The sequence below is a fragment of the Arthrobacter sp. Y3225209 genome, assembly GCF_059090685.1.
The window spans coordinates 1-102038 of sequence record NZ_JBNHFW010000010.1 but is presented as its reverse complement, the minus strand read 5'-3'; the positions used below and the strand labels follow the sequence as shown (position 1 = coordinate 102038).

Annotated in this window: 101 protein-coding genes, 1 pseudogene and 1 riboswitch; of the genes and pseudogenes, 57 read left to right on the top strand and 45 right to left on the bottom strand. The window is 66.3% G+C overall.

What is annotated here, in order from left to right; genetic code table 11:
• The 4 genes from AC5RVB_RS07870 to AC5RVB_RS07855 all read left to right on the top strand — a co-directional run.
• The coding region (locus AC5RVB_RS07870; protein WP_494142410.1) for an L-lactate permease at positions 1-825 on the top strand (825 nt) is incomplete at its 5' end.
• 46 nt (positions 826-871) lie between these two features.
• Positions 872-2263 (top strand): FAD-binding oxidoreductase, encoded by a 1392-nt coding sequence (locus AC5RVB_RS07865; RefSeq protein ID WP_227928278.1) that lies wholly within the window; start codon positions 872-874, stop codon positions 2261-2263.
• 121 nt (positions 2264-2384) lie between these two features.
• Positions 2385-3266, top strand: coding sequence for a Rieske (2Fe-2S) protein (locus tag AC5RVB_RS07860; protein WP_494142409.1), 882 nt, complete (start codon positions 2385-2387; stop codon positions 3264-3266).
• A 35-nt stretch (positions 3267-3301) separates the two neighbouring features.
• Complete coding sequence (locus AC5RVB_RS07855) at positions 3302-4279, top strand: aldo/keto reductase (protein ID WP_227902959.1); 978 nt, start codon at positions 3302-3304, stop codon at positions 4277-4279.
• On the opposite strand, the gene AC5RVB_RS07850 is transcribed toward AC5RVB_RS07855, so the two are convergent.
• Complete coding sequence (locus tag AC5RVB_RS07850; RefSeq protein WP_227928283.1) at positions 4276-5871, bottom strand: Na+/H+ antiporter; 1596 nt, start codon at positions 5869-5871, stop codon at positions 4276-4278. The genes AC5RVB_RS07855 and AC5RVB_RS07850 overlap by 4 nt on opposite strands.
• Positions 5872-6063: 192 nt before the next feature.
• On the opposite strand from AC5RVB_RS07850, the gene AC5RVB_RS07845 reads away from it, so the two are divergent.
• From AC5RVB_RS07845 to AC5RVB_RS07835, 3 genes are all read left to right on the top strand, one after another.
• Positions 6064-6726, top strand: coding sequence for a TetR/AcrR family transcriptional regulator (locus AC5RVB_RS07845; RefSeq protein ID WP_227902957.1), 663 nt, complete (start codon positions 6064-6066; stop codon positions 6724-6726).
• A gap of 36 nt (positions 6727-6762) precedes the next feature.
• Entirely contained in the window at positions 6763-9288 is a 2526-nt protein-coding gene (locus AC5RVB_RS07840) for an MMPL family transporter (protein WP_494142408.1), read from the top strand.
• 146 nt (positions 9289-9434) lie between these two features.
• The gene (locus AC5RVB_RS07835; protein WP_290243666.1) at positions 9435-9809 is read left to right on the top strand and encodes a VOC family protein; all 375 of its coding nucleotides are present in this window, start codon (positions 9435-9437) and stop codon (positions 9807-9809) included.
• A gap of 181 nt (positions 9810-9990) precedes the next feature.
• Here the strand turns inward: AC5RVB_RS07835 and AC5RVB_RS07830 are convergent, their stop codons facing one another.
• Positions 9991-11895, bottom strand: a complete 1905-nt coding sequence (locus AC5RVB_RS07830; RefSeq protein ID WP_494142407.1) for an ABC transporter ATP-binding protein — start codon at positions 11893-11895, stop codon at positions 9991-9993.
• 90 nt (positions 11896-11985) lie between these two features.
• On the opposite strand from AC5RVB_RS07830, the gene AC5RVB_RS07825 reads away from it, so the two are divergent.
• Complete coding sequence (locus AC5RVB_RS07825) at positions 11986-12444, top strand: MarR family winged helix-turn-helix transcriptional regulator (protein ID WP_494142406.1); 459 nt, start codon at positions 11986-11988, stop codon at positions 12442-12444.
• A gap of 73 nt (positions 12445-12517) precedes the next feature.
• Here the strand turns inward: AC5RVB_RS07825 and AC5RVB_RS07820 are convergent, their stop codons facing one another.
• The 3 genes from AC5RVB_RS07820 to AC5RVB_RS07810 form a co-directional block, all read right to left on the bottom strand.
• Positions 12518-13156 carry a hypothetical protein gene (locus tag AC5RVB_RS07820; protein WP_494142405.1) on the bottom strand — a complete coding sequence of 213 codons (639 nt, stop codon included), beginning with the start codon at positions 13154-13156 and terminating at the stop codon, positions 12518-12520.
• A 302-nt stretch (positions 13157-13458) separates the two neighbouring features.
• The gene (locus AC5RVB_RS07815; RefSeq protein ID WP_494142404.1) at positions 13459-13914 is read right to left on the bottom strand and encodes a MarR family winged helix-turn-helix transcriptional regulator; all 456 of its coding nucleotides are present in this window, start codon (positions 13912-13914) and stop codon (positions 13459-13461) included.
• Between the two features lies 1 nt (position 13915).
• Positions 13916-15667, bottom strand: coding sequence for an MDR family MFS transporter (locus tag AC5RVB_RS07810; protein WP_494142403.1), 1752 nt, complete (start codon positions 15665-15667; stop codon positions 13916-13918).
• Between the two features lie 62 nt (positions 15668-15729).
• Between AC5RVB_RS07810 and AC5RVB_RS07805 the strand changes: the two genes are divergently transcribed.
• Entirely contained in the window at positions 15730-17286 is a 1557-nt protein-coding gene (locus tag AC5RVB_RS07805; RefSeq protein WP_494142402.1) for a DUF2254 domain-containing protein, read from the top strand.
• A gap of 323 nt (positions 17287-17609) precedes the next feature.
• Here AC5RVB_RS07805 and AC5RVB_RS07800 read toward each other — a convergent pair whose 3' ends face one another.
• Both AC5RVB_RS07800 and AC5RVB_RS07795 read right to left on the bottom strand, forming a co-directional pair.
• Positions 17610-18371, bottom strand: a complete 762-nt coding sequence (locus AC5RVB_RS07800; protein ID WP_494142401.1) for a sulfite exporter TauE/SafE family protein — start codon at positions 18369-18371, stop codon at positions 17610-17612.
• 70 nt (positions 18372-18441) lie between these two features.
• On the bottom strand, positions 18442-19032 hold the full coding sequence (locus AC5RVB_RS07795) for a rhodanese-like domain-containing protein (protein WP_494142400.1): 591 nt from the start codon (positions 19030-19032) through the stop codon (positions 18442-18444).
• A 129-nt stretch (positions 19033-19161) separates the two neighbouring features.
• On the opposite strand from AC5RVB_RS07795, the gene AC5RVB_RS07790 reads away from it, so the two are divergent.
• Positions 19162-19419 carry a metal-sensitive transcriptional regulator gene (locus AC5RVB_RS07790; protein WP_227902944.1) on the top strand — a complete coding sequence of 86 codons (258 nt, stop codon included), beginning with the start codon at positions 19162-19164 and terminating at the stop codon, positions 19417-19419.
• 58 nt (positions 19420-19477) lie between these two features.
• On the opposite strand, the gene AC5RVB_RS07785 is transcribed toward AC5RVB_RS07790, so the two are convergent.
• Entirely contained in the window at positions 19478-20875 is a 1398-nt protein-coding gene (locus AC5RVB_RS07785; RefSeq protein ID WP_494142399.1) for an MBL fold metallo-hydrolase, read from the bottom strand.
• Between the two features lie 174 nt (positions 20876-21049).
• On the opposite strand from AC5RVB_RS07785, the gene AC5RVB_RS07780 reads away from it, so the two are divergent.
• Together AC5RVB_RS07780 and AC5RVB_RS07775 are read left to right on the top strand one after the other, a co-directional pair.
• Entirely contained in the window at positions 21050-21244 is a 195-nt protein-coding gene (locus tag AC5RVB_RS07780) for a DUF8730 family Cys-rich protein (protein WP_227902942.1), read from the top strand.
• 49 nt (positions 21245-21293) lie between these two features.
• On the top strand, positions 21294-21866 hold the full coding sequence (locus tag AC5RVB_RS07775) for a GNAT family N-acetyltransferase (protein ID WP_494142398.1): 573 nt from the start codon (positions 21294-21296) through the stop codon (positions 21864-21866).
• Here the strand turns inward: AC5RVB_RS07775 and AC5RVB_RS07770 are convergent.
• Positions 21863-22984, bottom strand: a complete 1122-nt coding sequence (locus tag AC5RVB_RS07770) for a saccharopine dehydrogenase family protein (RefSeq protein ID WP_494142397.1) — start codon at positions 22982-22984, stop codon at positions 21863-21865. The genes AC5RVB_RS07775 and AC5RVB_RS07770 overlap by 4 nt on opposite strands.
• Complete coding sequence (locus AC5RVB_RS07765) at positions 22981-23391, bottom strand: VOC family protein (protein ID WP_227902939.1); 411 nt, start codon at positions 23389-23391, stop codon at positions 22981-22983. Before AC5RVB_RS07765 ends, AC5RVB_RS07770 begins: the two co-directional genes overlap by 4 nt.
• Positions 23392-23471: 80 nt before the next feature.
• On the opposite strand from AC5RVB_RS07765, the gene AC5RVB_RS07760 reads away from it, so the two are divergent.
• The 8 genes from AC5RVB_RS07760 (at position 23472) to AC5RVB_RS07725 (ending at position 32776) form a co-directional block, all read left to right on the top strand.
• On the top strand, positions 23472-24602 hold the full coding sequence (locus AC5RVB_RS07760; RefSeq protein ID WP_494142396.1) for a serine hydrolase domain-containing protein: 1131 nt from the start codon (positions 23472-23474) through the stop codon (positions 24600-24602).
• Between the two features lie 216 nt (positions 24603-24818).
• On the top strand, positions 24819-26138 hold the full coding sequence (locus AC5RVB_RS07755; RefSeq protein ID WP_494142395.1) for an MFS transporter: 1320 nt from the start codon (positions 24819-24821) through the stop codon (positions 26136-26138).
• Positions 26135-27388: an alpha/beta fold hydrolase gene (locus AC5RVB_RS07750; RefSeq protein ID WP_494142394.1), complete on the top strand. Its 1254-nt coding sequence runs from the start codon at positions 26135-26137 to the stop codon at positions 27386-27388. The genes AC5RVB_RS07755 and AC5RVB_RS07750 overlap by 4 nt, the downstream gene beginning before the upstream one ends.
• The gene (locus tag AC5RVB_RS07745) at positions 27381-28868 is read left to right on the top strand and encodes an aldehyde dehydrogenase (protein ID WP_494142393.1); all 1488 of its coding nucleotides are present in this window, start codon (positions 27381-27383) and stop codon (positions 28866-28868) included. The genes AC5RVB_RS07750 and AC5RVB_RS07745 overlap by 8 nt, the downstream gene beginning before the upstream one ends.
• A gap of 9 nt (positions 28869-28877) precedes the next feature.
• Positions 28878-29771: an NAD(P)-dependent oxidoreductase gene (locus AC5RVB_RS07740; protein WP_290243698.1), complete on the top strand. Its 894-nt coding sequence runs from the start codon at positions 28878-28880 to the stop codon at positions 29769-29771.
• A 2-nt stretch (positions 29772-29773) separates the two neighbouring features.
• Complete coding sequence (locus tag AC5RVB_RS07735) at positions 29774-30565, top strand: N-acyl homoserine lactonase family protein (protein ID WP_290244818.1); 792 nt, start codon at positions 29774-29776, stop codon at positions 30563-30565.
• Positions 30566-30631: 66 nt separating this feature from the next.
• On the top strand, positions 30632-32101 hold the full coding sequence (gene tcuA, locus AC5RVB_RS07730; protein ID WP_290243700.1) for an FAD-dependent tricarballylate dehydrogenase TcuA: 1470 nt from the start codon (positions 30632-30634) through the stop codon (positions 32099-32101).
• A gap of 48 nt (positions 32102-32149) precedes the next feature.
• The gene (locus tag AC5RVB_RS07725) at positions 32150-32776 is read left to right on the top strand and encodes a GntR family transcriptional regulator (protein ID WP_290243703.1); all 627 of its coding nucleotides are present in this window, start codon (positions 32150-32152) and stop codon (positions 32774-32776) included.
• 64 nt (positions 32777-32840) lie between these two features.
• Here AC5RVB_RS07725 and AC5RVB_RS07720 read toward each other — a convergent pair whose 3' ends face one another.
• Both AC5RVB_RS07720 and AC5RVB_RS07715 read right to left on the bottom strand, forming a co-directional pair.
• Positions 32841-33500 carry a response regulator transcription factor gene (locus tag AC5RVB_RS07720; RefSeq protein ID WP_494142392.1) on the bottom strand — a complete coding sequence of 220 codons (660 nt, stop codon included), beginning with the start codon at positions 33498-33500 and terminating at the stop codon, positions 32841-32843.
• 43 nt (positions 33501-33543) lie between these two features.
• Positions 33544-34878 carry a sensor histidine kinase gene (locus AC5RVB_RS07715; RefSeq protein ID WP_494142391.1) on the bottom strand — a complete coding sequence of 445 codons (1335 nt, stop codon included), beginning with the start codon at positions 34876-34878 and terminating at the stop codon, positions 33544-33546.
• A gap of 136 nt (positions 34879-35014) precedes the next feature.
• Between AC5RVB_RS07715 and AC5RVB_RS07710 the strand changes: the two genes are divergently transcribed.
• The 5 genes from AC5RVB_RS07710 (at position 35015) to AC5RVB_RS07690 (ending at position 38580) form a co-directional block, all read left to right on the top strand.
• A complete protein-coding gene (locus AC5RVB_RS07710) occupies positions 35015-35491 on the top strand; it encodes a MerR family transcriptional regulator (RefSeq protein WP_494142390.1) in 477 nt (158 codons plus the stop codon).
• On the top strand, positions 35443-35817 hold the full coding sequence (locus AC5RVB_RS07705) for a GyrI-like domain-containing protein (RefSeq protein ID WP_494142389.1): 375 nt from the start codon (positions 35443-35445) through the stop codon (positions 35815-35817). Before AC5RVB_RS07710 ends, AC5RVB_RS07705 begins: the two co-directional genes overlap by 49 nt.
• Positions 35818-36079: 262 nt before the next feature.
• Positions 36080-37021 carry a hypothetical protein gene (locus AC5RVB_RS07700; RefSeq protein ID WP_494142388.1) on the top strand — a complete coding sequence of 314 codons (942 nt, stop codon included), beginning with the start codon at positions 36080-36082 and terminating at the stop codon, positions 37019-37021.
• 272 nt (positions 37022-37293) lie between these two features.
• Complete coding sequence (locus tag AC5RVB_RS07695) at positions 37294-37692, top strand: (R)-mandelonitrile lyase (RefSeq protein WP_227902935.1); 399 nt, start codon at positions 37294-37296, stop codon at positions 37690-37692.
• 42 nt (positions 37693-37734) lie between these two features.
• On the top strand, positions 37735-38580 hold the full coding sequence (locus tag AC5RVB_RS07690) for an aldo/keto reductase (protein ID WP_290243713.1): 846 nt from the start codon (positions 37735-37737) through the stop codon (positions 38578-38580).
• Here AC5RVB_RS07690 and AC5RVB_RS07685 read toward each other — a convergent pair.
• The 5 genes from AC5RVB_RS07685 to AC5RVB_RS07665 all read right to left on the bottom strand — a co-directional run bounded on the left by AC5RVB_RS07685 (position 38567) and on the right by AC5RVB_RS07665 (position 42025).
• Positions 38567-39133 carry a hypothetical protein gene (locus AC5RVB_RS07685; protein WP_494142387.1) on the bottom strand — a complete coding sequence of 189 codons (567 nt, stop codon included), beginning with the start codon at positions 39131-39133 and terminating at the stop codon, positions 38567-38569. The two genes, AC5RVB_RS07690 and AC5RVB_RS07685, sit on opposite strands and share 14 nt — an antisense overlap.
• The gene (locus AC5RVB_RS07680; protein WP_494142386.1) at positions 39130-39393 is read right to left on the bottom strand and encodes a hypothetical protein; all 264 of its coding nucleotides are present in this window, start codon (positions 39391-39393) and stop codon (positions 39130-39132) included. The genes AC5RVB_RS07685 and AC5RVB_RS07680 overlap by 4 nt, the downstream gene beginning before the upstream one ends.
• A 93-nt stretch (positions 39394-39486) precedes the next feature.
• Complete coding sequence (locus AC5RVB_RS07675; protein WP_494142385.1) at positions 39487-39765, bottom strand: hypothetical protein; 279 nt, start codon at positions 39763-39765, stop codon at positions 39487-39489.
• A gap of 92 nt (positions 39766-39857) precedes the next feature.
• The gene (locus tag AC5RVB_RS07670; RefSeq protein ID WP_494142384.1) at positions 39858-41018 is read right to left on the bottom strand and encodes a DUF4232 domain-containing protein; all 1161 of its coding nucleotides are present in this window, start codon (positions 41016-41018) and stop codon (positions 39858-39860) included.
• A gap of 23 nt (positions 41019-41041) precedes the next feature.
• Positions 41042-42025, bottom strand: a complete 984-nt coding sequence (locus tag AC5RVB_RS07665) for an alpha/beta hydrolase (RefSeq protein ID WP_494142383.1) — start codon at positions 42023-42025, stop codon at positions 41042-41044.
• 112 nt (positions 42026-42137) lie between these two features.
• Here AC5RVB_RS07665 and AC5RVB_RS07660 point away from each other — a divergent pair, with 112 nt between their 5' ends.
• Together AC5RVB_RS07660 and AC5RVB_RS07655 are read left to right on the top strand one after the other, a co-directional pair.
• Positions 42138-42539, top strand: coding sequence for a hypothetical protein (locus AC5RVB_RS07660; RefSeq protein ID WP_494142382.1), 402 nt, complete (start codon positions 42138-42140; stop codon positions 42537-42539).
• Positions 42540-42627: 88 nt separating this feature from the next.
• Complete coding sequence (locus AC5RVB_RS07655; protein ID WP_494142381.1) at positions 42628-45024, top strand: ATP-binding cassette domain-containing protein; 2397 nt, start codon at positions 42628-42630, stop codon at positions 45022-45024.
• A gap of 183 nt (positions 45025-45207) precedes the next feature.
• Here AC5RVB_RS07655 and AC5RVB_RS07650 read toward each other — a convergent pair whose 3' ends face one another.
• Complete coding sequence (locus tag AC5RVB_RS07650) at positions 45208-45549, bottom strand: YnfA family protein (RefSeq protein ID WP_227902928.1); 342 nt, start codon at positions 45547-45549, stop codon at positions 45208-45210.
• Between the two features lie 387 nt (positions 45550-45936).
• Here AC5RVB_RS07650 and AC5RVB_RS07645 point away from each other — a divergent pair, with 387 nt between their 5' ends.
• Together AC5RVB_RS07645 and AC5RVB_RS07640 are read left to right on the top strand one after the other, a co-directional pair.
• Positions 45937-46128: a hypothetical protein gene (locus AC5RVB_RS07645; RefSeq protein WP_494142380.1), complete on the top strand. Its 192-nt coding sequence runs from the start codon at positions 45937-45939 to the stop codon at positions 46126-46128.
• Positions 46129-46515: 387 nt separating this feature from the next.
• On the top strand, positions 46516-48414 hold the full coding sequence (locus AC5RVB_RS07640) for an FAD-binding monooxygenase (protein ID WP_494142379.1): 1899 nt from the start codon (positions 46516-46518) through the stop codon (positions 48412-48414).
• A 68-nt stretch (positions 48415-48482) separates the two neighbouring features.
• On the opposite strand, the gene AC5RVB_RS07635 is transcribed toward AC5RVB_RS07640, so the two are convergent.
• From AC5RVB_RS07635 to AC5RVB_RS07620, 4 genes are read right to left on the bottom strand one after another with little or no spacing between them, the layout of a single operon-like run.
• Positions 48483-48914: a hypothetical protein gene (locus AC5RVB_RS07635; protein ID WP_494142378.1), complete on the bottom strand. Its 432-nt coding sequence runs from the start codon at positions 48912-48914 to the stop codon at positions 48483-48485.
• A gap of 5 nt (positions 48915-48919) precedes the next feature.
• On the bottom strand, positions 48920-50125 hold the full coding sequence (locus AC5RVB_RS07630; RefSeq protein WP_494142377.1) for an alpha/beta hydrolase family protein: 1206 nt from the start codon (positions 50123-50125) through the stop codon (positions 48920-48922).
• Positions 50095-51102 carry a hypothetical protein gene (locus tag AC5RVB_RS07625; RefSeq protein ID WP_227902924.1) on the bottom strand — a complete coding sequence of 336 codons (1008 nt, stop codon included), beginning with the start codon at positions 51100-51102 and terminating at the stop codon, positions 50095-50097. The genes AC5RVB_RS07630 and AC5RVB_RS07625 overlap by 31 nt, the downstream gene beginning before the upstream one ends.
• Complete coding sequence (locus tag AC5RVB_RS07620; RefSeq protein ID WP_494142376.1) at positions 51099-51569, bottom strand: hypothetical protein; 471 nt, start codon at positions 51567-51569, stop codon at positions 51099-51101. Before AC5RVB_RS07620 ends, AC5RVB_RS07625 begins: the two co-directional genes overlap by 4 nt.
• Before the next feature lie 230 nt (positions 51570-51799).
• Here AC5RVB_RS07620 and AC5RVB_RS07615 point away from each other — a divergent pair, with 230 nt between their 5' ends.
• Positions 51800-52312: an ASCH domain-containing protein gene (locus AC5RVB_RS07615; RefSeq protein ID WP_494142375.1), complete on the top strand. Its 513-nt coding sequence runs from the start codon at positions 51800-51802 to the stop codon at positions 52310-52312.
• An 86-nt stretch (positions 52313-52398) separates the two neighbouring features.
• Here the strand turns inward: AC5RVB_RS07615 and AC5RVB_RS07610 are convergent, their stop codons facing one another.
• The gene (locus tag AC5RVB_RS07610; protein ID WP_494142374.1) at positions 52399-53136 is read right to left on the bottom strand and encodes an SDR family oxidoreductase; all 738 of its coding nucleotides are present in this window, start codon (positions 53134-53136) and stop codon (positions 52399-52401) included.
• A 116-nt stretch (positions 53137-53252) separates the two neighbouring features.
• Here AC5RVB_RS07610 and AC5RVB_RS07605 point away from each other — a divergent pair, with 116 nt between their 5' ends.
• The gene (locus AC5RVB_RS07605) at positions 53253-54170 is read left to right on the top strand and encodes an AraC family transcriptional regulator (RefSeq protein WP_494142373.1); all 918 of its coding nucleotides are present in this window, start codon (positions 53253-53255) and stop codon (positions 54168-54170) included.
• Positions 54171-54176: 6 nt separating this feature from the next.
• On the opposite strand, the gene AC5RVB_RS07600 is transcribed toward AC5RVB_RS07605, so the two are convergent.
• Together AC5RVB_RS07600 and AC5RVB_RS07595 are read right to left on the bottom strand one after the other, a co-directional pair.
• Positions 54177-55628, bottom strand: a complete 1452-nt coding sequence (locus AC5RVB_RS07600; RefSeq protein WP_494142372.1) for an LssY C-terminal domain-containing protein — start codon at positions 55626-55628, stop codon at positions 54177-54179.
• 78 nt (positions 55629-55706) lie between these two features.
• Positions 55707-56387 carry a hypothetical protein gene (locus tag AC5RVB_RS07595; protein WP_494142371.1) on the bottom strand — a complete coding sequence of 227 codons (681 nt, stop codon included), beginning with the start codon at positions 56385-56387 and terminating at the stop codon, positions 55707-55709.
• 138 nt (positions 56388-56525) lie between these two features.
• Positions 56526-56592: riboswitch (guanidine-III (ykkC-III) riboswitch) on the top strand.
• 10 nt (positions 56593-56602) lie between these two features.
• Here AC5RVB_RS07595 and AC5RVB_RS07590 point away from each other — a divergent pair.
• From AC5RVB_RS07590 to AC5RVB_RS07575, 4 genes are all read left to right on the top strand, one after another.
• On the top strand, positions 56603-56917 hold the full coding sequence (locus AC5RVB_RS07590) for a DMT family transporter (RefSeq protein ID WP_227928346.1): 315 nt from the start codon (positions 56603-56605) through the stop codon (positions 56915-56917).
• A gap of 112 nt (positions 56918-57029) precedes the next feature.
• Positions 57030-57239: a hypothetical protein gene (locus AC5RVB_RS07585; RefSeq protein ID WP_227902916.1), complete on the top strand. Its 210-nt coding sequence runs from the start codon at positions 57030-57032 to the stop codon at positions 57237-57239.
• 123 nt (positions 57240-57362) lie between these two features.
• Entirely contained in the window at positions 57363-57704 is a 342-nt protein-coding gene (locus AC5RVB_RS07580; protein WP_290243749.1) for a YciI family protein, read from the top strand.
• Between the two features lie 98 nt (positions 57705-57802).
• Entirely contained in the window at positions 57803-58948 is a 1146-nt protein-coding gene (locus AC5RVB_RS07575; protein WP_494142370.1) for a baeRF2 domain-containing protein, read from the top strand.
• 16 nt (positions 58949-58964) lie between these two features.
• Here AC5RVB_RS07575 and AC5RVB_RS07570 read toward each other — a convergent pair whose 3' ends face one another.
• Complete coding sequence (locus AC5RVB_RS07570) at positions 58965-59819, bottom strand: aldo/keto reductase (RefSeq protein WP_290243754.1); 855 nt, start codon at positions 59817-59819, stop codon at positions 58965-58967.
• A 221-nt stretch (positions 59820-60040) separates the two neighbouring features.
• Here AC5RVB_RS07570 and AC5RVB_RS07565 point away from each other — a divergent pair, with 221 nt between their 5' ends.
• Both AC5RVB_RS07565 and AC5RVB_RS07560 read left to right on the top strand, forming a co-directional pair.
• Positions 60041-60826: a carboxymuconolactone decarboxylase family protein gene (locus tag AC5RVB_RS07565; RefSeq protein ID WP_494142369.1), complete on the top strand. Its 786-nt coding sequence runs from the start codon at positions 60041-60043 to the stop codon at positions 60824-60826.
• A gap of 189 nt (positions 60827-61015) precedes the next feature.
• The gene (locus tag AC5RVB_RS07560; protein WP_494142368.1) at positions 61016-62005 is read left to right on the top strand and encodes a hypothetical protein; all 990 of its coding nucleotides are present in this window, start codon (positions 61016-61018) and stop codon (positions 62003-62005) included.
• An 85-nt stretch (positions 62006-62090) separates the two neighbouring features.
• Here AC5RVB_RS07560 and AC5RVB_RS07555 read toward each other — a convergent pair whose 3' ends face one another.
• Both AC5RVB_RS07555 and AC5RVB_RS07550 read right to left on the bottom strand, forming a co-directional pair.
• Entirely contained in the window at positions 62091-62807 is a 717-nt protein-coding gene (locus AC5RVB_RS07555; RefSeq protein ID WP_290243759.1) for an NADPH-dependent F420 reductase, read from the bottom strand.
• Between the two features lie 104 nt (positions 62808-62911).
• A complete protein-coding gene (locus AC5RVB_RS07550; protein ID WP_494142367.1) occupies positions 62912-63550 on the bottom strand; it encodes a class I SAM-dependent methyltransferase in 639 nt (212 codons plus the stop codon).
• Between the two features lie 272 nt (positions 63551-63822).
• On the opposite strand from AC5RVB_RS07550, the gene AC5RVB_RS07545 reads away from it, so the two are divergent.
• Positions 63823-64845 carry a zinc-dependent alcohol dehydrogenase family protein gene (locus AC5RVB_RS07545; RefSeq protein WP_494142366.1) on the top strand — a complete coding sequence of 341 codons (1023 nt, stop codon included), beginning with the start codon at positions 63823-63825 and terminating at the stop codon, positions 64843-64845.
• Between the two features lie 21 nt (positions 64846-64866).
• Here the strand turns inward: AC5RVB_RS07545 and AC5RVB_RS07540 are convergent, their stop codons facing one another.
• The 3 genes from AC5RVB_RS07540 to AC5RVB_RS07530 all read right to left on the bottom strand — a co-directional run bounded on the left by AC5RVB_RS07540 (position 64867) and on the right by AC5RVB_RS07530 (position 66380).
• Positions 64867-65580, bottom strand: a complete 714-nt coding sequence (locus AC5RVB_RS07540) for an NADPH-dependent F420 reductase (protein ID WP_494142365.1) — start codon at positions 65578-65580, stop codon at positions 64867-64869.
• A 117-nt stretch (positions 65581-65697) separates the two neighbouring features.
• Positions 65698-65922 carry a hypothetical protein gene (locus tag AC5RVB_RS07535; RefSeq protein ID WP_227902906.1) on the bottom strand — a complete coding sequence of 75 codons (225 nt, stop codon included), beginning with the start codon at positions 65920-65922 and terminating at the stop codon, positions 65698-65700.
• 98 nt (positions 65923-66020) lie between these two features.
• Entirely contained in the window at positions 66021-66380 is a 360-nt protein-coding gene (locus AC5RVB_RS07530) for an FAD-dependent monooxygenase (protein WP_494142364.1), read from the bottom strand.
• A 6-nt stretch (positions 66381-66386) separates the two neighbouring features.
• Between AC5RVB_RS07530 and AC5RVB_RS07525 the strand changes: the two genes are divergently transcribed.
• The 3 genes from AC5RVB_RS07525 (at position 66387) to AC5RVB_RS07515 (ending at position 69262) form a co-directional block, all read left to right on the top strand.
• Positions 66387-67154, top strand: coding sequence for an LLM class flavin-dependent oxidoreductase (locus AC5RVB_RS07525; RefSeq protein WP_494142363.1), 768 nt, complete (start codon positions 66387-66389; stop codon positions 67152-67154).
• Between the two features lie 53 nt (positions 67155-67207).
• Entirely contained in the window at positions 67208-67837 is a 630-nt protein-coding gene (locus tag AC5RVB_RS07520) for a cysteine hydrolase family protein (protein ID WP_494142362.1), read from the top strand.
• 249 nt (positions 67838-68086) lie between these two features.
• Entirely contained in the window at positions 68087-69262 is a 1176-nt protein-coding gene (locus tag AC5RVB_RS07515) for a DUF8173 domain-containing protein (RefSeq protein WP_494142361.1), read from the top strand.
• Positions 69263-69363: 101 nt separating this feature from the next.
• Here AC5RVB_RS07515 and AC5RVB_RS07510 read toward each other — a convergent pair whose 3' ends face one another.
• The 3 genes from AC5RVB_RS07510 to AC5RVB_RS07500 all read right to left on the bottom strand — a co-directional run bounded on the left by AC5RVB_RS07510 (position 69364) and on the right by AC5RVB_RS07500 (position 73252).
• Positions 69364-70443, bottom strand: coding sequence for an alkene reductase (locus AC5RVB_RS07510; RefSeq protein ID WP_494142360.1), 1080 nt, complete (start codon positions 70441-70443; stop codon positions 69364-69366).
• Positions 70444-70781: 338 nt separating this feature from the next.
• On the bottom strand, positions 70782-72404 hold the full coding sequence (locus tag AC5RVB_RS07505; RefSeq protein ID WP_494142359.1) for a DUF262 domain-containing protein: 1623 nt from the start codon (positions 72402-72404) through the stop codon (positions 70782-70784).
• Between the two features lie 35 nt (positions 72405-72439).
• Positions 72440-73252, bottom strand: a complete 813-nt coding sequence (locus tag AC5RVB_RS07500; protein WP_494142358.1) for a hypothetical protein — start codon at positions 73250-73252, stop codon at positions 72440-72442.
• A gap of 436 nt (positions 73253-73688) precedes the next feature.
• Here AC5RVB_RS07500 and AC5RVB_RS07495 point away from each other — a divergent pair, with 436 nt between their 5' ends.
• The 9 genes and pseudogenes from AC5RVB_RS07495 to AC5RVB_RS07455 all read left to right on the top strand — a co-directional run.
• A complete protein-coding gene (locus AC5RVB_RS07495) occupies positions 73689-75164 on the top strand; it encodes a fumarylacetoacetate hydrolase family protein (protein ID WP_494142357.1) in 1476 nt (491 codons plus the stop codon).
• Between the two features lie 11 nt (positions 75165-75175).
• Positions 75176-75883 (top strand): GntR family transcriptional regulator, encoded by a 708-nt coding sequence (locus tag AC5RVB_RS07490; protein WP_494142356.1) that lies wholly within the window; start codon positions 75176-75178, stop codon positions 75881-75883.
• 92 nt (positions 75884-75975) lie between these two features.
• Positions 75976-77493, top strand: a complete 1518-nt coding sequence (gene hpaE, locus AC5RVB_RS07485) for a 5-carboxymethyl-2-hydroxymuconate semialdehyde dehydrogenase (protein ID WP_494142355.1) — start codon at positions 75976-75978, stop codon at positions 77491-77493.
• 50 nt (positions 77494-77543) lie between these two features.
• Entirely contained in the window at positions 77544-78641 is a 1098-nt protein-coding gene (gene hpaD, locus AC5RVB_RS07480; protein ID WP_494142412.1) for a 3,4-dihydroxyphenylacetate 2,3-dioxygenase, read from the top strand.
• 132 nt (positions 78642-78773) lie between these two features.
• Positions 78774-79559, top strand: a complete 786-nt coding sequence (gene hpaH, locus AC5RVB_RS07475; protein ID WP_494142354.1) for a 2-oxo-hept-4-ene-1,7-dioate hydratase — start codon at positions 78774-78776, stop codon at positions 79557-79559.
• Entirely contained in the window at positions 79544-80344 is an 801-nt protein-coding gene (locus tag AC5RVB_RS07470) for an HpcH/HpaI aldolase family protein (RefSeq protein ID WP_494142353.1), read from the top strand. The genes hpaH and AC5RVB_RS07470 overlap by 16 nt, the downstream gene beginning before the upstream one ends.
• 459 nt (positions 80345-80803) lie before the next feature.
• A complete protein-coding gene (locus tag AC5RVB_RS07465) occupies positions 80804-81700 on the top strand; it encodes an alpha/beta hydrolase family protein (protein WP_494142352.1) in 897 nt (298 codons plus the stop codon).
• 35 nt (positions 81701-81735) lie between these two features.
• Positions 81736-82161 (top strand): MarR family winged helix-turn-helix transcriptional regulator, encoded by a 426-nt coding sequence (locus AC5RVB_RS07460; protein WP_494142351.1) that lies wholly within the window; start codon positions 81736-81738, stop codon positions 82159-82161.
• Positions 82162-82203: 42 nt separating this feature from the next.
• Positions 82204-82662 (top strand): annotated as a pseudogene (locus AC5RVB_RS07455) (GNAT family N-acetyltransferase); the annotation flags it as partial.
• Positions 82663-82721: 59 nt separating this feature from the next.
• Here the strand turns inward: AC5RVB_RS07455 and AC5RVB_RS07450 are convergent.
• The 8 genes from AC5RVB_RS07450 to AC5RVB_RS07415 all read right to left on the bottom strand — a co-directional run bounded on the left by AC5RVB_RS07450 (position 82722) and on the right by AC5RVB_RS07415 (position 89754).
• On the bottom strand, positions 82722-83990 hold the full coding sequence (locus AC5RVB_RS07450; RefSeq protein ID WP_494142350.1) for a glycosyltransferase 87 family protein: 1269 nt from the start codon (positions 83988-83990) through the stop codon (positions 82722-82724).
• 10 nt (positions 83991-84000) lie between these two features.
• Entirely contained in the window at positions 84001-84504 is a 504-nt protein-coding gene (locus AC5RVB_RS07445) for a GNAT family N-acetyltransferase (protein ID WP_227928379.1), read from the bottom strand.
• Positions 84505-84520: 16 nt separating this feature from the next.
• Positions 84521-85306 carry a GNAT family N-acetyltransferase gene (locus tag AC5RVB_RS07440; protein WP_227928380.1) on the bottom strand — a complete coding sequence of 262 codons (786 nt, stop codon included), beginning with the start codon at positions 85304-85306 and terminating at the stop codon, positions 84521-84523.
• A gap of 223 nt (positions 85307-85529) precedes the next feature.
• Positions 85530-86462, bottom strand: coding sequence for a hypothetical protein (locus tag AC5RVB_RS07435; protein ID WP_494142349.1), 933 nt, complete (start codon positions 86460-86462; stop codon positions 85530-85532).
• 120 nt (positions 86463-86582) lie between these two features.
• Positions 86583-87557 carry a hypothetical protein gene (locus AC5RVB_RS07430; protein ID WP_494142348.1) on the bottom strand — a complete coding sequence of 325 codons (975 nt, stop codon included), beginning with the start codon at positions 87555-87557 and terminating at the stop codon, positions 86583-86585.
• Between the two features lie 134 nt (positions 87558-87691).
• Positions 87692-88852, bottom strand: coding sequence for a hypothetical protein (locus AC5RVB_RS07425; RefSeq protein WP_494142347.1), 1161 nt, complete (start codon positions 88850-88852; stop codon positions 87692-87694).
• On the bottom strand, positions 88849-89187 hold the full coding sequence (locus AC5RVB_RS07420; protein ID WP_227902873.1) for a PadR family transcriptional regulator: 339 nt from the start codon (positions 89185-89187) through the stop codon (positions 88849-88851). Before AC5RVB_RS07420 ends, AC5RVB_RS07425 begins: the two co-directional genes overlap by 4 nt.
• 90 nt (positions 89188-89277) lie before the next feature.
• The gene (locus tag AC5RVB_RS07415; protein WP_227902872.1) at positions 89278-89754 is read right to left on the bottom strand and encodes a MarR family winged helix-turn-helix transcriptional regulator; all 477 of its coding nucleotides are present in this window, start codon (positions 89752-89754) and stop codon (positions 89278-89280) included.
• A gap of 45 nt (positions 89755-89799) precedes the next feature.
• On the opposite strand from AC5RVB_RS07415, the gene AC5RVB_RS07410 reads away from it, so the two are divergent.
• Positions 89800-90807 carry an EamA family transporter gene (locus tag AC5RVB_RS07410; protein ID WP_494142346.1) on the top strand — a complete coding sequence of 336 codons (1008 nt, stop codon included), beginning with the start codon at positions 89800-89802 and terminating at the stop codon, positions 90805-90807.
• Positions 90808-90903: 96 nt separating this feature from the next.
• On the opposite strand, the gene AC5RVB_RS07405 is transcribed toward AC5RVB_RS07410, so the two are convergent.
• Genes AC5RVB_RS07405 through AC5RVB_RS07395 form a run of 3 tightly spaced genes read right to left on the bottom strand, consistent with a single transcriptional unit; the run spans position 90904 to position 95957 of the window.
• Positions 90904-93825, bottom strand: coding sequence for a molybdopterin-dependent oxidoreductase (locus AC5RVB_RS07405; RefSeq protein ID WP_494142345.1), 2922 nt, complete (start codon positions 93823-93825; stop codon positions 90904-90906).
• Positions 93822-94718 (bottom strand): FAD binding domain-containing protein, encoded by an 897-nt coding sequence (locus AC5RVB_RS07400; RefSeq protein WP_494142344.1) that lies wholly within the window; start codon positions 94716-94718, stop codon positions 93822-93824. Before AC5RVB_RS07400 ends, AC5RVB_RS07405 begins: the two co-directional genes overlap by 4 nt.
• A 9-nt stretch (positions 94719-94727) precedes the next feature.
• Entirely contained in the window at positions 94728-95957 is a 1230-nt protein-coding gene (locus AC5RVB_RS07395; RefSeq protein ID WP_494142411.1) for an XdhC family protein, read from the bottom strand.
• Positions 95958-96622: 665 nt separating this feature from the next.
• Here AC5RVB_RS07395 and AC5RVB_RS07390 point away from each other — a divergent pair.
• The 6 genes from AC5RVB_RS07390 to AC5RVB_RS07365 form a co-directional block, all read left to right on the top strand.
• Positions 96623-98062 carry an 8-oxoguanine deaminase gene (locus tag AC5RVB_RS07390; protein WP_494142343.1) on the top strand — a complete coding sequence of 480 codons (1440 nt, stop codon included), beginning with the start codon at positions 96623-96625 and terminating at the stop codon, positions 98060-98062.
• Positions 98063-98511: 449 nt separating this feature from the next.
• Positions 98512-99042, top strand: coding sequence for a 2-oxo-4-hydroxy-4-carboxy-5-ureidoimidazoline decarboxylase (gene uraD, locus AC5RVB_RS07385; RefSeq protein WP_494142342.1), 531 nt, complete (start codon positions 98512-98514; stop codon positions 99040-99042).
• The gene (gene uraH, locus AC5RVB_RS07380; protein ID WP_227928388.1) at positions 99039-99380 is read left to right on the top strand and encodes a hydroxyisourate hydrolase; all 342 of its coding nucleotides are present in this window, start codon (positions 99039-99041) and stop codon (positions 99378-99380) included. The genes uraD and uraH overlap by 4 nt, the downstream gene beginning before the upstream one ends.
• 4 nt (positions 99381-99384) lie before the next feature.
• Positions 99385-100305, top strand: coding sequence for a factor-independent urate hydroxylase (gene pucL / locus AC5RVB_RS07375; RefSeq protein WP_227902864.1), 921 nt, complete (start codon positions 99385-99387; stop codon positions 100303-100305).
• On the top strand, positions 100305-101804 hold the full coding sequence (locus AC5RVB_RS07370; RefSeq protein WP_494142341.1) for a nucleobase:cation symporter-2 family protein: 1500 nt from the start codon (positions 100305-100307) through the stop codon (positions 101802-101804). Before pucL ends, AC5RVB_RS07370 begins: the two co-directional genes overlap by 1 nt.
• A 10-nt stretch (positions 101805-101814) precedes the next feature.
• Positions 101815-102038, top strand: a 224-nt coding sequence (locus AC5RVB_RS07365) for a DUF6986 family protein (protein ID WP_494142340.1), incomplete at its 3' end; no start/stop codon positions are given.

Here is a 102038-nt window from a genome sequence, read left to right as displayed (position 1 = left end):
GGCGGCGGAAGCAGCGCGGACGCCGGAACCCCGGGAAACCCCGCCCCGGGCGGCGGGGGACAGGCGGCTGGCGCACGCCCCTCCAGGCGTGAGGTCTGGATGGCCATTGCCCCGTACCTGATCATCATTGCCGTCTTCTCCCTCGCCCAGATTCCGGTCATCAAGACCTGGCTGACAAGCATCGGCAGCACTACCTTCCACTGGCCGGGCCTGGATGTCACCGGCGCCAACGGCAAACCGGTGGCGGCCCAGACCCTGCGCTTTGACCACCTCCGTGCCACCGGCACGCTGCTGCTGTTCTCCGGCATCATCACCATGTTCCTGTACCGGATTGCACCCCGCAGCGGAGTCCGCGTCTACGGCGAAACCCTGAAACAGCTGCGCTGGACCATCCTGACGGTCTGCGCCGTGCTGGCGCTGTCCTTTGTAATGAACCTGTCCGGGCAGACCACCACACTCGGGGTTGCCCTGGCCTCCGCCGGCGGCTTTTTTGCGCTGCTCTCACCGCTTCTGGGCTGGATCGGTGTGGCGCTGACCGGTTCCGACACTTCCTCGAACTCCCTCTTCGGTGCCCTGCAGGTGGCGGCAGCCAATGAGACCGGGCTCTCGCCCACACTGATGGCTGCGGCGAACTCGTCAGCCGGCGTGATGGGCAAGATGCTCTCGCTGCAGAACCTCGCCATCGCCTCCGCCGCCGTCGGGCTGGAAGGGGCGGAAGGGACGCTGCTGCGCAAACTCATTGGCTGGAGCTTGGGACTGCTGGCGTTTATTACCGTCCTGATCTGGCTGCAGTCCACCTCGATTCTCGGCTGGATGGTGCCCTGAGCGCCTCCGCCTGCCCAGTAAGCCCCGATCCCTAAGGAGAGATCCCGTGAGCACGCATTCCCTTGACCCGGAACTTGGTGACGCCGTCGCCGCCCCCGGCAGCACCGTCCTGGCCGGTTTCCCGTCGGTGTCCGTTCTGGAAGAGGACCGGCAGCGGGTCAGCACCGACCGTTCCGGCTTTGTCCCCGAAACGCTGCCGGACGGAGTGGTTGCGGCCCGGTCCGTGGAGGATGTTGTAGACACCCTCCGCCTGGCCAGCCTGCACCGGATCCCGGTGGTTCCGCGCGGTGCAGGTACCGGCCTGGCGGCGGCATCCTCCTCCCGGGCAGGTGAACTGGTGCTGGACGTTTCCGGCATGAACCGGATCCTGCGCATCGATCCGGAGGAACAGCTGGCCGTGGTGGAGCCCGGTGTCCTGAACGCGGACCTCAACGCTGCCGCCGCGGAGTACGGACTTTTCTATGCGCCGGATCCGGCCAGCACCGCCATCTGCAGCATCGGCGGGAACATCGCCACGAACGCCGGGGGCATGCGCTGCGCCAAATACGGGGTGACCCGTGAATCCGTGCTGGCCCTGCGGGTGATCCTGGCGGACGGGCGGGAGCTGCGCACCGGGCGGGAAACCATCAAGGGTGTCAGCGGCTATGACCTGAACGCCCTGATGATTGGCTCCGAGGGAACGCTTGGCGTTGTGGTTGAGGCGACCCTGCGACTGCGCCCGCAGCCGGTGCACACAGCCACCGTGGCGGCGTTTTTCCCGGATGTCACCGCCGCTGCCCGCGCGGCGTCCGCCGTCGTCGCGGCGCGGATCCAGCCCTCGGTGATGGAACTGATGGACGGACCCACGCTGGAAGCCGTGGACATGGCCATGGGCACCGACTACCGCGCCAAGGGCGGAGCGTTCCTGCTGGTGCAGACCGACGGGTACGGGGCTTTCCTGGAACAGGATGTGGTGATGGATGTGGTCTCGCCGCTGGGAAGCTGCGAAAAAGCAGTCGATGACGAACATGCCGCGGCGCTAATGACGGCCCGCCGCGAAGCCATCCCGTCCCTGGAGAAACTGGGCCGGGTCTCCATTGGGGATATTGGTGTGCCGCGCGGACGGCTGGCCGAAGTGGTGTCCGGACTGGAGGATATTTCCGCCCGGACCGGAGTGCGGATCTTCACCATTGCGCACGCTTCGGACGGCAACCTGCACCCCATGATCGTGATGGATCCCGAGGACTCGGTAACCACCGGCCCGGCCAAGGTTGCGCTGGGGGAGATGTTCCACCTGGCCAAGCGGCTGGGTGGAACCCTCACCGGGGAGCACGGGATCGGGCTGCTCAAGCGGGACTGGTTGGAGGAGGAAGTGGGGGCGGTTCCCCTGGAGGTCATGAACACCATCCGGACCGCGTTGGATCCGCTGGGCATCCTCAACCCCGGAAAGGGTCTCTGACCCGGCGCCCCCGGCGCGCATTCTGCGGGCCGGGGGCGCCCGCCCGGCACCGCGGTATGGCGTCTGCGGGCCGGAGCTGCCTACTCTGTGGGGCACCGTTCACGCCCCGTGAGGAGAAGCCATGAACCGTCTGCCCCTGGTCACCGTTGCCGACAAACTCGAAAACGCCTCATGGTTGGACGCGGCCGCCACCTGGGTGGCCCGGACCGTCAGGACACTGCTGCCCACGGAAGCCAAGGACATACTGCACGGGGTGCCGCTGGGACATCCGCTGCACCCGCTGCTGATAGTGGTGCCGCTGGGGTCCTGGGTGTCCGCCGCGGCCCTTGACCTGCTGCCCGGAACGGAACCAGCGGCGAAAACCCTGGTGGGACTCGGGGTCCTTTCCGCGGTACCCACGGCGCTTACCGGGGTGACTGATTTTTCCGAACTCGATACTGAACAGCAACGGGTCGGCATTGTCCATCAGGGCGCCAACGCCGCCGCCGTCGTACTCTATGCCGCGTCCTGGCTGGCACGCGCCCGCGGTGACCACGGCCTCGGGAAAGGGCTGGCCTTCGCCGGACTTGCGACGGCGGGAGCCGGCGGATTCCTGGGCGGCCACCTGTCCTACCGGCAGGGAGCCGGCGTCAACCGCAACGAGGACCTCCCCGAGCAGGTGCCGGCCGGATGGCATGCCCTGGGTCCGGTGGATTCCTTTGCCTCCGGGACCCCGCAGCGGGCGAGCCTGGGCGAGGTGGACCTGCTGGTGCTCCGGCGCACCGACGGTCCGGCGGATGGGGCCGTGTCCGTCCTCGCAGACACCTGCAGCCATTTGGGCGGGCCGTTGCATGAAGGGGAACTGCGGCGGGAAAAAGGCGGGCTGTGCATCGTCTGCCCCTGGCATGCCAGCACGTTCTCCATGGATTCCGGTGAGGTGGTGCACGGGCCGTCCACCGCCCCGCAACCGCGTTTTGCCACCCGGGTCCGGGACGGGATCCTCGAGGTCAGTCTGACCGCATAGCCGGTCCATTCAACAGCAAGCGGAAGGAAGCCCGTATGCGCACCACCACACTGGGAACCCAAGGTCCGGAGGTCGGCGTCATCGGCCTGGGCTGCATGGGCATGAGCTACGCCTATGACATGGACACCGCACGGGATGCGGAAACCTCCGTGTCGGTGATCCGCGGGGCCATTGAACTTGGCGCCACCCTGATCGATACGGCGGATGTGTACGGGCCGTATACCAATGAGGAACTGGTCGGCCGGGCCTTGCAGGACGGCTACCGGGAACGGGCCGTCCTCTCCACCAAAGTGGGGTTGGAAGTCAGCACTGCGGCACCGGCGGCAGGGACCATGCCGGGGCTGGTCAAGAACGGCAGTCCGGAACACATTCGCGCCTCCATTGATGCCAGCCTGCGCCGGCTGGGCACGGACCACGTGGACCTCTACATCCTGCACCGTGTGGATCCGGACGTACCGCTGGAGGACTCCTGGGCGGCCATGGCGCAGACAGTCCGTGACGGCAAAGCCCGCGCCATCGGCATTTCCGAGGCTGATGTGGCGCAGATTGAGCTGGCACAGTCGGTGCATCCGGTGACGGCAGTGCAGTCCGAACTGTCCCTGTGGACCCGTGACCGGTTGTCCGACGTCGTGCCCTACTGCGAGGAACGCGGCCTGGCGTTCCTGCCGTTCTCCCCGCTGGGCCGCGGTTTCCTCACGGGACGGTTCACGTCCTTTGACCAGCTGCCGGCCGATGACATGCGGCGCCGGCTGCCGCGCTTCCAGCAGGAGAACCTGAAGGCCAACCTGGCCATTGTGCAGCGGGTCCGGGAGGTTGCCGAACGGGTCGGGGCCACACCGGCCCAGGTGGCGCTCGCCTGGGTGGTCGCCCAGGGGCGGCGCGTCATTCCCATTCCCGGGACCAAAACGCCGAAGTACCTGCGGGAGAACGTTGCTGCCGGGGACTTGATGCTCAGCGGTGAGGATCTGGCACTCCTGGACGGTGCGCCCCGGCCGGAAGGCGGACGGTACTAGCCTGGCGCTTCGGGCGGTGCCAGCCGCACCTCCTCCAGATCCAGCTGGAACTGGAGCTCGCGCAGCACGGTGTCATCGATCCGGTGCTCGTTCCGCAGCCGGATCACGGTGGCCCGTTTTTGCCCCAGCAGCGCCAGGCGCAACCGGCGGTACTGCTCCTGGTTCGCGACGGCCGGATCGGTTCCGGCATCACCGCGCCCGCGTGCCCGCAGCACGCGCAGATGCTGCTGGTACTCGCGCCGCAGGACCGCCACCACGTCCCGGTCGATGCCGAGGTGTGCAGCCGTCCGCGGCATGGCGGCCAGTGCCTCCGAGGAGGCCACCGTTTCGGCCAGTTTCCGTTCGCTGCGGTACAGGTGGGCATCCGTCGGCAGGCCTGCCCAGCGCACTACCGCCGGCAGCAGGGGTCCCTGGACCACCAGGGTCAGGACAATCACGCCGGTGGCCACGAAAATGATGAAGCCGCGGTCCGGGAAGGGCGCCCCGGATGCCAGGACCGTAGGTGTGGCAAGCACGGCCGCCAGAGAGACGGCGCCGCGGAAACCGGCCAGCGCGCTGACCACATTGGCCCGTGCGCCCAGTTCCGGCCGCGGCGCCAGCGGTCCCCGGTAGGTCGTCCGCAGTGCCGAGGTCATCAGGAACAGGAACGCCAGCCGCACCCCTACCAGCACTGCGGCCACCACCACCATGGCGAGCAGGCCGCGCAGCAGCTCACCCACACCGGAGATGCCCCGGATACTGGCCTGCAGTTCCATGCCGACCAGCACAAAGAGCGCGCCGTTGAGCATAAACGTGGACAGTGACCAGAAGGACTCGAGGCTGCGCCGGGTGGCGGCTGGAACCAGTCCCGGCCCGGACTGGCTGATGCCAAGCCCCGCGGTCACGACGGCGAGCACGCCGGAGGCACCGATCAGTTCCGCCAGGACAAACGCGGTAAACGGAGTCAGGATGGACACCACGGAACCCGGCAGGGCGTCCCGAACCCGCCGCCGGACCTTGATGCCCGCCCAGACGGTCAGGACACCGGCAGCAATTCCCCCGGCATAGGCCAGCAGGAACATTCCGGAAATCTCCAGTCCGTCCAGCGGTTCCGCGCCTACCGTGAGGGACACCGCCACCCCGTAGACCACCAGGGCGGTACCGTCATTAATCAGTGATTCGGCCCGCAGCAGGGTCACGTTCCGGTGCGGCAGCACCCGTGCCAGCGCGCCCACGGCAGTAGCGTCCGTCGGGGCGATCGCGGCACCGAGCACCCAGGCGGGACCCCACGGCAGGCCCAGTGCGTGGACGACGACGGCGACGGCGGCGGCGGTGGCTGCCACGAGTGCGGTGCTCATCAGCACAATTCCGCGTTGGTAGCGGCGAATGTCCCGCAGCGGCGTCGTCAGGCTTTCCCAATAGAGCAGGGCGGGCAGGAAAAGGAACAGGACTGCCTCCGGTGGCAGCTGAACTGCCCGCAGGGCCGGGAAGAACCCCAGCAGGATCCCGGCCACCAGCAGCAGAATGGGGGCCGGCGTCCGCAGCCGGTCCGCCCACAGGTTGCAGGCCAGGACACAGATGCCCAGGATCAGGACCAGTTCGGGCCCAAACATGTGCAGTACGGTCTAATCTGCCGTCAGTGCCGGAACGGAGTTCAGTGGTCCTCCTCGGGATGCTCCCGTTGCCGGGAAATGGCTGCACTTTAAATGGAACAGGACCATGCTCCGCTTGGGGAGGGTTTGGCGGAATCCTCGGCCTTCCGGCATCGTTTGCACCCAGTGCAACCGTGCACGTAGTGTAGAAACGTGTTCACCAACGCTACCCCTGACCGCCGCCAGGCGCTCAAGGACCGCCACCGGCAGGCCATTGTGACTGCTGCTGCCGCGCTGATGCACGAACGCCAGACCACGGATTTCACCGTCGATGAACTGGCGCAGCGCGCCGATGTTTCCCGCCGCACGGTGTTCAACCATTTTGGGTCCGTGCGTGACATAGTCTCCGAGGTCTGCAGCGGCGTCCTCAGCACTGCGGTGGAGAGCCTGACCGCCGTGCCGCAGGCCGGTGATGACCGTCCGGGCATGTTTGAGGAGATTGCCGAGGCATTCCGCACCGCGGACCTGGTGGCGCCCATGGCCTACCTGACCCGCCTGCTCGGTCCGGCGCTGCCCGCGTCCCCGGAGGCGCAGGCCCATCCCATCGCCCTGCGTGCCTTTACCGAATTGAACGAACGGTTCTCGGCATCCATGCTCAGCCGCTATCCGGAAGCGGACGGACTCAGCGTGGACCTGCTCATCGGTTCCCTGACCAGTGGGCTGGGCGTGCTCTACCACCACTGGCACTGTGCCACCGGTGCCGTGGACACGCCTGAATCCCGGCAGGTCTGGGCCGAGCTGCTGGACACACTCCTTGAAAAGGTACGCAGCGGCCACGCCGCGGACCCTTCATCCCCCAGATCACTCCACCCGTAGTTCCCCACCCCTCCCATAAAAGGACAGACCCTCAAAATGGCTGAATTCCTCTACCGCCTCGGTGCCGCGGCTGCCCGCCGCGCGAAAACCGTGCTGGCGGCATGGATCGGAGTGCTTGTGGCTGCCGGAGCGGCGTTTTTGCTCTTCGGCGGCACGCTTGCCACCGGCTTCTCCATCCCTGACACCCCCACCACACAGGTCACCAACCACCTGCAGGAAAAACTCCCCGAGGCTTCCGGCGGCTCCGGCTCCGTGGTGGTCCAGACCGAGGACGGCTCCGCCTTCACCGAGGAGCAGAAGCAGGACATCTCCGCGCTGATCGCTGATGCCTCGGAGATCGACGGCGTGGAAACCGTGGTTGACCCGTTCGCCACCGAGGCGGACCGCGCCGCGCAGGCGCAGCAGCTTCAGGACGGCCAGGCCCAGGTTGATGCCGGCCGCCTCCAGATCGAGCAGGGACGCGCCCAGCTCGAGGACGGCCAGGCCCAGCTTGACGCCGCCCGGCAGCAGGCTGAAGCAGCCGGCGCCCCGGCCGAAATGATGGCACAGCTGGACGCCCAGCAGGCCACCCTGGATGCCAGCCGTGCCGAGCTGGACGCCAAGAGCGCCGAGCTTGAAGCTGGCGCCGCCCAGGCTGAACAGGGTGCTGAACTGCTGGAGATGGCCGCCGACATCCGCACCGTGTCCGAGGACGGCAGTGCGGCAGTGGTCAACGTTGTCTTCAGCGAGACCCAGATGGAGGTGGAGCAGGAAACCAAGGACGCGCTGGTCGCAGCCTTTGAGGATGAGCCTATCGACGGGGTCAAGGTGGACTTCTCCGCCGAAGTTTCCGCAGGGGTCCCCAGCATCCTGGGAGTCGGCGAGGTAGTCGGCCTGGCGGTCGCCGCCGTCGTGCTGGTGGTTATGCTGGGAACCTTCATCGGTGCCGGGCTGCCGCTGGTCACCGCGATCATCGGTGTGGGCATTGGTGCCGCCGGTGCGCTGGCCTTCTCCGGCGTCGTCGAAATGGCCTCCGTTACCCCCATCCTCGGCGTGATGCTCGGCCTGGCCGTGGGCATTGACTATGCCCTGTTCATCGTCAACCGGCACCGCCGCCAGCTCAAGGCCGGCTACAGCCTGTCCGAATCCATTGCCCTGGCCAACGGAACCTCCGGCAACGCCGTGGTGTTCGCCGGCACCACAGTGTTCATTGCCCTGTTGGCGCTGAACATTACCGGCATTCCCTTCCTGGGCCTGATGGGCACCGTGGGTGCGGCCTGCGTCGCCATTGCGGTCCTGGTGGCCACCACCCTGACACCGGCACTGCTCAAGCTGGCCGGCATGAAGATCCTCAGCCGCAAGGAGCGCGCGGCACGGGAAAAGGACCACGGTGCCTCGGCCTCGGCCGGCAAGCCGGAAACCATTCCGGTAAAGCAGATGTCCACGGTGCGCGCTGCGCTCACCGTAGTGCTCTCGATCGCTGGCCTGCTGGTCATCGCCATCCCGGCCCTGGACCTGCGCACCAACCTTCCCGACGGTTCCTCCGAAGCCCACGACACCACCCAGTACCGGGCCTACGAAGCCGTTTCGCAGAAGTTCGGCGAAGGCCAGAACGGTTCGCTGCTGGTGGTCGCGGACCTGCCCGGCAACCCGGACGAGGAAGAAATGCTGGTGGCGCAGGGCGAGGTTGCCCGTAGCCTCTTCGACCAGGACAACGTGGCGGCCGTGGCTCCCATCGGCTCCTCCGAAGACCGCACCGTCACTGCCTTCCAGGTGATCCCGGAGGAGGGACCGACCAGCGAATCCACCCAGGAACTGGTGCACACCCTGCGGGACCTGTCTCCGCTCGAGACCGAAAACGGTGACGTGAAGCTGGGCGTGGCCGGAACCGCCAGCGGCAACATCGACATCTCCGAGAAGCTCTCCGAAGCGCTGCCGATCTACCTGGGCGTAGTGGTGGGACTGTCCCTGCTGATCCTGATCCTGGTCTTCCGGTCCATCTTTGTTCCGGTGATCGCGACGCTGGGCTTCATCCTGTCCTACTTCGCGGCCATCGGCGGCGTGGTGGCCATCTACCAGTGGGGCTGGCTGGCCGGCGTGTTCGGCGTGGAGACGCCGGGCCCGGTACTGAACTTCCTGCCGACCATCCTGGTGGGCATCCTGTTCGGCCTGGCCATGGACTACATGCTCTTCCTGGGCTCAGGCATGCGCGAAGCCTTCGTTCACGGTTCCCCGGCCCGGGTGGCCGTGATGCAGGGCTTCCGCGCCGGCCGTTCAGTGGTCACGGCGGCCGCGATCATCATGGTCTCCGTGTTCGGCGGCTTCATCTTCTCGCACAGCACCATGATCCGGCCCATTGGCTTCGCCCTGGCCTTCGGTGTGCTGGTGGACGCGTTTGTGGTGCGGATGCTGCTGATCCCGGCGCTGATGCACCTGGCCGGCGACAAGGCCTGGTGGCTGCCGAAGTGGCTGGATAAGATCCTGCCGGACGTCGACGTTGAGGGGGCTTCCCTGGAACGTGCCCACCCGCACGCCGACGAGCAGCCGGCGTCGGACGGCGTCGAAACCCCCGTGCGCAGCTAGTCTGACCGGATAGCCACAACGGCAGGTGCCGCTCCCGAACGGGGAGCGGCACCTGCCGTTTCCGTTTGGATGGAGCGGAAGCATGGCGGGGCAGCTCCGGGCATTGGGTCTAGCCGAACGCAGCTAAGGGCCCTAGGCTTCCGGCCATGGCTATTGCACGCAACCCCACCACTGTCCTTGACTGCCCCGACGCGGTTGCCCTCGCCACGTTCTACGGTGCCCTGCTCGACTGGAAGGTGAACCTGCATGAGGATGACCCGGACGGCGACTGGACGGACATCGCCGACGACGCCACCGGCCAGCGCTACTGCTTCCAGCAGGTGGAGAACTACACCCCGCCGGTTTGGCCCGAACAGGATATTCCGCAGCAGATGCACATTGACGTGGACGTTGATGACCTGGATGAGGGAGAAGCCGCCGTGCTGCTGCTGGGTGCCACCAAGCACGCGTATCAGCCGGGGGAAAGCTTCCGGGTCTTCCTGGATCCGGCCGGGCACCCGTTCTGCCTCTGCCAGGGCTAACCGGCGATTCTTGGCCCACTTCGAACTTCTACGTCCGTTTTAAGCTTTTTCGCCCGGTTTAAACCGGACGAAAACGTGCAAACCGGCCGTAGATTCTTCAGGGGCGTTCAGCGTGTCCGAACCGGTGACTGGCCGGAGTCCGGCAGGGTCCAGTGTACGGGTCACCTGGAACGGGGGCTGGTTAATGCCCGGGCTGCAGTGCCCCGCCTGCCGGTGCGGCATCCTCCAGCCCGGCACTGTGCGCGGCCAGGCGGGCATACGGGCCGTCCCCGGCCCGCAGCTCGGCCGGGGCGCCGCGCTCCACGATCCGGCCGGCGTCGAGCACTACCACCTGGTCCGCGTTCTCCACGGTGGAGAGCCGGTGCGCAATGGTCAGTGTGGTCCGCCCGGCAGCGAGCCGCTCCAGTGCGGCCTGAACCTGCGCTTCGGTGGTGTTGTCCAGCGCCGAGGTGGCCTCGTCCAGCACCAGCACCGGAGGATTGCGCAGGATGGTGCGGGCAATCGCCAGGCGCTGCTGCTCGCCGCCGGAGAAGCGGTGGCCGCGTGCACCCACCAGGGTGTCCAGGCCCTCGGGCAGGGCACCCACGGTATCGGCCATCCGGGCGGCGGCCAGGGCGGACCACAGCTGCTCATCGGTGGCGTCGGGATCGGCCAGGAGCAGGTTCTCCCGCACCGAGGCGTGGATCAGATAGGTCTCCTGGGAAACGACGCCGACAATCCGGGCCAGGTCCCCGGGCGCTATCTCACGTACGTCCACACCGTCAATGAGCACCGTGCCGGCGGTAGCGTCGTTGAGCCGCGGCAGCAGCGAGGCGAGGGTGCTCTTGCCGGAGCCGGTGGATCCGACGACGGCGGTGGATGTCCCGGCCGGAAGCGTCAGGTCGATGCCGTGCAGGACCTCCGCGCCGTCGTCGTACGCGAAGCGCACCCCCTCGAACCGGACCTCACCGCGCACCGTGGCGGGATCCAGCCGGACAGGCTTCGCGGCAGGCCGGATCCCCGGGACCAGGTCCAGATATTCAAAGATCCGGCTGAAGAACGCCAGGGCCGTCACCCACTGCACACCGATGTTCAGCAGGCCCATCACCGGACGGAAGATGGCTCCCTGCAGGCCGGTGAAGGCGACCAGGGTGCCGATGGTCATGCCGCCGCTGGTGGCCGGGAAGCCTGCGGCCAGGTAAATGACTGCGGGAATCGCGGCGAAGACAATCTGCATGGTGGCCATCCGCCAGCGCCCGGCCAGCTGGCTGCGCAGTTCCAAGCCCACGAGCTTGTCGGAGCGGTCGCGGAACCGGGCGGCATCGCGGGGGACGGTGCCGAGCGTCTTGGCCAGCCGGACACCGGAGACGGAGAGGCCTTCCTCCACCTGGGTGTGCAGGGCGGCCAGTTCACGCTGGCGTTCGTCGGTGACCTCGCGGCGGATTTTCGCCACGCGCCGGGACAGCCAGATGGCCGGCGGCAGCACTACCAGTGAGATCAGGCTCAGCCCGGGGGAGAGGGCCACCATCGCCACCGCGGTGGCCACCGCCGTCGTGAGGTTGGAAGCAACACCGGTGGCGGTGGAGGTGACCACGGACTGCATGCCGGAGATGTCGTGCGTGAGCCGGGACTGCACTTCACCGCCGCGGGTGCGGGTGAAGAAGCCCAGCGACTGCGCCTGCAGATGGGTAAAGAGATCCACACGCAGGGTGTGCATCACCCGCTGGCCCATCCGGGTGGCCAGCCAGGTCTGCACCACGCCGATTACGGCGGTCACGGCAGCCACCAGCACCATGGCGGAGGTGAGGAGCGCGAGCAGCCGCAGGTCCTGCCGCGGCAGTGCGGAGTCGATCACGCCGCGGACCAGGAACGGCTGGGCCAGGTTCACCACGGAGGAAGCACTGATGAGCAGCACGACGACGGCGATGGTGCCCTTGTGCGGGGAAAAAAGCGCGGCGATGCGGCGCAGGGAGACGGGATGCTGTTTCAGCTGCTTTTTGTCGGCCGGGTTGAGTTTGGCGGGGCCGCGGCCGCCTGGTGCGCCGGAGCTGCGTCCGCCGCTTGGACCGCCGGCAGGGCGGTCGGTGTCGATTCCGGGTAGAGTCACGGGTCCTCCTTTGCTGCCTTGATGGTCTGCGGCAGCTATTGCAGAGGTTACCTCACTATGTGGTTACCACGAAATGGGTAGACTGAAGCCATGACCGATGTCTCTGCCGATCCGGCCGCCCTGGGCGAAATGATGCACGCTGCGTTCCGCGGGCTGCGGAAGCGCTGGATGCTCCAGCTGGCGCCGTTCGAACTGACCCCGCACCAGTTCCGCGCACTCAACGCCGTGGGCCGTGCCGCCGAATCCGGGCGCGGCGGCGGGGATAGCGCAGGGCAGGGCATGCGGCTGAAGGAACTGGCAGAGCGTCTGCACATAGCCCCGCGGTCCGCTACGGAGGTGGTCGATCTGCTCGCCGCCAAGGGCCTGGTGGAACGCCGGGCCCATCCCGAGGACCGGCGTGCCACGCTGCTGGCGCTGACCCCGGCGGGGGAGGAACTGCGGGAAAAGGTGCTGGCCGACCGCAAGCGGGAAGCGGATGAGTTCTTCTCGGTACTGGAGCCGGGGGACCGGGCCGAGCTGGCTCGAATTCTGGGGGAGCTGGTTCACTAGGGCCAAATACTGAGGGATGTTTCAGGCGAGTGGACATCCTTCCATCAGGGCCTGAGCAAAGGGGGACGGTTGACTATGGGGCTTCCCGGAAGCGGATTTCGTCCACAAACGGGCGGACTGTCGGGTAGTCCGACTGTATACGTTCTATCCATGTCCAACGCAGAGTACTAAAGGCGGCGGACATCACGGAAGTTGCGGCTGCAGCAATCCAGCCAATCATTGCAAGAATAATGTCCATTCTTCGGGTGAATTCAAAGAATCCGTATACGAGAATCATGTTGTATAACATGACCAGCATAACTGGACCCAGGTTAATTAGGAGCCACGTCGTCGTAACTTCAATAGGGTCACTGAATTTGTGGGATCGAGCCAGGAAAACGCCTAATCCAGTAGCCCCAGCAATGGCAGCGTTTATAGCGGCTAACAGGCCAGCGCTGTCGAGAGGGGGCTTGCCGTCGCGAAGGTCGATGAATTGAATAACGAGTATCGACGCTGTGAGCAGCAACATTGCAAAGATCATGAAGAATAAGACTCCACGAGCGACCCACTTTTCCTTGGCAGGTATATCCCTGGCGTTGCTTCCTCGCCAAACGCATATAGCACTTCGGCCAATACCGTTGGCCTTCAAATCTTTCTTCACCGCTTTGCGGAGCTCGCGGGAGTATACGAGGGGTTTGGGCGCTTCAAAAGGCTCTGCATAGTCCTTTCCCAAAATTGTGTATTTTCCTAGGTGGTATCCCGGGCGTGTCGGATGTACGTCGACATCGACGTGTACTACAGTTCGTTTGCGCAATTCTTGTCCTCGAATAACCGTGCAATGGGTGGTGTTGCGCCGTAGCTTTAGTTAAGCTCGTGCGGTTATTCTCTATCGGCATTGATTTGAACAGTGTAAGAGGAATTACGCTAAGAATTAGTCGGACTTTAGCTGGCTATCCGAAGCGAAGGAAACGCTTGAGTTCCGTGGAAAACAGCGGCCGGCAACCCGAAGGTTGCCGGCCGCCGGATTATCCGAACTCAGTCCCGCTCGTTGAGCTTGTTCAGCAGCTCCGAGAGCCGCTCCACCTCGTCGGGATGCCAGGTTTCCAGCCGGTCCCGCAGACGGGAGCGCTTGGCTGAGTGGGCGGTCTCGAACCGGGCCCGGCCCTCCGGCGTCAGGTCCAGGAGCTGGGCCCGTCCGTCGGACGGATCAGCCCGGCGACACACCAGCCCGAGGGCCTCCAGCTGGGAGACGGTCCGGCTCAGCAGTGCCTTATCCACCTGCAGGGCTTCCGCCACGGCGCCCTGCTGGCATTCGGTGCCCTGATACAGGGTCATCAGGACAGTGAAGCCCAACGGCTGCAGCGAAGGGTGCACGGCCAGGGCGGATTCCTTGAAGGTGCGCCGCGCAGCCGCCAGCATGTGCGCGAACTGACGCTCCACCTCCTCGATCGAGGACTTCGCAGCGGCCTCCCCGGGAGCCGGCGCCGTCATGCTAGTTCCCCCGCTTTCCGGCCGGAAGGTCCGGATTCTGTCCGGCGGCTGCCTCGGCGTCGGAAGCTATGCGGGCGGCGGTGTCGCCCGGAGTTTCCTCCGGTGTTTCAAGGGCGGGCGCACCGTTGACTGCAGTGGCGGCGGCTTTGGCGGATTCTTCAGCCTGCATTTTCTCGTGGCGCGTCATGCTGCCCAGTTCCAGGTTCGGCAGGAACAGCACGGCGAGCAGGGTCAGCACGCCCAGCGGGGCGGCGATCATAAAGATGTGCGCCACCGACGAGCCGTAAACCGATTCCACAATCACGCGCACCGATTCAGGCAGGGCGCTGACCGCAGGAATGCTGCCGGAGGCCAGGGATGCGGCAATATCCTTGCCCTGGTCGCCGAGGGCGGCAATGGCGCCCATCAGCTCGCCCTGCTTTTGTGCCATCCGGTCGGTGACCTGGGTGGCCAGCACGGCGCCGAGTGCGGAGACGCCGATGGTGCCGCCGATGGTGCGGAAGAAGTTGATGCCGGAGCTGGCCACGCCGAGGTCGCGGGTGGGCACATCGTTCTGCACCACCAGGACCAGGTTCTGCATGACCATGCCGACGCCGGCGCCAAGCAGGAACATGTAGAGCGAAACCAGCCAGAAGTTGGTGTCGTATTCAATGGTGCCCATCAGCACCAGAGCCACGGTGAGGATGACCGACCCGGAAACCACGTAGGCCTTCCACTTGCCGGTCTTGGTGATCATCTTGCCCACAATGGTGGAGACGACCAGCAGTCCGCCCATCATCGGAATGGTCATGATGCCGGACATTGTTGCCGAAGCGCCGCGGGCCAGCTGCATGTACTGGGACAGGAACACGGAGGTGCCGAACATGGCCACGCCGACGGCGAGGGAACCGATCACCGAGAAGGTGAAGGTGCGGTTGCGGAACAGCGTGAGCGGAATCAGCGGCTCGGAGGACTTCAGCTCGACGGCCACGAAGGCGGCCAGGCCCACGAGGGAGCCGCCGACCATCCAGGCGGTGGCGGCACTTGCCCAGCCAAAGTCGGTGCCGACCAGGGAGACCCAGATCAGCAGCACGGACACCGATGCCGCGAGCAGCACAATGCCGGCGTAGTCGATGGTGACCTTGCGCTTCTTCAATGCGGGAAGGTGCAGGGTCTTCTGGATCATGAACAGCGCGACGGCGGCCAGCGGCACCGCGATGTAGAAGTTCCAGCGCCAGTTGGCGAAGTCAGTGATAACGCCGCCGATCAGCGGCCCGCCCACGGTGGAAAGGGCCATCACCGCGCCGAACAGGCCCATGTAGCGGCCGCGTTCACGCGGGGAGATGATGTCCGCCATGATGATCTGCGTCAGTGCGCCGAGTCCGCCGGCACCGATGCCCTGGATCACGCGCATGGCAATCAGCCAGTCGGTGTTCTGCGCGAAACCGGCTGCTGCACTGGCCACGATGAAGATGATCAGTGCCAGCTGCACCAGGACCTTGCGGTTGAGCAGATCCGCGAGCTTGCCCCAGACCGGGGTGGAAACCGCAGTGGCCAGCAGGGTGGCGGTGACCACCCAGGTGAAGGCTGCCTGGTCGCCGTCGAGGTCGGAAATGATCACCGGCAGTGAGGTGCTGACCACGGTGCTGGCCAGCATCGAGACGAACATGCCCAGCAGCAGGCCGGTCAGGGCCTGGAGGACTTCACGGTGTTTGCGCTTGGCCGCGGCTTCGGCCTCGGCGCGGGCATCCTGCAGGGCAGGGGAGACGGACATGCATACTCCAAAGTGGTTGACTCAGGTCAAAGGTTGATTTAAGTCAACTATAGTGCCCGGCAATGCTGCAGGGTGCTCGCTTAGCGGTGGTTGTGAGGGATCTAACGGGCGGTTGTTGGCGACGTCGTCGGCTGCCGGCTCGTTTAGGCGCATCGGGTGGCGGCCGGGAAGTGGAGCCCCGCCACGAAGCCGGGCAGACTGGGATCCAGAGTAGTCCTGCGTTCAGAGGGGTCCCCATGGCTAAGCCCGTCCACGGTGCAACCACCGTTCCGCCCGATCCCCGTGGCCCGGAGCCGCGGGTTCGATTCTCGCGGGAGGGGCTCCGCGCCTCCTTATGGTTTTGGCCCAGCTGTGCCTCGCTTGCAGCGCTCGTGGTGTCCCTGCTGCTAATGCAGGTCCGCCCTGGGGATGACGCTGCCTGGGCGCAGTGGATCTGGCCCGCCGGCGTCGAAGCCGCGTCCAGTCTGCTGCAGACTGTGGCCACCAGTGTGATGACCGCGGCCACTGTGACGTTCTCGCTCACTGTGGTGGCCCTGCAGCTGGCCTCACAACAGTTCTCTCCGCGGTTGCTGCGTGAGTTTGCCCGGGATGTGCGCACCCAGGCGGTCCTGGGTGTACTGCTCGGCACATTCCTGGTCAGTATCACCGGGCTGCACGGGATGGATCCGGGCCGGCCGGTGCCGGTGCTGGTGGTCGGTCTGGTCTACGTGCTGGGCATAGCCTCCGGGATTGTGCTGCTGCTGTTCATTGGGCATATTGCCCGCTCGCTGCGCGTGGACACCATGATGCGCAACGCGCACCAAGGTTGCCTGACGGTCCTGCGGGAAACCTATCCGCTGTCCGAAACGGGTGAGGTGCAGGAATTTGAGCAGCCCGAGGGCGGAACGCTGGTGTCCGTGGGGCGCAGCGGCATTGTGCAGGCCGTGGAGTGGAAACCGCTGATGACGGTATTGCAGCAGCACCGGTTGAGCATGGGGGTGATGGTTCAGCCGGGTGACCATGTCACGTTCGGGTCACCGGTGGCGCGGGTGTGGGCCGACGACGGCGGGGAGGTGCCGCTGCCGGCGGTGCGCAAGGCGCTGGCGGAGGCCTTGGAGATTGGTTATGAGCGGACGCCGGAGCAGGATGCGGCTCTCGGGCTGCGGCAGCTGACCGATATTGCGGTGAAAGCCATTTCTCCCAGCATCAACGATCCCATTACTGCAGCCCATGCCGCCGGTTATTGCGCGGATCTGCTGGTGGATCTGCAGCGCCGCAGGCTGGGCGCTGAAGCGCACCGTGATGCCGAGGGGGTGCAGCGGCTGGTCACGGAGGGCCGGGACTACCGGTACTTCCTGGACCTGGTCTGCGGTCCGGTGCGCCGCTATGCCCAGTCGGAGCCGATTGTGCTGACGGCGGTGCTGCGCCTGCTGCGGGACTGCGCCGCCACGGCCGTCAACGACGGGCAGCGGGAGGAAATCCGCCGGCAGAATTCGCTGGTGCTGGAGACTGTCCGCGGCGAAATGGTGGTGGCTGATGAGGAGGAGATCCGCGATATGGGCCGTCGGGTCGAGGAGGCCCTAGCCGGAGACCTTGACGCTGCCTTCACTGACCGGGCCGGAGAAACCCGGTCAGTGTGAAGCGCAGGCAAACTGTGCCGCAGGATGTTCCCAAAATGGCGGGAGCATCCCGAACCGATCCATTTCCGGGGCTGAAGATCGTTCGGCGCGCCCAAGATCCCACGCAGTGTGGCTGGAGTTTCGGATGGGGAAACATCTGCACCACCTGCACCAGAGCGTGGGAAAATCTGTTCCACGGAAGGCAACAGCGCATCCAATCTGCAAAATTTTCAGACTAGCTGCCGAAACCAGTAAATCTTGCGGACTCGATCCAACCGCTGAGCACAAAAGGACCGGCCGTGGCAAGCGCCCCGGCCGGTCCTTTTCCCTGTTGCTGCTCCGGCTCAGCGGAGTCCCAGCAGCTCCTGGGCCAGGACGAAGATGCCCATGACCAGGACAAAGATGCCGAAACCGCGCCGCAGGGCAGCTTCCGGGATGCGTCCGGCCAGCCGGGCGCCGATGAGCGAGCCCAGGATGGCGGCGACGGTGACAGCTGCGATCAGGGGCCAATTTAGGGACACCGTGGTCAGGTATCCGCCAAGGCCTGCGAAGGACTTCATGGCAATGACCACCAGCGAGGTGCCCACGGCCACCGGCATGGACAGTCCGCCCAGCAGTGCGAGGGCGGGCACCACCAGGAAGCCGCCGCCGGCACCCACGAGGCCGGTGACCAGGCCGACGACCAGGCCCTCGATGATCACCTTGCCGACGCGGAGTTCACCGTCACCTGCCGCCTTCACGGTTTTGCGTCCGCGGATCATGGCTGCAGAGGTGGCCACCATCATCAGGGCAAAGGCGATCATCAGGATGGTGCCGGGGATCCTGCCGCCCAGCAGTCCGCCGCCAAAGGCGCCCACCATGCCGGCCGCGCCGAAGATCAGACCGGTACGCCATTTCACCCGGCCCTTGCGGGCGTGCCCGATGGCACTGACTGCCGAGGTTAGGCCTACTACGAACAGGGAGGAGGCGATCGCTTCACGCGGGCTGAGGCCGGCAACGTAGGTCAGGATGGGGACGGTCAGGATGGAACCGCCGCCGCCGAGCAGGCCGAGCGAAAGGCCGATCAATACGGAGAGCAGCAGGGTTGCCGCGAGGGCGAGGGTCATGGTGGGTCCTAGGGTTGAAGCGGCGGCGGGCAGCGGCCGTCCGCACAAAGCGGTGGCCGCTGCGGCGGGGCTAGCGGGAAGCGGGCAGCTGCCCGATGGCGGACTGTGCGGTGGGCTCGGCGGCAGTCTTGTTCCACGGCATCTTGGCCAGGACCTGGCCCATGGCACAGGTATTGGTTGCGGCCGAGAAGGCCAGCCCGGCACCGATCCCTCCGGCAAGGAAGCGGACCTTGGGGGAAACGAACCGGCCCCCGGCAAGCCCGGCAACAACGAGCGTGCCTGCCGCCATGCGGACCTGGCGTTCCAGCGACCAGCGCCGGGCGCCGCGGACAACCTCGCCGCCGGCGGCGGCAAAGGCGGGTACACCGCCCTTGAGGACCATTGCGCGCTCGACGCCGGCGCCTGCCAGGTGCCCGCGTGCCTGTTCGGCACGGACTCCGGATTGGCAGACGAGCACTACGCTGCCCCCGAGGCGCTCGGCCAGTGTGCCGGTGTGCTCGGAGAGCAGGGGAAGGGGCACATTGTAGGAACCGCGGATGTGCAGGGACTCAAATTCGGCAGCGGAGCGGACATCGATGATGACAAGATCCTTGGTCTCACCGGATAGCTCCAGAAGTGCTGCGGCGTCGAGTTCGGATACGGCGGGAAGTGCGGAGGCCATGTGGTCTCATTTCTTATGGTTGTGTTGCTGTTGTGGTGCTTTGGATTGATGCGGTTTGGGGTGCCCGCCACTGCTGTCCGGTAAACCCCCGGGGGTATACTGGAGCAAGAAATCTACCGAGGAGTGTCCATGCAGCTCGATAACACTGAACTTGCCCCCGTCGTCAACCGGCTCAAGCGCGCGCAGGGCCAGCTGGCCGCCGTCACCCGGATGCTCGAGGAAGGCCGGGACTGCAAGGACATCGTCACGCAGCTCGCCGCCGTCTCGAAGGCCCTGGATAAGGCCGGATTCGCGATTATTGCTGCCGGGCTGGAACAGTGCCTGACCAGTGAGGATGGCTCCATGGACAAGAAGGATCTGGAAAAACTCTTCCTCTCCCTGGCCTGACGGGCGCGGGGAAGGGGGTGCTTCGCAATGTGGAGCACCCCCTTTCTTGTGCTCCGGGTTAGGCCGGCGGCGCGGCCTTCCACTGCGACCAGCCTGCGTAGCTGCCTTCAAGCTCAACGACGTCGAAGCCGGCGCGGCGCAGGGCGCTCGCGGCCACGGAGTTGCGCACCCCGCTCTGGCAGTAGGTCACGATGGTGCCGTCTGCTGGCAGCTGATCCCGGTTCCACAGCACCCGGCCGGCACTGAGCTGGTCTGACCCGGGGATATGTCCGTCCGCGTGTTCGGTCTTGTTGCGGACGTCCAGCACCAGGGCGGCGTCGAAGTTCTCCAGTTCCTCCGGGCTGATCCGCCGCGGCGTGGTGGTCGGCAGTCCGTCCAGGCTGCTGGTGTAGCCGGCCACGCGGTCAATGCCCACGCGGACCAGGTGGTCCCACATTTCCCGCGCGGCGGCGCCGTCCTCGGCCAGCAGCACCAGCGGGCGGTCATCCGTTTCCGGATCCACTGCCCAGGCGCCGAAGCTGGCGGTTTTTTTGCCTGCGGGGATATTCACTGAACCGGTGACGGTTCGCTCATGCACTGCAGTGTGCGGCCGGGTGTCTACGAAGGTGATGCTGTCCTGCGCGAGCCGGCTGGCGACGTCGTCGGACGCGAGCTCTTCGAGTTCAGGGCGCTCGCCCATAACGTCCGGACCCTGGCGGTTTTCACGCTTCATCCGGCCAAAGTAGGCGTGGGCGTCCGGCTGGCCGTTGAGCAGCTCATCCGCAAAACCCTGCTCATCGCCGGCTGCAACATACGGTCCCCACCAGGCATACAGCCGTTCGTAGCCCACTGTGGTGGACGGGAGCGCGCCCAGGGCCTTGCCGCAGGCGCTGCCGGAGCCGTGGCCGGGGTAGACCTGGACATGGTCCGGCAGGGTCACGAACTTCTCCTGCAGGCTGCGGAAAATCTGCCGAGCACCCTCGAAGCGGGTGTCGACGCCGCCGGCGGCCTCATCCAGCAGGTCCGGACGGCCCAGGTCGCCGGAGAACACGAAGTCGCCGGAGAGCAGGTAGCCGGGGTCCTTGCTGAAGGCGCCGTCGGTGACCAGGAAGGACAGGTGTTCCGGGGTGTGGCCGGGGGTGTGCACTGCCTTCAGCGTGATGTTGCCAATGCTGATGGCATCGCCGTCATGGAGGCGCTCCGCCGCGAAGCGGTACTGCCAGTCCTCTCCGCCTTCGCCGGAAACGTACATTTCGGCGCCGGTGGCGGCAGCCAGTTCCCGCGTGCCGGAGAGGTAATCGGCGTGGATATGGGTTTCCGTCACTGCCACGATGCGCATGCCGTTGGCGGCAGCAAGTTCCAAATAGGTGTCGATGTCCCGGCGGGCGTCAACGACGACAGCTTCGCCCTTGCGCTGGCAGCCGATGAAATAGCTCGCCTGGGCCAGGTCCTCGTCATAGATGCGTTCGAGCAGCATGTTGTCTCCTTTGGTTGCCGTTGGACACCCCCGGGGGTATCCGATCCGCTCCCACGCTAATACCCAAGGGGGTATAGCTGCAACTTGCCGGACGTGGCTTTGCATACCCTAGGGGGTATCTGTCAGGATGGTCGAACCAAGACTTTTCCATCGATCCGAAACGGAGTTCGAACAATGTGCAGGGCAGCTACATGCAGGAAGTGCGGAAAGACCACCTGGGCAGGATGCGGCAACCACGTGGACCAGGTGATGCGTAATGTGCCCAAGGGTGAGCGCTGCACCTGCAGCGCAAATGCAGGCAAGACGGCTGTAGGTGCCCAGCCTTCCGGCGGCAGCAGCTGGCTCGGAAAGCTGTTCGGCCGCAAGTAGGTGCCTGCGCCTCCGGGACACGCAGGCACGGCCGTGGCAGGCTGTGCCCATGGAAACCAGCACCGGAATTCCGCCGTGGCCCGCGGCTGAACCCTCCAGTGGCAGCATCCGGCTCCGTCCGTTCCGGGACGAGGACGCCGGCATGGCCATGGACCTTGCCCAGGACACCTACATCCCCACGGTGGGCAGCCTGCCGGCACGGGCAACCCATGAACAGGCACTGGACTGGCTCGAACGCCAGCGGTATATGCATGTCCGGGGAACCGGGTACTCCTTCGCCATTGCCGACGCCGCCACGGACCGGGCCATCGGCCAGATGGGCCTGTGGGGCTGGGAACTGCAGCAGGGCCGCACCCAGGCCGGCTATGCAGTGGTGCCGGGTGAGCGGGGTGCAGGTGTCGCCGCCCAGGCACTCACCGCGCTGCTGGCATTTACCTGGAGCATCCCGGAGGTGCACCGCGTGGAGCTGTATATCGAACCATGGAACACCGCGTCCTTCCGCAGTGCAGAACATGCCGGTTTTGAGCGGGAGGGGCTGCTGCGCAGCTACATGGAAATCTCCGGGCAGCGCCGGGACATGCTAATTTATTCGGCAATACGGAACGGCGAAACGCCCGCCTAGCCGCGGCGGGACTCTACCGGGACCAGGCCCAACGCGGCGCATCCCATGGTGAGTCCGTCGAGGCCGAAGGCATCCAGGGGGCCGGCCACACCGGGGGTGAGATCCTGACGGTCGCGCAGCTGCTCGGCTCCCCAGGCGATCAGCTCACCGGTCAGGGTGTAGACGTTCGGGCCGGTGAGCTGCACGGCGGCCAGCAGGTTTCCGTCTGTGCCCGTCACCGTGGCTACCACCTGGGTGCGTGTTTTTGCCCGCTGGCTGCTGTCCGGCCCGCCCGGTTTTCCGAGCATCGGCGCGGTAAGTCTCTCCAGCAGGCGGCGGCCCCGGGCGGAGCGGGCCATCGTGTGGGAGGCGGCGGACATCAGGCTTATTGCCCGGCTGAGGTCGGCAAACCAGCCGTTGTACACCGACACGGCGTCCAGCTGCGGGAAGGCCTTTGGCAGGAAAAGAACCTCCGTGCCCGGCACAAGGAATCCCGCCTTGCGGTTACGGCGCGCCCCGCTCACCGGGAAATCGTGGACCTCAGCCGCTGCCCGCTCTTCGACCAGGCGGCCGTTGGCAAAACGCACGGCGGGCAGGAACAATCCGTCGCGCATGGTGGCCCGGGTGCCCTGGCTGAGCCCCGGGTTTAGCGCGCCGGCAGTGAAATAGCCGACGTCGAGCTTTCGCCCGGCATCTCCGGCCTGCTGCGCCGCCATGGCGCCGGCCAGGATGCCCGGCACATAGTCATAACCGAAGGCCGGCAGCAGCACGGCACCGGTGTCCTGCGCCTGCCGGTGGAACCGCTCCTGCAGTGTGCGGACAAACCCCACCTCACCGGTGGTGTCGATGTACCGGGCGCCGGCCCGCACGGCTGCTTCGGCCACCGGCAGGCCGACGCGTTCGAACGGTCCCGCGGTGGTAATCAGCACGTCACCCGGATCCAACAGGCGGCGGACGCTGGCCGGGTCGGTCGCGTCTGCCGCAGCGAACTCCAGCCCGCCGTGTTCCTCAGCCAGTCCGGCCAGCGCATCAGTATTGCGTCCGGCCAGGACGGGCCGCAGACCACGCCGGAACAGTGCCCCCAGGACCAGCCCGCCGGTATATCCGGTGGCGCCGAGCAGGACAATGCGGCCGCTCATTTTGTCTCCTCCGGTTCGGGTTCGTATCCGATCAGCCAGTGCAGTCCGTATTGGTCGATGACCTGCCCGTCCGATGCCCCCCACGGCTTGGGTCCGAGCGGATCCACGATCCGCCCGTTGGCGGCGAGGAGGTCAAACCACTCGTGCAGACGCGCCGGCTCAGCGGTGCCGAGGAGCGAGAGCATCATGCCCTCCATCCGGACACTGGTCCCGGGCAGATCCGCATCCGCCCCGGCCAGTGAAACGACGCCGTCCAGCACCCCGTGCGCAATGGCGTCCGGCGCTCCTCCGCTGCCGAACTCCGCGTTGGTGTGCAGGGACAGCTCACCGCCGAAGATCCGGGCGTAAAACGTGAGGGCTTCGCGGGCAGTTGCCGGGAACAGGACATAGACCAGGGGCGCCGTCATGGCGGACAGCATACATACCTGAACCCGCCGCAGCGCCAGTGCCCGTTGACTCTCCGGCGGCACCGGCGGACAGTGGACCCATGCCAGGCATCGGCGCACCGCTGTGGGAGAAGCTGTCCGAGACCGTTGAGTCAGGATGGTGCCCCGGGCTGGTTGCCGGTATCCGGGTGAACGGGCAAACCGAAGTGTTTGCCACCGGATCGCTGGATTTTGGGCAGGCGGTGCCCATGGCCGAAGACACCCCGTTCCGCATCTCCTCGCTCAGCAAGCTCTACGGTGGCGCCCTGGCGTTGAGCCTGGTGGCGGACGAAACGCTGGGGCTGGAAGAGGACGTGTCCCGTATGCTGCCGGCGCTGGGCCACCTCCGGGTGCTGGCGACTCCGGATGCACCGCTGACCGTCTCGGTTCCAGCCCGCGGCCCGATCACCGTCCGGCACCTGCTGACCTTCACCGCCGGGCTTGGTGTCGACTTTGCTCCGACTCCGTACGCTGCCGCCACCCGGGACCTGCTGTGGGGGCCGAACCCGCCGGACTTTACCCCGGAGGAGTATCTGGCCCGGATTACTGCCCTGCCGCTGGCCCATCAGCCGGGTGAGCGCTGGATGTACCACGCGTGCGCGGATCTGCTCTCGGTGGTGCTGGCCAAGGCAGCCGATGCATCGGTGGGCGAGCTGCTGCAGGAGCGGATCAGCGAACCGTTTGGCCTGAGCGGCACGGGGTTTCCCACCGGGGCGGAAACCTTCCCCGCTGTCTACCAGGAAGTGAACGGCAGGCTGCAGGAAGCGGCACTCTACCGGGACGCCATGGCGGTGCCGCCGAAGTTCGAATCCCTGGCCGGCGGCATGGTGTCCACGGTGCCGGACTACCTGCGCTTTCTGGCCGGGTTGGCCGACGACGCCGTGCTGCCCGCGGATCTCCGGGAACAGATGACTGATGACCAGCTGACCTCGCCGCAGCGCGAAGGCATGATCGAAATGTCCGGTCCGGATGAGTCCTGGGGCTTTATGACCGCAGTGCAGACCGGGCTGGGGGCGCACTGGTCCGAACCCGGCATGTGGGGCTGGGCGGGCGGATCGGGGACGAGCGCAGCGGTCTATCCCAACGGGGATATCGGCGTGGTGTTCACCCAGCGCTTTATGAGCGGGCCACAGGATAATTTCGACTACTTCTGGGAGCCGTTCGCGGCGTTGCGCCAAAGCCTGTACCGATAACCGGATCCCGGACGTGACAAAGCCTTATTTCCTTCCCATCCCGTGATGCAGCCGGGGTGCCGCCTGCGCGTTCCCTGAAACAAAAAACAAATCTCTTGCGCATTCGCATACATCTGTATACAGTCGCATACGCTGTGATGCAGCACACACACCGGAGGCGATCAAATGAGAAACGAAACAGTCAGCTCGACTGGGCAACAGGGTTATTCGAAGGCGATGACCCGCAAGGTAATCCTGGCTTCATTCGTGGGCACCACGATTGAGTGGTACGACTTTTACCTATACGGCACTGCTGCCGCGCTCGTATTCAATGTTCTTTTCTTCCCCTCATTCGACCCCCTGGTGGGCACCATTGCCGCATTTGGGACGTTCGCGGCAGGGTTCCTGGCACGGCCGATCGGGAGCGTGGTCTTTGGCCATTTCGGTGACCGGCTTGGCCGCAAAAAAATGCTCGTCTACTCCCTTGTCGGCATGGGTGTGGCAACGTTCCTCATTGGTGCCCTCCCGACGTACGCAAGCATCGGCGTCGCGGCACCCATCCTCTTGCTCCTGCTGCGCCTGCTGCAAGGCTTCGCGGTGGGCGGCGAGTGGGGCGGCGCCGTCCTCATGTCGGTGGAACATGAAGAGAAGGGCAAGCGGGGATTGGCGGGGAGCTGGACCCAGGCCGGCAGCCCGGCCGGTCTGGTGCTGTCCACCATCATTTTTGCCTTGGTGACTCTTATGCCCGGGGATTCCTTTATGGTGTGGGGCTGGCGCGTGCCGTTCCTTTTCAGTGCGGTTCTGGTGATGGTGGGGCTCTTTATCCGGCTGAGCGTGATCGAAAGCCCGGAGTTCAAGGCCATCGCTGCACAGGAAGAGCCCGCCAAAATCCCCGCCCTGGAGGCCATCCGGAAGCACCCGGTCAATATCCTGCTAGCCATTGCAATGTGCTTGGCACCCTTCGTGTGCTTCTACTTCTTCGCAACCTTCATGCTGACGTATGCCACAACCACATTGGGGATGGAGCGTCAGTCCGTCCTGTGGATTGTCGCGGCAGCCGGGTTCCTGGAGCTATTCACCATTCCCCTGGCCGCCGCACTCAGCGACAAGGTGGGGCGCGGCAAAGTGTTCCTCTGGGGCGCTGTGCTGTTTGCGGCCTACGCCTACCCGTTCTTCCTCATCAACGAGGCAATTCCGGGAACCGGGACGCTTCTTATCACTGTCATTGTTGGCCTTGGGCTTATCCACCCCCTGATGTACGGCCCGATGGCGACCCTGTTCGCCGAGCTCTTCCCGCCGCGCGTCCGCTACTCCGGCGCGTCACTCGGGTACTCAGTAGGTGCCGTTTTCGGCGGCGGATTTGCTCCGCTGATCTTTACCGCGCTGCTCGGATTGGGATGGGGAGCCGTTGCCTCCATTCCGCCATACATGATCATCGTGTCGGTCCTGACCTTCGTAGCCGTCTACATCGGCACCCGGCCGGGCCGAAGGTTCGAAGACGAGGGATTGCCTGCAAAGCGATCGCGGAAGGCTGTAGCCCAGGGAGACTTGGTGTGACGAAGGGCCTTGCAGCGCTCGCAACGAGCATTGACAGCTGGGCGGCGGCAGCACAGTTCGACGAACAGCTGACGGTTTTCCGTCAGAATGCCAGCTTTCGGCTGGGGCTCAGCGACGGCACAAATGCCGTGACGCTGGAACTCGGTTACGACGTCGTGAGCCCCACCGATGGTGCACCTGACCTCACCCTGATGGCCCCCTCGGACGCGTGGGCGCAATTGTTGTCGCGGGCACCTGCGGCAACCATGCACCATTTCCTAGCCATGCGCATGCGCGTCCCGGGGGTGCGCATCGACGGGGAGGAATTGCTCTTCGCGCAGCATGCCCACAGTATTCGGCGGCTGCTTGAAATAGCCCGAGGCGTTGTTGACGCGCCGGTAGAGCGGGCAGCCGACCCCCGGATCGACCGCAGCCGGATCGAGGCGTTTTATGTGTCAACGACTTTGGAGGGCTCCTCAACGGACCTCTACGTCGAACGTGCAGGGACTGGAACGGGTGCGCCGATCCTGCTGCTGCATACAGCCGGCGCAGACGGGCGGCAGGCGCATCCGCTGATGTCGGATATCGAACTGACAAGCCGCCACCCGGTCTACGCATTCGACTTGCCCGGGCACGGGCGCTCAGCGCAATTGCCCGGTCCCATAGGTTCCTGGACGCTGACGCCGGAACGCTACGCGGAGTCGATTCTGTCGGTTATTGGGGCGCTTGATCTTGATCGTCCCATCCTGCTGGGCGCTTCAATGGCGGGGGAAGCCTGCCTGATGATGGCCCACCGCGCGCCCGAACGTCTCGGCGGAGTCATAGCCTGTGAGGCATCGGATCACGTCCCAGGCCGTGTCACCCCGTGGGCCGGCCACCATGAGGTCAACGAGATGCTCTTTGTACCCGAATGGATCGACGGACTCATCGGACCCGCCGCTCCTGCATCCATGCGCAGCCAGATTCTCCATACCTACGGCCAGGGCGGGCACCGGACCTTCGCCGGAGATATTGATTTTTACTCCGGCGGCTGGGACGGGCGGGAAATCGTTGCCGACATCGACACCGCCAAATGTCCCGTGATCATGATGACCGGGGAATACGACTATTCGTGTACTCCTGAAATGTCGGAGGCAACCGCCGGCAAGATCCACGGGGCCCACTACTGGACCATGCCCGGCCTCGGGCATTTCCCGATTTGCGAACATCCGGCAGCCTTCCGCCCGCACTTGGAACGGGCGTTGTCCCTGATAGGAGAGAAACGTGGTTAAAGCGACCATTCCGGATACCCGAATGCTGATCGGGGGTGAGCGGATTGCACACGAACCCGGACGCACGATTGCCGTCCTCAGTCCTTTGACAGGTGAGGTGCTCGCCGAAGTCGCCGATGCCGCCACTGAGCAGGTCAGCAACGCCCTCGCTTCCGCCGAATCTGCTTTCGAGGCTTGGCGCACCACCAGTGGAGCAGAGCGGGCCCGCCTGATGCACCGGCTCGCCGACATTCTCGAACGAGAAGCGGACGACCTGGCGCACTTGGAGAGCGCCGACAACGGCAAACTATTGCGGGAAACATCGACCCAGGCACGCTTCACGGTCCGGAACTACCGGTTCTTTGCGGGAGCTGCGGACAAGATCTACGGGCACACCATCCCCTTGGATGCCTGGGAAACCTTCGACTACACCCGCAAGGAGCCGGTTGGGGTGGCGGTCCTCATTACGGCGTGGAACTCACCCATGCAGTTACTCGCCAACAAACTGGCTCCGGCGCTAGCCGCCGGGTGCACCGTCGTCATTAAACCCAGCGAAATCGCCCCTCTGACAACACTGCGGCTTGCCGATCTTGTGGAAGAGGCAGGGTTCCCGCCGGGTGTCATCAATATCGTCACCGGAGGCAAGGAAGCCGGTGTGGCGCTCACGACGGATCCGCGCGTAGGCCGTATCTCTTTCACCGGTTCAGTGGAGACGGGCAAGGCAATTGCCCGCGCAGCTGCTGACGTCCTCGTCCCCGTGACGCTGGAGTTGGGTGGCAAGGGTGCCAACATCGTGTTTGAAGACGCCGATCTGGACCGTGCCGTGCCCGGCGTGATCGCCGGCATTTTCGCCGCCGGCGGTCAGACCTGCATTGCCGGCTCCAGGCTCCTCGTGCACGAGACGGTGGCGGAGACGGTGATCTCCCGCATTTCCGAGATTGCCCGCCAGATCCGCATCGGGGACCCGACGGATCCGGATACCCAGATGGGTCCCGTTGCTTCCATCGTCCAGCGCGACCGGATTCTTTCAATGATTGCCGATGCCAAGACTGACGGTGCGCAGTTGGCTGCCGGAGGCGGTGCCCCCAAGGATGGCACCCTTGCCGGGGGTGCCTTCGTGGAACCGACCATCTTCACGAACGTGGCCCCGGACTCCAGGCTGGCACAGGAGGAAGTCTTTGGTCCTGTGCTGGCTGTCACGACCTTTTCCAGCGATGAAGAAGCTGTGACCATCGCGAACGGTACTGATTTCGGCCTTGCCTCCGGCCTCTGGACGCAGAACGTGCAACGCGCCCACCGAGTCGCCAGGGACCTGATCGCCGGCACCGTGTGGATCAACACCTACCGGTATTCAGCCGCCCAGGCACCGTTTGGCGGCGTAAAACAGTCAGGCTACGGCCGCGAACGCGGTTTGGAAGCACTCGACGAGTATCTGCGCACCAAAAACGTGCTGATGGACCTGTCCGACGATATCCGCGACCCGTTCGCAATCAAGGCTTAGGAGCAAAACATGAAGGACCGCATCGCACTCATCGGGCTGGGTCAGATGGGGTTGCCCATTGCCACTCGGCTTGCGACCGCCTTTGACGTTGTTGCCTTTGATATTTCGGCGGAACGCCGGGAACTGGCCTCGCGGCACGCGGGAATAGAGGCAACAGATGACCTGATCAAGCTCGACTCGGAAGCAGTCATCGTGGTGTCACTGCCCAATCCCGCAATTTCCCGTAGCGTGCTGCAGCAGCTGGCCCCCCACCTGCATGAGGGCGCCACCGTTATCGAGACCAGCACCGTGTTGCCGGACGACGTGCGCGAGTGGCAGCGAATGTTGGAACCCTCCGGGGTGCGGGTGATCGACGCAGCAGTGCTATCCGGTGTAGCGCAAATGGAACAGGGTAAGGCGACACTGCTGGTCGGCGGAGAAGATGCTGTCCTCGCCGACGTGCAACCGGTGCTGGAGGCAATTGGCGGCGCTGGCGTGGAGCGTTTCGGCGCGCTCGGTGCCGGTATGGCGGCGAAGGTCGTCAACAACGGTGTCGCCCATGCCGTGATGGTAGTGCTCGTCGAGGCGTTTGCCATGGCCAGGGCCGAAGGTGTGGCACTCACCGACATAGCGAAAATGCTGGACCGCGAGGATGGTGGCCTGCAGCGGCCCCTGAACCACCGCATCATGCAGCGCATGGCAGCGGGCGACTTCGACGGCGGGATGCCGCTGGAAGCAGCACGCAAGGACTCCACCCTGGCGCTGGCGATGGCGCAGCGCTCCGGCACCCCGTTGTTCGCGACCCAGGCTGCACAGACTGTTTACGACATTGCTTCCGGAACCGGGTTGGGGCGGAAGGACTATTCCGCTATTGCACAGCTCTGGGAGGGCTGGACCGACCGCGGTCTGGCCTACGGAGCGTGACGATGGAAGGAACGGAAGTCTACGCGCTTCGCTATGCCTACCGGACCGAATCGTTTAAGGGCGAGCATTTCCACGGCTATGCCAAAGACTGTCACGAGCGATGGCCTATCGACTACTTCACCTGGGTGATTGTGCAAGACGGAGTGCCCTATGTATTCGACACGGGTTTCACGCAACAGGAGGCCACAAGACGCGGCCATCGGACCTACTTGGGATCGCCGATAGAACTGCTGGGGGTGCTGGGCTTCGCGGCCGGCGACGTGGCTGTTGTGGTGCTCTCGCATTTGCATTACGACCACACGGGGTACCTGGATGCCTACCCCAATGCCCGGATCCTGGTCCAGCAGGCAGAGCTCGAATTCTGGGAAGGTCCCTATTCCCACCGGGGAGCCTACTCGCATCTCAGGCCCGATAACGATCTGTTGAGCCTTCGGAAACTCGTGGACAGTGGACGAGCCGAACTGGTCAATGGCGATGTCGGGGTTGTTCCCGGAATCACCGCACACCTTGTGGGCGGGCATACTGCCGGCACCCAGGTTCTGCGCATTGAAACCTCCCGTGGGCCCATCGTGCTTGCCTCCGACGCATCCCACTTTTACGCCAACTTTGAAGATGACCGTCCGTATGGGGCGGTACATCAGGTTGACCGTATGTACGCGGCTTTCGACACCTTGCAGGCCCTGGCGGGGCGGGATGGCGCGATTGTGCCGGGACACGACCCCCTGGTGGTTTCCCGGCATGAACAGCTAGCTGACCCGCGCATTATTCGTCTGCGGGTTCCCCCGAGGGAGTAGCAGCTTCGACCTCCCGTTGTACCGCTTTGAAGATCTCTTGTTTTACTGCTTTGAAAGGAACCATTTATGAACACCGCTACCTTTGACGTCATCGTAGTCGGCGGCGGCAACGCCGCCTTCTCGAGTGCCCATGCTGCTTCTGAGAGGGGGCGCAAGGTTGTTGTCCTCGAGCGCGGCCGGGAGGACATGGCGGGAGGCAACAGCTTCTACACCGCCGGAGCGACCCGCATTGCCCACGATGGCATGGCAAGCCTGAAGGGCCTTGTGGAGTTCGATGACCGCCACGAGGTCACCGAGGTGCCGCCATACTCGACCGATGACTACCTGGCCGATCTCATCAAGGTCACCGACGGCAAGACCGACCGGGACATGGCCGATGTGCTTGTCAGCGAATCCCATGATGCGGTGCGCTGGCTCAACGGCCTTGGCCTGAAATACCGTCTGATGTACGAACGGCAGGCATACGCCCGGGAGGACGGTACCTACCTTTTTTGGGGCGGCCTGCACATCGGCAACGTGGGCGGAGGCGAAGGATTGGTAGCCGATCACACGGCTGTAGCAAAACGACTCGGCACGGAGGTGCGCTACGGAATTCACGTCACCGGGCTCATCCTGGACAGGGGGAAGGTCGTAGGTGTCCGGGCCACCGATGACGAAGGTAACGGGCATGAGTTCCATGCCGAGAGTGTCATCATTGCCTCCGGCGGATTCGAATCCAGCCCTGAGCTTCGCAGGGAGCATCTTGGCGCGGGGTGGGAGAACGCCAAAGTGCGGGGAACGCCGTACAACGAGGGCGACATGATCACCGCGGCCCTTGAGATCGGTGCGGCGAAGGGCGGCGACTGGTCCACATGCCACTCGGTTCAATGGGACGCAGAAGCCGAGCAGAACGAGTCAAACCGCGAACTCACCAATCGGCTCACACGGCAGAGTTATCCGCTGGGCATCATCGTAAACCGCAACGGGAAACGGTTCCTCGACGAAGGCGCCGACTTCCGCAACTACACGTATGCCAAGTACGGCCGTGAGATCCTCCGGCAGCCGGGCTCGGTCGCCTGGCAGATTTTTGATGCCACGCTTCGGCCGATGCTGCGTACAGAGGAGTACGACATGCCAGGTATCGGGGTCCATACCGCCGATACAATCGAAGGCCTTGCACATGCGATGGGCGTCGACCCTGCGGCACTTGTTTCCACCGTGGAGACCTTCAACGCAGCAATCGACCGCAACGTTCCCTTCGACCCGACGGTGCTCGACGGCCGTGTTTCCCTGACGGAGCCGCTCAAATCGAACTGGGCGTCCCCGATTGAAACCGGCCCCTTTTACGCCTATCCGGTTACATGCGGCATCACTTTCACCTTTGGCGGGCTGAAGGGCGACCTGCACGGAAGGGTGCTCGATGAAACAGGTGCACCCATCCCCGGCCTTTTTGCCTGCGGAGAAGCTCTGGGTGGACTTTTCTCCGGCAACTACCCGGGAGGTTCCGGACTCACCGCCGGCATGGTGTTCGGACGTCGTGCAGGCATGATTGCCTGACCGGTCGACCTGGGGGTGGATAATCGATGTGACTTGAAGGGGGTGCCAATGGCTACAAATGTTTACGAGTCGATTCGTGAAGCCATCGTTAAAGGGCGCATAAAACCGGGCGAGCAGTTGAGTGAGTCCAACCTCGCTACTGAGTACGGCACTTCCCGTACGCCCATCCGGGAAGCGTTGCAGCGGCTTGAGGTGGAGTCGTTGGTTGAGCGGCTTCCCCGGGGTGTTCAGGTGCGCGAGACCAGTCCCGAAGAGATCATCGATATCTACGATGTCCGCATTACGTTGGAAGGCGCTGCGGCACGGGCGGCGGCGGAACGGGCTACGGAACTCGACCGCCGCCGTCTGCGGGCCGCGCAGTCAGAGATGGAGGCCATCGGGTCCGACCCCCACGCACGGGCGGAGTCCAATCGGCACTTCCACGAAGCCGTCTGGGCAGCGAGCCACAGTCCAACACTCATCGATATGCTTCACCGGCTTAACGTGCACCTTGTCCGATACCCCACAACGACTCTTGAGTACGAGAACCGCTGGCAGGAGGTTCTTGAAGAGCACAACGTGCTGCTGGACGCGATCGACGCCCGAGATTCCCTGAGGGCACGGGAGATCGCCGAAAAGCATATGAGTGGTGCCCGGGAGGTCCGCATGCAGATGTACGCCGAGGGTGACGCATAGCCCGCTGCGGTGCGTTGCGGGCGCACTGCCGCCGGGTCGTCGGCAGCGCTGACAAAAGTCCCGGCTAGGCCGACTGCAGGTACGCCAACACCGCGAGCACGCGCCGGTGGTCCGCCGGACTCTGCTGCAGGCCCAGCTTGGCGAAGATGGAGGTGATGTTCTTTTCCACCGCACCGGCGGAGAGGAACAGGGTGCTGCCGACGGCGGCATTGGTGCGGCCCTGCGCCATCAGCTCAAGCACCTCCGTCTCCCGCGGCGTCAACCGGTCCAGGTCCGAACGGTGCCGGGAGGCGCCCATCAGCTGCTGCACCACCTCGGGATCCAGCACCGTCTCACCGCGCGCCAGCCGCGTCAGGGCATCAAGGAAATCACCGACGTCGGCCACCCGGTCCTTGAGCAGATACCCGACGCCGGCAGGAGTACCAGCCAGCAGCTCCGCGGCATACCGTGTCTCCACATACTGCGACAGCACCAGCACACCCACACCCGGATGGGTGCGGCGCAGCGTCAGTGCTGCCCGGATGCCCTCGTTGGTGAAGGTGGGCGGCATCCGGTTATCCAGCACCACGACGTCGGGTAGCTCGCCGTCCGGCGTTTTGTCCAGGGCCGCGATCAGGTCCGCGGCATTGTCGACGGCGGTGCCCACCTGGTGTCCCCGACCGGTAAGCAGCTCGGTCAGGCCAACGCGCAGCAGGGTGGAGTCCTCGGCCAGCGCTATCCTCATGCGGCAGCCGCGGCAGGGCAGGGGAGGTCGGGGTGCGCCAGAATCATGCCTTTGAGGATAGCGGAAGCTCCACGCTGACCCGGGTGGGTCCGCCGGCCGGGGAGTCGATCTCCAGCCAGCCGTCCACCGATCCGGCCCGCTCCTGCAGTCCGGCGAGACCGGTGCGGGTGCCTGCGGCGGTACGGCGGCCGACGGCGGCGCCGCCGCGTCCGTCATCGGTGACGGTCAGCAGCAGCCCCTCGCCGTCGTTGTGCGCAGTGACGCTGATGTCGATCCGGGTGGCGTGGGCGTGCCGGACAGCGTTGGTCACCAGCTCCGCCGCGCAGAAATAGGCAATGGCTTCGATGGCCGGGTCCGGACGGCGGCCCAGGGCGTAGGTCACCGCGACGGGCAGGGCGGCACCGGCAGCCAGGGTTTCCAACGCCGTGTCCAGCCCATCCTCCAAGGCGGCGGGACGGATGCCGCGGGCCAGGCCGCGCAGGTCAGTCAGGGCTTCCTTCGCGGTGCCGTTGGCGCTGTCCAGCAGGGCCAGGACCTCCGGGGCGGTGTCCCCGGCGGCGAGCCGCTCGCGGACATCACCGACCTTCATGGCGATGGCCACCAGCTGCGCCTGCGTGCCGTCATGGAGGTCGCGTTCAATCCGCCGCAGCCGGGCGTCGGCGTCGTCAACGGAAGCGCTGCGGGACTGCTCGAGTTCGCGCACCCGCAGGCTTGAAGCCGTCGGTGTCAGCAGCGCCGCGGCCAGCAGGGCCTGCAGCCGGGCGGTGACGTTGTTGACCCAGGGCCAGACGAAGAACAGGATCAGCAGCCCGGCGCCCGCATAGATCCACTGCCACATGGGGGTGTCGGCATAAACCTCGGGGAAGACCTGGGTGCCCCGGTGCCATGAACCGTCGGCACTTTGCTGCAGCGGGATGAACCGGTACCAGAACCAGTGCGTGACGCCGCCGAGCCCTAGCGCCAGGAACGTGGTGCTGAAGGTGAATGCGATCAGCGAGAGGACAAAAGAGACCTCCATATGCACAATCGCCCGCCAGCCGGCCCCGTCAGTCAGCCCGCTGCGGAGGAAGCCGACGAAACCGCGGCGGGGTGTAAACGGCACCGGCGCCTGCAGATCGGTGCCCAGCAGGTGTCGCGCCAGGCTGCGGTTGAGGCTGCCCCAGCCGCGGGCACCCACAATCATGGCCGCCGGAATCACGAGTCCGGCCCAGGTGAACGCCAGCGAGGCGCCAAGGGACACGGTGGCCACTGCGTAGGTAAAGGCGAGCGGTGTCAGCACCAGGGAAATCCAGTGATAGCCGAAAGCGCGCCAGGTTTCCCCGCGGAAGAGGGCCGGGACGCCGTTTCGGCGGGAGGCGGCGGGCAGTGATTGCGTCATGATCCAAGTCTGCCGGTGCCCGGAGGCCTGCGGACACCGGGCGCGCCGCCGGGCCGGGGTAGGGAAAACCCCCGTTATGAAGCCGATCGGAGGCGATACTTGACCCTGACACAGTGACAGAGAAGAGAACTGAAGCATGTTATCCATCGGAGCGTTCGCGCAGATCGGGCAGGTAACCCACCGCATGCTGCGGCATTGGGACACCTCCGGGCTGCTCGTTCCCGCCCACGTGGATGGGTTCAGCGGTTACCGTTCCTACGATCCCGCGCAGCTGGAACGGCTGCACCGGATCGTTGCTCTCCGCCAGCTCGGTTTCGGCCTGGAGGACATTGCCTCCATACTCGACGCCGGCGTTGACGCCGGCCGGATTGCGCAGCTGCTGCGCATCCGGCGTGCCGAAGTGGAGAACGAACAGCGGACGGCCACCGCCAGGCTCGCCGACGTGGAGCGCAGGCTCCGCCTCATCGAAAAGGAAAATGCCATGTCTCAGATCGAAATCATCTCCAAGCCCTGCCCGCCCTCCGCTTGGCGGCGCGTACCGCCGCCGTCGCCGAACAGCCGGAGGTGGCCGGCGTCGTCGGACCGCTGTTCGACGCCGTCGGCGCTGCCCTGACGTCCGCCGGAGGAACCCTCGGAACCCCGGTTGCCCAGTACGCCATGGGCGAGGACGGAATGGACATTGTGGTGGGTTTCACCGTCTCCGCGGAGGTGCCAGGGGACCTGCTCACGGTGGACCTGCCCGCGGTCCCTGCCGCCATTTGCGGAGTGCATCTGGGTTCCATGGATCGGATCGGTGACAGCTGGCAGGCGGTGCACGCGGAGATTATTGCCCGCGGTTTCGCACCTTCGGGTCCGTGCCGGGAGGTGTACCTGCGCTCAGACACCGAGGACCAGCAAAACTGGGTGACCGAGCTGCAGCAGCCGGTGGAACGGCCGTAAGGCAGCCGCGGGCCGGTGGGAGAGCGCCGGCCCGCGGGATCCGGCTGGAAGACAGCAGCCCCATACCTGCGGAAAAATTCGGAACTACCTGAACCAGTATCGGTAAACACCCTATTCCGGTACTTAGGCGCTGCGTAGGCTCGGTCCAGCTAGCAGCAATTCACCCGGTATCTGACACCACTGCCAGGCAGGCGGATTACCGGAACGGACCACTCCCTTACGTTGGCGTTGTGTCCATTCCCCGCCGGGCCTGCATCCGGCCATGCCTGCCGTTCGGTGGGTACGGCTGACGAAGCGCACCCTCGTCGGCAGGAGCATCACCGCCATGAAACAAATCCGCCAACTCCGTGTCCTGAGTTTCCTAGCAGTTTTTGTGCTCGCTTTCCTTGGAATTGCCGGAGCGGCACAGGCAGTGAGCATGCCGACGCAAACGTCCCCCAACCTGGGTGCCGGCAAAGTCAATATTTGCCACCACCCGCAGGGCCAGCCGGAGGGTGTCTACAACTATCAATCCGTGAGTACGTCCAGCGTGTTTGGCGGCAACGGCCATGACAGCCACCAGGGGGACATAGTGCCGCCGTTTGAGGGCTACAGCGGAAGCGCGACATGGCGCGAGGACCCTGTCCGGGCCGCACAGTTCCTGGCCAACGGCTGCTCGGACGCACCACCCACCACCTCGCCCGCCCCCACCCCCTGTCCCACCACGGATACGCCGGTCCCCACGCCGACTACCGCAACGCCGACGCCGTCACCGACCACGGGGACGCCGACGCCGGATCCGACCACGGGGACGCCGACGCCGTCGCCCACGACGGGGGCACCGACGCCGGATCCCACGACGGGGGCACCGACAACGGATCCGACCACTGGCGCACCGACAACCAGTCCCACCGGCACCGCCTCGCAGGGCGGGGGCGCTGCTGCCGGCGGCGGAGGTGCAGCCAACTGCACCTGCCCGGACGCCGCAGCCGCCATTGCAGCTGCCGAAGCGGCAGGGCTTCCGGTGCCCACCACGGGACCTGACGGCGCTCTGGTGGACCCCGTCAGCGGTAACACTGTTCAGCCCTGCGCCAGTGCGCTGGCCTACACCGGCATCGAAGAAAGCGGCTTCCCTGTCGGGATGGCGGTCCTTGGCCTGGGCACGTTGGCGGCCGGTGTTGTGGTCATCGCGCTGACCCTCATGCCCCGCGGCCGCCACGGCTAAGCCCGGTGTTTCGCCGGCCGGGATATCTCCGGCCGGAGCACCGGCAGGGGAACACGGCAGCCGGAGCGGCGGGTCTCGCCCGCCCCCGGCTGCCGCTCTTCCTGCGGGGCATAACGGCGCAGCGGGGCTTTCCCCTCCCGCATCGCCAGTAGCCCTTGTAATGTCGAAATCAGGTTTGCGGCCGCAGGCCGGTCCGGCGGTTTGAATCCCGTCCGGTGCCGCGCGAAACCGCTCTGAGTGAAGCCGTTCCCACCCACCGGCAGGGAGATGCCATGCAACTGGAACCACGCCAGCCCAGCACCAAGGGACCCGCCAATATGTTCACGGGCGACGTCTGGTTTGAAGTACTTGCCGCACCGAGGCCGTCCCCGTCCCGGATGCGGGTCAACTGGGTTCATTTCGCCCCGGGCGCCCGCACTGCGTGGCATTCACATGCCGTGGGGCAGACCCTGCATGTGACCGAGGGGTACGGGCTGATCCAGTCCTACGGAGGACTCGTTGTCCACATGCGGCCCGGAGACACCGTGTACACACCGCCGGGGGAGTGGCACTGGCACGGCGCCGGACCGGACAGTTTTATGACGCATCTGGCCATGTGGGAGGCGCCGCCGGTGGGGCCCGAGGCCGAATGGGGAGAACAGGTCACCGACGTGGAATACAGCGCGCGTTAGGCCGCCGGCAGCTGCAGGAACCGCCACCGAAAGGACAACCCGATGGAATACATCACCCTGAACAACGGCGTGGAAATGCCGATCCTGGGTTTCGGCGTGTACCAGGTCCCGCCGGACCAGACCGAAGAAGCCGTCACCAATGCCCTGGCCGCCGGTTACCGCTCACTGGACACCGCGGCGGCCTACCGGAACGAGGACGCGGTGGGGCGTGCCGTGCAGAAGAGCGGCATTGCGCGCAACGAACTTTTCATCACCACCAAGCTGTGGATCCAGGACAACGGGGAAGCCACCACCAGCCGGGCCTTTGAGACCTCACTGCAGAACCTTGGCACCGAATACGTGGACCTCTATCTGATCCACCAGCCCTTCGGCGACGTTTACGGCGAGTGGCGGGTGATGGAACAGCTCTATAACGACGGCGCCGCCCGCGCCATCGGGGTTTCGAACTTCGGCTCGGACCGGCTGGTGGACCTGATCATGCACAATGACGTGGTCCCGGCGGTAAACCAGATTGAAACGAACCCCTTCTACCAGCGCGCCGTCGAGAACCAATTGATGACGGATCGCGGCGTGCGGCATGAATCCTGGGCTCCGTTTGCCGAAGGAAAGAACAACCTTTTCTCGGATCCTACGCTGACGGCCGTGGCCTCCGGACACGGGAAGTCCGTTGCCCAGGTTGTGCTGCGCTGGCTGATCCAGCGGGGGATTGTGGTGATCCCCAAGTCAGTGCGGCCGGACCGGATGGCCGAGAACCTGCAGGTGTTCGACTTCGAACTTAGCCCGCAGGAAATGGCCGCCATCGCCGATCTGGATACCGGGCATTCACTCTTTTTCGACCACCGCGACCCGGAAGCAGTGGCCCGGCTCAGCGGAGTCAGGATGGAGTAGGTTCCGGGGGAATGTGCAGGTCCCGGACCAGGTAGAGCCAGGGGAAGGAGCGGCTGCCCACCTGCCAGCCCTCGGTCTCGAAGTGATGGGCAGGCCGCGTCCACAGTACCCGGCGGTGCTCCCACTGGGTGTCGGTGCGCAGCATCCGGTGCCGCAGCAGATCGACGCCGATGGTGCGCCACCCCAGCCGGCCGGCAGCGTCCAGCTCGGCGAGTTCGTCAAAGGCCGTTACCGGGCCGAGCCAGCGTTCCTGCGGCCCGGATGCGGGATCCTGCGTCCGGGAACCAAAACGCTGCTGCACGGCCTGCCGGGTCATGCCCAGCTCACGGCCGAGCGCGGCCCAGCTGATGCCGGCGCTGCGGGCTGCGGCCACCGCACGGTGCTGCAGCTGCTGGCTGGCGCGCTCCGCGGCGCCGGCCCGGCGGACCAGGGCCAGATGATCCTCCTCGGTGAGGGTTCCGGCGTCGTTATAGCTGCCGAGGATCAGCGCGCCGATCTGTTCCTGCAGGTCGCTATCGAGGGCGGCAGCGTCTCCGGAGGGTGAATCCGTCACGGCCGGTCCGCCTGGTCTGCTTGGTTCCGTTCGCGGGACGGCAGCCACGTGGCGCCTGCGTCGTCCCGCTTCGCGGAGCCCCACCAGAGGTGCCGGGCCCCGATGTAGGTGGCGCAGACAATCAGCATTACCGAGGCTCCCTGGCACATGCCTTTGAAGAAACTGGTCAGATCGAGAAGCATGGACATTCCGCCGAGGACAAACCCCAGCAGAAGAAACACGGCGGCCATGCCGATGAGGTACCGGCGGTAGGTTTTCATGCGTCAATTAGACGTTGACAATTCCACTCTGTCAATAAGGAATTGACGTTTTTCGGCAGGCAGGTTTCAGCGGACAGGATGGTCCGGGCGCAGCTATCCTTCAAAAATGAATGCTTCCGGGGCCTTGCGAAGGAGAACCAGCGTGGAGAGGTCAGTGTTGTCACTGTGGTCATCAGGGTCCGTGCTCTCGATCGGATCGAAGAACTCCGTGCTGTCGATCGGCAGTGTGGGCTCGGCCTGCTCCATTGGATCTATCGGGTCCTTTGGCTCGGTGCTGGCCGTCGGATCGGCGTTGTCCGTGCTGGCGGTGATGTCCTGGCTTTCGGCCGGATCCATCATGTCCTCGCGCTCCGTGGCCGGCGTGATGGCCACCGGCAGAGCCTGACCGCGTCCGCGCCTGCCAGCCACGGCAAGGGTGCAGGCCAGGCCGGCATACGCAGTGCGTGACCGCGAATTTAGCCGGCTTATGCCTCTCCTCCGGCGGGTGTCCAGGCCGTGACTGTCAGGAACCCGGGCTCCGCCAGATCAATATCCGCTTCCAGCTCCTGCCGCAAGGTTCCCGCATAGGGTGCCACCAGCAGCGTCCCCACCCGGACCATGTCCGCCCCGGCGGTGCCGCGCCAGCCGATGGACGCCGTGGCTTCCGCGCCCCGTGCCAGGGTCACCGTATCTGCCCCGGCATCCTCGGTCATCATGGAGCCGCCATGGACGGCGGTGATGCCCATGACCCAGCCGTCGCTGCTTTCAAAATCCAGATCCGGGTACCCCTGTACGGTGCAGGTCCGGGTGCCGGTGTTTTCCAGGGTGATCCGGGCGCCGCGGTGTCCGGTGGCCGCATCCCAGCCGCCGATGGACACTGCCACTTCATCGCCGGTGCACCACTGCGGATCGATCTCCGAGACCGCGGCAGCCACCGCTTCCGCGCCGTAGACCGTCGGCTCCGGAGTGGGGGTGCTCTCCGGGACCGGTGCCGGCTGGGAGGAATCCCGGGCGGTGAGCGGCAGGGTCACCAGCAGGGCAACAGAGAAAAGGGCGAAGGCACCCAGTGCCCATGCCCGCTGCCGCCCCGGGGAAGTGGCCTCACCTGCGGCAGCGTAGCCGCCGCCGTCGTCGTCCCGGTGGCCGTCCTCCGGCTGGGGACGCAGGTAGACGGCAAGAAGCGCAGGCATCCAGCCCCAGCTCACTCCCCAGTACGCGCCGGTCAGCAGCGAGGGGCTGAGCATGTCGAAGATCCACTGCACCCGGCCCAACGGCCATGCCGCGAGGATGCCTGCCGTAGCCAGCACCGCTGAGCCGGCCACGGCTGCCAGGACCACGCTCATCCAGCTGGCCAGGAACAGCGTGCCGCGCGCCGGCCTGCCTGCCCCGGTGCCTGCCGGCAGCAGTGCCAGGGTCAGAGCCGATACCGCCAGAGCCGAGAGCGAGGCCGCGAGGACCAAAGCCGGCCCGTCCAGCAGCGAGCGGATACGGACCGGCATGGTGTCGGGGGCAACCACGGCCGCCAGCCATACCGGTATTCTGCCGTTGCCGGCCGTCAGCAGCGCCTCATACCCCCAGCCCGAAAGCAGCCAGAGCAGCGCCACGGCAGCCGGCAAAAGAAGCGGTTTTACTACTGTTTTCCCCATGGCGGGAGCGTACCTGACCTTCCTCAAGCGCCCTCAGGCCGCGGATGCAGCACATTCTCCGGAGCCAGATGCCGGTGTAGCTCCGCAGCGAGTTCGGCCAGCGCCTGCGGGGCGCTGCGGAACACGCGGGGGAAGCCCAGATAACCGTGCGGCATCCCCACGTACGTGGTCACCCGGACCGGCACGCCCGCAGCCCGCAGCGCATCGGCATAACGCAGCCCGTCGTCGCGGAGGGGATCGTGTTCGGCCACCTGGATCAGTGCCGGCGGCAGCCTGCTGTGGTCCGGAGCCAGCAACGGGGAAGCACACGGGTTGGTGTAATCCTCCGCCTGCGGGGCATAAAGACTGCGGTAGCGGAGCATGTCCTGCTTGGTGAGCATAGGCGCGTTGGCATTTTCCTCAATCGAAGCGCTGCCCATGGTCAGGTCGGTGGCCGGGTACACCAGACCCTGAAAGGAGAGCGCAGGTCCGGAGCGGTCCCGCGCCAACAGAGTCAGGACCGCTGCCAGATTGCCGCCGGCACTGTCGCCGACCACCGCCAGCCGGCGGGCGTCCGCCGCCCATTCCGCGGCCCGTTCGGACACCTCCAGCATTGCGGCGTAGCAGTCCTCGACCGCGGCGGGCCAGGGATGCGCGGGGGCCAGCCGGTATGCCAGGGAAACGACGACGGCGCGCGCGTCCCGGGCAATGGTGCTGGCGATGCCGTCATAGACGTTCAGGGTTCCGAAGGTCCAGCCGCCGCCGTGCATAAACACCACCAGCGGCAGGGTTTCCGCGTTTTGCGCAGGACGGTAAATCCGGACGGGAATCCGGGCTCCGGAGCCTGCGGCGGTGTCATTGATAACGTCCACTCCGGCAGCGAGGCCGCCCAGCATAAAGTCCGTCACGGGGTTGTGCCGGACGGACAGTTTCTGTTCCGCGCGAATCCGCGCCTCGCTCTTGCCGGCCACCGAAAACCGCTTCAGTACCCTGCCGAGCAGCCGTACCCGCAGATCAAGCTTTGCCATGGCGATGCCCTTTGGTGCCGGAATCCTGCTCCGCCCGACGCCGGATCCGGCGGGGCGGGTGTAGTTAACACGGTAGAGTCCCGGGAAAGCACCCGCGACTGGAAGGGCCGGAATGGCGAAGGATGACCCGCAGGATCTGCCGGGCAATAGGACGGATACACGCAGGACAGCCGCGCCCGCACAGCCGGAGCAGCCGGGAATCCCGGGTGCACCCGAGCGATCCGGAAGGCTGGGCTGGTACGGCGGCATCGCGCTGGGGCTGGGCATCACCTGTTTCCTGCTGACCCTGTTGCCGGCGTTCGCCCTCTTCCGGCTCACGCTGGAGATCGACGGCTGGACGGGTGCAGCCGTGTGGATGGGTCCGGGATGGGCTGCGGGGCTGAGCCTGGGCATCATCCTGCTCGTGGTCGGCGCCCGCAGCGGGAGTCCCAAGGCGGGCGCCTGGGGTTTGCTGGGCATGTTCCTGCTCTGGGCGGCGCCCTGGGTGCTCATCGCCCTGGGGCAGCAGGCCTGACCGCCCGCGCCGGCCACCCGCCGTCGTCGTAAGGCGTTGCCCGGCCACAGTACACGGGGCAGAATCGAACCGACGGACGGAGCGGGCAATGAGCACGGGAACCACAAGCACAGACAGCACGACGGCGGAGGTGCACGCCGCGGACAGCCATGACGTGATCCGGGTGCAGGGTGCCCGGGTGAACAACCTGCAGGACCTCAGCATCGAAATTCCCAAGCGGCGGCTGACCGTCTTCACCGGGGTGTCCGGGTCAGGAAAGAGTTCGCTGGTGTTCGGCACCATTGCCGCCGAATCGCAGCGGCTGATCAACGAGACCTACAGTGCGTTTGTGCAGGGCTTTATGCCCTCCCTGGCCAGACCGGAAGTGGACCTGCTGGAAGGGCTGACCACGGCGATCATCGTGGACCAGGAACGGATGGGCTCCAACCCGCGCTCCACCGTGGGCACCGCCACGGATGCCAATGCCATGCTGCGGATTCTGTTCAGCCGGCTCGGGCAGCCGCAGATCGGCCCGCCGAATGCCTACTCGTTCAACGTGCCCTCCGTGCGGGGCACCGGTGCCATCACGGTGGAGCGCGGCGAGGGGAAAACCCGGGCCGAGAAGGCTGTCTACAACCGTCTGGGCGGGATGTGTCCGCGCTGCGAAGGCACCGGGGCGGTCACCGACTTTGACCTCACGGCCCTGTACGACGACGCGAAGTCCCTGGCCGAAGGCGCCATCACCATTCCCGGTTACAGCATGGACGGCTGGTACGGGCGGATCTTCGCCGGCTCGGGGTTCTTTAATATGGACAAGCCGATTGCGAAGTTCGGCAAACGGGAGCTGCATGACCTGCTCTGGAAGGAACCCACCAAGATCAAGGTGGACGGCATTAATCTCACCTATGAAGGACTGATCCCCAAAATCCAGAAGTCCATGCTGTCCAAGGACCCCGAATCCATGCAGCCGCACATCCGCGCCTTCGTGGAACGGGCCATCACCTTCAGCACCTGCCCGGAGTGCGACGGCACCCGGCTGGCACCTGAGGCGCGCTCGTCGAAAATCGGGGGCCTGAACATTGCCGATGTGTGCGCCATGCAGATCAGCGACCTGGCCGGGTGGTTCCGCAGCCTGAAGGAACCGTCGGTGGCCCCGCTGCTGGCCGGACTGCAGCAGCTGCTGGACGCGTTCACGGAGATCGGGCTCGGCTACCTGTCGCTGGACCGGCCCTCGGGAACGCTCTCCGGCGGGGAGTCCCAGCGGACCAAGATGATCCGGCACCTGGGGTCCTCGCTCACCGATGTCACCTACGTTTTCGATGAACCCACCATCGGCCTCCACCCGCATGATATTGCCCGGATGAACCGGCTGCTGCTGCAGCTGCGGGACAAGGGCAACACGGTGCTGGTGGTGGAGCACAAACCCGAGACCATCGCGATTGCCGACCATGTGGTGGATCTGGGGCCCGGCGCCGGCAGCGGGGGCGGCACCGTGACCTATGCGGGACCGCTGGAGGGGCTGCGGGAGAGCGGAACCCTGACCGGCCGGCACCTCGGGGACCGGGCGCGGCTGAAGGATTCGGTGCGGATACCGTCCTCGTTCCTTGAGGTTCGGGGCGCGGACGCCAACAACCTGCGCAACGTCGACGCCGACATCCCGCTGGGTGTTCTCACGGTCCTCACCGGGGTGGCCGGCTCGGGCAAGAGCTCGCTGATCAACGGGTCCGTGTCCGGGCGCGAGGGTGTGGTCACCGTGGACCAAAGCCCCATCCGCGGCTCCCGGCGCAGCAACCCCGCCACGTACACCGGCCTGCTGGAACCGATCCGCAAAGCCTTCGCGAAGGCCAACGGCGTTAAGCCGGCATTGTTCAGCTCCAACTCCGAAGGAGCCTGCCCCACCTGCAACGGAGCCGGGGTGATCTACACCGAGCTGGGCGTGATGGCCACGGTGGAATCCGTCTGCGAAACCTGCGAGGGCCGCCGGTTCCAGGCTTCCGTGCTGGAATACCGGTTCGGCGGCAGGAATATTGCCGAGGTGCTGGCCCTCTCCGTCGCCGATGCTCGGGACTTTTTCGGCGAGGGCGAGGCCCGCACCCCGGCTGCGCATAGGATCCTGACCCAGCTGGCCGACGTCGGGCTGGGTTACCTGCGCCTGGGCCAGCCGCTGACCACGCTCTCCGGCGGGGAACGGCAGCGGCTGAAGCTGGCCACGAACATGGGCGGCAAGGAATCCGTTTTTGTCTTGGACGAGCCGACCACGGGCCTGCACCTGGCCGACGTCCAGCAGTTGCTGGCCCTGCTGGACCGGCTGGTGGATGCGGGTAAATCGGTGATTGTGATTGAGCACCATCAGGCCGTGATGGCACACGCGGACTGGATCATCGACCTGGGGCCCGGCGCCGGACACGACGGCGGCACGATTGTCTTCCAGGGAACCCCGGCGGACCTGGTGGCGGATGGGTCCACCCTGACCGGGGAGCACCTGGCGGCGTACGTGGCGGGGTAGGTTTCTGCTGCCGGTTTGGGTTCCGCTGCCGGGCGGGGATTCCGCTGCCCGGCGGGGATTCTGCTGCCGGTTTGGGAAATTCCTGCCACTTTATGGAAATTCGGCCAGTTTTAGCTGGTCGGTTTCTCCCAAAGTGGTCGGTTTTTCGCAAACTGTCCGGATTTCCCGGGCGTGGACGGGCGGTCAGGCTCCAGGGCTGCGCGGGGCGAACATGATCACTGCCACCCCGGCCAGGCAGATCAGCGAGCCTGCGATGTCCCACCGGTCGGGCCGGAAACCGTCAAAGACCATGCCCCAGACCAGCGAACCGGCCACAAACACACCGCCGTAGGCTGCAAGAATCCGGCCGAAGTTCGCGTCCGGCTGCAGTGTGGCGACAAACCCGTAGAGGCCCAGGGCCATCACGCCCAGCCCGGCCCACCACCAGGCGCGGTCCTCCCGGACGGCCTGCCAGATCAGCCAGGCGCCGCCGATTTCCGCGGCCGCGGCCAGCCCGAACAGCAGGACGGTCTTTGCAATGGTCATGGCATCCATCCTGCCGTACCCGGTCCGATGCCGGCCCGCCAAGGCGCCGATGCGCAGGCGGTACTGCGGTACTGCGGCTCTGAGTGACCGGTCCGACGCCGACCGGCCCGCGGGCAATACTGAGGTGACCGGTCCGACGCCGACCGGCCCGCAGGCGGTACTGCGGCACTGAGGTGACCGGTCCGGCTCCGACCGGTCCGCATGCGGCCCGAAGCCGGGGCCGGTACGCACCGGAAGATGGGGTGCGCGCCCGTTCACGGCAAATTGTCAGTCCCGAGGGGGATGATCTGCTGCATGGGGGACAGAGCGCGAATTTACGGAGATATTGGACAGCCCGGCACCGGGAACGGACCGGCGGGCGCAAAGGGCGCAAAGGGCGGCGGGGGCGTGGCGCCGCAGCTGGGGCCGGGACAGGTGTACGTCACGAAGTCCGGCTGGGTGTTCCACACCCGGCCATGCCAGATTGTCCGGCGGACCTGGGACTTCAACCCGTCGGGCCTGCTGGTGGTGGACGCGGAGGGCGCCGAGGGGCGGCGGGAGTGCGGTTCCTGCCGGGCAGGGGACAAACCGTCCGGCTGACGCTGGTGGAGCGGAGGTGAAGACCGGCCGGGTAGCGATCGGCTCGGAATCCCGCTGGGGCGGTTCCGCCGGGTACCCACCGGCTCCCCACGCCCCGGAATCCCGCCAGGCCAGTTCCGCCGGGTATTCACGGCCTCCCCACGTCCTGCAATTTAGTGTGGCCGGTTCCGCCGGGTACCCAACGGCTCCCCACGCCCCGGAATCCCGCCAGGCCAGTTCCACCGGGCGCCTGCGAAAGCGATGAAAGGACTCCGAAAGCCGCCGGTTGTGACCTGTGTCATGCCTCCCGTAGAGTATTGACACCGCGCACGCTCGACTAACGAACTTTTGTTCACACTGCGAACACCCGGGCGGCGGCACTACTGGCACAACGAAGTGAGGACACCCGTGCAGTTCCACCATCACGGCTACGTATCCGGAGACCCGCGCATTCAGCCGGCCGCAGGCACCGGCGTCGACCGCCCGGCCGCGCTGCCCGAGGAGGTGGACGTGCTGATTGTGGGTACCGGACCGGCCGGTATGCTCACGGCGGCGCAGTTGTCCCAGTTCCCGAACATCACCACCCGGATTGTCGAGCGCCGGGACAGCCGGCTGGCCATTGGCCAGGCGGACGGCATCCAGGCCCGCAGCGTGGAAACCTTCCAGGCCTTCGGCTTCGCCGAGGAAATCACCGCCGAGGCCTACCGCATCAGCGAGATGTGCTTCTGGCGCCCCGACCCGGAAAACCCGGAAAACATTGTCCGCTCCGGCCGCGCCCTGGATGATCCGCACGGGATCAGCGAATTCCCGCACCTGATCGTCAACCAGGCCCGCGTGCTGGACTACTTCGCCCGGGTCATGGCCAACGCCCCCACCCGCATGGCGCCTGATTACGGCTTCGAGTTCCGCGGCCTGGAGGTCGACGACGACGCCGAGTACCCGGTCACCGTCACCCTCGTGCACACCGCGGGTCCGAAGGAGGGCACCGAGCGCACGGTGAAGGCCAAGTACGTGGTGGGTGCCGACGGCGCGCGCAGCCAGGTCCGCCAGTCCATCGGCTGCACCCTGGAGGGCGACAAGGCCAACCACGCCTGGGGCGTGATGGACATCCTCGCCAACACCGATTTCCCGGACATCCGCACCAAGTGCGCCATCCAGTCCTCCAACGGCGGGTCCATCCTGCTCATCCCGCGCGAGGGCGGGCACCTGTTCCGCATGTACGTGGATTTGGGTGTGGTCCCCGAGGATGACAACGGTGCGGTCCGCAAAACCACCATTGACCAGATCATCGCCACGGCCAACTCCATCCTGGCCCCCTACACGCTGGACGTCCGCAACGTGGCCTGGCACAGCGTCTACGAGGTGGGCCACCGGCTCACCGACCGGTTCGACGACGTACTGCCCGAGGACCTGGGGACCCGCACCCCGCGGGTGTTCATCACCGGCGACGCCTGCCACACACACAGCGCCAAGGCCGGGCAGGGCATGAACGTCTCCATGCAGGACGGCTTCAACATCGGCTGGAAGCTCGGCCACGTGCTGGACGGCCGCAGCCCGGAGGCCCTGCTCTCCACCTACTCCGCCGAACGGCAGGTGGTGGCCAAAAACCTCATCGATTTCGACAAGGAATGGTCCACCCTCATGGCGAAGAAGCCCGAGGAGTTCGAGAACCCCTCGGACCTGGAGGACTTCTACGTCCGCACCGCCGAGTTCCCGGCCGGCTTTATGACCCAGTACACGCCCTCCATGCTCATCGCCGAGCCCGCCCACCAGGAGCTGGCGTCCGGTTTCCCGATCGGCAAGCGCTTCAAGTCGGCCATGGTGCAGCGGGTCTGCGACACCAACCCGGTCCACCTGGGCCATCAGGCGACGGCGGACGGCCGCTGGCGGATCTACGTTTTCGCTGACGCCGCTGCTGCCGGTGCACCCTCGGCCGTCACCGAGCTGGCGGAGTGGCTGGACACCGCACCGGATTCACCGCTGGCCGCCATGCCCGCCGGCTCGGACCGCGACGCCTGGTTCGATGTGAAGGTCATTTACCAGCAGGAACACGCGGGCATTGACATCAACAAGGTGCCCGCGGTGTTCAAGCCGCAGGTCGGTCCGTTCCAGCTCACTGACCTGTCCAAGGTCTACGGCCTCAATCCCGCCTCGGACATCTTCACCGAGCGCGGCATTTCCCGGGACGGCGCCGTAGTGGTGGTCCGCCCGGACCAGTACGTGGCCAATGTGCTGCCGCTGGGGGCCACCGCCGAACTGGCAGACTTCTTCGCCCCGCTGCTGCCCGCCCGGCAGGCCCAGCACTAAGGCGTCTCCGCGGCAAAACGACGACGGCGGCACCCGGGCGGGTGCCGCCGTCGTCGTACTGCCGCGGTTTAGTACTTCGCCGAATCGTCCAGGAGTGCCGCGATGGCGTCCAGGGTTTTGTTGTCCACTTCGGCCAGGGTGCGGGTGGCGAATTCCTTCACCTTGGCCCGCCGCATGGCTGCCAGGAGCTCCAGCTCATGCTGGATCCGCTCGGGGACGGGCCCGTCGGCGTGAAGCAGGTACTCCGGGTTGACGTCGAAAAACTCCGCCAGCGCAGCGATTACTTCCCTGGGCTGCCGGACGGTGGTGTCCCCGGTCTTAATGTGGTGCCAGCGGGTGCGGGAAAGTTTGACGCCCTGTTCCGCCAACGCCGACTGAATGTCCTGGAACTCATAGGGCCTGCCCTCGGCGGTCACCATGACGTCCAGCAGCAGATCTATTTTCCGGGCAAGGACCTGCGATTCTTTCAGGTTGCGCTGGGCAGCACTTTCAGCGGTCATGCTTTCTACTTCGCCTCCGAAAATTCTTGGATCGACCCTTTTCCAGCGTCCAATCCGAGGGAGCGGCACCAGGCTGTCACTGTCTGGTCCCAGAGTGCCGGGGCGGAATTCCACTCCAGCGTGTGATGAGCGCCGGCAAACTCGACAAGCGGGACAGGATCCTGCTGCCTCGAGGCGAATTGCCGGGAAAGCTCGACGGGTACTGATTGGTCACCCGAACCATGAAAAATCATAGTCGGGACAGGTGAATAGTTTTGCATGAAACAACCCGGCATTTCCTTCCAGCGCACCACCGGTTCACCCCTGCGGCGAAGGAGATTGAAGGTGGAGGGCACCCGGCGGGCGGCAAAGGCCGGACACCCGGCCTTCTGCAGCTGTGCACTGATGATGGCCGGCCAGTCCAGCGCGGGTGAGACCAGCAGTGCTCCGGCAGTGCTGGGGTCCGGCGCCTGCTGCAGGGTGCGCAGGACAATGGAGGCGCCCAGGGACCAGCCGACAAAAAGGACTTTGCGGGCGCCGCGGGAGAGGGCATAGCGCCTCGCCGCGTCAATTTCGGCCCACTCGCTGATGCCCAGATGGCTGCGGTACTGCCGTCCGGGGAGGTCCAGGGAGGTCCGGTAGGAGGGCAGCAGCGAGGTGAAGCCGAGGCGGGAAAACGCTGCCACCCCGCGCAGGCACTGGCTCCGGGAACTTCCCAGCCCGTGCACATGGATGACCCAGACGTCACCTGGCCCCTCCGCCGGGATGACCCAGGCCGGCAGCCCGCCAATCCGGTGGTCCTCATACGTAAAACCGAAATCCTCCGGGGTTTCGCCCAGGTGACCGCTGAGCTGTCCCTTGCCGTCGAGCAGGACGCGGGAGGGATCTCCCCGCTCCACGGTCCTGCGCAGTGCGGGTCCCTTGGGTGTGGCTGCCCAGCGCGGCGGGCCCAGGACGGTGAGCCCGCCGCCGGACGCGGCCCGCAGGCCCAGCCGGCCGGGATGGGCGGCGAAACCATCAGGATCAAACTCCAGGTACGTCTGGGAATCCTGCACCCCGTGGCCCCGGACCGGGACCAACCGCCGGCTCGGACCGGCGTCGGTCACCCTGGCGCGGACCAGCGGCCCGGCCAGCAGGGGCAGAGCAGCGGCGACGGCGGCGGTGACGGCGGCGGAGACCAGGAGCACGGTGCCGGGCCGGTTCACCGGACGGACCGTCCCTGCTTCAGGCACAGCGCTTCGGCGCGTTCCAGCACGGATTGGTGCTCTGCGGAGAGCTCCGGAGCGGTGCTGCCGCTGACGTTGAGCCAGTCATGGATTTCAATCACCAGCCGGTGGATGGCATCGGTGGCGTCCCGGGTGGTGTGTTCCCGGTCCGATTCGAGGGAGCGGGCCGTGGTTCCGAGCAGGCTGACGGCCGGGGCCAGGGCCACGGTTGAAAGCCAGATGGCCTTCACCTGCGGTTCCAGCTCGCGGACCTCCCGGCGGACGCTGATGTCATTCAGCACCCGGCCCAGCGGCGGAACGGCCAGCCCGGAAGCCAGCAGCACCACGGTCAGCGCGTAGGAAACGTCATACACGGTTCCCACGGCCCGCATGAGGCTCTCGGCTCCGGCAACATGGGCAATGTCCATCACGATCACCGACGTGCACAGCACCAGGCCCACCCCGCAGCCGGCACCGATCAGCCGGAATCCTACCCGGAAGCGTCTGCGCCGCATCTGCGGCACATTGCGGATACAGGTGGACAGGGTTCGCGCCATCACGGCGAAGATGTAGAGGTATTGGACCCCCGAATAAATGCCGGCGGCCGGCTGGTCACCGAAGTCCAGCATGAACGTGGTGGAGGCGCGCGGATCGTCGACGAGGCAAAACGCCACCACCATCACGAGGACGGTTCCGGCGGCAGCGACGGCACTCCAGCGCTGAGCCCGGTCAACCGAGCCGTCCCCTGCCCCGGCGCCGCGGACAATGGCGCGGGACAAATAGTAGACGCCGATAATCAGCAGGATGTTGGACACCAGGTCCAGGGCATTGGGCCAGGGCAGGCCGTCAGACGCCCACAGGTAAACGCCGTTGATGTTGGTGGTCAGCGAAGCGGCAATGACCACCGCGGCTTTGACCATGGTGTTATCCGGGCGGGAACGGGCGCGCAGCAGCAGGGTCAGGACAAGCAGCCACATAAAGACGGCAACAACAATAGTGCTCATTCGAAGTAGGCCTCATAGCTGTAGATTTCCTGGCTGGATTCCCGAATGGCGGCGGCCAGCAGGTCGGCAAGATACTCTGCGGTGGCTTCCAGATCGGACCGGAAATCGCCCCGGGCCAGGGCTTTGGCCACCACTTCGCCGGAGAGTTCCCGGAAAACACTGACGCCCTGCCAGGTGGCATCTTCCGCTTCATCATGCCGGAGAATCATGTGTGCCAGTTCATGAAGAATCATTTGCCGGCGGTGGAGCAAGCCTTTGGCAGCTGCGTGGTAAACAACGTCCACCTGCTCGCGGGGAATCCACAGTCCGCAGATTTTGCTGCCCGTGAGATGCGCACTTTCGATAATCACGATTCGGCGGCCCCGGAGAACCTGCAGGTGTTCAATCAGGGAATCGAGAGTGACGCGCGCAGGCAGCCGGAGGCGTCTGAACGCATCCAATGCCGTTTCCTGCAGCTGCTTATTCAAAGCGGGGATCCTCAATTCCAGGCGAACAGCCATTCTATTTCGGAACATGTTCCGATCATGTACGGTGGAGGTGCCGGTCCGCAGCCCGTCGTCGCGAAGTTGGGGGACTTGCGAGTAATCGCAGCCACGATATTGCGGACCGGCATCCTCATTCCGCACTGCTGAAAATAGCGCACTTTATCTGCCGGGGCGTTTCTTTGGGCTCAGGCCGGAATGTCAGACTTACCGGTATGGACACACCTTCTCCCATCCCGCTGGATTTCGAGGCCGCCGCCCGCCTTTGGGACGCCTACGCCGAGGCATACCCCGGACGGGCAGCGGCAGCCGGGGAATACACCGTTGAAGCGTTCGGAGATTCACCCGCGCTGGCCGATGAACTCCTGTCTCTGGTTCTTGACGGCCGCAAGCGTGCCACCTCCTCCGACGTCGCCGGATACGCCGCTGAGGGTGAACCGTTGCCGCGGATCGGCGTGCACTGGATTGTGTGCGACGGCGTCGGGGCACCGAAGGTGATCCTGCGGACCACGGAGCTGCGGCTTGGCACTTTTAACGACGCCGATGAGGCGTTTGCCCGCGATGAGGGCGAGGATGATCTCAGCCTGGACTCCTGGCGGCGTGAACATCGCAGGTTCTGGCAGCGCACCGCTGCGGCGCGGGGCGGCAGCTGGTCCGAGTCCGACGAGCTGGTGTTCGAGCGTTTCGAGGTGGTCTGGCCCGCTGAAGCTAATTTGGGCAGCTCTTAGCGAATGCCCGGAGCCGGGCGGGTCCCGGTCTTGACCGGTCAGCACGCTGCACCGGTCCGCCACCTACTGAGCCGCTGCCGGTCCGGCTACCAGGGCAGCGGACCGTCCTCGTCACTGAAAGTCCCGGTGGGGCCGTCGCCGGGTATGGTCGCCATGCGCACGGCGGCCCGGGCACCCTGCTCCGGGGTGCGGGCGCCGCGGAAGCCGTTCAGATCCGTGGCCACGAAGCCGGGGCAGACCGCATTGACCAGGATCCCCTCCGGCGCCAGGCCCTTCGCATACTGCAGGGTCAGGGAGGTCAGCGCGGTCTTGGAGGGTGCGTAGCCGGCGGCAATCGGGTTCGTGTTGGCCGGATCGGACACTGCGGCCAGGGAGCCGGCCACGCTGGAAACGTTGACAATGCGCGGGGCATCGGAGAGACGCAGCAGCGGCAGGAAAGCAGCGGTTACGGAAATGACGCCAAAGAAGTTGGTCTCGAATACCGCGCGGATTTCCTCCACCTCGGCCGAGCCCGGCTGCTGGGCAGCGAAGCTGACACCCGGCGTCGCCACAATACCGGCATTGTTCACCAGGGCGTCCAGCCGGCCGAAGCGGGTCTTGACGGCATCCGCTGCGGCTTCCACCGAGGCGCGGTTCGTGACATCCAGGACGACGGCGACGGCGTTGCCGCCCTCCGCCCGCACTTCCGCGGCAGCCCGCTCACCGGCATCGGCGTTCCGTGCGGCCACCACCACCGTGTGGCCCAGGGCGGCCAGCTGGCCGGCTATCTGACGTCCAATGCCCTTGTTGGCACCGGTCACGAGGGCAATCATGCTGTCATTCATGGGGACTCCTGGAAAGTTCGGTCCTTCCCGCTGCGGGAAGCGTAAGTCCACTCTGCCCGCACGATTCCGTACGGGGAATAATGTAGAGTCCTGATTTTTTGCCCTAGAGTACAACCATGGAAAGTGACCGGCTGTCCGAAGTCCTGGAATTCATCAGCGTCCGGAGCATGATCTCCGGCGGCATGGCAGTGAGCGGACGCTGGGAATCCCGCTCCCGGATTGATGAAGACCTGAAGTTCTTCGCCCTGGTGCAGGGCAGCATGCGGCTAAGCACGGACGGGCTGAAGACGCCGCTGCTGCTGGAAGCCGGCGACGTCGTCGTCCTTAACGGCCGCACCGAGCTGCTGTTGGAGGGCGGCAGCGGTGACGGCCCGCCCGTCCGGCTGGAGCCTCCCGCCAGCGGCAGCTTTGCCCGTAGCGGAGACGGCAGTGCCCGGGACATCATCATCGGCGGCCGGGTGACCGTGAATGCTGCGGGCAGGGAACTGCTGCTGCAGGCCCTGCCGCCCGTGGCGCACATCCGTTCCGGCACAGTATCCGCACCGCTTCTGCACATCCTGATTCAACGGTTGTTCGAGGAACTCTCCGGGCAGCGGATGGGCTGGGAGTTCGCGGTGCGCCAGTACGGGCAGCTGCTGCTGTTGGATGTCCTCCGGGCCTTTGTCGCTGATGCGGATCTGCCGCAGGGGTGGCTAAAACTGCTGGCGGACGAGCGGCTCCGGCCGGCCCTGGCCATGATCCATGCCTCGCCGTCCCGGCCCTGGAGCCTCCAGGACCTGTCACGCGCGTCCGCCATGTCCCGCACCGCTTTTGCGGAGCGTTTCCGTGAGGTGGCGGGCACACCTCCGCGCACCTACCTGAACAGCTGGCGGATGCTGGTGGCGCAGCGGGAACTGCGGGGCGGGGATACCCGCATCCGTGCCCTCGCGCTGGAGCTGGGCTACTCCTCGGAAAGTGCCTTCAGCACGGCATTCAAGCGCAGCGTCGGCGAGTCGCCCCTGCAGTACCGGAGCCGCGTGCGCGTCAGCGAATGAGGTCCTTTAGCTCCCGGCGCCGCGCACCCGGTGACGGCGACGGCGGCTGTGCATGCGCGCGTAAATCCTGGCACGGCTGCTGGACAGCGCCAGGATCAGCAGGATGTCGAAGGAATAGCCGAACAGGTTGGCGGCCAGCGGAACGGCCGGGCCGGTGGCCACCGCAATCATTTGCAGGATAATCGCCGCCGCGCTGAGGGACATGGCGGTGACCCGGGCAATGTTGTTGCCGCGCAGGATCAACAGTGCCAGCACCGCTTCCACGCAGGCGAAGACGGTTAGCGAGACACTGGCCGGGGCGTAGGTGCTGCCCATGTCTGCCAGCCCCTGGCTCTCCTCGCCCAGCACCTGGGTGACCCACGGCCCATTGGCAAAGCGGGCAAGGAAGGGAGAGGCCACCGTCAGGGCGGCTACCCCGCGCAGGAACACCAGTACGGCGCCGAAGACCACCGGCGCCGGCCGGCGGAGCGGGAGCCGGGACAGCGTTCCGATGCCGGTCCGGTTGATCGCTGCCAGTTCCTCCTGCTCGCCCGGCCGCTCCGGCAGGCGCCCCACGTCAACCACGGGCAGGTCTCCATCAGTGGCAATCGCGTCCCCGCCGCCGTTGCGCGAGTGGTACCCGGTGGAAAAATTCTTAATGACGTCGACGGAGACGTCCGGCGAAACCTGCTGCAGCGACGCGACGAGGTAGTCCCGTTCGGCGTCGATGTTCTCTCCGACCCGGTGGGTGACCTGCAGCGTAAACAGGGACAGCCCGACGGCGCGGTCAAAGGAGGCGGCGGCCAGCCAGTCCGAGGCGATGCCGCCGGGCAGCATCCAGCCTTCCGGACAGCGCCAGAACCGCACATGGTGGCGTTGGCGCGGGTTCCCGTCCACCTCCTGCTCGTAGGCAAAGTCCTGTTCCCGGCCAAAGAGCAGCAGCGGACTGACCGGGGCATTCGGATAGCTGCGGTGCAGCAGGGTGGAGCTGACGATTCCCCAGCTGCTGGCCAGAGTTACCGGGTCCGCGAGATGCCAGCCGGCCCGGCCGAGTGCCCCGCGCAGCTGCTCCTCGTTGCCCAGGAAGGCGAGGTTGACGGCGTCGCCGAACAGTCCGGCATTGGTGCGGGTCCGTCCCATGAAGTAATCCGGGATAAAGATCTTGGTCAGGATCCGGTCCAGCCGTGGCAGTACCAGATAAGCCAGTGCGGCCCAGAAGACCACCAGGAAGCCGATATGTCCTATTTCCAGGGAGCTCTGGAACAACAGGATGGCGAACCAGATGGACGCGAGACCGCTGAACGCGAAGAAGGCCCAGTCCAGGGCGGTGGAGGCCGGCTGCGGCCCCGGACCCGGGTCGGTGGTGCCGGATTGTCCCGCTGTGGAAGCGGCGGCTGTCGGGGACGCATCCGGGCGGGGGTTCCCGGCGCCGGGGCCGTGCCCGCCGCCGCCTGCATCCCGATTGCCCGACTGCGTCATGCCTCCACGCTGACCCGCGGCTCCGGCCGGCGTCAATGCATTGCCGCGGGTTCGATGGTCCGCGCCGACGCCGCGTTGTCAGAAGGGAAGGTTTGAGGCGCTCATGGGATGGACGATGAGCATTCCGGTGATTTTTCCGGAGCCGTTGTAGGCCACCCGGCCAATCCATTCCCCGGCCTCGTGGTTCAGCTGCGTCTGCCCCACCAGGCCGCCGCCCAGCAGCTGGTTGATCTGCTGCAGCACAATGTTGCGGCCGTCTGCGGTCTGGATGACGGTGTCCGACAGTGACTCCAGGGCACCGGTCTGCTCGACCACGCCATCCCAGACCTGCATCACCTTTTTCTTGGTGAGCGTGCGGGAACAGGTGAAGGTCATCAGCGCCTTGACCCCGGCGTAGTCGCCCTTGCTGAGCATCCGGAACACCTCTTCGGTGCGTTCCTCGAGATTTACCACGGGCTGGGTCATGAGTTCTCCTCCTGTTTCAAGTGCTGCTGCCGATCCGAACCGTTTGAACGCGGCCTGCCGGGAGATCCCCAGCGCCTCGCCAATGAGCTGCCAGGACACTCCGGCCGCGCGGGCTGCCGCGACGGCGGAGCGCAGGTGCGCCTCGGCGGCCCGTTCAATGCCGACGGCGACGGCGACGGCGGCTGCTGCGTCCGGGGCGCCGTCGTCGTTCTTGTCCGCGCCGGCGGCGAGCACATGTGCCTGATCCACCAGCCGCTTAAGCTGCGCCAGGGGCTCGGTGTCCGGGGAATCCATGCCCCCAACCTACTGTGGATCGGTGATTTGTCAACCATTGGATGACAAGCACCGTTTTGTTGGCGGCCGGTCCGGAACCTCCTCCGCAACCCGGTTCCGCCCCGAGTTGCCCCCGGCATCCGGGCGTGCGACCGTGGAAGGGAGGCCGCTCCACGGTCTCCCGGACGAGGGGTGCCGTACCCGGTGTGCGACAAGACGGCCCGTGGGAGATTGTTATGTCATGGGTTGTGTTGGTGCTGTCCGGCGTCCTGGAAGCAGTGTGGGCCACCGCGCTGGATAAGTCGCAGGGCTTCAGCCGTTTCTGGCCGTCGGCCATTTTTGTGACCGCGCTGGTCGCCAGCATGGCCGGGCTGGCCTTCGCCATGCGGGAACTGCCGCTGGGCACCTCGTATGCCGTGTGGGTGGGGATCGGCGCCACCCTGACCGTCGTTTACGCCATGGCTACGGGCGCGGAGTCGGTGTCCCTGCTGAAGATCCTGTTCCTGGCCATGATTGTGGGCGGTGTGATCGGGTTGAAGTCACTGCACTAGCCGGTTTGGCGTGATCTCAAAGGACGCGCACGGAGTCGGGTAAAGGGCCGGGGTACGTCCGGCAGGTAGATTCTTAGCTGAGAACCCCAGACCGACCGCCGAAAGAGGAGCAATGTCCGCTTCGAAATCCATCCTTTCCCTGCAGATCATGACGCTGGTCCTGGTGTTGATTGCCTGCGTGATGAACGCGATCGTGGAAAACTGGGTGGCTTTCGGCATCCTGGTGGCAGTTGCGGTGCTGAATGTCATTCACATGGTCCTGTATCGCCGCTCCCGCGCCGGGGATGAGGCCCGGTCTGCCTCGGAGACAGCGGCGGTCTAGGTCTGCGGGTCCGGTGTCCGCCGGGTTTTCTGTACGGGTTTCCGCCCTTCACCCCTCGCCGGGTGTGCTGTTGTCCGCAAGAATGGACGGCACCTGCCAGCTATCCGAGAAGGGTCCGCCGCCATGACCAAGTACCTGATCTCCTTCCCCAGCAGCGCCATGATTGTCCCGCAACAGGAAATGCAGTCCGTGGCGGACGCCGCCCACGCCGTGACGCAGGAAGCCAAGGACGCCGGCGTCTGGGTGTTCGGCGGCGGCATCGATGAGAGTGTCCCGCCTGTGATGGTCGACGGCGAAGGGACCGTCCTTGACGGCACCTATCCGCAGACCCGGCAGATCGAGGGCGGCTACACGGTGCTGGAAGTACCCACCCGCGAAGCGGCACTGGAATGGGCTGCGAAGTTCGCCGCTGCCTGCCGGTGCGCGCAGGAAGTGCGGGCCTTCGCCTACGATCCTGCCGCCTGATGCCCCACGGTCCGCCCAACCCTTTAACTACCGGCGGAACCGGTGTTAGCTGGAGGAAACGGATTCACCGCAGCAGCCCTTGTGCGAAGGAGATCGACATGACGGAGAAGCTCCACAAATTTGCGGATCTGTATCGGGGACAAGGGCCGTGGTGCGCCGCCTATGTTGACGCCGGTGCCGGCACGGTGGACGCCAAAGAGGCCGCCGAGGTCCGTCCCGGGGATGTCCTCGCAGCGCTGGCCGCGCAGGGGGCACCACCGGAGGACCAGCAGGCGATGGAAACCGCAGTGGATCCTGCCTACGGGCTGCCCGCCCCGATCTCGCGTTTTGTCCTGGTCCGGCAGGGCGGGGTGGAACTGAACGAGCTGCTCCCCGGTCCAATGGTGTCCCCGCAGCAGGTGTCCGTTGACCTGGTGCCGGATCTGCTGCCGCTGCTCAAGCACCGTCCCGAGGAATTCCCGTACGTTGTTGCCGATGTATCACGCGAGGGCGGGGAGATCCGGCTGGAATATGTCGGCCGGCCCGGCCCTCCGTCCGTGGAGGATGTTGAAGGTTCCACCGAGGACATCCACAAAGTGTCCGGCGGCATCTGGGGGCAGGACAAGATGCAGCGCCGCACGGAGGAAGTCTGGCGACGCAACGCGGAGGACATGGCCGAACAGATCGACCGGGTGGTGGACAGCAGCGGTGCCCGGCTGATTGTGCTTGCCGGGGATGTCCGCGCCCGGGGGCTGGTGCAGGAGCAGCTGGCGGAGGCGCATAAGCCGCTGGTCAGCATGATCGATTCCGAGCCCCGCCCCGAAGACTCCCACCAGCAGGTTTTCCAGGACCGGGTCCTGGAGCGCGTTGCCCTGCAGTGGGCAGCCGAACAGGATCAGATCATGGACCGGCTCGCCCTGCAGGAAGGGCAGGCGAACCCCGAATCGGCCATGGGCGTGGGAGCAGTGGTCACTGCATTGCAGCAGGCGCAGGTGGACGTGCTGATCCTCAACGACAGTGCGCTCGCCGACCGGCAGATGCTGGCCCTGGGCGCCGAGCCCTGGCTTGCCACCGCGGAGGAGCACGCCCTCGGCGCGGAAGTCCTGGGACACGTGTCCGCGCCGTCCGCAATGCTGCGGGCGGCGTCACTGACGGACGCCAGCCTGCTTCTGGTGCCCGACGGCGTGCTGCCCGGCGGTGCCGGCGTCGCCGCGCTGCTGCGCTGGCCCACCGGCCCCGAAGCTCCCGGCGGCCTCTCAACGTAGCGGCGGTCAGTGGCGGCTACTTACCGCTGAACACCGGGAACCGGCTGGACTGTCCGTAGTCGCTGATGCGCAGCCGCCACAGCGTGTTGATGTCCTCGTCGGAGATGGTGAAGTCCACCTGTGCATTCTCGCGCATATGGTCCGGATTCGCCGTTTTGGGCAGCGGGACCGTCCCCAGCTGCAGGGCATAACGGATGCACAGCTGCGGGACGGTCACCGAGTAGCGTGCAGCCATCTCGGCGACGTCGGCGTTCTCCAGGATCTCCCCGTGGGCGATGGGGGAGTAGGCCTCAATGAGGATGCCCTGCCCGGTGCAGTAGGAGAGAAGATCATCCGGGGTGTTGCCCACGTGGAACAGCACCTGGTTCACCTGCGGGGCCACCGTGCAGACCTCGATGATGTTCTCCACATCGGACTGTTCGAAGTTGGAGACACCGATGGAGCGGAGCTTGCCCGCCTGCTGGGCTTCCTCCAGCGCCCGCCAGGCCGCCCGGTTTCCCTCCGCGTAGGTGCCGCCGCGCCAGTCGTTCCATGGCTGGGGCGCGTGGATCAGCATCAGGTCCAGGTACTCCAGGCCCATCGTGGCCAGGGACCCGTCAATGGCGGCCACGGCGTCGTCGTAGTCCTTGATCTCTGCCGCCAGCTTGCTGGAGACAAACAGCTCACCGCGGGGAACCCCGCTGGTGCGCACGCCCTCACCCACCCCGCGCTCGTTGCCGTAGGCCTGGGCGGTGTCAATGTTCCGGTAACCGATCCCGATCGCGTCGCGGACCGCCTGCGCTGCGGCGCCGTCGTCGATAAACCAGGTGCCCAGGCCCAGCTTCGGAATGGGCCGCCCGTCGGTCAGCATGTAGGTCTCGTTCAGGATCATGGTTCCGGCTCCTCGCCGATCGGCGGAACACGCTCTTGACTGCCATGGTCCCGCAGTCTGCGGGGAAGGGGAACGGGCATTGAGGCGGGACGCGGCTCGTCCAGCGTATTCCGGCGCACCCCGGATGGACCCGGCCGGCGGCAGGTTTTTCCCCGGCTGCTGGCGGGCGCCGCGGCGGAGTGCTTGCATGGGAAGGACGGCCCGGGCCTAAGGAGCACACCATGACGGCAGAGGACCCCCGTTCACCGCAGGACACCGAGGCCCGCCGGGAGCAGGCAGAAGCGACGTTTGCCCGGCTCTTCGGGCCGCGTGACCGGGACGTGCACGAGGATGACCCCGAACTGATGGAGATCCTGCGGTGCTTCATTTTCGCCGACGTCTTCGGTACCGGCGTCCTGGATGACCGGACCCGGGAACTGATTACGGTGACCGTTCTTGCCTGCATGCAGACCCTGCCGCAGCTGACGGCCCACACGGCGGGGGCGCTGCACGTAGGCGTCACCCCGGTGCAGATCCGCGAGGCCGTGTACCAGCTGGCGCCCTTTATCGGGTTTCCCCGCGCCCTCAACGCGCTGTCCACCATCAACGCCGTGTTCCGGGACCGCGGGATTCCGCTTCCCCTGCCGGCCCAGGGAACGGAGGACGACGACGCCGGGCGCTACCAGCGCGGACTCGCCGAACAGCTGCCCCTGTACGGCACTGAGATCAGGGACAACTTGGCCGATCTGCCCGAGCCCTTCAACGAGGCCCTGCCCCGGTTCCTGACGGAGTTCTGTTTCGGGGACTTCTACACCCGCGGCGGGCTGACGCGTGCGGAGCGGGAACTGCTGGTGCTCTGTGCCCTGGCCGCGCTCGGCGACACGGCCGCGCAGCTGGGGCCGCACGGCCGGGCCTGCCTGCAGGTGGGCAACTCTCGGCAGACGGTGGTCGCCGCGCTGGTGCACTGTTTCCCGTACATCGGTTTTCCGCGCACTGTCGCCGCCATCCGGGCCATCAAGGAGCTCTGAGGCCGGCACTGCCCGGCCACACCCCGACTACCCGTGTGCCCTCCGGCTCAGCCAGCCATAATCGCTATTTCCGCGCAGGAAACAAGTATCGCAGCCCGGTTTCGGTTCACCGGGCACGGCGCAAAGACTCCAGCTCAGGGGGTCTGTTTGTTGCGGGGGAGCCAAAGGCCAAACAATCTTGGGGATGAAATGAGCCAGACAACGCAAGCACATGCCGTACGGAGAGAACTGCCCGGCCGATCTGCGGGGCAGCTGTCAGAGAGCACCCTGTGGTCCATCCTGACCATAGAATCGGCGGCACCTGAACCGGAGCACAGGGACTGGGGTGATGCGGTTATCCGCCGCGTTGCCGTCCCGCTCAGTGCCCAGGCACGCACCTGGGGCGGGTACCGGTTTGGGTTCACCCGGAACCCGGCCCCGGATCATCCCGCGGTACACCTGCATCTGCGCGCCGCCGAAGTTGTTGTTGGACGTGCGTGGAAGTTTGCGCGGGCGCTGGCGGACGGAAATGTTGCCGCGCTGGGACCGGTGAAGCTCTCCACACCGATCGACATTGTCTACCCGCCGCTTCCGGGCGAACCGGTCCCTGAGCTCATGGAAGCCACGTTTGCCCGGTTCGGCGGGGAACACGGCCTGAAACTGGTGGCGGAGGTTTCGGAGTTGTCCGCGGATCTGGCCATGTGGGCGGTGAACCGCTTTCCAGGACCGAGCATGCGCTCCACGCTGGGGGCCCTGCTGCTCTTCGACGCCGCCCATGCCATGATGCGCGGCCGCCGGTCCGCCGTCTGGCCTGACCGCAGGGCGACCAGCTGGGACTATTACTGGAATGCCCATCTGCAGGCCTGCATAGGAGCCTCCGGTCAGCCCGCAGAGCATGTCCGCAGGGCAATGGTGGCACGGATGGCACCGCGGATTATGCCCATGCACCGGGTGATGGCCGCCCTTGCCTCCGAGCCGGCGGTGGATCTGTGGCGCAAGCGCTGGGGGCAGGCCATCGATCTGTATTTGTACCGGGCGGATAAGCAGCGGGTCAGCCGGAGTGCGCAGCGGCTGACCATGGCTGCGAGCGGGCTGATGCTCAACCGGCTGGGCATTTCCCTCCGCGAAGAGGCAACCCTGGGACTCTATGCGCGCGCTTGGAGCACGGAGGCCGAAGCGCACTATTCAGGCGAGGGATGACCCATCCCGGACGCCCGCCGCACCGGCAAGCGGCGGGCATCCGGCAGGGGCCCGCCGGACCGGGCCCGGCGGAAACCCCAGATGCTTAGAAGACGCGGTCTGCCACGTTCACCCGGGTGGCGGAGGCCAGGGAGGATTCAACCCGGTCGGCCGGCGTCGGCCCGGGAACCGAGCTCAGCAGCTGGTCATCCGGGGTGTTCGGATCTGCGAGGTAGATGCGCGTGTACCCGGCCGATTCCGGCTCGAACCTCCAGCTCTCGGACAGCCGGCCGGCGTCCACGGTGTCATACCCCAGCGCGTCGATGATCGCCTGCGCTTCGGCCTTGGCCTGGTCATCGTCGCCGGCAATCGGGAGTGCGGAGCGGTCCGGGGCTCCGGAGGGGCGGGCCAGCTGCGGCAGGTGGTGGGCCAGGATGTTGTTGAAGGCCTTGACGTAGCGCACGCCGGGCAGCCAGCCGGAGACCAGTTCGCTGGTGGTCACCGTCCCGGCGTCGAGCTCCGCGATGCGACCGTCCCGGGAGGGGTAGTAGTTGCTGGTATCGAGGACAAACCTGCCCTCCAGCAGCCCTTCCGGCAGCTCTTGCACCGCCTTCAGGGGAATGGAGAGTACGATGGCGTCGCCGAGTTTAGCTGCGTCCTCCACGGTGCCTGCCTGGGCCAGCGGCCCAAGTTCGGCGACCAGGTCCTGCAGGGACTCGGGCCCGCGCGAGTTGGCGATGACCACGTTCATGCCGGCGGCAACAGCCAGCCGCGCGACGCCTGAGCCGATGTTTCCGCTCCCAATGATTCCAAGTGTCGGCATTGCGAACCCCTTCGGTGGTGTTCATTCGGCAACGCCGGTGGGGCGCCGCTCCTTGCAGGGTTCAGCATCCGCGGCGCTGCGAAAATTCCGTCCGGGCTGCCGGGTTAGGTGCGGCGCGTGGCGGAGACGACGACGTCGCGCAGGGTGACCCGGGTGCCGTCCGGCGCGGTCATGGAGCGCGGATGTTCCTCAGCGACGGTGATGTCCCATGCCGCCGGGTCCAGGAGTGCCCGGATGGCTTCGGCCGTCACCGTCGCTTCCTCCGGCGGGTGGTGCCCGTGCGCGGTGGAGGCATCGTCGTCGTGCGCGTGCCCGACAATCAGCAGCGTCCCGCCCGGAGCCACCCACTCGGCGACGCGGGAGTAGAACGCCAGCTGCGGCATCGCCGGGTGGGCGTAGTTGGTGGTGACCAGGTCGAAGCGGCGGCTGGGCTCCCAAGCTGTCAGGTCAGCTTCGGTCCAGCTCACGCTGCCGGGCAGGGTCTGCGCTTCGGCCCGGCGGGCTGCCGTGGCGAGGGCCGACGCAGAAACATCGGCGCCGACCACATCCCAGCCGGCGGCAGCCAGTTCCAGGGCTTCGGCTCCCGTGCCGCAGCCGGCGTCCAGTGCGGTGCCCGCCGGAAGTTCGGCCGCGAGGCGTGCCACGTAGGGGTTGGCGGGCGGCTCATGGCCCGTGTCCGGATCAGTGTCCGGGGCTTCGTGCCAGTGCTGCTCCCAGTAGTCCTTGTCGAAGCTGTGCGTCATTGTTCCAGCGTAGTGGCCACGGCTGCGCGGCATGGGCTGGATGGACCAGCATGCCGAACACCCGGGCGTCGCGGATCTGGACGGCGCCAAGCGAATCCGCGTGGCGGGTTCGCTTGGCGAAACGATGGTTCCCCGCCGCCCATCCTCCTGCAGCGGGTGTGCCGGCGAAATGGCCCGCCGCTGTTCGCCGTCGAGGTTTTGGACTTCCCGGGGAAGGCGCCGGGTGCTCTGCTGGAAAGAGGCAGCACTGGATCCTTCGAAGGAGCACACTCATGCGCGGAGTTGTTATTCATGCCCCCGGCGATATCCGCGTCCAGGACCGGGAGGACCCGCGGATCCTGGAGCCCACGGACGCTGTCATCCAACTCGCCGCAACCTGCATCTGCGGTTCCGATCTCTGGCCGTACCGCGGCATCGAAGAGGTGTCGGCCGCTGCGCCGATGGGCCATGAGTACGTGGGCACGGTCACGGAGATCGGGGCCGACGTCCGCACGCTGAAACCCGGGGACTTTGTGGTCGGTTCCTTCTGGGCCTCCGATAACACCTGCGAGATCTGCCGTGCCGGCTACCAGAGCCGCTGTGTGCAGGCCTATCCCATGGGTGCGATCGGCACCCAGGCGCAGTTCGCGCGGATTCCGCTGGCCGACGGCACCCTGGTCGCTACGCCCGGCCAGCCCGACGCCGGCCTGCTGCCCTCGCTGATGGCCGCCTCCGATGTGCTTGGCACCGGCTGGTTCGGTGCCGTGGCGGCACAGGCCGGTCCTGGCAGGACCGTGGCAGTGGTAGGCGACGGCGCCGTCGGGCTCCTTGCCGTGCTGGCCGCGCGCCAACTTGGCGCCGAGCGGGTCATCGCCATGAGCAGGCACCCGAAACGGCAGGAACTGGCCCGCCGGTTCGGCGCCACGGACATTGTCGCCGAACGGGGCGACGACGGCGTGGCCGTCATCAAGGACATGACCAACGGGCTCGGCGCGCACTCAGTGGTGGAGGCCGTGGGCACACAGGAATCGATGATGCAGGCGGTCCGTTCCACCCGTCCCGGCGGGCACATGGGGTTCGTGGGTGTCTCCCACGACGTCGCCCTGCCGGGCCTGGAATTGTTCTTCGCCGAAATCAACATGCTTGGCGGCCCGGCACCGGTCCGCCGGTTCCTGCCCGAATTGATCGAGCTGATCTGGAACCGGAGCATCGATCCGGGTCAGGTCTTTGATCTCACGCTTCCCCTCGAGGACGCCGCGGAGGGCTACCGGGCCATGGATGAGCGCCGGGCGGTGAAGGTGCTGCTGACTCCGTAGCGGCGGTTGGTGGCTTCGCCCTTAGATCCGCCGCTCGGCCACGTTCACCCGGGTCGCAGCGTCCAGCGCTGCCTTGATCTGCTCGGCCGGAGTGGTGCCGGGCGCTGCCTCCGCCATCTTTTCCTGCGGCACGTTCGGATCCTCGAAGTACACCAGGCCGTAGGCCGGGGTTTCGGGTTCGAAGCGCCAGCTCTCGGCCAGCGTCCCGGCGTCGTACGTGTCATAGCCCAACGCGCTGATGAGGTCCGTGGCCTCGGTCTTCGCCGCGGCGTCGTCCCCGGCGATGGGCAGTGCGGACCGGTCTCCGGCGCCGGCGGGGCGGGCAAGTGCCGGGATGTGCCCGGCCATGATGTTGTTGAACACCTTCACGTCGCGGGCGCCGGTGAGCCGCTGCACCAGTTCACTGGTGGTCACGGCGCTGGAGTCGAGTTCCTCAATGCGCCCGTCGCGGGAGGGGTAGTAGTTGCTGGTATCCAGGACGAGCTTGCCGGCCAGCAGCCCTTCGGGCAGCTCCGGTACGGCCTTCAGCGGGATGGACAGCACGACGGCGTCTCCGACGCTGGCTGCCTCTTCCACCGTTCCGGCGGTGGCCAGGGGACCGAGTTCAGCGACCTGGTCCTGCAGCGTTTCCGGCCCGCGGGAGTTCGCGATGACTACCTTCATGTCCGCGGCAACGGCCAGCCGTGCCACTGCCGATCCGATGTTTCCGCTGCCAATGATTCCCAATGTCGTCATGGTTCATCCCTCCGTGTGGTGTACTGCCGCCTGTTGTCCTGCGGCCGTACGAAGTTCAAACCGGCAGTGGTGCGCCGAAATTCCCGGAGCTCCCGTGCCCGAACTCGCCGCGCGGTTCTACGCGGGAAGCTGTTCCGGGTTCTTCCATCCGCCGCGGTGCGTCATGGACGGTTCAACCGGTTCCGGTGCCGGCCGCAGGACAATCACTGCGGTGGCAATGGGCCCCAGAAGGAGCGAGAGCAGGAACCAGATCCAGCGGGACCCGTTCTTCTGCTCGGCCAGCCCGGCGTTGATCAGGGCTACGGTGAACCAGAACATGCCTGTTGTTACGTAGGTATCCATCGGCCTACCCAAGCACAACCGGGCGGAATCTGCCGAACCGATGCTGCCCCGGCTACTGAAGATCCCAGGTGTCTTACTACGGACGGCCGGTGCGGGGGCTAGGCGAACCGTGCCCCGGCGGACATTACGAGGTTTCGTGCTCCGGTGAAATGCTCAGCCGTGGCAACGCGGTTGAGCAACCGTGCCGCCCGGACCATGAGGTTTCCCCGCCGACGCCGGCCGGCGTCGTAGCGCTGCAGACCGGCGGTCACGTCGGGCGCCGAACTCAGTGCATCGATCAGGGCAACAGCGTCCAGAAGAGCCTCGCAGGCACCGCGGCCAAGATTCGGTGCCATGCCGTGCGCGGCGTCGCCCACCAGTGCCAAGTTCCCGGAAATGTAGGACGGGAGCGGCGGGACATCGAACAGTTCCCGGTAATCGATCGGGCTTCCATCCAGTTTCCCCAGAACGCGGGCCACGTCCGGATGCCACCCGCGGTAGAGGCTTCGCAGCAGGTCCGCACCCTGGGCGCCGATAGCCTCCGGGGAGCCCAGCACGGGAAGGTCTCTGGAACGGAGGCAGGCAAACCAGTTAGTGCTGCCGGCATCAAGTGGCGTAATGCCGAAGAGTCGGCCCGGCCCCCACGTCTCGCTGACTCCGCCGGCCGGGCCAGGGACAACGCCGCGAAAGGCCACTGTTCCAAGCGCCCGGGGCGATATCCCGTTGCAGTCGGTGCGCAGGCGCCGTATTCGGCCCGGCTGGCCGGGCAGCTCGGACGCCCGTACGCATTTGCCCTGCAGTTCGGCGACGCCGACATAGACACGGCTCTGCAGCTGTACCGGGACAGCTTCCGGCCCTCCGGCGTACTCTCGGAACCACAGACCCTGGTGAGCGTGCCGGTAGCGATCGCCGACGACGCCGCGGAAGCGAAACGTCAGGCCGCGACGTCGGCGATGGCGATGCTGCGGATGTTCAAACGGGACGGCTACCTGCTCCTGCCCCCGGACGAGGTGGAGGCCTATGCGGCAACACTGCAGGAGCGGCAGATCCTCGACTCCTACACCAACCGCAGCTTCCACGGGAATGCCGCTGCCGTGGCTGACCGCCTGGAGGCCCTCTGGAAGCGCACCGGCGTCGATGAGGTAATGCTCGTCGTCGGCGGCCACTCGACCGAACTCGACGAAGAAGGCATCAACCTCCTCGCCGACCACTACTCACTGCCCCACCCGGATTCCCTGCCGGCAGCCGGCTAGTACGCCTACCCAAAATGTCAGCCTTTCCAGCCAAACCACTACAGGAGACCCCTATGACCGCACCACGCCGCGCCCTGATTGTCATTGACGCCCAGCAGGAGTACTTCGACAACGGACTGCTGCCGATCCAATACCCGAACCGGGAGGACTCCCTCGCCGCCATCCAGGGAGCCATCGACACCGCACGGCACGCCGGGATTCCGGTGGTGCTGGTTCAGCACGAGCTCCCGGCGGAAGCCCCGGTCTTTGCCTCCGGCTCGGCAACCTGGCAGAACCACCCCGGCGTGGCGGCCTCTGAAGAGGCCGCGGCAAAGCGCATCAGCAAGCAGTTCTCCAGCATCTTCGCCGGCACGGATCTGGAGTCCTGGCTGCGGGAGCAGGGGATCGACACCATCACCCTGGCCGGTTACATGACCAACAACTGCGTGATCGCCTCCGCAGCGGCCGCCGAGCCGCTCGGCTTCGACGTCGAGGTCCTCTCCGACGCGACGGGCGCGATCGATCTGGCCAACGAGGCGGGCACCGTACCGGCACGCCAGGTCCACGAAACCCTTATGGCGCTGCTGCACTCCAACTGGGCTGCCGTCACCGATGCCGAGAGCTGGACCGCGGCGCTACGGACGGGTTCACCGCTGGCCAAGAGTGATCTGGTCACCTCCGCGGCCCAGGGGCGCACCGCTTAGGCAACAAGTAGGCGCACATACGACGACGGCTCCTCCACAGTGTGTGGGGGAGCCGTCGTCGTTTCGGTTCAGTGCCGCCCAGCCGCGCCGTCGCCTCTATTGCGCGGCGGACATCTGCAGGACACTGAAGATATTGACCGCAGGAGCGCGGCGCCGGATACACATGGCAGCCCAGACGCCGGATACCGCTGCATCAGCCCTCTGACGAGGAAGAACAGGCGAACACCGTACCTCCGGAAAGGCATTCCGATGAGACTTCCCTCTCTTGCCCGGCGGGCTTTCTCCGCACTTCTAGCCGTCTGCATTCTGGCTCTGGCAACGGGGTCGGCCGCATTCGCCGTGTCCCCGGATTCAAGCCCGCAGTCCGCACCCTTTGCCGTGGTGAATGACGGCTCCGGTCCGCAGTTCTACAGCGGAGTGAACATCGACGTCCAGGATGACGTGTCCGGTGACGTGTACGTCTCCGGCCAGAGCGTCACCATCAGCGGAAATGTCACAGGGGACGTGATCGCGGCAGCCCAGACGATTTCCATTACCGGCAACGTCGACGGAAACGTCCGGCTCGCCGGGCAGGACGTGACCATCAGCGGTGAGGTTGCGCGCAGCGGAACAATTTTCGCGGCAACCCTCACCGTCACCGATGCAGGGTCATTCGGGGACGACCTGGTGGGCGCCGCGGGTGACATCGCCATCTCCGGTGCGATCGGCCGGGACGTCGAGGTCGGCGTCGGAAACCTCACCATCAACGGCACGGTCGGGGGCAACCTCACGTACAACTCCGACCAGGAGGCAAACATCTCCGCGGATGCGGTCAGCGGCAACGTGGAGCGCATCGCCCCGGAGCCCGAGCAGGAGCCCACGGCGGGGGAGAAGTTCGTTGGGTGGCTGCTCGGGCTGCTGTATGCGCTGGTTGCGCTGAGCCTTATCACCGTGCTCGCGGGCTGGCTCTTCCCCCGTTTGCTGCACCGCGTGACCGACAGGCTCCTGCCCCGGCCATGGCTGGCGCTGCTGGTCGGTTTCGTGGCATCAATCGCCGTTCCGCTGGTGGTGGTGCTCCTTCTGGCCACGGTCATCGGGGCCCCGCTGGGGCTGGCGGTCCTGCTGGTCTGGATCACGCTGACGCTCGCCACCTTTGTTTTCGGTGCTTACTTCATTGGCCGGCTCATTTTCCGCGGCAACCAGCATCCGGTGGTGAAGGCGCTGGTCGGAGGCCTGATTCTTATTGTCGCGCTGCATATTCCGTGGCTGAACATCATCGTATGGCTGGCCATGGTGTTCCTTGGACTGGGTGCCCAGCTGCTGGCAATCTACGACCGTCGTCCCTGGCGCCGGGTACCGCCCGCTACCGGCGCTTCCGCCGTTTCCGGCGTCGAACAGCGAAGGGGCGACGGCGGGGACCAGCCCCCAGCCGTCGACTCCAACTGACACGCTTCGGCGGCAAGGACAGCCGGGTAGGTGAACGCTCGGCGAAACGACGGCAGGCCTCCCGCGCAATGCGGAAGGCCTGCCGTCGTCGTTCGGTTGGACTAGGAAACCGGTTCCAGCATCGGGTAGTCCGTGTAGCCGGCGGCGCCGGCGGTGTAGACGTTGGCCTGGTCGATTTCGTTCAGCGGGTGGTCCTCCTGCCAGCGGCGGGCCAGGTCCGGGTTGGCGATGACGGGGCGGCCGACGACGACGGCGTCGGCCAGGTCCTCCTCGAGCAGCATGATCGCGTCCTGGCGGCTGGTGACCGTGCCGAAGCCGGTGTTCATCAGCACCGGGCCGCCGAAGCGGTGGCGCAGGTCCTGGATCATCTCGTCGGCCGGGTCGGCGTGCAGGATGGACAGGTAGGCCGGCTTCAGGTCGGCGATGCCGTCCACCAGGGCGGTGTAGGTGGCGGTCACGTCGGCGCGGTCGGTTTCCAGCACGCCCTGGATGTTGTGTTCCGGGGAGATGCGGATGCCGGTGTGCTCGGCGCCGACGGCCTCGGCCACGGCACGGAAGGTCTCGATGACCATCCGGGCCCGGTTCTCGGGCGAGCCGCCGTAGTTGTCGGTGCGGGTGTTGGAGACGGGGGAGAGGAATTCCTGCAGCAGGTAACCGTTGGCACCGTGCAGCTCGACGCCATCGAACCCTGCCTTCATCGCGTTCTGCGCGGCGGAGACGAAGTCCTGCACGACGCCGGGGAGTTCGGCCTCGGTGAGGGCGTGCGGCACCGGGAAGGGCTGCTTACCGTCGTAGGTGTGGGCCATGCCTTCGACCGCGATGGCGCTGGGGGCCTGCGGCTGGCGTCCGCCGTTGATGTTCTCGTGTGCGACGCGTCCGGAGTGCATCAGCTGGGCGACAATCCGGCCGCCGGCCTCGTGCACGGCGTCGGTCACGCGCTTCCAGCCGACGACGTGTTCCTCGGTGACCAGGCCGGGCATCAGGGCGTTGCCCTGGCCGGTGAAGGACGGGTAGATGCCGTCGCTGATGATCAGGCCCATGGAGGCGCGCTGGCGGTAGTGCTCGACCATGATGTCGGTGGGCACGCCGCTGCGGTCGGCGCGCACGCGGGACATCGGTGCCATGACGAGGCGGTTGGGCAGTTCCATGGTGCCGACGGTGAGGGGGGTAAAGAGTTTCAAGTGGTGGTTCCTTTTGTTGCTCGCAGCGGGAAGTCCCAAGGCGCTGGACTCCGACTCCACTTCAACTCACAGCATGGACCAAGATATTCCCCCGGTGCGGAGGCCAGTCGAAGGTCATAGTTCCTTTTGGTACTTGACGGAGCAACCGAGGTGGCACTCCCGGAACTATTCATAATCAAGGCAGGGGGCAGGGGGCAGGGGGCAGGGGGCAGGGGCAGCGGACTTGGGTGCGAGGTCAGGAGCTGCAACTTCCTGCATGCACGGAGTGAACCGTGGCAGCGTCGTTGGACGCCTCCGCAGGCTGAGGCGTCCAACGGTAAAGCGCGGTCAACGCATAATCAGCTCATTCCGTAGCCCACGAGATCTCGCAGTCTAGCGTCCACCATTTCTGCGCGAGCTTCTATCCAGCTCATGCGATCATTAGCAAATAATGAAATGTCGGGTACGAGTTGTGATCGTAGCCGAAAGCTGAACAGCTGTTCATCGTCCACGCTGATTTCCGCGCTGTATAGCCTTTCCATTCCTTCCCTTGACACCTCACGGTACGAATCCTCGGCAGCAAGTATGTTTCCTAGAACAAGCTGATTTTGGGGTTCTTCCATACCATCTAAGGGGAACGTATCCAGAAGAAGCGATAGGATAACGCGGTCTTCCCCGAGCCGAGCGCCGGACAAGAGATCCAGAGGTTCGCCAATATTTAAAAGGTTGATAAATGCTCTCCAGAGCGCTGCCTTTCGCTTCCGTGTGCAAGACATCAGGTAAGTCATGGAGACCATTGGGAAGGGCTTGAGCGCGACGCCACCGAATAAGGAAATAAGACGATCATATTCTTCCACAACAATAGTGTTAACGGCGCCTTCAAACGCAAGGCCGAAAGCCCTAGAGAAGTACCAAGAGACTAAATCGTCCGCCAGCTCAGACAGCTCATACTTCATGGCAACTGCTGCCAATACAGTCGGGAAACCTCCATATGGCAGCACCGCTGGGCCGATAACACCACACTGTTCCTCGAGGAAATCTAAGGCGGTCGCCATAGACTCAACAGCGATTTGCCACCGTGCGCGGACAATGCCGGGGCTCAGGGAGAGAACACTTCCTTCCCGTACATTCCTCGAATGTTCGAGAGAGATAACCCGAATGACCGGTATTCCATCTTCACCAAAAAACTGGCGAAGTTTTGGATAAGCTTCGCAGGCTTCTTCCCATTTGTCCCTCAAGTTCCACTCAGGTTCGAACGTCCGTGCAACCATTAGGTCAAAGGCGCCCAAGGGTATACCTCCTCGATTGACGCGTTCAAAAATCCGTGCAACGGCCTCTGGTTCAAGCCCAGACTCGACGATCGTAGAGGGAATCCTATATGTGTTAAAGGCTTCAAGTCCGTTCGTATATGCAACTGACAAGAGATCTCCAACCTCCGCCCGATCGTTCGCAGATGTTCTGGAAAGTACTCGGTCACGCCACATGAAAAAGTCCACGGGGTTCTTGAGTACTGAAAACGGTATCCACTCCCAGGGGGTCACATCGCTTTGCTCAACAGTTGCCCATTCCTTATTGTCAAAAGCCCTAATCGCCTCTTCCAAGTCCGAGACATTCGGTTTTGACTGTAGTGCCTTTGCTCGCACGGCAAAGATTGAACCTCCTGCGTCGTACAAAGCTTGGTAGAGAGACGTTAAGCGTTGCTGGCCGTCTAAAGCGACATACCTAACGCTGCTAGAATCAACGAGCGGTCCGCCTTCAATAGGGCGTAGCTTATAGAATGTTTCGCCGGGGAACTCTTGCAACAACAGTGATCCGATAGGCCATTTTTTAGCGATAGTTGCCAGAAGCTGAGCGACTCGATCTGGGCCCCAGTCGAAGTCTCTCTGAAACTCGGGGAGAACCAGTTGTCCGCTGTGGATCATCTCAAGAAGATCGCTGATGGCGTGGTCGCGGGATATTGTTTCTCTTCCGTGCATAGACATGGTCAATTTTACACTTCCTCAGGATTGAAAGACGATTATACGGAACTTGATGCGGCTGATGGTCTCAAGAGCCGCGTTCCAGCACCAGGATTTTTAGCAACACGCGACGCCTCGCTAAGCGACCATTTGTGGAAGTCTCCTTCGGCATCGACTTCTATCCACGTGGACCTGTAGACCGTTGGTGACTCAGGGGATGCAGCTTGATATTCAAGAATGGATTTGGATGCACTGAAGTACACGCCAACGCGAGGAACGTCTCTATAGGTGCGGACTTCGAGGTGGGACTCGCGGTGAACTGAAGCATTGTTCCAATCGTCTTCTACTTGTCGCAGAAACTTCCGAAGGTCTAGCTCCAGATCCGTGGCTGTCTGTTGTCCTTGCGCTAGGAGCCCTGCGATTGATGGCTCATCGTATTCCGGTATCCAAATTTGAACTTTGATTCCGTGGTTGTGTGCAGCACTATAGAGCGCGGATTTGTGGTTTGAGTACCAGTCAATAGGATTTAGAGGGATGACATGCAACTCGCGTTCCCTAAAGAAACTAGTCATAATTTCGCTTTTGGGTTCGGATATATTCGTTATGCCAGATCCTTGTAGTGAAGCGCTGATGTTGAACATGCCCTGTAGATCGCCAGCAAATATCTGTTTCTGAAAGGCTTCATAGATTATCCCGACGAACGCAGCGGTTAGGATTGTTGTTCCAACTGTCGTTACGATGGTACCTAACAGGGAAGAGGCTTGATTTGCCCACACTCCCAGCCCGATAATTATCAGCCCTGCGATGATGCCCCATTGCCCAGCGACTATTGAGATTAATATGAACCTGCTGGATCTCTTCATTGTTTCCAATCGTCATTGCTTTCTATAATTGACTGCAGCTCCTGCTTCGTAGTGTGAAGCGAACACACCGCGTGGCTCCCGCGAGACAAGAGCGGGTCAGTGTAATAGCAAGGGTTGCGGATTGTCAGATATGTCCGTTTCCTATATAGTCAAGAACTATTTCGACTCATTTTTATGATGATGATGATTATTCTTGCATATGGGGATTGTGGCAGTTGGGTTTGGATTAGGTGAGTCGCGATCGGTGACAGTGCTGGGCGTGAAGAGGTTATTGGGTAACCGAATTTGCGGTTGCATGGCACCCCGCAGAAGTGGCCGTAAGGTCTGCGGTTAGGGATGGCGCTGTATACGTATGGCTATCGTCTTCCAATTCGCCGGCCTTGACGTGACCCCCACCACATGTAACCCTGATCATATACGATTTCGTACCTGATTCAGGAGAGACATGGGCAACGACGCCACCACGGATACGCTGAAGCAGGCCGGCAAGGTCATCGCCGTCCACATCAACTACCCCTCGAGGGCAGCAGAACGCGGACGCACCCCGGAACAGCCCTCCTACTTCCTCAAGCCCAGCTCCTCCCTGGCCCTGACCGGCGGCAGCGTGGAACGCCCGGCCGGCTGCGAACTGCTCGGCTTCGAAGGCGAAATCGCCCTCGTCATCGGCAAGACCGCCCGCCGCGTCACCGTCGAGGACGCCTGGAGCTACGTCGGGGGAGTGACCGCCAGCAACGACCTGGGCGTGTACGACCTGCGCTGGGCAGACAAGGGCTCCAACCTCCGCTCCAAGGGCGGCGACGGCTTCACCCCCGTGGGCCCCGCCATCCTTCGCGCGGCCGACGTCGACCCCGGCAACCTGCGCGTCCGCACCTGGGTCAACGGCGACCTCGCGCAGGACGACACCACCGCAGACCTGCTCTTCCCCTTCGCCCAGCTGGTGGCCGACCTCTCCCAGCTGCTCACCCTGGAACCGGGCGACCTGATCCTCACCGGCACCCCCGCCGGTGCCTCCGTGGCCGTCCCCGGCGACCGCCTCGAAGTCGAAGTGGATGTCCCCGGCACGGAGAAGACCACCGGCCGCCTGGCCACCACCGTCGCCGACGGCACGACGCCGCTCGCTCAATTCGGCGCGCAGCCGAAGATCGACGACAAGCAGCGCGAAGAGGCCTGGGGCTCCGCCGAAAAGGCCGGCCTCGGCTCGCAGCCGGAAAAGCAGCAAAAGACCCTCACCCCGGAACTGAAGGCCAAGCTGGAATCCGTCGCCACCGCCACCCTGTCTTCGCAGATGCGCGCCCGCGGCCTGAACAACGTCTCCATCGACGGCCTCACCGGCACCCGCACCGGCCGCAAGGTGGTGGGCACCGCCCGCACCCTGCGCTTCGTCCCCAACCGCGAGGACCTCTTCAAGTCCCACGGGGGCGGCTACAACGCGCAGAAACGCGCCATCGACTCCGTGGGCGAGGGTGAAATCCTGGTCATGGAAGCCCGCGGCGAAAAGGGCACCGGCACCCTGGGCGACATCCTCGCCCTGCGCGCCAAGCACAACGGCGCCGCAGCCATCATCACCGACGGCGGCGTGCGCGACTACTCCACCGTGGCCGGCATCGACCTGCCCGTCTACTGCGCCAACCCGCACCCCGCCGTCCTCGGCCGCAAACACGTCCCCTGGGATACCGACATCACCATTGCCTGCGGCGGCGCCACCGTGCAGCCCGGCGACATTATCGTGGCCGACGACGACGGCATCCTGGTCATCCCGCCGGCCCTCGCCGAGGAGCTGGTGGAGGCCTGCATTAAGCAGGAACACCAGGAAGAGTTCATCGCTGAAATGGTGAAGGCTGGCCACGGTGTGGACGGGCTGTACCCGATGAACGCGGCCTGGAAGGAAAAGTACGAGGCCTGGGCAGCGGAACAGGCATGACCAAAGGACCCATGAGCGCCGCACCCATCAGCGCGGACATGAACGGAACAACAAGCACCGCCACCGGCTCCAAATCGGAGCAGGCCTACACCCAGCTGAAGGAACGCATCCTCTCTGGCGAAATGAGCCCGGGCTATCGCCTGGTGCTCAGCAGCATCGCCACCGAGATGGGATTCAGCGTCGTCCCGGTCCGCGAAGCCATCCGGCGACTGGAAGCCGAAGGGCTGGTCCACTTTGAACGCAATGTGGGTGCGACCGTGGCCGGCATAGACCCGGACCTGTACCTGCACACCATGCAGACCCTCAGCATCATCGAAGGCGCCGCCACCGCGCTGGCCGCCCCGGACATCACCGCCGAGGAACTGGCCCGGGCCAGGGACCTGAATGACCAGATGCGCGAGCTGCTGGCCAACTTCGACCCGGTCCGCTTCACCCAGCTGAACACCGAGTTCCACGCGCTGTTGTACGCCCGCTGCCCCAACCCGCACATCCTGGACCTGGTCCACCGCGGCTGGAACCGGCTGGGCCGCATGCGCTCCTCCGTCTTCCGGTACGTGCCGGACCGGGCCCACGCGTCCGTTGCGGAACACGCGGCGCTGCTGGATTTTATCGAGGCGCATGCCGCTCCGCGCGTCATCGAAGTAGCCGCCCGTACGCACCGCACCAACACGCTGAACGCGTTCCTGGCCCAGGCCAACCAGCCGCCGTCGCCGATCTAACCGCCGCCGATCCAACGAGCCCCGATCCAAACGGCCGCTGATCCAACGAGCCAGACCCAAACACCCCGCCGAGTTCGAGACCAGAGGAAACCATGAGCACGCACTTTGTCCCGGAGAACCTGCCCACCCACATCCAGCACTTCATCAACGGCAAGTTCGTGGACTCCGCCAACGGCGCCACCTTCGAGGTGCTGGATCCGGTGACCAACAAGACCTACGCCACCGCCGCCGCCGGGCAGAAGGAAGACATCGACGCCGCTGTCGCCGCCGCCCGTGAAGCCTTCGTGAACGGCCCGTGGCCCAAAATGAAGCCGCGCGAACGTGCCCGGGTGCTGAATAAGATCGCCGACGCCGTCGAGGCACAGGAGTCCCGCCTGGCCGAAATGGAAACCTTCGACACCGGCCTGCCCATCACCCAGGCCAAGGGCCAGGCCCTGCGCGCCGCGGAGAACTTCCGCTTCTTCGCGGACCTGATCGTCGCGCAGTTCGACGACGCCATGAAGGTTCCCGGCTCGCAGATCAACTACGTGAACCGCAAGCCCATCGGCGTGGCAGGGCTCATCACCCCGTGGAACACCCCGTTTATGCTCGAATCCTGGAAGCTTGCCCCGGCCCTGGCCACCGGCAACACCGTGGTGCTCAAGCCCGCCGAATTCACCCCGCTCTCCGCCTCCCTCTGGGCGGACATCTTCACCGAGGCCGGTGTTCCCGCCGGTGTCTTCAACCTGGTCAACGGCCTGGGCGAGGAAGCCGGCGACGCGCTGGTGAAGCACCCGCAGGTCCCGCTGATCTCCTTCACCGGCGAAACCACCACCGGGCAGACCATCTTCCGCAACGCCGCGGAGCACCTGAAGGGCCTGTCCATGGAGCTCGGCGGCAAGAGCCCGTGCGTCATCTTCGCCGACGCGGATCTGGACGCCGCCATCGACTCCGCCCTGTTCGGCGTCTTCTCCCTGAACGGTGAACGCTGCACCGCCGGCTCCCGCATTCTGGTCGAGCGTCCGGTCTATGACGAGTTCTGCGAACGCTACGCCGCCCGCGCCAAGACCATCGTCGTCGGGGACCCGCACGATCCGAAGACCCAGGTGGGCGCCCTCGTGCACCCCGAACACTTCGAAAAGGTCGCCTCCTACGTGGAAATCGGCAAGACCGAAGGCCGTCTGCTGGCCGGCGGCGGCCGCCCCGAAGGCCTGGAGGAGGGCAACTACATTGCCCCCACCGTCTTCGCCGACGTCGCCCCCAACGCCCGGATTTTCCAGGAGGAAATCTTCGGCCCCGTCGTCGCCATCACCCCGTTCGACACCGAAGCCGAAGCGCTGGAACTGGCCAACAATACCAAGTACGGCCTGGCCGCCTACATCTGGACGTCCGACCTCACGCGCGCTCACAACTTTGCGCAGAACACCGAGGCCGGCATGGTCTGGCTCAACAGCCACAACGTCCGCGACCTGCGCACCCCCTTCGGCGGCGTGAAGGCCTCCGGCCTGGGCCACGAGGGCGGCTACCGCTCCATCGACTTCTACACCGACCAGCAGGCCGTGCACATCACCCTGGGCACAGTCCACACGCCCAAGTTCGGGACCGACGACGCCGCCAAGGTTGACGGCTAAAGAGTCCCGGACACATCGCCTTACTTTTGCAAAGGAGCAAAACCATGGAGATTGAAAACCGCATCCCCACCCCGGGCATTGCCCCGCCGGACATTGTCCGCTGCGCCTACACGGACCTGGTGGTCACGGACTTGGAACGGTCGCGGAAGTTCTACGTGGACGTCCTGGGCCTGCACGTCACCGAAGAGGATGAGAACGCGATCTACCTGCGCTCCCTGGAGGAGTTCATCCACCACAACCTGGTGCTGCGGAAGGGCCCGGTGGCCGCCGTCGCCGCCCTGGCCTACCGTGTCCGCAGCCCCGAAGATGTGGACGTGGCCGAGGCCTACTACAAGGAACTGGGCTGCCGCACCGAGCGCCGGAAGGATGGCTTCGTCAAGGGCATTGGCGACAGTGTGCGCGTGGAGGATCCGCTGGGCTTCCCCTACGAGTTCTTCTACGAAACCGAGCACGTGGAGCGCCTCACCCAGCGCTATGACCTGTACTCCGCCGGCGAACTGGTCCGCCTGGACCACTTCAACCAGGTCACCCCGGACGTGCCCCGCGGCCGCGCCTATCTGGAGGACCTGGGCTTCCGGGTCTCCGAGGACATCAAGGATTCCGACGGCGTCACCTACGCCGCGTGGATGCACCGCAAGCACACCGTGCATGACACCGCCCTGACCGGCGGCGACGGCCCGCGCATGCACCACATGGCCTTCGCCACGCACGAAAAGCACAACATCATCCAGATCTGCGACAAGATGGGCGCCCTGCGCATCTCCGACCGGATTGAACGCGGCCCCGGCCGGCACGGCGTCTCCAACGCCTTCTACCTCTACATCCTCGACCCGGATGACCACCGCATCGAGATCTACACGCAGGACTACTACACCGGCGATCCGGACAACCCCACCATCACCTGGGACGTCCACGACAACCAGCGCCGCGACTGGTGGGGCAACCCCGTGGTCCCGTCCTGGTACACCGAGGCCTCTCTGGTGCTGGACCTGGACGGCAACCCGCAGTCGCTGACCACCCGCACCGAAACCTCCGAAATGGCGGTCACCATCGGCGCGGACGGGTTCTCCTACACCCGGCCCGACGACGAGTCGGGCAGCTACGCGGGCGAGGCCGCCAAGGGCTTCAAGATCGGCTCCCAGCTCTAGGCCCGGCCCCGCCGGAAAGGCCCGACGACGGCGCGGTAACGACGACGGCGCGAGCCCGGCGCCGTCGTCGTCCTCCCGGACGCTGGTCCCACCCCGTCCCATCCTTAGTTTTACCGAACAGAAAGCAGCACGGTGCTAGATAAAGAGACCCTGAAGGCGGTGGCCGATGAACTGGTCGAAGCCAAGCGGACCCGGACCCCGGTGCCGCTGCTGACCGCTCGCTATCCCGAGATGACCGTGGAGGATTCCTACGCGGTGCAGAACCTCTGGGCGGACCGGCTGCTGGCCTCCGGCCGGAAGCTGGCCGGGCACAAGATCGGCCTGACTTCCAAGGCCATGCAGGCAGCCACCGGCATTACCGAGCCGGACTACGGCGTGATCCTGGATGACATGGTGCTGGAGAACGGCGCCGTTCTGCAGTGGGACGCCTACACGCATCCCCGCATCGAGGTGGAGCTGGCGTTTGTGCTGGGCAGGCCGCTGGCCGGCCCGAATTGCACGCTCTTCGACGTCCTGGACGCCACGGACTACGTGGTGCCGGCCCTGGAGATCCTGGATTCGCGGATCGAGATGGACGGCCGGACCATTGTGGACACCATCTCCGACAACGCGGCGATGGGCGCCATGGTGGTGGGCGGCAATCCGGTGAAGCCGGCCGACGTCGACCTCCGCTGGGTCTCCGCCCTGCTCTACCGCAACCAAGGCATCGAGGAAACCGGCGTTGCAGCCGGCGTGCTGAACCACCCCGCCGCCGGCGTGTACTGGCTGGCCAACAAGCTCGCCGTGCACGGCACCTCGCTGCAGGCAGGGGAAATTATCCTCGCCGGATCGTTCACCCGGCCCATGTGGGTCTACCAGGGCGATACCGTCTTCGCTGACTACGGACCGTTGGGAACCATCACATGCCGCTTCGAGTAGAGGAAACCTTCGCCGCCCGGCTGGCCGCCGGCGGCCGCCAGACGGGCATGTGGGTCTGCTCCGGCAGCCCGCTGGTCGCTGAAATCTGTGCCGGCTCCGGCCTGGACTGGCTGCTGATCGACGCCGAGCACAGTCCCAACGGGATTGAATCCCTGCTGGCGCAGCTGCAGGCCGTGCACGGCTACCCGGTCACCGCCGTGGTCCGCCCGCCCATCGGGGATGCGGTGCTGCTCAAGCAGTACCTGGACCTGGGCGCGCAGAACCTGCTGATTCCCATGGTGGACACCCCGGAGCAGGCCGCCGAGCTGGTCCGCGCCGTCCGGTATCCGCCGCACGGGATCCGCGGCGTGGGCAGCGCCCTGGCCCGCGCCTCGCGCTGGAACCGGATCGACGGGTATCTGGAATACGCCGCGGAGTCCGTGACGCTGCTGGTGCAGATCGAGTCCGTGGCCGCGGTGGAAAACGTGGAGGCGATTGCCGCCGTCGAGGGAGTGGACGGCCTGTTCCTCGGCCCGGCCGATCTGGCCGCCTCCATGGGGCTGCTGGGTCAGCAGGAGCACCCCGACGTGGTCGCCGCCGTGGAGCACTGCATCCGGGCGGTGAAGGCCGCCGGCAAACCGGTGGGTGTGAACGCCTTCGCCGAGGCCACTGCCCGGCGCTATATCGACGCCGGGGTGGACTTTATCCTGGTGGGCGCCGACGTCGCGATGCTGGCCCGGGGGAGCGAGGCGCTGGCGGCGAAGTACATTCCCGCCGCGGAGGGAGGGACGCGGGCCAGTTACTAAGCGGGCCGGAGGGTTCGCGGGAATCGAGAAGGCGCAAATTACCGTTTTTCGGCTGAAAATCGGTAATTTGTGCCTTCTCGTTTGGCTGCCAGCCTCGCGGTGACTCGGTTTTCCCACGCTCTGGTGCGGGTGGGGCGGATGTTTCCCCACGGGTCGCACCAGTAACACTCCGTGGGAATCTGTGCGGGCCGGTGCGGGCCGGGGAGAGTCCCGGCCTGGAAACCGACCGGTTCGGGAATCTGCTGCCGGTTTGGGTTTTTGCTGCCCGTTTAAACCGGCAGCACAAACCCAAACCAGCAGCACAAACCCAAACCGGCAGTACAAACCCAAACCGGCAGGGAATCCACAAACCGGCGGCAAAGTGCCGGGCCCGTACAGCCTGCCCGCCACTCACCCCAGGCCGAGAAGTCCGAGCCGGAAGGGTATCCGCAACCCTTCGTCCCATGTATATTGTTTCGCATGCGAAATAATGACGTGACCTCGATCATTGCCGAACGGATTTCCATCCCGGTTCCCGCCGGCGGTGCGGTGGCCGGAACCCTGCGCCTACCCGACGGCGCGCCCCTGGCCGCCGTCGTCATCCATCCGGCAACGGCGGTGGCGGAACGGCTCTACACCGGCTTCAGCGAATACCTGGCCGAAAACGGGTTTGCCGTGCTGACCTATGACTACCGCGGGACCGGCGCCTCGGGCAGCCCGAAGGCGAACCGGCAGCTGAGGATGCGCGACTGGATGAACCAGGACGTCCCGGCGACGTCGGCCTGGATGAGGGACCGTTTCCCCGACCTGCCGCACCTGGCCGTGGGCCACAGCCTCGGCGCCCACGCCATGGCGCTGAACAACGGGCTGGAGGACCTGCGCGGATTCGTGGGCGTGGCCTCGCACGCCGGTGTCACCAGGGCCATTGAGGACAGGAAGGAACGGTTCCGGGTGGGACTGATCCTGAGCTTCCTCGGTCCGCTGACCGGCCGGCTGCTGGGCGCCGTGCCCGGCCGGAAGCTCGGCCTGGGGGAGGACATGCCCGGCGCCGCAATGCTGGAGTGGAGCGGCTGGAGCAAAAAACCGAACTACTTCTTTGATGATCCGAGCATGGATGCCGCCCGGCGCACCGCGCAGGTGAAGACCGACGCCCTGGTGATCGGGTTCACCGACGATCTCTGGGCGACGCCGGGGCAGATCAACGCGGTCTTCTCCCACCTGGTCAACGCCCCGGTGGAGCGGCGCACCTATTCACCTGCCGACGCCGGCATTCCGGCCATCGGGCACATGGGCTTCTTCCGCCGCAGTTCGCGTGAGAAGCTGTGGCCGGAGGTGCTGACGTGGTTGACGGAGAAAGCAGGGCTGAGCCCGCAGTAGGCGCGCCCCGCCGGAGTGCCGGGCCGGGGGAAGCAGTGCGTACGGCGAAGCCGCCGCGCCTGTTTTTCCTTACGCTGACTGCCGAGCGCCGGCTGCGCCGCTGGATTGCCGGCCGGGGCAAGGAACGCGGCATCAGCGCCTCCGCCGGTGGGGTGCTGCTCTATGTTGCCTCCCATCCCGGCGCGAGCACGGGTGAAGTGGCCGATGCGGTGCAGGCGTCCCCGGCCGGACTGAGCGGGCTGCTGTCCCGGATGGCGTCCGCCGGGCTCATCACCCGTGCACCTGATCCGGCCGATGCCCGGACCATCCGCCTGTCCCTGACGCCGGCCGGAACGGAGGCGCTCGGCGTCGTCCACGGGGCCATCAACGAACTGAACACGCGCATCAATGACGGCTTCAGTCCCGAGGAACTGGAAACGGTGGCCCGCTGGCTGCGGCACGTTTCCACGGCGTTGGACTGAGCGGGGCGGCTCCTCCCAAAACCGGGGGAGGGCCAGCCTAGGATGGGCCGCATGAGTCAGAACCCCGCCGACTGGAGCCCCGCCACCACCCAGCATTTGCTGCTGCGCCGGCTGGAACGCACGGACTACGACGCCGCGCTCCGGATCCATACCGACCCCCGCACCAACCTGCACAATCCCGTGACGCCCACCGCGCAGTCCGCGGCGAAGTTGCTGCAGGATTTCCTGGACCACTGGGACCGCGAAGGGTTCGGCTACTGGGCCGTGGCGGAGCGGGATGCCCCCGGCACCGTCATCGGCTTTACCGGGCTGCAGCGGGCATTGGTGGATGACCGGGAAATCCTGAATCTCTACTACCGGTATGACCCCGCCGTCTGGGGGCGGGGCTACGCGAAGGAAGGGGCCCGCGAAGCCGTCCGCCGCGGCCGGGAACTACTGCCGGAGCTGCCGGTGCTGGCCCGGACCACCGCCTCCAACATCCTCTCCCAGCGGACCGCGCAGGCTTCCGGGCTGCAGCACCGCCCGAAACTGGACCGGCATTATGCCGGGCTGCCGGAGGTCTATCTGGTGCTCGGCTGGCCGGAGGGCTCCGCTGACGGATCCGCGGACACCGGAGCGGTAGCCCAGAAGACCAGCGCTGCCACCGGCAGCACCACGCCCAGCCCGGTGAACAGCTCCAGCGCCACCGGTCCCTGACCGCTCACCGTGCCGGTGAGCATCATGGTGACGGTAATCGAGGAGAGCATAAACACCGGCACCAGCGCCACCAGCAGGGCCGTGCCCGCAGCACGCACCCCGGCCCGCCGCCGTCGTACCGCCACCCAGAGAGCGGGCAGAATCAGCGCGATCCAGACCCAGTGGTGGAACCAGGAAATCGGCGAAATCGCCAGCATCACCACGGCATTCCCGCTGATCGCCGCCACGGCATCCCCGCGGGCATCCGAACGCCGGATTGCGAGGAACCCCAGGACGACGACGGCGGCGGAGGCGAGCAGCCAGAGCGGACGCTGCAGGGCCTCGGGGGTGCCGAAATGGGCAATGAGCGAGTTTAGCGAGACGTTGTACATATCCGTCGTGTCGCCGACCCGGTCCGCATTAAACAGCGAGTCGAACCAGAACGTCCGCGCCTGCTCCGGGGAGGCCAGCCAGCCTGCGGCCACGGTGGCGGCGAAGGTCCCGCCCATGGCCAGGATGGCCCGCCAGTCCTTCCGGACCAGGAAGATCAGCCCGAACGCCAGCGGCGTGAGCTTGATGCCCGCCGCCAGGCCGATCAGGATGCCGCGCGGGAACCTGGCGGACGCCGGCCGGAGCAGGTCCGCCACAATCATCAGCATCAGCATCGGGTTGATCTGGCCGAAGCCCAGTCCCTCCCGCCACGGTCCCAGCACACCGATCAGCAGCACGGCCAGGACGGCGGTGCCGGTGCTGCCGCCGAGGGCATGGTGCAGCTTCGCCGGGAGCACCTCGTTGCGTTCCAGGTAGCGGGCCACGAGGAACCCGGTGACCAGCAGGCAGGCGCACGAGGTGGCCGTGATCAGCACCAGCCCCACGGCTTCGGGCAGGAACGCGAACGGGGTCAGCAGCAGGGCGGCGAAGGGCGGATAGGTGAACGGCAGCCCGCGGGTATCGGTCTGCACCAGCGCCGGGTCATACAGCCGGTGTTCGCCCAGGCCCAGGAACGCCCGGGCGCCCTCACGGTAGACGGTGAAGTCCAGCCCGTGGATCTGCGCGCCCAGCACCACCAGCAGCAGTGCCACCGGAAGCCCGACGGCGAGCCAGAGGACCTGCGTGCGGGTACGGGCGCGGGGTTCCGCCGTCGTTAGTGCCATGCCTGCCAGTTTAGTGGGCGGTCTCTTGCCGGCCGGGGACGGGGAACCGTCCGGAGGTATCCGCGTCCAGGGCCATGAACACGCTGTGCGGGTCCTCGGTGTAGCTGCCGAAGGGCGGGCATTCGGTGAACCCGTGCCGGGCGTAGAGCCGGCGGGCCGGGGCGAAGAAGTCCTCGGTGCCGGTTTCCAGCAGCACGGACCGGTACCCGCGCGCCTGCGCCTCGGCCAGGATGCCCTGCAGGATCCGGGTGGCGACGCCGAGCCCGCGGGCGGAGGCGGCGGTGCGCATGGACTTAATTTCCCCCTGATGCGGGTTCAGTTCCCGCAGGGCGCCGCAGCCCAGCAGCAGACCGTGCCCGCGCACCGTCCAAAAAGTGACGGACGGATCGCGCAGTGCTTCCGGATCCAGGGCGTGCACGCTTTCGGCCGGGGAGGTGGCGAACATGTCCGCCAGATGCTCTTCCAACAGGGCCAGCACATCCGGGGCGCAGGGGTCATCGAGCTGCAGGTTCACGGTTTGCCTGGCACTCTCAGCGCACCGGCGGCCGCGCCGCCATGGCCCGCTGGGCGGCGAGGATGGCGGTCAGGGTGCCGGGCTTGGCATGCTCCCGTGCGGCGGGGGCTGCGGCGGCATCGGCCGTCTCCGCCTCCGCTCCGGCTGCGGATGCGGCGGGCTGCAGGTCAAGGCGCATGAAGATGCTGCCCGGATCCGCCCGGTAGGTGCCGAACGGCCGGCAGTCGACAAAGCCGTGGCGCTGGTACAGCCGCCGGGAGGAGGCGAAGAAGTCCTGGGTTCCGGTTTCCAGCAGCAGGCAGGCGTAGCCGCGGGCGCTGGCATTGCTGATGATCTGCTGCAGCAGCACCTGGCCCACACCCAGTCCGCGGGCGTACGCGGCGGTGCGCATGGACGTGATTTCCCCGCACAGGCCGGTGGTGCCGCTGCCGGGGACTGGCGGGGTAAGTTCCTTGAGTGCGCCGCAGCCCAGCAGTGTGCCGTTTTCGCGCACGGTCCAGAAGCTCACCGACGGGTGCTTCAGGTAGGGAGGGGTCAGCCCGGCTGCGCCGGCTCCCAGCCCGGGGTACAGCAGGTCGCGGTTCTGGGCCAGCAGTGACATAACGTCGGATTTGGCCGGATCATCGCGCAGCAGGGTCACCTGGCGGGCCTTCTGCCCGGCACCGTTCTGGGCGGAGCGGATGGTGCGCAGCGTGTCCGGCAGGAAGGGCCGGGGCGAGCCGGCAATGCCGGGCCGTTGCCCCGCGGCGGCCGGCTGTACCGGCAGGGTGACCTGCTGTGAGGCGGGGGTGAAGGGATGCATTTCTACTTCTTCCGGGAACGGGACCAAGACGGGCTCCGGAAGGGTATCCGGCCGCCGGAGGGCCGGTATTTCTGTTGTACTCCCGGGCCCCCGCCGCGTCTTCTGCGCTGATTCTAACTGCTGTCCCGGTCAGGGACGCGGTGCCGGTCCAACGTGTCAGGGCAGCGTCATAAAACGGCGGCGGCCCGGCATCCGCACGGTGCCAGCTGGGGGTGGGCAGGGCTTACCGGGCTGCCATGACCGACTCGAGAACCGCCTGGAAGTCCGGGCCCACCCTCACAGTCAGGCCGCCGTCGTCGGACACCTCGGTGAGCTGTTCATAGCCCGTTCCGTTCCACCAATAGACGTGCGGGCTCAGCGGGCCGGGCGAGTTGGTGTATCCGGCCGCGGCGAACCGGGCCATGCCGCTGACCGCCCCGATCACGGAGTCATCCTCGATGACGTGCCAGGCGACCTGGTGCCGGTTCGGAATGCACATCAGCCAGCCGTAGTCCTCCCGGATCTGTTTGCCGGTGAGCTCGGTGGCCAGCCCGGGCAGCAGCAGTGCACGGCTTGCGGTGTAGAAGGATTCACCGATCAGGGCGGTGACCGTGCCGCCTTCGGGCGGGGTCATATGCTCCAGCCGTTCAACGTCCAGGCCGTGCAGGTTCGCCAGGCCCTGCTCCCGCAGCGCCGCATAGCCGCCGTAGGTTCTGGCGTTCTCATGCCGGAACACCGCGACGGTGTCCGGCAAGTCCAGTGCCAGCATTTCAATCACTCCGGGCGCGAATTCGCGGTGCGGGTGGCCGTCGAGTTCGGGAACCACGGATTCTTCATACAGCCGGGCGAAGGTCCGGCCCGGGATGTCCGCCGAGGACAGGCCCTGGAACGGGTCAGGGGTATCGAAGCTGGTCAGCAGCCGCTGCAGGTGTCCGCGGATCAGCCCCGGCCACACCTGATGAGGCTCGGACTGGCAGACTGCGGCGATGTTCCAGAACCCGAACTTTCGGCCCGCACGGTCCACGGCGTGGTCCGGATAAACATCAACCTCGTAGCCGAGCTCGGCAAAGACCTGCCGGGTTGCCGCCCGGAACTCGTTCGCGTCGGAAACTGAAAAGAATGTCAGGTGCGAATCCGGAGTTTCCGTTCCGGCGGACTTGTTGCCAAAAATACCCACAGCGGTTTCCTCTCAACCCGGCACCCCAACCTCCATTGGGGCCTCAGCCTAGGGGGTTCTGAGTCCTGCACGGGGAAAGACATGCCGGGCGGTGCCGCCGTGGGCGGCACCGCCACAGTGTCAGCTGTCCAGCAGGTCCTTCGCGGCCGCGGCAATCTCCGTGATGCGCGGGTTCAGCTTCTCCAGCTCCGCCGCGTGTTCCGTGACGGCGGCCTTCTTGGCCGCCAGGATCGACGCGGCAAATTCCTCCCGCACTCCGGTTTCCACGGAGCAGTTGTAGTACTTCACGGCCAGGGCCGCCTCCGCCGGGGTGGGCTCGTAGGCAATTTCGGTATCCGCGGGAATGATCTCCACCCCGGCGGACTGCTTCGGGCCGCTGCGTTCCGGGTATTCCACCGGGGCGCCGAGCTCGACCCCGGGCGCCATGCCGAAGAGCTGGTCCGGTGCGGCGGTTACCGGCTCCCCGGAGTCGGCCAGGCACTGCACCACTTTCGCCTGCAGGGGCTGCAGATCATCCATGGTGGGGTCAAAGATGCCCGAGAGCTTGCTGGCGAGCCGGTTGTAGTCGATCAGGGTGTTCTCGGCGTCCTTCCCCAGCGCGGCCCAGGCTTTGGTGTCGCAGGCGGAGGCGACGGCGTCGAAGGCTGCATCGTGCACAAAGACCTTGGCGGGGGCGGGCTGCTCCGCCTCGTACCGCAGGCCCCGGTCGGTGGCATCCTGCACGCTGCCGAAGAAGGCGTCAGTGACGGTCAGCTGATCCAGCAGCTCGCTGCGGTACTGGGCACGGGGTTCTGTGGGGATGAACTGGGCGTACTCGGAGTAGCCGTTGTCCGCGTAGCACTGGAAACGGAGCACGTCCTGGGCAAAGAACGCCTGGTCCATTTCCTCGGCCAGGTAGGCCTCGAACGGGTCGGCGGAGGAATCCGCCACCACGGTCAGCCCGGCATCAGCGGAGCAGCCGGCCAGTGTTGCCGTGCCGATCAAGAGTGCGGAGCCGAGGCCGGCGAGATAACGACGACGGCGGCCGGGCATGGGGGATGCGGAGCCCTGGGCGCGGTCCGGGCGGCGGGAAGGGGTGCTCACGGAGCGGTTCATGATGTGCCTTTCGAGACTGGTGCGGGTGTGCGGCAGTACCGGACCGGCTCATCGGGAGCGTGTCCGTGGAACGTTATTCGGGAGGGAATGCGGTGGTGCGGGTAAGGCGGGTGGGCTCAAGCGGGCCACACGTCTTAGGTGGTGCGGGGGAGACCTTGCCTACGGCGGGAGCCGATGCTTCCGAGACGCAGGCCGACGGCGGTCAGCGCCGCGGCCACCGGAGCCAGGAGCAGGAAGCCCCCGCCCCAACCGGCGTCAGCCGGCAGACCGGAACCGGTCAGGGCCGCGTCCAGTACCGCGCCGTCCAGCAAACCGCCGTCCAGCAAACCGCCGTCCAGCAGACCACCGGACCAGAGCCGGACCAGCAGGGGCACGGCAGCCACGGCCAGGCCCACGGTCCAGGGCAGGGCGCGCCGTCCGCTGGCCAGCAGCATGCCCGCCAGGAGCATCAGGAACACCGCCGCCAGGGTGAGGGAGCGGGCATCCACGGCTATCAGGCTGTCGGCGTCGTAAAAGAACAGTGCGGCACCGCCGGGGAGCCGGTTCACCGCGAGCATCACCCCGCCCCATGAAACACCGGCGGTGACAACGGCCAGCAGCAGCCGTCCGGAGGTAGTGGTGGCAGGGTTGCCGGCCAAAGCCAGCAGCGCCAGTGCGCTCACCCCCAGCATGGGAACCAATGGGGGCGCCAGCACCTCCATCCAGGTGCCGGCCAGACTGACCAGGGGAGCCGCAGCTGCGACGCTGAGGTGCAGCGTCCGGCGCAGAGCCCGCCGGCCTGCCAACGTAGCCGGGAACCCGGCGATCAGTGCCAGATACACCACTGCGGCCGCCGTCGTGAACGGTCCCAGCGGCAACAGGGACTCGCCGAACCCTTCACCGGTGGGCCGCCAGCGCAGGGTTCCCGGGCGGACCCATGGTCCCCACTCGCCCAGCAGTGTCAGTGCGAGGGCCAGGTAGGTGGCCAGCACCGTGGCGGTGAAGGCGATGCCGTTGCGGCGCGTCCTTCCCACCGCGCCGAGCAGGGCCAGGGCGCGGGCGGCCAGGCCGTTGCCCACCAGGTTAATCAGCTCTGCCGGAGTGGGATGGGTACGGTGTTCACTGCGCGCGACGTCGAGCAGCACGCCGATCATTTCCGCACCCTGTTCCCGGCGCCAGCTGCCGGGGTAGGCATACAGTGCCCTGGCGTAGGCGGCCTCCAGTGCGGTGGTGTCCCTGCCGGTTTCAGGGGCAGGGGTGCCGTGCGCCTGCAGGGAGGGGCGGACGGCCTGCCGGGGCGCGCCGTCGGTGTTCATGCGCCGGCCTGTGCTGCGCGCAGCTTCAGCTTGGACATGGCCTGCCGGGCGTTGGCCGCCAGCCGTTCGGCTTCGCGGCCCAGCGTGGCGGCGCCGTTCTCGGTGATCCGGTAATAGCGGCGTGCGCGGCCGTCTACCACGTCCTCGCCGGAAATCTCCACCAGGCCGTCTTCGCGCAGCCGGTCCAGCACGCCGTACAGGGTGCCGGGCTGCAGCTTCACGCGGCCGCCGGAAAGATCCTTTGCCTCGGAGATCAGGGCGTAGCCGTGCTTGGGCCCGTCTGCCAGGGCGGAGAGGACCAGGAAGGTCGGTTCGCGCATCTCATGCTTGCTCATGCCCTGAACGATACTCAGAAAAACTGAATATAGGGAACAAATATATATAACGGTCAGGTCACGGTTTTGCTGGGGGTATTCCGGCCCGCGTCAGGCATCCAATTTCGCCAGCAGTGCGGCCAGTGCGGCGCGTTCGCCCTCACCCAGGGCCGCCAGCAGTTGCTGTTCGGTGGCCACGTGGTCAGGGAGGGCGGCGTCGACGGCGCTCCGGCCCGCATCCGTCAGCGAGACCAGCTTGCCCCGCCGGTCGGCGGAGCTGGGGGAGCGCCGCACGTACCCCTGCGCCTCCAGCCGGTTCAGCCGCTGGGCTATGGCGGCGGAGGTGACCATGGAGCTGGCACTGAGGTCCTTGGGGGTGAGTGTGTACGGCGGGCCGGAGCGGCGCAGTGTGGCCAGGACGTCAAAGGAGGCCGCGTCCAGGCCGTGTTTGGCGAACGTTTCCGCCAGCTGTTCATCGAAGCGGCGTGCCACCCGCGACAGCCGCCCCACCACGGCCATCGGCGAGACATCCAGGTCCGGCCGCTCCGCTGCCCACTGCTCCAGGACCCTGCCTACGTGATCAGTCATGATTGCACCCTAGCAATTTGCTAAGCACTTAGCTACATTAGCTAAGTGCTTAGCAAATCCTTGATCCTGACCCTAACGACGGCCCTGGCGCCGATTGTTTGGGGAACCACGTACATCGTGGCAGCGGAACTGCTGCCGCCGGAGCGGCCCCTGCTGGCCGCCTTGCTGCGCTCCCTGCCCGCAGGGCTGCTGCTGCTGCTTCTGCTGGTGCGGCGGCTGCCCCGCGGCCAGTGGTGGTGGCGTTCGGCAGTGCTGGGAGTGTTGAACATCGGGCTGTTCTTTGCGCTGCTGTTTGTGGCCGCCTACCGGCTGCCCGGCGGGGTGGCCGCCACGGTGGGTGCCGTGCAGCCGCTGCTGGTGGCGCTGTTTGCCTCGCGCTGGATCGGGGAACGGCTGACCGGACGGAAACTGGCGGCAGGTACCGCCGGGATGGCCGGCGTCGGGCTGCTGGTGCTGCAGGCACAGGCCCGTCTGGACGCGGTGGGTGTGGCGGCTGCGCTGGGAGGGGCGGTAGCCATGGCCGCCGGGGTGGTCCTGACCAAAAAATGGGGTGTCCCGGATACGCTGCTGGCCGCCACGTCCTGGCAGCTGATCGCCGGCGGAGTGTTCCTGCTTCCGCTGGCGCTGCTGGTAGAAGGACCGCCGCCCGCCCTGACCGGCATCAACCTCGCCGGTTATGCCTATCTCAGTCTGATCGGCTCCGCCCTGGCCTACAGCCTGTGGTTCCGCGGCCTGCACCGGCTTCCGGCGTCCAGTGCCGCATTGCTCGGGCTGCTCAGTCCGGTGGTTGCTGCCGCGGCCGGCTGGCTGCTCGCCGGGCAGGCGCTGAGCCCCGGCCAGTGTCTTGGCGCGGCTGTCGTTCTGGGTGCACTGGTGCTGGCCGGTCCTGCCGGCAGGGCACTGAGGAAGAAGCCCATCGGTGGGGAAAATTCCTCCACTTTGGGAAAACGCCTCCAGTTTGGGAAATCCCTCCGCTGCAAACCGGCAGCGTTTTCCCAAACTGGAGGGAAAACGGACAAAGCGGAGCGAAACGCCATCAGCCGGAGGGGCTGAGCCGCACCCGCAACCCCTACACCGCCGGGGCAGCCGGAGGGGCTGAGCCGCACCCACCGGCCTGCCGCCGGGGCGCGGCCCGGCGCGCCGGCAGCCCTACACCGCCGGAGCCGGAGCGTCCCGTTCGCGCAGCCCGGCGGCCAGGTTCCCGGCGGCCTGGGCGTCGCCGTGTACATCGCCGGAATCCTCCCGGGCCGCCCGCATGCCCAGGTAGATGGTGTCCCGGGCAAACGGCAGCCGGGCGAACCGGATCCCCGTGGCGTCCCGCAGCGCATTGGCCAGGGCCGGTGCCACCGGGTTGAACGGGCTCTCGCTCATGGACTTGGCGCCCATCGGCCCCAGCGCATCATCGGTTTCCGCGAAGAAGACCTCCGTGCGCGGCACATCGGCGAACGTGGGGATGTGGTACTGGCGCAGGATCCGGGTTTCCACCGTGCCTTCGGCATCAATCCGCACCTCCTCATACAGGGCAGCTCCCAGGGCCTGGGCAATGCCGCCCTCAATCTGGCCGCGGCACTGCACCGGGTTCATCACGACGCCGGCGTCCGCGGCATGCACGCTCTGCAGGATCCGCAGCTCGCCGGTGCCCGCGTGGACCGCCACCCGGAAGCCCTGCACATTGAAGGCCACCGAGCGCGGCGTGCCGCCCCAGCGGCCCTCGGCGGACAGGTCGATCTCCTCGGCCCTGGCGCGGGCGGCGACGTCGGCCAGCGGGATCCGCTCGCCGTCGCACTCCACACAGTCGGCCAGCAGCTGCACCTGGGCCGAGGTGTTGGAAAACAGGGACGCCGCAAAGCCTTTGAGCAGGGTGGCCAGTTCCTGCGCGGCAGCCAGCGAGGCCTTGCCCGCCACCACGGTGCCGGTAGAGCCGTAGGCGCCGGTGTCGTGGTCCACCAGATCGGTGTCCGACTGCCGGATCACGATCCGGTCCGCGGTGGTATGCAGTGCGGTGGAGGCCAGCTGCGTGTGCACGGTGGTGGTGCCGTTGCCGAACTCCGAGGTGCCCACGTCCAGTCCGTACCGGCCGTCCTCCTGCAGGGAGATCTTTGCGTGGCTGATGTGTCCGCGCGGCGGCACGGTGTCGATCATGGCGACGGCGGTGCCCTCGCCAATCAGCCAGCCGTCGACGTCGTCAGCCCCGCCGTCGTCCGCCCCGTCATCCGCCCCGCCGTCGTCGGAAAGCGCCGACGCCGCGGGCAGCTGCGCCCCGGAGGTTTCCGGCCGCTGCCGTCCCTCGGCCAGGGCCGCGGAGACCAGATCAATGCACTGGTCAAGCCCGTAGCTGCCGTAGTGCACGTCCTCGGCTGGTTCGGGGGCGGTGGAAACCATGTCATCGCCCTTGGCCACCACGTTGCGGCGGCGGAACTCCAGCGGATCCATGCCCAGCCCGCGGGCCAGCTCGTCCATGGCGGATTCGACGGCGTAGATCATTTGGCTCAGCCCGTAACCGCGGAACGCACCGGAGGGCAGCGTGTTGGTGTACACCGAGCGGGCGTCCACCTTCTTGTTCGCGCATTTATACACGGCCACGGATTCCCCGCAGCCGTGGAACATCACGCCGGGCGCGTGGTTGCCGTAGGCCCCGGTGTTCGCTGTGACGTCCACCGCGAGGGCGGTCAGGGTGCCGTCCGCCGCGGCGCCGGCGCGGACGTGCACGGCAAACGGGTGCCGGGTGGTGGTGGCGGTGAACTGTTCCTCGCGGGTCAGCTCCAGCTGCACCGGCCGGTTCAGCTTCAGGGCTGCCAGGGCCACAATGTCCTCGGTGAGCATTTCCTGTTTGCCGCCGAACCCGCCGCCCACCCGGCCGGTGAGCACCCGCACCGAAGCCGGCTTCAGGCCGAACACCCGGCACAGCGCGCGGCGGATCAGGAACGGAACCTGCGTGGAGGTGCGCACCACCAGGCGTCCCTTGTCATCAAAGGACGCGATGGAGCCGTGCGTTTCCATTGCCACGTGCTGCAGCCGCTGGCTGACGTAGGTGTTCTCGTGCACGACGGCGGCTGCCGCGAGTCCGGCCTCCGCGTCGCCGAGCTCCGAGTGCAGTTCCGCCACGATGTTCCCCGCCGTGCCGGGGTGGACCTCGGGGGCGCCGTCGGCCAGTGCGGCGTCGGTTTCCAGCACGGCGGGCAGCAGTTCGTACTCGACCTTCAGCGCGCGCACGCCTTCCGCGGCAGCACCCACCGATGCGGCGACGACGGCGGCCACCCGCTGGCCGCGGAAACGCACCACGGTGTCCAGGATCCGGGTGTCGTCGGGATCGTCGGTGTGCAGTTCGTGCTGGGCGGTGGAAAAGAGCTGGTCGGGGGCGTCCTCGTGCGTGAGCACCGCTTCGACCCCGGGCACGGCCAGGGCGGGGCTCGCATCAATGGAAACAATCCGGGCGTGCGCGTGCGGGGAGCGGAGAATCTTCATGTGCAGCAGTCCGGGAAGCTCGGCTGCCCGAACGTCCATGGTGTAGCGGGCCCGGCCGGTGACAATGTCCGGGCCGGCCGGGGCGGGCACGCTGGTGCCGACGGTGCGCGGCGCGGGGGTGCTCGCCGCGGCGGCGCCGTCCTCCGGAGCCGGGGCGCCGTCGTCGGGCACGTCCACATGCCGGTGCCCGCAGACCGCGTCCCCGATGGCGCGGTAGCCGGTGCAGCGGCAGAGGTTGCCCTTCAGGTTCCGCGGCAGGTTGGCCTTCTGCTCCTCGTCGAAGGTGGCGGCGGTCATCACCATGCCGGCGGTGCAGAAGCCGCACTGGAAGCCCTGGGCGTCCAGGAACTGCTGCTGCATCGGGTGCAGCCCGTCCTCCCCGGCCAGGCCTTCGATGGTGGTGATTTCCCGGCCCTCGGCGCGCACCGCGGGGTAGAGGCAGCTGTGCACGGGTTTGCCGTCAACGTGCACGGTGCAGGCGCCGCAGTCCCCGGCGTCGCAGCCCTTTTTGACTCCCAGGTTGCCCTGTTCGCGCAGGAAGGTGCGCAGGCACTGGCCGGGGAAGGGGGTGGCCTCCACCTCGGCGTCATTGATCCGGTAGGTCACAGGGAACCCTCCTTCGGGGCAGGGGCAGGGGCAGGGGTGTTGGCGGAAGCGGAAGCAGCGGGGGGAGCCGGAGCGGCGAGTTCGGCGCGGATTTCCTCGGCCAGCCGGTCCGTCATGTAGTGCCGCCATTCGGGCAGGCCGTGCACATCGTCGTGCCAGAGCGCGGCGTCGATGCTGCGGTCCAGCTCGGCGCGCAGCTCGGCCCGGGTGGGCACGGCGGCGAACCGCAGCTGGACCGGACGCTTGGTGGCGGCGGTGACGGTCAGGACAAACGTGCCGTCCTCATCCAGCCGGCCGATCACCAGCACCCCGGAGCGGCCAAGGTTGGTCAGGGACAGCCGGCGGAACGCGGTGCGGGCCCGCAGGGCGGACGCGGGCAGGGTGATGCTGCGCAGCAGTTCGCCCGGGGCCAGCGCGGTGCGGCCGTCGCCGATGACCAGCTCGGTCACGGGCAGCCAGCGCGAGGTGCCGTCCGGGGAGTGGACCAGTGCGACGCCGTCCAGTGCCGTGGTCAGCGACGTCATGGGTCCGGCGGGCAGGCCGGTGCAGATGTTCCCGCCCACTGTGGAAACATTCCAGACCTTAAAGGAGGCGACAAAGGAATCACAGCACAGCGGAATCAGGCCCAAAGCCGGCCACTGCTCCCGGGCCGGGGCCGGGGCGGCGTCGGGGAAGGCGAACAGCTCGGCAATGGTGCAGGTGGCCGCGATCTCCAGGCCGTCCCCGGACACCGTCAGGGATTCCCAGCCGGCGGCGGTGATATCCAGCAGCCGGGCCAGCGTGTCCGAACCGTAGGAGAACAGCACCGTGCCGCCGGCCATCCAGGCATCCCCGGGGCGCCACTGCTGCGGATCCGCGGTACGGATGACGTCGGAAACGGTAGGCATGTCCATAGGGGTCCCTTAGCTGGCGTGAAGTCGGTTGTACGGATGGATGGGACCGCTGCAGGTCCGCAGCGGCTGCCCGCTGGCGGCAACCCCGGAGCGGGCGGCAACAATTTCGGCGAAGACGGACAGTGCGGTTTCCTCCGGTGTGGCGGCGCCGATGTCCAGCCCGATGGGGGAGTGCAGCTTCTCCAGGTCGCGGGCGGTCAGGCCCGCGGCGCGCAGGGCGGCCATCCGCTGTTCATGGCTGCGCCGGGATCCCATGGCCCCCACGTAGGCGAGGTTGCCCCGCAGGGCCTCGGCCAGCACCGGGACATCAAACTTGGCGTCATGGCTGAGCACGCACACCACGGTCCGGGCATCCAGGTTCCCGTCTGCGGCTTCGCGGCGCAGGTACTGATCCGGCCACTGCACCTGCACCTGGTGCGCCGCGGGGAACCGGTCCGGGGTGGTGAACGCGGGCCGGGCGTCGCAGATGGTCACGTGATAGCCCAGCAGCCGGCCCTGCCGGGCCAGCGCGGCGGAGAAATCATTGGCGCCGATCAGGATCAGCCGCGGCGGCGCGAGCCGGAATTCTAGGAACAGGACGGGGCCACCCGGCACGCACGCAGCGCCCGGGCCGGCGTCCGCCGATGCACCGTTCGCCGATGCGCCGTCCGCCGGTCCGCCCAGCTCCGGTACGCCCAGGCCCGGACCGTCCAGTTCGACGACGCCGGTCCGTCCGGCCGCGATAAGCGGGGCGATCCGGGCAGCGGCACGCGCCGGATCCATGCCCAGCATCGCGGTCAGGGCCGCGCCGTGGGCGGCGAGGAGGCCGGCATCGGTGGCACCGGCCGGGTCGGTGACAAGCAACGGGGCAGCAGGTACGCCGTCGGACGCTGCGGCGTCGATCCGCCGGATCAGGGCACAGGGGGCGTCGGGGCCGGGGATAAGGGGAAAGGTGCCGGCGGCGACCGGCTGGATCAGGACCTCCAGGGTGCCGCCGCAGCTGAGGCCGACGGCGAAGGCATCGGCATCGCTGTAGCCGAAGGCCTCCACCCGGGCACGGCCCGCGGCGAGGACCTCTTCGGCGGCGGTGACGACGGCGGCCTCTACGCAGCCGCCGGAAAGGGAACCGGTGATCTCTCCGGTTCCGCTGATGAGCATGGAAGTGCCGACCGGGCGGGGCACGGACCCGGACGCCCGCACAATGGTCGCCACCGCGCATGGGGCACCGTCCGCCGTGGCGGATGCCAGCGCATTGAGCATGTCCAACACTGCGGCCTACCCTCCAGCAACACCTGCCGGCGGCAACCGCCACCGGCTAACCCAGTAACCAAAGCGGTGAGTTCCCCCTGCCGGGAGAACCGGGCAGGGGCCTTAAATCCGCAAAACAATGACTAAAAGCGAAACATATTACGGCGCGCATTGATCCGCCCTGCAGGCGGAAAAGAATGCATATTCCGGCACCGCCGGGAAACGATGAATGCCGCAATTGCTCCGGTAATTGCACGGAAGCCTACCACGGTGTCCCGGCACGCGGGACACCCCGCCGGTTATGACGCGTACGGCTGCCCGGCTGCCTCGTCCCGCCCGCCCGGCGCATGCTGCACTGGAGACCCCTTGGACCGGAAACCCCTTGGACCGGAAACCCCTTGGACCGGAAACCCCTTGGACCGGAAACCCCTTGGACCGGAAACCCCTTGGACCGGAAAGTCCGCTGCGGGAAGGGGCGGCACAGTCGTTTGCTTCACATTTTCCGGGATGGCCCCGTCATCTGGGTAGGGTGGGGCCGTGCGGACGGTCAGGCCACCGGCGCACGGATTGTCCGGCCCGCCGCCCGCGCGGACCGGAATGCGGAACCGGCCTCTTGGATCAGCAGACAAGCCCACTGAGCTGGCCCCGGGAGGGGTCTGTCTGCCCAAGGATGTTCCATGAACGCTTCCACGCCCGCCTCAGCACCCGCCGCCGTCGCACCCGCCGCCGCCGTCGCACCCGCCGCCGTCGTCGTACCCGATTCACCCCGCGCCCGCCTTTGGATCAGGAACCCGCTGGCCGCCTTCACCGCCAACGGACTGGATGCCGCCGGCGGCCTGGTGATCGAGAACGGGATCATCGCCGAGGTGCTGGCGGCCGGGCAAACCCCGTCCGCGCCCTGCTCCGAGGTCTTTGACGCGTCCGGCCACGTGCTGCTGCCGGGGCTGATCAACACGCACCACCACTTCTACCAAACCCTCACCCGGGCCTGGGCGCCGGTGGTGAACACCCCGCTGTTCCCCTGGCTGAAGAACCTGTACCCGGTGTGGGCCAGGCTGACCCCGGCGGACCTGGAACTGGCCACCACCGTCGCGCTGTCCGAACTGCTGCTGTCCGGCTGCACCACCGCCGCGGACCACCACTACCTCTTCCCCGACGGGCTCGAGGACGGCATTGACGTGCAGGTGGACGTGGTGCGGAAACTGGGCATGCGGGCCATGCTCACCCGCGGCTCCATGACCCTGGGGGAGGACGACGGCGGCCTGCCGCCGCAGCACACGGTCCAGGCTCCGGAGGTGATCCTTGAGGACAGCCGGCGGCTGATCCGGGACTATCACGAACGCGGTGACGGCGCCGTGATCCAGATTGGGCTGGCCCCCTGTTCGCCGTTCTCGGTGACCCGGGAGATCATGCGCGACAGCGCCGCGCTTGCCGAGGAACAGGACGTCCGGCTGCACACTCACCTGGCCGAAACCATGGACGAGGAAGCCTTCTGCCTGGAGATGTTCGGGCTGCGGACGGTGGATTATCTGGAGAGCGTCGGCTGGCTGGGGGACCGGACCTGGCTGGCACACGGCGTGCATTTCAACGACGACGAGGTTGCCCGGCTGGGCGCGGCAGGCACCGCCGTTGCCCACTGTCCGACGTCGAACATGCGCCTGGCCAGCGGCATTGGCCGGATGGCGGAGCTGGAGGACGCCGGTGCCCCGGTGGGGCTGGGCGTGGACGGCTCGGCTTCCAACGACGCTTCGAACCTGATCCTGGAGGCGCGGCAGGCCCTGTATCTGCAGCGGCTGCGCTACGGCGCCGAAGCCATCACGCCCGAACGTGCGCTGGGCTGGGCCACCAAGGGATCAGCGCGTGCCCTGGGGCGGAAGGACGTGGGCGAACTGGCGCCGGGCCGGCAGGCGGACCTGGCGATGTTCCGGCTGGATGACCTGCGTTTCTCCGGCAGCCATGATCCGCTCTCGGCCCTGCTGCTCTGCGGCGCGGACCGCGCGGACCGGGTGATGGTCGGCGGTGCCTGGCGCGTAGTCGACGGACAGCTGCCCGGCGTGGACCTGCCGGAGCTGATTGCCCGGCACACCGCGGCGGCCCGGCGGATGATGGCCGGGTAGCCGAGCGGGGGTGCATTTGTGCGGCGGGTGCGGCCGGTGCGGCCGGTGCTGTGGGCCGCGCCGCACCGGGTCCCACCGGGTGGGGTGCGTGTTGCCCAGTGGGACCACTCCAGCACCACTGGCATCAGTGGGTGGGAAGGTGCGGGGCCGGCCGGTCGGAGGGGACAGGAAGGTGTGCCGGAAGCCGGGGATTGTCACGGAGAGAAGGGCGCTGGCGCAATACTCTCCCGGAAAAAGACGCACGGTTACCGCGGAATTTACCGGCGGGAAACATAAATCAGTTTTATTCCGCCGGAATGACATGTTTCTTGACAGATATGACGTACCTCACCCAGACTGACCGGCATATCAATTCCGTTTGCAGGAAACATCGAATCAAGTCGGCGCCGCCGATGGTCAAGGGTGTTCAGCGCCGGCAACGGACGAGCTCTACCTGAAAGCTGACACCCGTGCCCTCAGAACTCCGCCCCGACGCCGCCGCCCCGGACTTCCTTACCGCGTTCAACGCCGCCCGGAGGGCCGATGCCGAAGCCATGCTGCGCCCCTGTGTGGACATCCCGCGCTGGTGCAACGAGGTAGCCGCAGCCCGCCCGTTCGCCACCGCCGGAGAACTGCTCAGCTTCGCCGAACTGGCCGCCCCGGACTTCACCGAGGCGGAAATCGAAGCCGCGCTGGCGCACCATCCCCGGATCGGCGAGCGCCCGGCAGGTTCCGGCACCGAAGCCCGCTTCTCCCGCAGCGAGCAGGCCTCCGTCAGCGGACTCGAGGATGTGCAGGACCGGCTGCTGGCCGGCAACCGCGCCTACGAGGAGAAGTTCGGCCAGGTCTTCCTGATCCGCGCCGCCGGCCGCAGCGCCGAGGAAATCCTGGCCGCCCTGCAGGAGCGGCTCGGGCATACGCCCGCGGAGGAAGTCCCCGTCATCGCAGCCCAGCTGCGCGAAATAGCCATTCTGCGTCTGGAAGGACTGCTACACCCATGACCCGCAGCCACGTCACCACCCACATCCTGGACACCGGCGCCGGCCGGCCAGCCGCCGGCGTCGCCGTCGCCCTCCTGGCCGCCAGCGGAGACGGCTGGGACCGGGTAGCGGAGGGCACCACCGACGCCGACGGCCGGGTGTCCAGCCTGGGCCCGGAACAGCTCACCCCCGGCACCTACCGGATCGATTTCGCCACCGGCGACTACTTTGCCGCCACCGGCACCGAGACCTTCTTTCCCAGCGTTTCCCTCACTTTCGCCCTGACCGACGCGGCCCAGCACTATCACGTACCGCTGCTGCTGAGCCCCTTCGCCTACTCCACCTACCGAGGAAGCTAAACCCATGACAGAAACAACCCAGGCCACCACCGCAGCCCAGATTGTCCTCGGCAGCAACCAGTACGGGAAGGCCGAGGTGCGCCTGGTGAAGGTCACCCGCGACACCGCCCGGCACCAGCTCGAAGACCTCAGCGTCACCAGCCAGCTGCACGGTGATTTCGAGGCAGCGCACACCGAGGGCGACAATGCCCACGTGGTGGCCACCGACACCCAGAAGAACACCATTTACGCCTTCGCCCGCGACGGCGTCGGCTCGCCCGAGGCGTTCCTGCTGCGCCTGGAGCGGCACTTCACCGGCGGCTTCGAGTGGGTTTCCGGCGGCCGCTGGGCGGCTGAACAGTACTTCTGGAACCGGATCAGCGACCATGACCACGCCTTCGCCAAGGACAAGTCAGAAATCCGCACCGCGGTGCTCGTCTCCGAGGGCGGCCGGCAGCACCTGGTCTCCGGCATCAGCGGCCTGACCGTGCTGAAGTCCACCGGCTCCGAGTTCCACAGCTTCCCCCGGGACCGCTACACCACGCTGGCCGAAACCACCGACCGGATCCTGGCCACCGACGTGACCGCGAAGTGGCGCTACGCCCCGGACACGGACCTGGACGCACTGGATTTCAACGCCCTGTACGCCTCCGCCCGGACCCTGCTGCTGGACGCCTTCGCGAACACGCATTCCCTGGCGCTGCAGCAGACCATGTTCGAAATGGGCAAGGCCGTTATCGCCGCGCACCCCGAGATCGCCGAAGTACGGCTCTCCCTGCCGAACAACCACCACTTCCTGGTGGACCTGGCGCCGTTCGGCCTGGACAACCCCAACGAGGTCTTCTTCGCCGCGGACCGCCCCTACGGCCTGATCGAAGCCGCCGTGCTGCGCGAAGGCGTGGTTGCGGACTCGCCGGTCTGGAATACCGTGGGCGGTTTCTGCTGATGAGCCGCAAACACAGCCCCGCCACGGCCGGCAGCGCGCCCGCCCGCCCGGAAGACGCCAAACTGCCGCTGGGCAGCACCTTCGCCTACGGCTTCCAGCATGTGCTGACCATGTACGGCGGCATCATCGCCCCGCCGCTGATCGTCGGCACCGCCGCCGGACTGGATTCCACCGACGTCGGCATGCTCGTCGCCGCCTGCCTCTTCGTGGGCGGCCTGGCCACCCTGCTGCAGACCGTCGGCATCCCGTTCTTCGGCTCCCAGCTGCCCCTGGTCCAGGGTGTGTCCTTCGCCGGGGTGGCCACCATGACCGCCATCCTCGACGGCGGCGGCGGCCTGCAGTCCGTGTTCGGTGCGGTGATAGTCGCCTCGCTGATCGGCCTGCTGATCACCCCGGTCTTCGCCAAGGTGATCCGCTTCTTCCCGCCGGTGGTCACCGGCGTCGTGATCACCACCATCGGCCTGACGCTGATGCCCGTGGCCGCGAACTGGGCCATGGGCGGCAGCAGCGCCGCCCCGGATTACGGCAGCGTCTCGAACATCGGCCTGGCCGCGCTGACGCTGCTGCTGGTGCTGCTGCTGAGCAAGCTCGGCAACTCCACCATCTCCAGGCTCTCCATCCTGATCGCCATTGTGCTCGGCACCGTCTTCGCCGTCGTCACCGGCAAGGCCGACTTCTCCGCCGTCGGCAGCGGCGCGATCTTCGCCGTCCCGGAACCCTTCGCGTTCGGCATGCCGACCTTCGAGGCCGCGGCCATCATCTCCATGGTGATCGTGATCCTGGTGACCCTGACCGAAACCACCGCGGACATCATTGCGGTGGGCGAAATTGTCGAAACCAAGGTGGACTCCAAGCGCATCGCCAACGGCCTGCGCGCGGACATGCTCTCCAGCGCCCTGTCCCCGGTGTTCAACTCCTTCACCCAGAGCGCCTTCGCTCAGAACGTGGGCCTGGTGGCCATCACCGGCGTCAAGAGCCGGTTTGTGGTCAGCGCCGGCGGTCTGATCCTGGTCATCCTGGGCCTGCTTCCGGTCCTGGGCCGGGTGGTGGCAGCGGTGCCGACGCCGGTCCTTGGCGGCGCGGGCATTGTCCTGTTCGGCACCGTGGCGGCCAGCGGTATCCGCACCCTGGCGAAGGTGGACTACCGCAACAACATGAACTTCATTATCGTGGCCACGTCCATTGGCTTCGGCATGATTCCGATTGCCGCACCCACCTTCTATGACGAGTTCCCCACCTGGTTTGGCACCATCTTCCACTCCGGCATCAGTTCCGCCGCCGTGATGGCGATCCTGATGAACATCCTCTTCAACCACATCCGCTCCGGCAACCCGGAGGACCCCTCGGTCTTCGCCGAAGGGTCCAACCGGATTGTGCGCATTGAGGACCCGGCGGCGCTGAAGGATGGCGACCACATGCAGGACGGAAAACTGCTCGACGCCGACGGCCAGGAAGTCCCGCTGGCCACCACCGGCAGCACCGAAAACGACCCCCACTAGGACCGTGACCGTGAAACCCTCCACCGCCCCCGCACCCGCACCCGTCCTCGGTGACGGCCACCTGCACCGGCTGGACGCCGTCCTCGCGGACACCGACCGGCTGCTGGCCGCCGCCTACCCGGGCGACGCGGGTACCCGGCAGCCCGTACACACCGTCTACATTCCCGCCGACCGCTGCGTGCCGGCCCTGCCTGCCCACTGGGGCCGGGAGGGCCTGGCCGCCGCGGCGGCGCA

Bases quoted from the DNA above. Each gene is read 5' to 3' on its own strand.
- AC5RVB_RS07395 (WP_494142411.1), bottom strand. From the start codon at position 95,957: ATGCTCAATGCGCTGGCATCCGCCACGGCGGACGGTGCCCCATGCGCG.
- AC5RVB_RS07515 (WP_494142361.1), top strand. From the start codon at position 68,087: ATGAGACTTCCCTCTCTTGCCCGGCGGGCTTTCTCCGCACTTCTAGCC.
- AC5RVB_RS07810 (WP_494142403.1), bottom strand. From the start codon at position 15,667: ATGTCCGTCTCCCCTGCCCTGCAGGATGCCCGCGCCGAGGCCGAAGCC.
- AC5RVB_RS07505 (WP_494142359.1), bottom strand. From the start codon at position 72,404: ATGTCTATGCACGGAAGAGAAACAATATCCCGCGACCACGCCATCAGC.
- AC5RVB_RS07580 (WP_290243749.1), top strand. From the start codon at position 57,363: ATGACCAAGTACCTGATCTCCTTCCCCAGCAGCGCCATGATTGTCCCG.
- AC5RVB_RS07490 (WP_494142356.1), top strand. From the start codon at position 75,176: ATGAGCGCCGCACCCATCAGCGCGGACATGAACGGAACAACAAGCACC.
- AC5RVB_RS07725 (WP_290243703.1), top strand. From the start codon at position 32,150: ATGGCTACAAATGTTTACGAGTCGATTCGTGAAGCCATCGTTAAAGGG.
- AC5RVB_RS07560 (WP_494142368.1), top strand. From the start codon at position 61,016: ATGAGCCAGACAACGCAAGCACATGCCGTACGGAGAGAACTGCCCGGC.
- AC5RVB_RS07570 (WP_290243754.1), bottom strand. From the start codon at position 59,819: ATGATCCTGAACGAGACCTACATGCTGACCGACGGGCGGCCCATTCCG.
- AC5RVB_RS07575 (WP_494142370.1), top strand. From the start codon at position 57,803: ATGACGGAGAAGCTCCACAAATTTGCGGATCTGTATCGGGGACAAGGG.
- AC5RVB_RS07690 (WP_290243713.1), top strand. From the start codon at position 37,735: ATGGAATACATCACCCTGAACAACGGCGTGGAAATGCCGATCCTGGGT.
- AC5RVB_RS07800 (WP_494142401.1), bottom strand. From the start codon at position 18,371: ATGACCCTCGCCCTCGCGGCAACCCTGCTGCTCTCCGTATTGATCGGC.
- AC5RVB_RS07615 (WP_494142375.1), top strand. From the start codon at position 51,800: ATGGACACACCTTCTCCCATCCCGCTGGATTTCGAGGCCGCCGCCCGC.
- AC5RVB_RS07765 (WP_227902939.1), bottom strand. From the start codon at position 23,391: ATGACGGCGCCCCTGGTCTATGTCCTGTTCCCGGCAACTGCCCGCGAA.
- AC5RVB_RS07715 (WP_494142391.1), bottom strand. From the start codon at position 34,878: ATGACGCAATCACTGCCCGCCGCCTCCCGCCGAAACGGCGTCCCGGCC.
- AC5RVB_RS07430 (WP_494142348.1), bottom strand. From the start codon at position 87,557: ATGAACCGCTCCGTGAGCACCCCTTCCCGCCGCCCGGACCGCGCCCAG.
- AC5RVB_RS07770 (WP_494142397.1), bottom strand. From the start codon at position 22,984: ATGAGCGGCCGCATTGTCCTGCTCGGCGCCACCGGATATACCGGCGGG.
- AC5RVB_RS07595 (WP_494142371.1), bottom strand. From the start codon at position 56,387: ATGGATTCCCCGGACACCGAGCCCCTGGCGCAGCTTAAGCGGCTGGTG.
- AC5RVB_RS07635 (WP_494142378.1), bottom strand. From the start codon at position 48,914: ATGACCGCTGAAAGTGCTGCCCAGCGCAACCTGAAAGAATCGCAGGTC.
- AC5RVB_RS07740 (WP_290243698.1), top strand. From the start codon at position 28,878: ATGAAGGACCGCATCGCACTCATCGGGCTGGGTCAGATGGGGTTGCCC.
- uraH (WP_227928388.1), top strand. From the start codon at position 99,039: ATGACCCGCAGCCACGTCACCACCCACATCCTGGACACCGGCGCCGGC.
- AC5RVB_RS07775 (WP_494142398.1), top strand. From the start codon at position 21,294: ATGGAAACCAGCACCGGAATTCCGCCGTGGCCCGCGGCTGAACCCTCC.
- AC5RVB_RS07790 (WP_227902944.1), top strand. From the start codon at position 19,162: ATGCAGCTCGATAACACTGAACTTGCCCCCGTCGTCAACCGGCTCAAG.
- AC5RVB_RS07860 (WP_494142409.1), top strand. From the start codon at position 2,385: ATGAACCGTCTGCCCCTGGTCACCGTTGCCGACAAACTCGAAAACGCC.
- AC5RVB_RS07785 (WP_494142399.1), bottom strand. From the start codon at position 20,875: ATGCTGCTCGAACGCATCTATGACGAGGACCTGGCCCAGGCGAGCTAT.
- AC5RVB_RS07535 (WP_227902906.1), bottom strand. From the start codon at position 65,922: ATGGATACCTACGTAACAACAGGCATGTTCTGGTTCACCGTAGCCCTG.
- AC5RVB_RS07760 (WP_494142396.1), top strand. From the start codon at position 23,472: ATGCCAGGCATCGGCGCACCGCTGTGGGAGAAGCTGTCCGAGACCGTT.
- AC5RVB_RS07545 (WP_494142366.1), top strand. From the start codon at position 63,823: ATGCGCGGAGTTGTTATTCATGCCCCCGGCGATATCCGCGTCCAGGAC.
- AC5RVB_RS07600 (WP_494142372.1), bottom strand. From the start codon at position 55,628: ATGACGCAGTCGGGCAATCGGGATGCAGGCGGCGGCGGGCACGGCCCC.
- AC5RVB_RS07540 (WP_494142365.1), bottom strand. From the start codon at position 65,580: ATGACGACATTGGGAATCATTGGCAGCGGAAACATCGGATCGGCAGTG.
- AC5RVB_RS07370 (WP_494142341.1), top strand. From the start codon at position 100,305: ATGAGCCGCAAACACAGCCCCGCCACGGCCGGCAGCGCGCCCGCCCGC.
- AC5RVB_RS07610 (WP_494142374.1), bottom strand. From the start codon at position 53,136: ATGAATGACAGCATGATTGCCCTCGTGACCGGTGCCAACAAGGGCATT.
- AC5RVB_RS07695 (WP_227902935.1), top strand. From the start codon at position 37,294: ATGCAACTGGAACCACGCCAGCCCAGCACCAAGGGACCCGCCAATATG.
- AC5RVB_RS07520 (WP_494142362.1), top strand. From the start codon at position 67,208: ATGACCGCACCACGCCGCGCCCTGATTGTCATTGACGCCCAGCAGGAG.
- AC5RVB_RS07855 (WP_227902959.1), top strand. From the start codon at position 3,302: ATGCGCACCACCACACTGGGAACCCAAGGTCCGGAGGTCGGCGTCATC.
- AC5RVB_RS07420 (WP_227902873.1), bottom strand. From the start codon at position 89,187: ATGAGCAAGCATGAGATGCGCGAACCGACCTTCCTGGTCCTCTCCGCC.
- AC5RVB_RS07470 (WP_494142353.1), top strand. From the start codon at position 79,544: ATGCCGCTTCGAGTAGAGGAAACCTTCGCCGCCCGGCTGGCCGCCGGC.
- AC5RVB_RS07720 (WP_494142392.1), bottom strand. From the start codon at position 33,500: ATGAGGATAGCGCTGGCCGAGGACTCCACCCTGCTGCGCGTTGGCCTG.
- AC5RVB_RS07650 (WP_227902928.1), bottom strand. From the start codon at position 45,549: ATGACCATTGCAAAGACCGTCCTGCTGTTCGGGCTGGCCGCGGCCGCG.
- AC5RVB_RS07850 (WP_227928283.1), bottom strand. From the start codon at position 5,871: ATGTTTGGGCCCGAACTGGTCCTGATCCTGGGCATCTGTGTCCTGGCC.
- AC5RVB_RS07605 (WP_494142373.1), top strand. From the start codon at position 53,253: ATGGAAAGTGACCGGCTGTCCGAAGTCCTGGAATTCATCAGCGTCCGG.
- AC5RVB_RS07425 (WP_494142347.1), bottom strand. From the start codon at position 88,852: ATGAACACCGACGGCGCGCCCCGGCAGGCCGTCCGCCCCTCCCTGCAG.
- AC5RVB_RS07400 (WP_494142344.1), bottom strand. From the start codon at position 94,718: ATGGACATGCCTACCGTTTCCGACGTCATCCGTACCGCGGATCCGCAG.
- AC5RVB_RS07550 (WP_494142367.1), bottom strand. From the start codon at position 63,550: ATGACGCACAGCTTCGACAAGGACTACTGGGAGCAGCACTGGCACGAA.
- AC5RVB_RS07835 (WP_290243666.1), top strand. From the start codon at position 9,435: ATGGCTATTGCACGCAACCCCACCACTGTCCTTGACTGCCCCGACGCG.
- AC5RVB_RS07815 (WP_494142404.1), bottom strand. From the start codon at position 13,914: ATGACGGCGCCGGCTCCCGGGGAGGCCGCTGCGAAGTCCTCGATCGAG.
- AC5RVB_RS07585 (WP_227902916.1), top strand. From the start codon at position 57,030: ATGTCCGCTTCGAAATCCATCCTTTCCCTGCAGATCATGACGCTGGTC.
- AC5RVB_RS07710 (WP_494142390.1), top strand. From the start codon at position 35,015: ATGTTATCCATCGGAGCGTTCGCGCAGATCGGGCAGGTAACCCACCGC.
- AC5RVB_RS07390 (WP_494142343.1), top strand. From the start codon at position 96,623: ATGAACGCTTCCACGCCCGCCTCAGCACCCGCCGCCGTCGCACCCGCC.
- AC5RVB_RS07805 (WP_494142402.1), top strand. From the start codon at position 15,730: ATGCTGCAGGGTGCTCGCTTAGCGGTGGTTGTGAGGGATCTAACGGGC.
- AC5RVB_RS07700 (WP_494142388.1), top strand. From the start codon at position 36,080: ATGCCTGCCGTTCGGTGGGTACGGCTGACGAAGCGCACCCTCGTCGGC.
- tcuA (WP_290243700.1), top strand. From the start codon at position 30,632: ATGAACACCGCTACCTTTGACGTCATCGTAGTCGGCGGCGGCAACGCC.
- hpaE (WP_494142355.1), top strand. From the start codon at position 75,976: ATGAGCACGCACTTTGTCCCGGAGAACCTGCCCACCCACATCCAGCAC.
- AC5RVB_RS07840 (WP_494142408.1), top strand. From the start codon at position 6,763: ATGGCTGAATTCCTCTACCGCCTCGGTGCCGCGGCTGCCCGCCGCGCG.
- AC5RVB_RS07555 (WP_290243759.1), bottom strand. From the start codon at position 62,807: ATGCCGACACTTGGAATCATTGGGAGCGGAAACATCGGCTCAGGCGTC.
- AC5RVB_RS07465 (WP_494142352.1), top strand. From the start codon at position 80,804: ATGCGAAATAATGACGTGACCTCGATCATTGCCGAACGGATTTCCATC.
- AC5RVB_RS07625 (WP_227902924.1), bottom strand. From the start codon at position 51,102: ATGAGCACTATTGTTGTTGCCGTCTTTATGTGGCTGCTTGTCCTGACC.
- AC5RVB_RS07525 (WP_494142363.1), top strand. From the start codon at position 66,387: ATGCCACCCGCGGTAGAGGCTTCGCAGCAGGTCCGCACCCTGGGCGCC.
- AC5RVB_RS07755 (WP_494142395.1), top strand. From the start codon at position 24,819: ATGACCCGCAAGGTAATCCTGGCTTCATTCGTGGGCACCACGATTGAG.
- AC5RVB_RS07680 (WP_494142386.1), bottom strand. From the start codon at position 39,393: ATGAAAACCTACCGCCGGTACCTCATCGGCATGGCCGCCGTGTTTCTT.
- AC5RVB_RS07660 (WP_494142382.1), top strand. From the start codon at position 42,138: ATGGCGAAGGATGACCCGCAGGATCTGCCGGGCAATAGGACGGATACA.
- AC5RVB_RS07825 (WP_494142406.1), top strand. From the start codon at position 11,986: ATGACCGATGTCTCTGCCGATCCGGCCGCCCTGGGCGAAATGATGCAC.
- pucL (WP_227902864.1), top strand. From the start codon at position 99,385: ATGACAGAAACAACCCAGGCCACCACCGCAGCCCAGATTGTCCTCGGC.
- AC5RVB_RS07590 (WP_227928346.1), top strand. From the start codon at position 56,603: ATGTCATGGGTTGTGTTGGTGCTGTCCGGCGTCCTGGAAGCAGTGTGG.
- AC5RVB_RS07780 (WP_227902942.1), top strand. From the start codon at position 21,050: ATGTGCAGGGCAGCTACATGCAGGAAGTGCGGAAAGACCACCTGGGCA.
- AC5RVB_RS07565 (WP_494142369.1), top strand. From the start codon at position 60,041: ATGACGGCAGAGGACCCCCGTTCACCGCAGGACACCGAGGCCCGCCGG.
- AC5RVB_RS07415 (WP_227902872.1), bottom strand. From the start codon at position 89,754: ATGACTGATCACGTAGGCAGGGTCCTGGAGCAGTGGGCAGCGGAGCGG.
- AC5RVB_RS07440 (WP_227928380.1), bottom strand. From the start codon at position 85,306: ATGCATCCCTTCACCCCCGCCTCACAGCAGGTCACCCTGCCGGTACAG.
- AC5RVB_RS07450 (WP_494142350.1), bottom strand. From the start codon at position 83,990: ATGGCACTAACGACGGCGGAACCCCGCGCCCGTACCCGCACGCAGGTC.
- AC5RVB_RS07735 (WP_290244818.1), top strand. From the start codon at position 29,774: ATGGAAGGAACGGAAGTCTACGCGCTTCGCTATGCCTACCGGACCGAA.
- AC5RVB_RS07670 (WP_494142384.1), bottom strand. From the start codon at position 41,018: ATGGGGAAAACAGTAGTAAAACCGCTTCTTTTGCCGGCTGCCGTGGCG.
- AC5RVB_RS07665 (WP_494142383.1), bottom strand. From the start codon at position 42,025: ATGGCAAAGCTTGATCTGCGGGTACGGCTGCTCGGCAGGGTACTGAAG.
- AC5RVB_RS07655 (WP_494142381.1), top strand. From the start codon at position 42,628: ATGAGCACGGGAACCACAAGCACAGACAGCACGACGGCGGAGGTGCAC.
- AC5RVB_RS07795 (WP_494142400.1), bottom strand. From the start codon at position 19,032: ATGGCCTCCGCACTTCCCGCCGTATCCGAACTCGACGCCGCAGCACTT.
- AC5RVB_RS07495 (WP_494142357.1), top strand. From the start codon at position 73,689: ATGGGCAACGACGCCACCACGGATACGCTGAAGCAGGCCGGCAAGGTC.